117 protein-coding genes, 2 pseudogenes and 2 riboswitches (2 of these 121 cut by a window edge) are annotated in these 115,343 nt (G+C 42.9%); of the genes and pseudogenes, 61 read left to right on the forward strand and 58 right to left on the reverse strand.

Features of this window, described 5'->3' with window-relative positions:
- The 7 genes and pseudogenes from purB to rpmG form a co-directional block, all read left to right on the forward strand.
- A protein-coding gene (gene purB, locus R0123_RS02045) for an adenylosuccinate lyase (protein ID WP_323842912.1) crosses the window boundary here: on the forward strand, nt 1–792 show its 3' portion. Its footprint begins 591 nt before the window's first position; the window shows 792 of its 1,383 coding nt (coding positions 592–1,383); its start codon lies beyond the left edge, outside the window; the stop codon is at nt 790–792.
- Between the two features lie 170 nt (nt 793–962).
- Nucleotides 963–3,614 (forward strand): alanine--tRNA ligase, encoded by a 2,652-nt coding sequence (gene alaS / locus R0123_RS02050; protein ID WP_323842913.1) that lies wholly within the window; start codon nt 963–965, stop codon nt 3,612–3,614.
- A gap of 259 nt (nt 3,615–3,873) precedes the next feature.
- Nucleotides 3,874–5,160 carry an aspartate kinase gene (locus R0123_RS02055; protein ID WP_323842139.1) on the forward strand — a complete coding sequence of 429 codons (1,287 nt, stop codon included), beginning with the start codon at nt 3,874–3,876 and terminating at the stop codon, nt 5,158–5,160.
- Nucleotides 5,161–5,321: 161 nt separating this feature from the next.
- A pseudogene (gene csrA, locus R0123_RS02060) lies at nt 5,322–5,489 on the forward strand (carbon storage regulator CsrA); the annotation flags it as partial.
- Between the two features lie 105 nt (nt 5,490–5,594).
- Nucleotides 5,595–5,936, forward strand: coding sequence for a HopJ type III effector protein (locus R0123_RS02065; RefSeq protein ID WP_323842140.1), 342 nt, complete (start codon nt 5,595–5,597; stop codon nt 5,934–5,936).
- A 251-nt stretch (nt 5,937–6,187) separates the two neighbouring features.
- Nucleotides 6,188–6,424 (forward strand): 50S ribosomal protein L28, encoded by a 237-nt coding sequence (rpmB, locus tag R0123_RS02070; protein ID WP_036362158.1) that lies wholly within the window; start codon nt 6,188–6,190, stop codon nt 6,422–6,424.
- Nucleotides 6,425–6,464: 40 nt separating this feature from the next.
- Complete coding sequence (rpmG, locus tag R0123_RS02075; RefSeq protein WP_003659281.1) at nt 6,465–6,620, forward strand: 50S ribosomal protein L33; 156 nt, start codon at nt 6,465–6,467, stop codon at nt 6,618–6,620.
- Between the two features lie 593 nt (nt 6,621–7,213).
- Here rpmG and R0123_RS02080 read toward each other — a convergent pair.
- The 6 genes from R0123_RS02080 to R0123_RS02105 form a co-directional block, all read right to left on the reverse strand.
- Nucleotides 7,214–7,483, reverse strand: coding sequence for a pyocin activator PrtN family protein (locus R0123_RS02080; RefSeq protein ID WP_323842914.1), 270 nt, complete (start codon nt 7,481–7,483; stop codon nt 7,214–7,216).
- A 68-nt stretch (nt 7,484–7,551) separates the two neighbouring features.
- Nucleotides 7,552–8,124 (reverse strand): Nmad5 family putative nucleotide modification protein, encoded by a 573-nt coding sequence (locus R0123_RS02085; RefSeq protein ID WP_323842915.1) that lies wholly within the window; start codon nt 8,122–8,124, stop codon nt 7,552–7,554.
- A gap of 1 nt (nt 8,125) precedes the next feature.
- Nucleotides 8,126–8,290: a hypothetical protein gene (locus R0123_RS02090; protein WP_323842916.1), complete on the reverse strand. Its 165-nt coding sequence runs from the start codon at nt 8,288–8,290 to the stop codon at nt 8,126–8,128.
- Between the two features lie 371 nt (nt 8,291–8,661).
- Nucleotides 8,662–8,910: a hypothetical protein gene (locus R0123_RS02095; RefSeq protein WP_323842917.1), complete on the reverse strand. Its 249-nt coding sequence runs from the start codon at nt 8,908–8,910 to the stop codon at nt 8,662–8,664.
- A complete protein-coding gene (locus R0123_RS02100; protein ID WP_323842918.1) occupies nt 8,864–9,172 on the reverse strand; it encodes a hypothetical protein in 309 nt (102 codons plus the stop codon). Before R0123_RS02100 ends, R0123_RS02095 begins: the two co-directional genes overlap by 47 nt.
- 10 nt (nt 9,173–9,182) lie before the next feature.
- Entirely contained in the window at nt 9,183–9,899 is a 717-nt protein-coding gene (locus R0123_RS02105) for an XRE family transcriptional regulator (RefSeq protein WP_323842919.1), read from the reverse strand.
- A 137-nt stretch (nt 9,900–10,036) separates the two neighbouring features.
- On the opposite strand from R0123_RS02105, the gene R0123_RS02110 reads away from it, so the two are divergent.
- The 6 genes from R0123_RS02110 to R0123_RS02135 are packed head-to-tail and all read left to right on the forward strand — an operon-like array spanning nt 10,037 to nt 12,203.
- Nucleotides 10,037–10,255 (forward strand): transcriptional regulator, encoded by a 219-nt coding sequence (locus R0123_RS02110; protein WP_323842920.1) that lies wholly within the window; start codon nt 10,037–10,039, stop codon nt 10,253–10,255.
- On the forward strand, nt 10,252–10,473 hold the full coding sequence (locus tag R0123_RS02115; RefSeq protein ID WP_323842921.1) for a helix-turn-helix domain-containing protein: 222 nt from the start codon (nt 10,252–10,254) through the stop codon (nt 10,471–10,473). The genes R0123_RS02110 and R0123_RS02115 overlap by 4 nt, the downstream gene beginning before the upstream one ends.
- Nucleotides 10,466–10,708, forward strand: coding sequence for a hypothetical protein (locus tag R0123_RS02120; RefSeq protein WP_323842922.1), 243 nt, complete (start codon nt 10,466–10,468; stop codon nt 10,706–10,708). The genes R0123_RS02115 and R0123_RS02120 overlap by 8 nt, the downstream gene beginning before the upstream one ends.
- A 2-nt stretch (nt 10,709–10,710) precedes the next feature.
- Entirely contained in the window at nt 10,711–11,742 is a 1,032-nt protein-coding gene (locus tag R0123_RS02125; protein ID WP_323842923.1) for a DUF1376 domain-containing protein, read from the forward strand.
- Nucleotides 11,743–11,751: 9 nt separating this feature from the next.
- Nucleotides 11,752–11,919 (forward strand): hypothetical protein, encoded by a 168-nt coding sequence (locus R0123_RS02130; protein WP_323842924.1) that lies wholly within the window; start codon nt 11,752–11,754, stop codon nt 11,917–11,919.
- Complete coding sequence (locus R0123_RS02135) at nt 11,916–12,203, forward strand: hypothetical protein (protein ID WP_323842925.1); 288 nt, start codon at nt 11,916–11,918, stop codon at nt 12,201–12,203. The genes R0123_RS02130 and R0123_RS02135 overlap by 4 nt, the downstream gene beginning before the upstream one ends.
- A 414-nt stretch (nt 12,204–12,617) precedes the next feature.
- Here the strand turns inward: R0123_RS02135 and R0123_RS02140 are convergent, their stop codons facing one another.
- From R0123_RS02140 to R0123_RS02150, 3 genes are all read right to left on the reverse strand, one after another.
- On the reverse strand, nt 12,618–12,818 hold the full coding sequence (locus tag R0123_RS02140) for a ribbon-helix-helix domain-containing protein (protein WP_323842926.1): 201 nt from the start codon (nt 12,816–12,818) through the stop codon (nt 12,618–12,620).
- 412 nt (nt 12,819–13,230) lie between these two features.
- Nucleotides 13,231–13,431, reverse strand: a complete 201-nt coding sequence (locus tag R0123_RS02145; RefSeq protein ID WP_323842927.1) for a hypothetical protein — start codon at nt 13,429–13,431, stop codon at nt 13,231–13,233.
- Between the two features lie 362 nt (nt 13,432–13,793).
- Nucleotides 13,794–14,012, reverse strand: coding sequence for a helix-turn-helix transcriptional regulator (locus R0123_RS02150; protein ID WP_323842928.1), 219 nt, complete (start codon nt 14,010–14,012; stop codon nt 13,794–13,796).
- A gap of 48 nt (nt 14,013–14,060) precedes the next feature.
- Between R0123_RS02150 and R0123_RS02155 the strand changes: the two genes are divergently transcribed.
- The 5 genes from R0123_RS02155 to R0123_RS02175 all read left to right on the forward strand — a co-directional run bounded on the left by R0123_RS02155 (nt 14,061) and on the right by R0123_RS02175 (nt 17,490).
- A complete protein-coding gene (locus R0123_RS02155) occupies nt 14,061–14,282 on the forward strand; it encodes a hypothetical protein (protein ID WP_063513427.1) in 222 nt (73 codons plus the stop codon).
- 11 nt (nt 14,283–14,293) lie between these two features.
- On the forward strand, nt 14,294–14,602 hold the full coding sequence (locus R0123_RS02160) for a hypothetical protein (RefSeq protein ID WP_323842929.1): 309 nt from the start codon (nt 14,294–14,296) through the stop codon (nt 14,600–14,602).
- A gap of 532 nt (nt 14,603–15,134) precedes the next feature.
- Complete coding sequence (locus R0123_RS02165) at nt 15,135–15,899, forward strand: hypothetical protein (protein ID WP_323842930.1); 765 nt, start codon at nt 15,135–15,137, stop codon at nt 15,897–15,899.
- A gap of 574 nt (nt 15,900–16,473) precedes the next feature.
- On the forward strand, nt 16,474–17,166 hold the full coding sequence (locus tag R0123_RS02170; protein ID WP_323842931.1) for a Bro-N domain-containing protein: 693 nt from the start codon (nt 16,474–16,476) through the stop codon (nt 17,164–17,166).
- Nucleotides 17,167–17,310: 144 nt separating this feature from the next.
- Nucleotides 17,311–17,490 carry a hypothetical protein gene (locus tag R0123_RS02175; RefSeq protein WP_323842932.1) on the forward strand — a complete coding sequence of 60 codons (180 nt, stop codon included), beginning with the start codon at nt 17,311–17,313 and terminating at the stop codon, nt 17,488–17,490.
- Between the two features lie 83 nt (nt 17,491–17,573).
- Here R0123_RS02175 and R0123_RS02180 read toward each other — a convergent pair whose 3' ends face one another.
- From R0123_RS02180 to R0123_RS02195, 4 genes are read right to left on the reverse strand one after another with little or no spacing between them, the layout of a single operon-like run.
- Nucleotides 17,574–17,828 (reverse strand): ogr/Delta-like zinc finger family protein, encoded by a 255-nt coding sequence (locus R0123_RS02180; RefSeq protein ID WP_323842933.1) that lies wholly within the window; start codon nt 17,826–17,828, stop codon nt 17,574–17,576.
- A 54-nt stretch (nt 17,829–17,882) separates the two neighbouring features.
- The gene (locus R0123_RS02185; protein WP_323842934.1) at nt 17,883–19,148 is read right to left on the reverse strand and encodes a DNA primase; all 1,266 of its coding nucleotides are present in this window, start codon (nt 19,146–19,148) and stop codon (nt 17,883–17,885) included.
- Nucleotides 19,149–19,170: 22 nt separating this feature from the next.
- Nucleotides 19,171–19,623 (reverse strand): phage tail protein, encoded by a 453-nt coding sequence (locus tag R0123_RS02190; RefSeq protein ID WP_323842935.1) that lies wholly within the window; start codon nt 19,621–19,623, stop codon nt 19,171–19,173.
- 34 nt (nt 19,624–19,657) lie between these two features.
- Nucleotides 19,658–22,963, reverse strand: a complete 3,306-nt coding sequence (locus R0123_RS02195) for a phage tail tape measure protein (RefSeq protein WP_323842936.1) — start codon at nt 22,961–22,963, stop codon at nt 19,658–19,660.
- A 64-nt stretch (nt 22,964–23,027) separates the two neighbouring features.
- On the opposite strand from R0123_RS02195, the gene R0123_RS02200 reads away from it, so the two are divergent.
- Nucleotides 23,028–23,330: a hypothetical protein gene (locus R0123_RS02200; RefSeq protein WP_323842937.1), complete on the forward strand. Its 303-nt coding sequence runs from the start codon at nt 23,028–23,030 to the stop codon at nt 23,328–23,330.
- Nucleotides 23,331–23,378: 48 nt separating this feature from the next.
- On the opposite strand, the gene R0123_RS02205 is transcribed toward R0123_RS02200, so the two are convergent.
- The 4 genes from R0123_RS02205 to R0123_RS02220 all read right to left on the reverse strand — a co-directional run bounded on the left by R0123_RS02205 (nt 23,379) and on the right by R0123_RS02220 (nt 25,548).
- Nucleotides 23,379–23,495 (reverse strand): GpE family phage tail protein, encoded by a 117-nt coding sequence (locus R0123_RS02205; protein ID WP_323842938.1) that lies wholly within the window; start codon nt 23,493–23,495, stop codon nt 23,379–23,381.
- Between the two features lie 5 nt (nt 23,496–23,500).
- Nucleotides 23,501–23,785 carry a phage tail assembly protein gene (locus R0123_RS02210; protein ID WP_323842939.1) on the reverse strand — a complete coding sequence of 95 codons (285 nt, stop codon included), beginning with the start codon at nt 23,783–23,785 and terminating at the stop codon, nt 23,501–23,503.
- A gap of 66 nt (nt 23,786–23,851) precedes the next feature.
- Nucleotides 23,852–24,367 (reverse strand): phage major tail tube protein, encoded by a 516-nt coding sequence (locus R0123_RS02215; protein WP_323842940.1) that lies wholly within the window; start codon nt 24,365–24,367, stop codon nt 23,852–23,854.
- 14 nt (nt 24,368–24,381) lie between these two features.
- On the reverse strand, nt 24,382–25,548 hold the full coding sequence (locus R0123_RS02220) for a phage tail sheath protein (protein ID WP_323842941.1): 1,167 nt from the start codon (nt 25,546–25,548) through the stop codon (nt 24,382–24,384).
- A gap of 167 nt (nt 25,549–25,715) precedes the next feature.
- On the opposite strand from R0123_RS02220, the gene R0123_RS02225 reads away from it, so the two are divergent.
- The 10 genes from R0123_RS02225 to R0123_RS02270 are packed head-to-tail and all read left to right on the forward strand — an operon-like array spanning nt 25,716 to nt 32,752.
- On the forward strand, nt 25,716–26,291 hold the full coding sequence (locus R0123_RS02225; protein ID WP_323842942.1) for a phage baseplate assembly protein V: 576 nt from the start codon (nt 25,716–25,718) through the stop codon (nt 26,289–26,291).
- Nucleotides 26,291–26,635 (forward strand): GPW/gp25 family protein, encoded by a 345-nt coding sequence (locus R0123_RS02230; protein WP_323842943.1) that lies wholly within the window; start codon nt 26,291–26,293, stop codon nt 26,633–26,635. Before R0123_RS02225 ends, R0123_RS02230 begins: the two co-directional genes overlap by 1 nt.
- A gap of 18 nt (nt 26,636–26,653) precedes the next feature.
- A complete protein-coding gene (locus tag R0123_RS02235) occupies nt 26,654–27,547 on the forward strand; it encodes a baseplate assembly protein (protein ID WP_323842944.1) in 894 nt (297 codons plus the stop codon).
- A complete protein-coding gene (locus R0123_RS02240) occupies nt 27,544–28,317 on the forward strand; it encodes a hypothetical protein (RefSeq protein WP_323842945.1) in 774 nt (257 codons plus the stop codon). The genes R0123_RS02235 and R0123_RS02240 overlap by 4 nt, the downstream gene beginning before the upstream one ends.
- The gene (locus tag R0123_RS02245; protein WP_323843230.1) at nt 28,317–28,862 is read left to right on the forward strand and encodes a phage tail protein I; all 546 of its coding nucleotides are present in this window, start codon (nt 28,317–28,319) and stop codon (nt 28,860–28,862) included. The genes R0123_RS02240 and R0123_RS02245 overlap by 1 nt, the downstream gene beginning before the upstream one ends.
- Nucleotides 28,859–30,832 (forward strand): phage tail protein, encoded by a 1,974-nt coding sequence (locus tag R0123_RS02250; protein WP_323842946.1) that lies wholly within the window; start codon nt 28,859–28,861, stop codon nt 30,830–30,832. The genes R0123_RS02245 and R0123_RS02250 overlap by 4 nt, the downstream gene beginning before the upstream one ends.
- A gap of 17 nt (nt 30,833–30,849) precedes the next feature.
- Nucleotides 30,850–31,452, forward strand: a complete 603-nt coding sequence (locus R0123_RS02255) for a DUF4376 domain-containing protein (protein WP_323842947.1) — start codon at nt 30,850–30,852, stop codon at nt 31,450–31,452.
- Nucleotides 31,453–31,485: 33 nt separating this feature from the next.
- Complete coding sequence (locus R0123_RS02260; RefSeq protein WP_323842948.1) at nt 31,486–31,950, forward strand: enoyl-CoA hydratase; 465 nt, start codon at nt 31,486–31,488, stop codon at nt 31,948–31,950.
- A 2-nt stretch (nt 31,951–31,952) separates the two neighbouring features.
- Complete coding sequence (locus tag R0123_RS02265) at nt 31,953–32,249, forward strand: phage holin family protein (RefSeq protein ID WP_323842949.1); 297 nt, start codon at nt 31,953–31,955, stop codon at nt 32,247–32,249.
- Complete coding sequence (locus R0123_RS02270) at nt 32,246–32,752, forward strand: D-Ala-D-Ala carboxypeptidase family metallohydrolase (RefSeq protein WP_323842950.1); 507 nt, start codon at nt 32,246–32,248, stop codon at nt 32,750–32,752. Before R0123_RS02265 ends, R0123_RS02270 begins: the two co-directional genes overlap by 4 nt.
- A 257-nt stretch (nt 32,753–33,009) precedes the next feature.
- On the opposite strand, the gene R0123_RS02275 is transcribed toward R0123_RS02270, so the two are convergent.
- Nucleotides 33,010–33,207 (reverse strand): hypothetical protein, encoded by a 198-nt coding sequence (locus tag R0123_RS02275; RefSeq protein ID WP_323842951.1) that lies wholly within the window; start codon nt 33,205–33,207, stop codon nt 33,010–33,012.
- 494 nt (nt 33,208–33,701) lie between these two features.
- Here R0123_RS02275 and R0123_RS02280 point away from each other — a divergent pair, with 494 nt between their 5' ends.
- The gene (locus R0123_RS02280) at nt 33,702–33,869 is read left to right on the forward strand and encodes a hypothetical protein (protein ID WP_323842952.1); all 168 of its coding nucleotides are present in this window, start codon (nt 33,702–33,704) and stop codon (nt 33,867–33,869) included.
- Here R0123_RS02280 and R0123_RS02285 read toward each other — a convergent pair whose 3' ends face one another.
- Nucleotides 33,870–34,082 carry a hypothetical protein gene (locus R0123_RS02285; RefSeq protein WP_323842953.1) on the reverse strand — a complete coding sequence of 71 codons (213 nt, stop codon included), beginning with the start codon at nt 34,080–34,082 and terminating at the stop codon, nt 33,870–33,872. It abuts the gene before it with no gap.
- A gap of 691 nt (nt 34,083–34,773) precedes the next feature.
- On the opposite strand from R0123_RS02285, the gene R0123_RS02290 reads away from it, so the two are divergent.
- A complete protein-coding gene (locus R0123_RS02290) occupies nt 34,774–34,941 on the forward strand; it encodes a hypothetical protein (protein WP_323842954.1) in 168 nt (55 codons plus the stop codon).
- Nucleotides 34,942–35,246: 305 nt separating this feature from the next.
- Nucleotides 35,247–36,008 carry a KilA-N domain-containing protein gene (locus R0123_RS02295; RefSeq protein WP_323842955.1) on the forward strand — a complete coding sequence of 254 codons (762 nt, stop codon included), beginning with the start codon at nt 35,247–35,249 and terminating at the stop codon, nt 36,006–36,008.
- A 3-nt stretch (nt 36,009–36,011) separates the two neighbouring features.
- On the opposite strand, the gene R0123_RS02300 is transcribed toward R0123_RS02295, so the two are convergent.
- Both R0123_RS02300 and R0123_RS02305 read right to left on the reverse strand, forming a co-directional pair.
- On the reverse strand, nt 36,012–36,485 hold the full coding sequence (locus tag R0123_RS02300) for a phage virion morphogenesis protein (RefSeq protein WP_323842956.1): 474 nt from the start codon (nt 36,483–36,485) through the stop codon (nt 36,012–36,014).
- Nucleotides 36,478–37,008: a phage tail protein gene (locus R0123_RS02305; protein WP_323842957.1), complete on the reverse strand. Its 531-nt coding sequence runs from the start codon at nt 37,006–37,008 to the stop codon at nt 36,478–36,480. The genes R0123_RS02300 and R0123_RS02305 overlap by 8 nt, the downstream gene beginning before the upstream one ends.
- A 66-nt stretch (nt 37,009–37,074) precedes the next feature.
- Here R0123_RS02305 and R0123_RS02310 point away from each other — a divergent pair, with 66 nt between their 5' ends.
- Both R0123_RS02310 and R0123_RS02315 read left to right on the forward strand, forming a co-directional pair.
- Nucleotides 37,075–37,359 (forward strand): type II toxin-antitoxin system RelE/ParE family toxin, encoded by a 285-nt coding sequence (locus R0123_RS02310; RefSeq protein WP_323842958.1) that lies wholly within the window; start codon nt 37,075–37,077, stop codon nt 37,357–37,359.
- A 12-nt stretch (nt 37,360–37,371) separates the two neighbouring features.
- Nucleotides 37,372–37,671, forward strand: coding sequence for a HigA family addiction module antitoxin (locus R0123_RS02315; RefSeq protein ID WP_323842959.1), 300 nt, complete (start codon nt 37,372–37,374; stop codon nt 37,669–37,671).
- On the opposite strand, the gene R0123_RS02320 is transcribed toward R0123_RS02315, so the two are convergent.
- The 7 genes from R0123_RS02320 to R0123_RS02350 form a co-directional block, all read right to left on the reverse strand.
- Nucleotides 37,668–38,471, reverse strand: a complete 804-nt coding sequence (locus R0123_RS02320; protein WP_323842960.1) for an N-acetylmuramidase family protein — start codon at nt 38,469–38,471, stop codon at nt 37,668–37,670. The genes R0123_RS02315 and R0123_RS02320 overlap by 4 nt on opposite strands.
- A 17-nt stretch (nt 38,472–38,488) precedes the next feature.
- Entirely contained in the window at nt 38,489–38,695 is a 207-nt protein-coding gene (locus R0123_RS02325; protein ID WP_323842961.1) for a tail protein X, read from the reverse strand.
- Between the two features lie 43 nt (nt 38,696–38,738).
- Nucleotides 38,739–39,188, reverse strand: coding sequence for a head completion/stabilization protein (locus tag R0123_RS02330; RefSeq protein WP_323842962.1), 450 nt, complete (start codon nt 39,186–39,188; stop codon nt 38,739–38,741).
- Between the two features lie 171 nt (nt 39,189–39,359).
- Nucleotides 39,360–39,482, reverse strand: coding sequence for a hypothetical protein (locus R0123_RS02335; RefSeq protein WP_323842963.1), 123 nt, complete (start codon nt 39,480–39,482; stop codon nt 39,360–39,362).
- 73 nt (nt 39,483–39,555) lie between these two features.
- Nucleotides 39,556–40,242, reverse strand: coding sequence for a phage terminase small subunit (gpM, locus tag R0123_RS02340; protein WP_323842964.1), 687 nt, complete (start codon nt 40,240–40,242; stop codon nt 39,556–39,558).
- A gap of 11 nt (nt 40,243–40,253) precedes the next feature.
- Nucleotides 40,254–41,270, reverse strand: a complete 1,017-nt coding sequence (locus R0123_RS02345; protein ID WP_323842965.1) for a phage major capsid protein, P2 family — start codon at nt 41,268–41,270, stop codon at nt 40,254–40,256.
- Nucleotides 41,271–41,310: 40 nt separating this feature from the next.
- Nucleotides 41,311–42,180, reverse strand: coding sequence for a GPO family capsid scaffolding protein (locus R0123_RS02350; RefSeq protein ID WP_323842966.1), 870 nt, complete (start codon nt 42,178–42,180; stop codon nt 41,311–41,313).
- Between the two features lie 196 nt (nt 42,181–42,376).
- Between R0123_RS02350 and R0123_RS02355 the strand changes: the two genes are divergently transcribed.
- Nucleotides 42,377–44,146: a terminase large subunit domain-containing protein gene (locus R0123_RS02355; RefSeq protein ID WP_323842967.1), complete on the forward strand. Its 1,770-nt coding sequence runs from the start codon at nt 42,377–42,379 to the stop codon at nt 44,144–44,146.
- Here the strand turns inward: R0123_RS02355 and R0123_RS02360 are convergent.
- The 3 genes from R0123_RS02360 to R0123_RS02370 form a co-directional block, all read right to left on the reverse strand.
- Nucleotides 44,143–44,898 (reverse strand): KilA-N domain-containing protein, encoded by a 756-nt coding sequence (locus R0123_RS02360; RefSeq protein ID WP_323842968.1) that lies wholly within the window; start codon nt 44,896–44,898, stop codon nt 44,143–44,145. The two genes, R0123_RS02355 and R0123_RS02360, sit on opposite strands and share 4 nt — an antisense overlap.
- Nucleotides 44,899–45,522: 624 nt before the next feature.
- A complete protein-coding gene (locus R0123_RS02365) occupies nt 45,523–45,978 on the reverse strand; it encodes a DUF2335 domain-containing protein (protein WP_323842969.1) in 456 nt (151 codons plus the stop codon).
- Entirely contained in the window at nt 45,975–46,184 is a 210-nt protein-coding gene (locus R0123_RS02370) for a hypothetical protein (protein WP_323842970.1), read from the reverse strand. The genes R0123_RS02365 and R0123_RS02370 overlap by 4 nt, the downstream gene beginning before the upstream one ends.
- A 402-nt stretch (nt 46,185–46,586) precedes the next feature.
- On the opposite strand from R0123_RS02370, the gene R0123_RS02375 reads away from it, so the two are divergent.
- Entirely contained in the window at nt 46,587–46,787 is a 201-nt protein-coding gene (locus R0123_RS02375) for a hypothetical protein (protein WP_323842971.1), read from the forward strand.
- Nucleotides 46,788–46,813: 26 nt separating this feature from the next.
- Here R0123_RS02375 and R0123_RS02380 read toward each other — a convergent pair whose 3' ends face one another.
- A complete protein-coding gene (locus R0123_RS02380; RefSeq protein ID WP_323842972.1) occupies nt 46,814–46,969 on the reverse strand; it encodes a hypothetical protein in 156 nt (51 codons plus the stop codon).
- A 326-nt stretch (nt 46,970–47,295) separates the two neighbouring features.
- Here R0123_RS02380 and R0123_RS02385 point away from each other — a divergent pair, with 326 nt between their 5' ends.
- Nucleotides 47,296–47,499 carry a hypothetical protein gene (locus R0123_RS02385; protein ID WP_323842973.1) on the forward strand — a complete coding sequence of 68 codons (204 nt, stop codon included), beginning with the start codon at nt 47,296–47,298 and terminating at the stop codon, nt 47,497–47,499.
- Between the two features lie 36 nt (nt 47,500–47,535).
- Complete coding sequence (locus tag R0123_RS02390) at nt 47,536–47,745, forward strand: helix-turn-helix transcriptional regulator (RefSeq protein WP_323842974.1); 210 nt, start codon at nt 47,536–47,538, stop codon at nt 47,743–47,745.
- Nucleotides 47,746–48,026: 281 nt separating this feature from the next.
- On the opposite strand, the gene R0123_RS02395 is transcribed toward R0123_RS02390, so the two are convergent.
- Nucleotides 48,027–48,200 (reverse strand): hypothetical protein, encoded by a 174-nt coding sequence (locus tag R0123_RS02395; protein ID WP_323842975.1) that lies wholly within the window; start codon nt 48,198–48,200, stop codon nt 48,027–48,029.
- 205 nt (nt 48,201–48,405) lie between these two features.
- Here R0123_RS02395 and R0123_RS02400 point away from each other — a divergent pair, with 205 nt between their 5' ends.
- Nucleotides 48,406–49,383: a phage portal protein gene (locus tag R0123_RS02400; RefSeq protein ID WP_416381691.1), complete on the forward strand. Its 978-nt coding sequence runs from the start codon at nt 48,406–48,408 to the stop codon at nt 49,381–49,383.
- Nucleotides 49,384–49,393: 10 nt separating this feature from the next.
- Here the strand turns inward: R0123_RS02400 and R0123_RS02405 are convergent, their stop codons facing one another.
- Nucleotides 49,394–50,695, reverse strand: a complete 1,302-nt coding sequence (locus R0123_RS02405) for a tyrosine-type recombinase/integrase (RefSeq protein ID WP_323842976.1) — start codon at nt 50,693–50,695, stop codon at nt 49,394–49,396.
- Between the two features lie 222 nt (nt 50,696–50,917).
- Between R0123_RS02405 and dusB the strand changes: the two genes are divergently transcribed.
- Nucleotides 50,918–51,910, forward strand: a complete 993-nt coding sequence (gene dusB / locus R0123_RS02410) for a tRNA dihydrouridine synthase DusB (RefSeq protein ID WP_323842977.1) — start codon at nt 50,918–50,920, stop codon at nt 51,908–51,910.
- A gap of 11 nt (nt 51,911–51,921) precedes the next feature.
- On the opposite strand, the gene recD is transcribed toward dusB, so the two are convergent.
- Genes recD through R0123_RS02425 form a run of 3 tightly spaced genes read right to left on the reverse strand, consistent with a single transcriptional unit; the run spans nt 51,922 to nt 61,964 of the window.
- Entirely contained in the window at nt 51,922–53,916 is a 1,995-nt protein-coding gene (gene recD, locus R0123_RS02415; RefSeq protein WP_323842978.1) for an exodeoxyribonuclease V subunit alpha, read from the reverse strand.
- Between the two features lie 16 nt (nt 53,917–53,932).
- Complete coding sequence (locus R0123_RS02420; protein ID WP_323842979.1) at nt 53,933–57,826, reverse strand: UvrD-helicase domain-containing protein; 3,894 nt, start codon at nt 57,824–57,826, stop codon at nt 53,933–53,935.
- Nucleotides 57,827–57,845: 19 nt separating this feature from the next.
- Nucleotides 57,846–61,964: an exodeoxyribonuclease V subunit gamma gene (locus tag R0123_RS02425; RefSeq protein WP_323842980.1), complete on the reverse strand. Its 4,119-nt coding sequence runs from the start codon at nt 61,962–61,964 to the stop codon at nt 57,846–57,848.
- Nucleotides 61,965–62,258: 294 nt separating this feature from the next.
- Here R0123_RS02425 and dnaE point away from each other — a divergent pair, with 294 nt between their 5' ends.
- The 9 genes from dnaE (at nt 62,259) to R0123_RS02470 (ending at nt 74,564) form a co-directional block, all read left to right on the forward strand.
- Nucleotides 62,259–66,008 (forward strand): DNA polymerase III subunit alpha, encoded by a 3,750-nt coding sequence (gene dnaE, locus R0123_RS02430; RefSeq protein WP_323842981.1) that lies wholly within the window; start codon nt 62,259–62,261, stop codon nt 66,006–66,008.
- Between the two features lie 69 nt (nt 66,009–66,077).
- The gene (locus R0123_RS02435; RefSeq protein ID WP_323842982.1) at nt 66,078–66,872 is read left to right on the forward strand and encodes an RNA methyltransferase; all 795 of its coding nucleotides are present in this window, start codon (nt 66,078–66,080) and stop codon (nt 66,870–66,872) included.
- Between the two features lie 28 nt (nt 66,873–66,900).
- Nucleotides 66,901–67,695, forward strand: a complete 795-nt coding sequence (cysE, locus tag R0123_RS02440; protein ID WP_323842147.1) for a serine O-acetyltransferase — start codon at nt 66,901–66,903, stop codon at nt 67,693–67,695.
- 175 nt (nt 67,696–67,870) lie between these two features.
- The gene (gene trpS / locus R0123_RS02445; RefSeq protein ID WP_323842983.1) at nt 67,871–68,935 is read left to right on the forward strand and encodes a tryptophan--tRNA ligase; all 1,065 of its coding nucleotides are present in this window, start codon (nt 67,871–67,873) and stop codon (nt 68,933–68,935) included.
- A 1-nt stretch (nt 68,936) separates the two neighbouring features.
- Nucleotides 68,937–69,830, forward strand: coding sequence for a ScpA family protein (locus tag R0123_RS02450; protein WP_323842149.1), 894 nt, complete (start codon nt 68,937–68,939; stop codon nt 69,828–69,830).
- A gap of 90 nt (nt 69,831–69,920) precedes the next feature.
- On the forward strand, nt 69,921–70,532 hold the full coding sequence (scpB, locus tag R0123_RS02455; protein WP_323842150.1) for an SMC-Scp complex subunit ScpB: 612 nt from the start codon (nt 69,921–69,923) through the stop codon (nt 70,530–70,532).
- Nucleotides 70,533–70,894: 362 nt separating this feature from the next.
- Nucleotides 70,895–71,833 carry a 23S rRNA pseudouridine(2605) synthase RluB gene (gene rluB / locus R0123_RS02460; protein WP_416381692.1) on the forward strand — a complete coding sequence of 313 codons (939 nt, stop codon included), beginning with the start codon at nt 70,895–70,897 and terminating at the stop codon, nt 71,831–71,833.
- Between the two features lie 14 nt (nt 71,834–71,847).
- Nucleotides 71,848–72,393: an acyl-CoA thioesterase gene (locus R0123_RS02465; protein ID WP_323842985.1), complete on the forward strand. Its 546-nt coding sequence runs from the start codon at nt 71,848–71,850 to the stop codon at nt 72,391–72,393.
- 338 nt (nt 72,394–72,731) lie between these two features.
- Nucleotides 72,732–74,564: a phosphoenolpyruvate carboxykinase (GTP) gene (locus R0123_RS02470; protein WP_323842986.1), complete on the forward strand. Its 1,833-nt coding sequence runs from the start codon at nt 72,732–72,734 to the stop codon at nt 74,562–74,564.
- A gap of 167 nt (nt 74,565–74,731) precedes the next feature.
- On the opposite strand, the gene R0123_RS02475 is transcribed toward R0123_RS02470, so the two are convergent.
- A complete protein-coding gene (locus R0123_RS02475) occupies nt 74,732–76,507 on the reverse strand; it encodes an acyl-CoA dehydrogenase C-terminal domain-containing protein (RefSeq protein WP_323842987.1) in 1,776 nt (591 codons plus the stop codon).
- Nucleotides 76,508–76,983: 476 nt separating this feature from the next.
- On the opposite strand from R0123_RS02475, the gene truD reads away from it, so the two are divergent.
- Together truD and R0123_RS02485 are read left to right on the forward strand one after the other, a co-directional pair.
- Complete coding sequence (truD, locus tag R0123_RS02480) at nt 76,984–78,069, forward strand: tRNA pseudouridine(13) synthase TruD (protein ID WP_323842988.1); 1,086 nt, start codon at nt 76,984–76,986, stop codon at nt 78,067–78,069.
- 3 nt (nt 78,070–78,072) lie between these two features.
- Nucleotides 78,073–78,909 (forward strand): M15 family metallopeptidase, encoded by an 837-nt coding sequence (locus R0123_RS02485; RefSeq protein WP_323842989.1) that lies wholly within the window; start codon nt 78,073–78,075, stop codon nt 78,907–78,909.
- A gap of 36 nt (nt 78,910–78,945) precedes the next feature.
- On the opposite strand, the gene dacB is transcribed toward R0123_RS02485, so the two are convergent.
- The 5 genes from dacB to R0123_RS02510 all read right to left on the reverse strand — a co-directional run bounded on the left by dacB (nt 78,946) and on the right by R0123_RS02510 (nt 84,144).
- Nucleotides 78,946–80,508, reverse strand: coding sequence for a D-alanyl-D-alanine carboxypeptidase/D-alanyl-D-alanine-endopeptidase (gene dacB, locus R0123_RS02490; RefSeq protein WP_323842990.1), 1,563 nt, complete (start codon nt 80,506–80,508; stop codon nt 78,946–78,948).
- 45 nt (nt 80,509–80,553) lie between these two features.
- Nucleotides 80,554–80,841, reverse strand: a complete 288-nt coding sequence (locus R0123_RS02495) for a polyhydroxyalkanoic acid system family protein (protein WP_323842991.1) — start codon at nt 80,839–80,841, stop codon at nt 80,554–80,556.
- Between the two features lie 147 nt (nt 80,842–80,988).
- Nucleotides 80,989–81,564: a dCTP deaminase gene (gene dcd / locus R0123_RS02500; RefSeq protein ID WP_323842160.1), complete on the reverse strand. Its 576-nt coding sequence runs from the start codon at nt 81,562–81,564 to the stop codon at nt 80,989–80,991.
- A gap of 85 nt (nt 81,565–81,649) precedes the next feature.
- Nucleotides 81,650–82,831, reverse strand: coding sequence for an iron-sulfur cluster carrier protein ApbC (gene apbC / locus R0123_RS02505; RefSeq protein ID WP_323842992.1), 1,182 nt, complete (start codon nt 82,829–82,831; stop codon nt 81,650–81,652).
- A 65-nt stretch (nt 82,832–82,896) separates the two neighbouring features.
- Nucleotides 82,897–84,144, reverse strand: a complete 1,248-nt coding sequence (locus R0123_RS02510; protein ID WP_323842993.1) for an NnrS family protein — start codon at nt 84,142–84,144, stop codon at nt 82,897–82,899.
- A 227-nt stretch (nt 84,145–84,371) separates the two neighbouring features.
- Between R0123_RS02510 and queA the strand changes: the two genes are divergently transcribed.
- The gene (queA, locus tag R0123_RS02515; protein WP_323843232.1) at nt 84,372–85,535 is read left to right on the forward strand and encodes a tRNA preQ1(34) S-adenosylmethionine ribosyltransferase-isomerase QueA; all 1,164 of its coding nucleotides are present in this window, start codon (nt 84,372–84,374) and stop codon (nt 85,533–85,535) included.
- A 52-nt stretch (nt 85,536–85,587) separates the two neighbouring features.
- The gene (tgt, locus tag R0123_RS02520) at nt 85,588–86,721 is read left to right on the forward strand and encodes a tRNA guanosine(34) transglycosylase Tgt (protein ID WP_323842994.1); all 1,134 of its coding nucleotides are present in this window, start codon (nt 85,588–85,590) and stop codon (nt 86,719–86,721) included.
- Nucleotides 86,722–86,843: 122 nt separating this feature from the next.
- On the opposite strand, the gene R0123_RS02525 is transcribed toward tgt, so the two are convergent.
- From R0123_RS02525 to R0123_RS02555, 6 genes and pseudogenes are all read right to left on the reverse strand, one after another.
- Nucleotides 86,844–87,545: a YoaK family protein gene (locus tag R0123_RS02525; RefSeq protein ID WP_323842995.1), complete on the reverse strand. Its 702-nt coding sequence runs from the start codon at nt 87,543–87,545 to the stop codon at nt 86,844–86,846.
- A gap of 121 nt (nt 87,546–87,666) precedes the next feature.
- Complete coding sequence (locus tag R0123_RS02530; protein ID WP_323842166.1) at nt 87,667–88,488, reverse strand: enoyl-ACP reductase; 822 nt, start codon at nt 88,486–88,488, stop codon at nt 87,667–87,669.
- 147 nt (nt 88,489–88,635) lie between these two features.
- Nucleotides 88,636–89,700 carry a uroporphyrinogen decarboxylase gene (hemE, locus tag R0123_RS02535; protein WP_323842996.1) on the reverse strand — a complete coding sequence of 355 codons (1,065 nt, stop codon included), beginning with the start codon at nt 89,698–89,700 and terminating at the stop codon, nt 88,636–88,638.
- Between the two features lie 239 nt (nt 89,701–89,939).
- A complete protein-coding gene (cgtA, locus tag R0123_RS02540; protein WP_323842997.1) occupies nt 89,940–91,154 on the reverse strand; it encodes an Obg family GTPase CgtA in 1,215 nt (404 codons plus the stop codon).
- Between the two features lie 131 nt (nt 91,155–91,285).
- A pseudogene (locus R0123_RS08515) lies at nt 91,286–92,592 on the reverse strand (DUF3100 domain-containing protein).
- A 70-nt stretch (nt 92,593–92,662) separates the two neighbouring features.
- Nucleotides 92,663–93,823 (reverse strand): M20 aminoacylase family protein, encoded by a 1,161-nt coding sequence (locus tag R0123_RS02555; RefSeq protein WP_323843000.1) that lies wholly within the window; start codon nt 93,821–93,823, stop codon nt 92,663–92,665.
- Nucleotides 93,824–93,968: 145 nt separating this feature from the next.
- Between R0123_RS02555 and R0123_RS02560 the strand changes: the two genes are divergently transcribed.
- Entirely contained in the window at nt 93,969–94,871 is a 903-nt protein-coding gene (locus R0123_RS02560) for a LysR family transcriptional regulator (RefSeq protein ID WP_323843001.1), read from the forward strand.
- Nucleotides 94,872–94,934: 63 nt separating this feature from the next.
- Here R0123_RS02560 and R0123_RS02565 read toward each other — a convergent pair whose 3' ends face one another.
- Both R0123_RS02565 and R0123_RS02570 read right to left on the reverse strand, forming a co-directional pair.
- Nucleotides 94,935–96,272, reverse strand: a complete 1,338-nt coding sequence (locus R0123_RS02565; protein WP_416381681.1) for a glyceraldehyde-3-phosphate dehydrogenase — start codon at nt 96,270–96,272, stop codon at nt 94,935–94,937.
- A gap of 164 nt (nt 96,273–96,436) precedes the next feature.
- Entirely contained in the window at nt 96,437–97,486 is a 1,050-nt protein-coding gene (locus R0123_RS02570) for an NUDIX domain-containing protein (RefSeq protein ID WP_323843002.1), read from the reverse strand.
- Between the two features lie 275 nt (nt 97,487–97,761).
- Between R0123_RS02570 and hemP the strand changes: the two genes are divergently transcribed.
- Entirely contained in the window at nt 97,762–97,929 is a 168-nt protein-coding gene (gene hemP, locus R0123_RS02575) for a hemin uptake protein HemP (RefSeq protein WP_089540655.1), read from the forward strand.
- Between the two features lie 221 nt (nt 97,930–98,150).
- Here hemP and R0123_RS02580 read toward each other — a convergent pair whose 3' ends face one another.
- A complete protein-coding gene (locus R0123_RS02580; RefSeq protein WP_323843003.1) occupies nt 98,151–103,190 on the reverse strand; it encodes a translocation/assembly module TamB domain-containing protein in 5,040 nt (1,679 codons plus the stop codon).
- Between the two features lie 97 nt (nt 103,191–103,287).
- Entirely contained in the window at nt 103,288–106,077 is a 2,790-nt protein-coding gene (locus R0123_RS02585) for an autotransporter assembly complex protein TamA (RefSeq protein WP_323843004.1), read from the reverse strand.
- Between the two features lie 156 nt (nt 106,078–106,233).
- Between R0123_RS02585 and R0123_RS02590 the strand changes: the two genes are divergently transcribed.
- Both R0123_RS02590 and R0123_RS02595 read left to right on the forward strand, forming a co-directional pair.
- Nucleotides 106,234–107,571, forward strand: coding sequence for an MFS transporter (locus R0123_RS02590; protein ID WP_323843005.1), 1,338 nt, complete (start codon nt 106,234–106,236; stop codon nt 107,569–107,571).
- Between the two features lie 137 nt (nt 107,572–107,708).
- Nucleotides 107,709–108,584 carry a hypothetical protein gene (locus R0123_RS02595; RefSeq protein ID WP_323843006.1) on the forward strand — a complete coding sequence of 292 codons (876 nt, stop codon included), beginning with the start codon at nt 107,709–107,711 and terminating at the stop codon, nt 108,582–108,584.
- A 184-nt stretch (nt 108,585–108,768) separates the two neighbouring features.
- Here R0123_RS02595 and rplI read toward each other — a convergent pair whose 3' ends face one another.
- From rplI to R0123_RS02620, 5 genes are all read right to left on the reverse strand, one after another.
- Entirely contained in the window at nt 108,769–109,245 is a 477-nt protein-coding gene (gene rplI / locus R0123_RS02600; RefSeq protein ID WP_323842174.1) for a 50S ribosomal protein L9, read from the reverse strand.
- A gap of 16 nt (nt 109,246–109,261) precedes the next feature.
- Nucleotides 109,262–109,489, reverse strand: coding sequence for a 30S ribosomal protein S18 (gene rpsR / locus R0123_RS02605; protein ID WP_049235696.1), 228 nt, complete (start codon nt 109,487–109,489; stop codon nt 109,262–109,264).
- A gap of 17 nt (nt 109,490–109,506) precedes the next feature.
- Nucleotides 109,507–109,908: a 30S ribosomal protein S6 gene (gene rpsF, locus R0123_RS02610; protein ID WP_323842175.1), complete on the reverse strand. Its 402-nt coding sequence runs from the start codon at nt 109,906–109,908 to the stop codon at nt 109,507–109,509.
- 244 nt (nt 109,909–110,152) lie between these two features.
- A complete protein-coding gene (locus R0123_RS02615; protein ID WP_323843007.1) occupies nt 110,153–110,644 on the reverse strand; it encodes a hypothetical protein in 492 nt (163 codons plus the stop codon).
- A gap of 91 nt (nt 110,645–110,735) precedes the next feature.
- Nucleotides 110,736–111,056, reverse strand: coding sequence for a YcgL domain-containing protein (locus R0123_RS02620; protein ID WP_323842177.1), 321 nt, complete (start codon nt 111,054–111,056; stop codon nt 110,736–110,738).
- A 122-nt stretch (nt 111,057–111,178) separates the two neighbouring features.
- Nucleotides 111,179–111,267: riboswitch (glycine riboswitch) on the forward strand.
- A gap of 66 nt (nt 111,268–111,333) precedes the next feature.
- Nucleotides 111,334–111,448, forward strand: a riboswitch (glycine riboswitch).
- Between the two features lie 45 nt (nt 111,449–111,493).
- On the opposite strand from R0123_RS02620, the gene gcvT reads away from it, so the two are divergent.
- The 4 genes from gcvT to gcvP all read left to right on the forward strand — a co-directional run.
- Nucleotides 111,494–112,594 carry a glycine cleavage system aminomethyltransferase GcvT gene (gene gcvT / locus R0123_RS02625; protein ID WP_323843008.1) on the forward strand — a complete coding sequence of 367 codons (1,101 nt, stop codon included), beginning with the start codon at nt 111,494–111,496 and terminating at the stop codon, nt 112,592–112,594.
- A gap of 48 nt (nt 112,595–112,642) precedes the next feature.
- On the forward strand, nt 112,643–112,792 hold the full coding sequence (locus R0123_RS02630; protein ID WP_323843009.1) for a hypothetical protein: 150 nt from the start codon (nt 112,643–112,645) through the stop codon (nt 112,790–112,792).
- A 134-nt stretch (nt 112,793–112,926) separates the two neighbouring features.
- Nucleotides 112,927–113,307, forward strand: a complete 381-nt coding sequence (gcvH, locus tag R0123_RS02635; protein WP_323842180.1) for a glycine cleavage system protein GcvH — start codon at nt 112,927–112,929, stop codon at nt 113,305–113,307.
- Nucleotides 113,308–113,543: 236 nt separating this feature from the next.
- A protein-coding gene (gcvP, locus tag R0123_RS02640; RefSeq protein ID WP_323843010.1) for an aminomethyl-transferring glycine dehydrogenase crosses the window boundary here: on the forward strand, nt 113,544–115,343 show its 5' portion. The gene runs 1,044 nt beyond the window's last position; the window shows 1,800 of its 2,844 coding nt (coding positions 1–1,800); its start codon is at nt 113,544–113,546; the stop codon falls past the right edge of the window.

The following is a 115,343-nucleotide window of genomic DNA, read 5'->3' on the forward strand; positions in this document are numbered from 1 at the left end:
GTAGAATTACTGGGTAAAATCAATGGGGCGGTAGGCAATTATAATGCCCATTTGGTGGCATATCCTGATATTGACTGGGCAAAAAACGCCCAAGATTTTGTGCAAAGTTTGGGGCTTACTTTTAACCCTTATACCACACAAATTGAACCACACGATTATATGGCAGAATTGTTTGACGCCCTACGCCGATTTAATACCATTTTGATTGATTTTAATCGTGATATTTGGGGCTATATTTCTTTGGGCTATTTTACCCAAAAAATGAAAGACGGCGAAGTGGGTAGCTCCACAATGCCCCACAAAGTCAATCCCATTGATTTTGAAAACTCTGAGGGCAATTTAGGTCTGGCAAATAGCGTGCTGGCACATTTGGGCGAAAAATTGCCGATTAGTCGCTGGCAACGAGATTTGACCGATAGTACCGTTTTGCGTAATATGGGCGTGGGTTTGGCACAAAGTTTGATTGCTTTTGAAGCGTGCCTAAAAGGCATTGGCAAATTGCAATTAAATACCCAAAGACTTGCCGAAGATTTGGACAACGCCCAAGAAGTGCTTGCCGAACCCATTCAAACCGTGATGAGACGCTATAATATTGAAAAACCTTATGAAAAATTAAAGGCACTCACCCGTGGGCAAGCGATGACGCGCCAGATGATGACGGATTTTGTGGGTGGTGATGAATTAAAGCAAGTGCCAGCCGATGACAAAAAGCGACTAAGCGATTTGACCCCTGCACGCTACATTGGCAATGCCAGTGAGCAGGCGAAAGGGCTTGGGGAGTGGTTAAAGTAACTAATATTTTAAATTGTCAAAATAAATAACTGGACAAACCAACTAATTAAAAGCATAAATAAAAAGCATATTGATTTTTAATGGCTTGCTTATTTATCACGCAAATTATTTGATGGTATAGTTATTTATTTTGATTGCTATTTATTTATAACTTGAATGTAAGGATTTTTATGAAAACCATGACCACCAACGAGCTACGCCAAGCCTTTATTGATTTTTTTGCCAGCAAACAGCACACGCCTGTGCCGTCATCTAGCCTTGTGCCACACAACGACCCCACTTTGCTGTTTACCAATGCGGGTATGAACCAGTTTAAAGACACTTTTTTGGGGCTAGAACAGCGTGATTACCGCCGTGCCGTTACCGCCCAAAAATGCGTGCGTGCAGGGGGCAAGCACAACGACCTTGACAATGTCGGCTACACCGCCCGCCACCACACTTTTTTTGAGATGATGGGCAATTTTAGTTTTGGCGATTATTTTAAAGAAACTGCCATTCCTTTGGCGTGGGAGTTTTTGACCTCCCCTGACTGGCTTGGCTTACCCAAAGAACGCTTGTACATTACCATTTATCACACCGATGACGAAGCCTTTGACATTTGGCACAAAGTGGTGGGTTTATCGCCTGACCGCATTATCCGTATTGGCGACAACAAAGGCGGTGCTTATCAGTCCGACAATTTTTGGATGATGGGCGACACAGGGCCTTGTGGACCTTGCACTGAGATTTTTTATGACCACGGCGAGCATATTTGGGGTGGACTGCCTGGCAGTGCGGACGAAGATGGCGACCGCTTTATTGAGATTTGGAACTGTGTGTTTATGCAGTTTAACCGCCAAAAAGACGGTACGATGGAGCGACTGCCTGCCCCAAGCGTGGACACAGGTATGGGGCTTGAACGAATGAGTGCCATTATGCAAGGCGTGCATAGCAATTATGAGATTGACACTTTTGTCAATTTGATGAACTCGGCAAGCGACATTATTGGCATACCCAATCAAAACGAGCCGTCCTTAAAGGTACTTGCCGACCATATCCGTGCGGTGGCGTTTTTAATCGCTGACGGTGTCGTGCCAAGCAACGAAGGGCGTGGCTATGTCTTACGCCGTATTATCCGCCGAGCGGTGCGACACGGCAACAAATTGGGGGCAAATGGGGCATTTTTTTACAAACTGGTGTCTGCACTGACAGGCGAGATGGGACAAGCTTACCCACAGCTTATCGCCAAACAAGCCAACATTGAAAGCATTATTTTAAAAGAAGAAGAGCAATTTGCCAAAACCCTATCGCAGGGCTTACGACTGCTATCAAGCGAGCTTGAACACTTGCAACAAGGCGACACTTTGTCTGGCGAAACTGCCTTTAAACTGTACGACACCTATGGCTTTCCTTATGATTTGACCGCCGACATTGTGCGTGAAAAAGACATTCACATTGACGAGACCGCCTTTTTGCGTGAAATGGACGCCCAGCGTCAAAGGGCCCGTGAAGCAGGCAAATTTGGGCTTGACTACACCAGTTTGATTAAAGTAGAACAGCCAAGCACCTTTGTGGGCTATGAAAAGTTGCACGCCGATGGGCAAATCCTGCAACTGTTCACAGACGGCAAGGCGGTGGACACGCTGGTTGAAGGCGACACAGGCGTGGTGGTGCTTGACCAAACGCCTTTTTATGCCGAAAGTGGCGGTCAAGTGGGCGAAATGGGGCAAATGACCACCGCCACAGGCGTGTTTGTCGTGGAAGACACACAAAAATCAGGCACAGGCATTGTCCATTATGGGCGTGTGGCAATGGGGCAACTTGACTTAAATCAAAGTGTGCTGTCCGAAGTACAAGCCGATGTGCGTCTTGACAGTGCCAAAAACCACTCCGCCACCCACCTACTGCACGCCAGTTTGCAACAAGTTTTGGGCGATGGCGTGGCACAAAAAGGCTCGCTTGTGTCATCACAACTGCTTCGCTTTGACTTTTCTTATGACAAACCAATCAGCGATGATGAGCTTGCCCACATTGAAACCATTGTCAATGAAAAAATCGCCCAAAACGACACGGTTTTGATTGAATATATGAACATCAACGATGCCAAAAACAAAGGGGCGATGGCATTGTTTGGCGAAAAATACGGCGAGACGGTGCGAGTACTCACAATGGGCAAAAATGCCGACCAAAGTGCCTTTTCTATTGAGCTGTGTGGCGGTATTCACATCAAACAAACAGGCGACATTGGACTGTTTAAAATCGTCTCTGAAAGCGGTATCTCATCAGGCGTTCGCCGTATTGAGGCCTTGACAGGGCTTGGGGCATTGCGTTATATCCAAGCAGGCGAAAAAGTGCTGAACACCCTTGCCCAAGAATTTAAAGCAAAGCGTGAAGAAGTCTTGGGGCGTGTGCTGGTCTTGACCGACAAAGTCAAAGAAAGCGACAAACAGATTGAAAAATTGACCCAAAAACTATCAAGTTTTGAAGCCAAATCGTTGATGGACAAAGTCCTTGACATAAAAGGCGTGCCAGTACTCATTAGTAAGGTGGACAATACAGACGCCAAAGGCTTACGCAGTTTGGCAGACGACATCAAATCCAAACTGCACACTGGCGTGGCGGTCTTGGCGAGTGTCAATGACGGCAAAATCGCCCTAACCGCAAGCGTCGGCAAAGATTTGACCGACAAAATCAAAGCAGGCGACATCATCAAATCGCTTTGTGAAACCCTTGACGGCAAAGGCGGTGGCAAGAGCGACTTTGCCCAAGGCGGTGCCAATGATGTGGCAAATTTGGATAAGGCGTTGGCTGATTTAAAAGATGATTTGGCAGGTAAACTATAATACCCACACCATGACAATTACATGACTGTTCACAAGGCAGTCATGCGTAAAAAGCTTGATAAAGACTGAACAATGGTTGATATAAACATTAATCATTGTAATACATCTGTTATACAAATGTCTTAAATCATTAAGCTGTTTATAAATTTTTGTCATGAATTTATCAGTTTATTTTAACAATAAATTGGGGTATAATCTGTAAAATTTTATTCACAACCTTTGGTTTTTCTAGCATTTTTTTGAACAAAAGGCAAACATAATGGCGTTAATTGTACAAAAATACGGTGGCACCTCAATGGGTAATACCAGCCGTATCAAAAATGTCGCCGCACGCGTGAAGCGTTGGCACGATCATGGTCATCAAATCGTAGTTGTGGTATCAGCAATGAGTGGCGAAACCAACCGCTTGATTGGCTTAGCTCGTGAAATATCCAATGACCCAGACCCTCGTGAATACGACCAAATGGTTGCCACAGGTGAACAAGTATCCATCGCTTTGCTTGCGATGGCACTAAAAGACTTGGGCATTAATGCCAAGTCTATGACAGGTCGTCAGGTCGCCATAAAAACAGATGAGACTCATACCAAAGCCCGCATTGAACACATTGATGCCGACAACCTAAAACAAGAACTGGCTGACGGAAAAGTTCTTATCGTAGCAGGCTTTCAAGGTGTGAATAAATACAATGATTTGACCACACTGGGTCGTGGTGGCTCAGACACCACAGGGGTGGCAATTGCGGCCGCCATCGGTGCAGACGAATGTCAAATTTATACTGATGTGGACGGTGTATACACTACCGACCCACGAGTAACCTCAAAAGCCAAAAAACTATCAAAAATTACTTTTGAAGAAATGCTAGAAATGGCATCACTGGGTTCAAAGGTACTACAAATTCGCTCAGTGGAGTTTGCAGGTAAGTACAAAGTGCCACTGCGTGTACTATCAAGCTTTGATGAGGGTGCAGATGGTGCTTTTGATGACGAATTTAAACAAAATACTGGTACACTAATTACTGCTGATGAAGGAGATGATATGGAGCGTGCTGTAATTTCAGGCATTGCCTTTAACCGTGACGAAGCCAAAATTGTCCTACTGGGCGTACCAGACCGCCCTGGTATTGCTTCAGCCATTTTAAGCCCAATTGGTGCAGCAAACATCGAAGTGGACATGATCATTCAAAATATTTCAGAAAATGGTGTAACCGATTTTAGTTTTACTGTACCTCGTGGCGATTTTAACAAAGCCCTAAAAATTCTCAATGAGAAGGTTAAAGATGACATTGGTGCCACTCAAATCATTGGCGATGACAAAGTTGTTAAAGTATCCATTGTTGGTGTAGGTATGCGTTCACACGCAGGTGTGGCAAGCAAAATGTTTGAAACATTAGCTTCAGAAAACATTAACCTACAAATGATTTCAACATCAGAAATCAAAGTTTCTGTGCTTGTACAGGAACAACATTTAGAAAAAGCCGTCAAGTCATTACACACCGCTTTCGGTCTTGATCGTGAAGATGGTGAAAGCAAAGTTGCAGGCCTATAATTGATAGACTTAAAATGATTGTAAATTTTTAATAAGAAAAATTTACATAATTTACGCTAAAAATTACTGACAAAATATCCAAGCCGTTTTATAATGATGTCTTGGGTATTTTATTTTTTTGGGTATTTTTATTATTTCATGCATCAGTGCAAGGAGCGATTATGTTAATCCTAACTCGCCGTGTTGGCGAAACTTTAATGATTGGTGATGAAGTCAGCGTTACTGTACTTGGCGTCAAGGGCAACCAAGTACGCCTTGGTGTTAATGCACCAAAAGACATTGCTGTGCATCGTGAAGAAATTTATCAACGCATTCAGCATGAACGCTCAATGCAAGCACACATGAGCCATCTAGAACAAGGTAATTTTGCACCGCCATCATTTGATGATGATGATTACTTCAATCGTTAATTCATTGATTTTTAGGGGAAATTTATGACAAAAAGCATTTCCGCCCTACTTCATGGTATTGAAACTGGCGTATTAAACTTTGCCGACATCATTGTCTTTATTGACAGTCATTATACTTATACACCAGTTGAATTTCAAAATGGAGAGATCACCAATGCAGCTGGCACCAATGAAGGTTCTGCTAAAGTGTTTAGCTTTGCTAAATTGCATGGCCTCAATCAGTTGGATACACTAAAATTATTTGCTGAACATTACCAATCTGTGCTTAACAATCCTGATGGTACAGATCATGCCAATATTCGTAATTTTATTCACTACGGCTGGCAGGGTTTTGGCTTACCAAAAAATGCCCTTACGCCAAAATGATTGGTTTTTTATCACAAAACGCTCAAAATCAGTAGAATTTACTTGAAATATTGGTAGATTTCATTTATAATTTGGGCTTTAATTTTTCTGCCATTTCTTGATTGTTGTCGCCTTTAACAACAAAAAAGAATGGTGCAACTTGATAGTTTGGTCAAATTTGTGTCTTGTCCATACCATATTTATGACACCTTGCCCAGACGGCACATCCGATACCGCTCAATATCCGTGCCATGTTTTATTAGGAGTTCACCATGTCTCGTGTATGTCAAGTGACTGGAAAGCGCCCATTAGTGGGCAATAATGTATCACACGCCAACAACAAAACTCGTCGTCGTTTCTTACCAAATCTACACAACCATCGTTTTTGGGTAGAATCAGAAAACCGTTTCGTACGCCTTCGTGTGTCATCTAAGGGTATGCGCATCATTGATAAGCACGGCATTGAAAAAGTGCTTGCTGACCTACGCGCACAAGGTCAAAAAATCTAATTTTAGATTTTCCACTTAGACTATTTTTAAGGATACGACAATGAGAGATAAAATTAAATTAGTTTCTACTGCTGGTACTGGTTATTTCTACACCACCACCAAAAACAAACGCACCATGCCAGGCAAAATGGAAATCAAAAAATTTGACCCAAAAATTCGCCAACATGTTTTATTTAAAGAAGCAAAAATCAAATAAGTTGCTCTTTAAAAATAAAAAAGACCGCACTTTTAGCGGTCTTTTTCATACATATTGTATCATTTGCAAAATACCGCCACTTCATAAACTTAGTGGCGGACAACCAACAAAGTTTGGTATGCCAATAACTTTGATGAATTCTTTTACAGTTCAAATGACCCAAATGCTGATTAATTCATACAATTTTTTTATAAAAATTTTTATAAAAAAATATTTGAAAATATTAATCATCTGACTTTTTTATTAGATGTTCATTTATTAGAACATCAGTTTAAAAGCACCCCCACAAAAAAACAAACAAACTCAATAAAATCATCTACTTATGAACAATCACCCCCTACTCACTCCCCTTACCATCGGCAACCAAACCATACAAAATCGCCTTATTATTGCCCCTATGGCTGGTGGGAACAACCAAATAATAAATCCAATAAAATCAATTATTTAAAAATATAATCCTAAAATGTTGCAAATAAGCTGTAATCAGCACCCACTAAACTACCAATTTTTCACATCAAAACATCAATTTTTTGGCAGATTTTAAACCAAAAAAAAGACCATGCATCATTGCATGGTCATCATCTCATCATTACCTAGCTTTGCATATTTTGCCAATCTTTGCTCGCCTCCGTTCTGGCCGATTCTAGCCACCGAGCAACATCAGCTACATTAACAAAATAAGCACCACCGCCAGTCTGAAATGCAGGAAATGGCAACTGACAGGCTCTCGCCTTTTTATTTGCTGTTGCAATTTTCATGTATGGCATATAGTCATCAATGACTGTCAGCAATGGCACAACAGGGTTTTTATAACGCAAAAACAGCATGGTGCCGATGTCAATGTCATGATTTGGCGTCGCCATTTTAATCCCCCTAGTATTTTCCCATAATGCCTAAAGTTCGTACCGCATGGTTTGTTATGTTCATGATTTTATTTTCCCACAGGCAGTCCAAACGCAGCATTGATATTTACAATACTTTGTGGCACCAGCGGATAATTAGGTCTGTCTGATTTTTCAAATTTTTCAAGAAGCGATCTAGAATCTGGCCACACTTTCCAAAGCTGCTTAAAAGTATTGATACCAGATAGCATCGTCTCAGCATCAAATTTAGCTTGTCTTTTTTTTCTTTGCTCATCTTCATAGGCTTGTTTGGCAACAAGGTATTTTTTGATGATTGCATCATCCTTGGTTAAGCCGTGAAAATCCTTACCAATACATGGACCATGCATCAAAACCACTCTATTATCAGAAAGAATAACATCAAAATAATACTTATTATCCAAGCATTGAATACCCTCCAATTTAAGCACTTTTGAATGGTAAAAAAACAAATTTGGCAGTTTTTTGACATCATCAAGATATTTGCCAAAAATATGCTGATGAATTTCGTCACCAGCCAACCGAAGGTCATATTCTTTTTGTTTGATATTATCGTCAAATTTACCATTTTTAAGCAGTTCATTAACCATCAAATGCTTAATTTCTTTAGTCAATCTTGCCATGCTAGTAATCCACCCCAGTCTTTTCCAATAATGCACGATACTCAGCGATTTTTTGTTGCTGTATCTCATACTCTTTGTCCCATGCCGAAAACATACCATGCATCAAGACATAGATAAAAATGGCCAAGGCACCATAACCCAGCAGATTTTCTAACAATTTTTTCATCATATAACTCCATCGGTTGTGATTGATAAGAATATTATAGGATTTCCTTTATTATTTGTCAATAAAATAAAGGTATATTTTAAAAGAAAACCATTAAAAAATACAAAAGCATTTGATTTAAAAAGAAATTTTAAGCATAAAAAAACCACCCATGGGGTGGTTGGTTTTTGAAACTAAATAATCATGTCCTGATGTTTCCTATAACCAAAAAAAATTTATAGGTTGTGCGACAAGCAAAAATACAAGTTGCTATAACCAGTCCAATGATTGATACAAACAAAAAAGACTTGATATAAAATAAAGAAATTAAACACGCAACGATGGATAAGAACAGCAATAAGCTTAATATTTTGCTACTTAAAATAAGATTGTCATAATGCCCTGTAATCATCATATTTTTGATAAGTATGGTTGAAGACAGGCTGGCGATAATCGCCAGCAAGGCAAAAAGAAAACCCAAAAAAAGTCCCAAACAAAGAAATAATCACCTTGGCAAAATCCTTTTGATCTGCTACATCCATTAAACAAAGGTGCGAAATTGATAAGTAGCAGACAATAGCAGCCCCTAAACCGCTAATTAGCAGCCATTTGATAAGCTCTTTGCACTTTTTCAATTTCATCCAACTTCTCTATATAGGCATGGGCAATTTTGTGGTATACATCATTATGATCGCATTTACCTTTAGTGTAAGAGAAATTATTGTCAATGTAAAGAATTTTTGTTGCAAGAAGATCGATGGGGGACAACTCTTCGCCCTCTAAAGTCTCGGCTTTTACCTCAAGTTTGGTGGCTCCCAGACCCATAATGTTAGTGACATTACTCAAAATATCTAACAACCAACCATTCTTACTGGCAATTCTTAATATTTTATATATTGCCATATAACCACACCTACCACCGCTCCATCACCGACCAATGCCACACCCAGCCGATGAGATTAAAGCCGTTTTGCTCCCTTTGCTCCCCTGTGATCTGCCAATCAGGGTAAGTATCGGCATTGTCCGAGACCACACGCAAACCGTTATTGGGCAGGCGATATAAGCGTTTGCACATGAACAGCCCGCCATACTCGAAGACGAAAATTTTACCATCTTTGATGGTCTCTTTGGACATATCCACCCAGATAGTATCGCCGTCATTAATCGTTGGGCTCATACTGTCGCCATCGGCAAGAGTGGCAAAAATCTGGTCATGATGACTGCCAATGCGGTCTATCGTGGCTCGGCTCATGCGTAGCCGTCGCCATTCGTTTTCAAGAGCCACACCATCTGCCCCATGTCCGCACGCCACGCCGAAGTCTTTATAAAACGGCACCGCCACCTCGTCATCGTCTAGGGGCGTACTGCCGTCCCAATCGCTGACAGGCTCAAAGTTTGGGCTGATATTAGTAACCAAAACAGAAGCATTCATCTCTTCTTCGCCTGTGGCAAGCCAGCTGGGATTTACTTTTAAGACTTTTGCGATTTCTACAATCTTGCCACTGCTTTTTACCAATCCACGCTCAAGCTCGCTATAACTTGCCTGTGTAATACCTACCGCTTTGGCAACATTAGCTTGGGTTAAATCTGTTTGTTTTCGAGCGTATTTCAGTCGGTCTTTAAGCTCCATAGCAGCTCCTAGATTTGGGTTATTATTACATTATAAAGGTTTACCTTTGGTTCGTCAAAAAGGAATTTTTTTATAATATCTTGACTTTGAAATGGATTTCCTTTATTATTTTCCTTTATTTAAAAGGAAATATTTTTATGAATAAAAATCCAACCATTGGCAAATTGATCACAGAGTTTGGTAATCAGGTCAAATTAGCAAAAAAAGTAGGTGTAAAGCAAGGAACAGTCACAGGATGGTTAAACAATAGACACGGTATGCGTGAAATTTACGCCCTAAAAGTTGAAAAACTCACTAATGGTAAATTCAAAGCCGCTGACCTTTGCCCCAAATTAAAAGAGCTAGAATCCTTATGAACACCCAAAGCCAAAGTGCCACCCTGCTCGCCCATCTAAAAACCGCCCCCATCACCCACAAAGAAGCGGTACAAAAATACTTCATCATGGGCTTTTTAGCACGCATCAGCGAACTGCGTCAAATGGGATATGACATCAAAGATTACTACCAGACCTCACCCACAGGAGCAAGGTACAAGGTCTATCATCTGCAAAAGAAGGAGACAAGCCATGCTTAGCACGCTCACAGTAGATACAACGCACACACAGCACATCACACACAGCCATCGCCCACCGACCAGCCAGACCAACCCAGTCGGCTATCTGCATCAGCTGTTCTCTTGTGGTAACAATGCCATCAGACGCCGTCAAATCGCTGTCCGCTCCGACCGCCTGATCAACGAAATCTCGGCACGCTATGGCTACCGCAAGGTCGTTGATAAAACCGCCTGTTATGTCAAAATTCGGAGCTAATCATGTCAAATATCCAAACAAATCACACACCCACAACCTTGATGCACAAGGTCATGCACCATTTTGGCGATTGGGAGCTAGACACCGCCCACATGACCCGCACCGAAAAATCCATCTATTTTGATATGCGGACGCTCTACCTAAAAGAAGGCAGGCCACTCACCGACAACCTGCCCCTATTAGAACGCCTGCTGTGTTGCCACAATGACGAAGAAAAAACCGCTCTTGCTTTTTTGTTGTCGCATAAATTTCGCCACGACAAAAAACGCCAAGCCTATCGCCACAGCGACTGGGACACCCAAATCAAAAACTACAAATTCGCCCATTACAGCGACAACACCAATATCGTAGGTAACGCCAGTAACGCAGGTAACGAAAAAATAACGGCAGGTAACGGCACAGGTAACGCAAAAAGTAACGCAAAACCGTTATCCAACGCCGAGCGTCAGCGTCGTTATAAACAGCGTCAAAAAATGCTTAAAACCCTGATAAATAAAGGCATTACCGTACCTTTAAAGGCGACTTTTGACACCATTTTATGTCTATTTAATAAGGTTGTGGGTAACGCCAGTAACGCAGGTAACGACAAAAATAACGCTAAAAATAACGCCATAACCAATAACCAAGAACCAATAACCAATAAGCTAGCTACCAACGAAACAAATTTTGAAAAAATTGATGAAACAACGCCAAAGCGACCATCTACGGTCAAAATACCAACAACGCCAGACCCAACATTTGTGTTTAGTCAAAGACAAAAAGACATCTGCACCGCCAAAGGCATGAATATTGACGAGGCTTTTGCCAAGTTTCGCTTGTTTTACACATCTCGTAATTTCAACTGCACCGAGCAGACTTGGATTGCCATGTTTGATAATTGGCTAACCAAAGAACGCCTACCGTCTGCTCTCAATGCAAAAACTAAGGCAGATACAGGGTCAGTAACCCCCACAGGCGAAAGCTACAAGGATTATATTGCCAAAATCATGGCTGAAAACCGAGCCTTTGCCATCAAGCACGGCATGGTCAATTAGGGGGCAATCATGCGAGTGTATCACAATCCCACCACGGACCAGACCGCCGTCATCAACAGCAACAAAGCAGACCAACACGGCAAAATCTGGGTAGAAATTGATGGCAAACTGCCCATACAGGTCAGCTATGAAGAATTCATCTGCCAATTCACCACCATCATGGAGCTAAAATCATGAAAATCCTAAACCAAAAACCCAAAACCAACAAAAAACCAGCCAAACCCCAAAAACACCGCCATATCATCAAGCGTGGGCAAATCTGGACACCAAGCGATGCTGCTCATCACGATGTCATCATTGCAGGCACCGCCTTAGACCGTGTGTATTTGCAGTATGTTGAAAACCCAGAGTTTAGCTTCATCATGGACAAGGCGACATTTTTAAAATACTACACATTCCAACGATACCACCACCAAACGCCACCAGCTTGCATTCTCTACAATGAGCCATTTTTCGCCTGATTGGTCGCTTGTCGGTGCTTTTTGCCATCGCAATCAACCGCAATGATCCAAATACCCAAAAATCAGCCGTATTTGCCATGCTAAGCCCCTTATTTCACCGAGTTTTACACCACCTAGCTCACCTTGTTCTTGCACCCATCCCACCCTGCAATCAAAGCAAGACATTAAAACCCCGCAGGCGGCGAGGGCAACCGCACGGCATCGTGTAGGCAGATTGGCGGTTTACGCACGCAGGTGGCGTTTGAATTGATGAAAGGTGCAAAGGTAGCAGGTGAACGACAAAAAACGCCCTAGCGTGCGTTATATCGCAGATTTTGTGTATATCAAACGGTGTGAAAGGTGTGCAAGTCGTGGAAGATGTTAAAAGCCCCTAGACGATAGGGGCGAGGGTTTTTAACAATTTAAAGATTTTTGTTAGAGATTTTTGGGGTCAAGGGCTTTTAGGGCAAGTCCGATGAGACGGGCTTGGGCGATGCCTGTCTTATCGGATAATTGCTTTAAAAGCTCTACATCATCTTTGTGCATACTAAATGTCTTTTTGACGATGCCATTTCGCTCGTCAGAGGCTTTTTGGATTTCGGCACGAGTTTTTGGCTTGGCAACGATTTTTGGCATTTGACTTATTCCTATGTTGTGGTATGATGATGGGTAAGGAATGTGTTAGGCGGTACGCTAATACCACCTAACACCCCACTTGATAACGGCTAATTATCGTGTGGGCTTATTGCTTACCAAGCATTATTGCTAATGAGTAGTAAGACAATAAGGACGATGACTTTGACTAGTGCTTTCATCGTTCTTTTCCTTATTTTTTGCGGTAGCGATGGTTACCGCTATCCCAACTTAGCAACCCTTGCTAAGTTTTTGTATTATATCCTTACATACACTAAAAGTCAAGTATTTATTAGTATTTTACTAAAAATATTTGACTTTTTTTATTTTGGCTTGACAAAGGGCGAAATTCCGCCATTTGAAATATTACACAGATTGAGCTGATTTTTGAAGATTAGGGATTGACAAAAGTAGGCTATTTTAGCCCCTTTTCATATGCCTTAACTGCTTCTACAATGAGCTGGTTTTGGGGCAATCCCAAACGCTCTGCAACTTGTTCAATCATAGCGATGTCATCTAAGTGCAGCTTAAAGGCTTTGATTTTAATCCCCCTTTTGGCATCGCTATCAGCTTGGATTTGGGTGCGTGATTTGGGGCTTGTGGTAACTTTTGGCATTTGACTTTTTCCTATGGGTTTGTTAATATAAAAGATAAGGAGTGGCTAGGCGTTTCCCCCTAACCTGCCGTGAGCGTTGCACCGCTTTTAGGCTTTTCTTGGTATTACCAAGCTGGTGTGCTTAGTAACAACAAGGCAATGATGATTAGCACTTTGACAAATGTTCTCATTGCTTTGTACTCCCTATTGATAGGGTTTAAGCCCTATGGCTCATCTTCACATCATTGTGTTGATGGTGTATATTATAGGTTAAACCTACACTAAAGTCAAGCATTTTCCTTAAAATGTTTGACTTTTTTATCGCCTTAAAAACCATTTGACACACTGGGGAAAGTGGGCATAAAAAAACGGTCAAATGACCGTTATTGTTTAGCTAAGCACTCAATGGCGAATTGCACTGTGTAAGGCATAGGGCGATAATTAGGGTCATCGGTATGCACCAAATAATACCGCATCACCCGCTTGGATATGCCCAAAAGATGGGCGGTTTTGCGTTGTGAAAGCCCTGCTTTTTCAAGCAAAGCTCTGATGTAAGTGGGGTCGGGGTTGTATTTGGGTATAGTTGCAGTTATAATAAACAAAAGGTTTACTTAAGTAAACAACTTATGAAGTTAATTAAAGGCGTAATTATGAATAAACTGTCTCCATTTTTGGAGGGCGTGATGTCAGCAATGATGTTATTACCAAGTACAGTATCAGCGGAGCCACGCTACATTCGCCCAACCAATGTAGAAGTGCAGCCAAGCGGTATTGCACAAGATTGGCAAGCAGTCGGTGTGGATATGTCCAATGCCAGCAAAAAGGTTGGCAGTTCACTTGGAATGGTACGCTATGAGCCAAAAACAGCGTAAAAGGTGCTATTATGGTTGATATTAGCCGTATTGACTTAGGTGCTTTGGACAAAGAGAACTTAGAGAAGGTAAAACTTATGCTAGACATCAGTAAAATCCAAGCCGACATTGAAATGACACGCCAAAGCGTTGGTAAAAATCAAGTGGACATTGAAAGCATTCGCCAGAGCATTGCCGAAAGCCAAGCCAGTGTAGAGCAAATGAAAGCCAATACTGCAAAAATGCAAAAAGAAATGGCGTGGTTTCCGTACCTACAAATCATCACAACCATTTTGACAGGCGGTGTGGTGGTGTTTTTGCTAACCAAGTTGTTACAGTAATTAGCCAATTTGTCAAAAAGTCCGCATTCACTTAGAGTGTGGATTTTTTTATTGACAAGGGGCAATCCGTGGGCTACTCCCCCCTTGATTGTCTTGGCGTGGGCAACAATCGCCGCTTTGATTGCCCCACTGGCTGAGCCATAATGAGCGGTCAAGGCTTGCAAATCATCATAAATTGCCTGTTCATTTTGACTAAATGTTAGGCTAATTTGTTTGATCAGCTTAGCACGGTAATTGGCTTTGGCTCTTTTGCTGTATTCGGTATTGCTGTATTTTGACATTGGATAATCCTTGTGGTAATATAGGGATAAATGTAAGGAGTGAGCGGCGCTTCCTATCCGCTCCGCCATATTAAGCCCTTTTGGGGTTTAACTTAGGCGTTTATCTTAATACGCTGGTAAGCTGTATAAGATAAAGATACCAATGATTACAAGTTGTACGAGAACTTTCATCATCTGCTCCTTACCCTAAAAGTCAAGCATTTATGTTAAAAATGGTTGGCTTTTTTTTATTTCTTTCAAGGAGCAAGATTATGAAAATTGAAACAACAACACAATCAGAACTCATCATTCACATTAACAACCAACACCCCATAGAAGTACTAGACTTTACGCAGTCTATGGCAAGTTTCGCTTTAGAATATAACCATCACAGCAAATCAGATGACTTCAAACTCTACATCAAAGAAGTCAAATCAGGCTCAATCATCGCCACACTCGTTGCTGCCGCCCCTACTTTGCTACCCTTCGCCGAACACGCCAACAGCGTGATAGAGTTTGCCACGCACCTAAAAAACGCCTTTGACAGATTGACAGGTAAGCCATCAGATACCGCCCTTGATATGACAAGCCTTACCAACATCACAAAATTGGTTGAGCCGATTGCCAAAGATAGGGGAGCGACTTTAAACATTCACACCATCAATGTCTACGGCAATGTAGAGAACAGCTTTAATGTAACCAATCTTGATGCCAACGCCATTCAAAACAACGCACGGCGTGAAATGGAAGGCTTAAAAGAACCCATATCCGCCTATCAAAATAAGGTGGTTTTGTACTTTTCACAAGCTCGTGGCGATAACAAAAAAGGCGATAAAGGCATTATTGAACTTATCAGCAAAAAAGAGGTTAAGGTAGCTTTTGATAGCCAAGAACTTAAAAGCCGTATGATTATTGAGGCTGACCACAACATCTTTGATAGGGCTTATATCGTTGATGTCAAAGTCCAAACCGTCAATGACAAGCCTGTACTCTACACCATCACAGAATTTTATGAAAGTATTGAATTGGGGGATTGACAAAGGATATGGCTTGGGCTATGATATGTGCAAGGTCTCAAAAGCCTAACACTTAACGGTAATCACCCCGTCAGCGTGAATTTTTTATGCCTAAAAAAAGTTAATCCGATACGCTTTTGCATAAAAAAGCATAGTCCTTTTTGATTATGGTTTACGGTGCGATGAAATAAGGTTGCTTGCAACACGAATAAATCCGCCTGATTAAGTGCAGGTTTTGAGCCGTAAACCGCCCTAATTTTCCCAAGTACCTAATTTAGGTACTCCGAAAAAAGGGTAAATTTAACCACTCAAAAAGGTAACACTCCGTACCGTCAAATTGACGGTACGATAAAAATCAAAAAACGATTGACATTAAAAGTCAATTATTTTATAATAATTGTAATGGTGCTCGTAACACCTTTCCCAAAAGCGTTCCCCACAAGCGACATCTGTGGCATTTTTTTATCTATACTTCTTGAATTATGGGTAAGATGGTGCATATCGTGAGAATGTACGCACGACTTTTGGCGTGTTACGAACATCTTATCCGCCCTTTTCGTAAGGGGCTAAATTCCAACCAAAAGAGGTATAGAATATGCAATCCTTAACTTTCCAAAATCTTTCATTAACCCCTGTTGCAATTGATGCTCAAATTTGGCTATCGTCTGCTGACCTTGCTAATGCTTTGGGTTATTCTCGTGTAGACAATATTACAACTATCTACAATCGCAACGCAGATGAATTTACTTCATCAATGACCGCCCTTATCCCCAACCCAAAAATGAAAAATGCCAATATTCGCATTTTCTCCTTGCGTGGTTGCCACCTTATCGCTATGTTTGCTCGCACCAAGGTTGCCAAGGAGTTTCGGGGGTGGGTGCTTGATATTTTGGACAAAGAAGTTGGACAACCGACAATCCAAAAAACCACCGCCTTTGACCGCACGCCACTACGCCAAGCGGTAACCGCCCTATGTGTCAAACTTGGCATCATGCACCCAGAGGCGTATGCTTTGGTGCATCAGTACATGGGCGTGGAGCATATTGACGAAATCGCTATGGACGACCTACCAAAGGCGGTCGCCTATGTGCATGGCTTGATGATTAAGAGCAGCCAAACAGACACTCCCCAATTATTAAAAGCGTGTGCCAGACATTTAAAAGACTATACCAATTTATTAAAATCATTAAGACACTTTCCCTTGCTTGATGAACAAATCGCTCGCCATCGCCATAATGGTGTGGCAATGACGCACAATCAGTTGATCAAACTGCTGTATGATTATTAACCTGCCTGCTCATCTGCTCCATCAAACAGATCTGGTGTGCTGTTTTGGCTGGGCGGTTGTTTGCTCAAATTATGATAAAGGTTGTCATTTATGATCAGTAAGGCTATAATAAAGTGCCATTTTACCCCAAATTAGGAGTAAATCATGACCTTGACACCGCAAACTGTGCAACAAATCCAACAGAATTTTATCAAAGGCGTTCGCCCCAATGTGCAATTAAGCCCAGAGCAACGCCGTATCATTGATAACTTTCGCCCCACTCGCCAAGAGATTAACGAAGCCTATGCCAAAGCAATCAAGGTGGTGAATGAGCGTGCAAAATAAGGCTTATAATTACATTTATTCGCTTTTGGTCACCGATGAAGCAACACTGCAACATTGTCGTGTTGCACCAATCATTAACCTGCCTACTCATCTGCCCCATCAAACAGATCTGGTGTGCTGTTTTGGCTGGGCGGTTGTTTGCCTTGGGGCAGGCAGATGGCAGGGTCTGGCGTGGCAGATGGCGACAGCTCGCCATCGCACTCACAATGATAGGTGCCTGTCCAGCCACAAGATAGGTTTTGGCACTGCACCCACAGACGGCGAAGCAGTATATGCTCTGTTCTGCTGGTGCGGACTCGGACGGTTTTTTGTTTGCAATGTGGGCAGATCCAAGGCATTGATTTAAGCTCCTGTTTTTTTTTGCCATTATATCAAGAAATTTTTGTCAAAAGTCATTGCCTGATTGGTTTTTTAGCTTTGGCGTGTTGCTGTTTTTTGGCGGTGCGTGCTTGTCTTGCGTCTTTAGATTTTGGGTTTTTGCTGGTTTTAGATGATTTGGGTTTTTTGGGTTTTTTGTTCTTTTTGTCTTTATCGCCTACGGTGATGGGTGGTGTGGTCTCATCTGACTTGGATAATAGGCGTTCGCATTCAATGTCGCAGGTATAGCCTGCATCGTCCAGCTGATGCACGACATTGGTCAGCGTCCAATCTTGTGCGTCTATGCTGTCTTTTAGACCGATGACGATGACAGGCATTTGTGGCATGAGCAAAGGGTCGCCATGAGCCAGCGTGTAGGACAGCCTTGCGGTGTCTCTGCGAGCTCGGCGGTAGGCAGCGATAGCGGCAGTGGTGGCACTTTTTTGGTCTCGATGCACATAGCGAATCTCACGGACGCTGTCATCTTCTGTGCCAACCAGCACAGGCACTTTTTGGTTTTTGGCGACATCATAAAAATATGCTCGTACGCCTGAGATGCTGTCGGCGTTTTCGGTGTAGCGATGTCGGTCGCCCAAAGAGCGTGTAATGATCATGGTGGGCAAAGGCTCGCCAGAGACGCTCTCATGCACGCCAAGTGGCATCATGAGCAAAATATCATCTTTGATCATCGCTACTGCATCTAATTCTTCTGCAAGGCGTGTCAGCAGGCTGATGTCTGATTCGTTTTGGTCAAGATGATAGATGTCTTTGCCTGCCAGCTGTGGGTGAATCTTGGCGGTCAGTCCGTGTTCGTGGGCGATTTTTTTTATGATACTGCCAAGCGTGGTTTTTTGAAAACTCCGCTCTTTTTTTTGGCGAATGGTTTGTTTTAAATCGGCGGACATGGCTCGAATGATGAGCATATCAGGCGTGCCTTCGTGGGTGATTTCATTGACAATGAACGCCCCTTTATAGACCAAAGATGTCGCATGATGACCCAAATACAGCTCAATGAACGCCCCCTTTAATGGTATTTGAATCGCCCCATCGTGGTCGGATAAGCCAAATTCAAGCGTGTCGGCTTCTAGCCCTCGGTTGTCGGTTAAGGTCAGGCTGACAAGGCGTGAATGAATGCCATCGGTCATATTTTGCCCGTTGATGATGAGCGACCAGATGGGCCGTGGATAATCATGCTCTGGCGTGTCTGTGGATAATACAGCAAAATCTGCCCTTGCTTGCAGCACGGTTTTGCCCTGCTGTTTGAGTGCGTCTATGCGTGGATGCGTCATAGAATGTGTCATGTCAATACTCCTAAATCGTCTCTCAATTCTCGCCAAAACCGCCATCACCTTGTATGACAGCACCACCCTCAGCACGCAAGGTGTTATCTTTTAGGGTTTTTGGCGTGCTGATTTGTTTAAGTTCAATGGTAAATTCCACCTTTTTGGCTGTGCCATTTTTAAAAAATATGCTGTGCGTCTCGCTGATGGACTCAATCACATACTGCCCCCACACTCGGCCGTTGCCACATATGAGCGGATAGGCTCGGCCTGTGTCTGCCATGTCGGAGAGTTTGATCAAAGATTTTTGGTTGCCAAATTCTGGGACAATTGAGCCTGACAGCGTGATGGTATTCTCGCCACGCCCGATGAACTGATAGGCAGGCAAAGTACCGACACGGCTGTTGGATGCGTGTCGCCACTGGGTCTTTTGGACAAGCTGGTCATAGGCGGCGGTGCTGATACGAAATACGAACATACCGATGATCATCATCATAAGCTATCTCCTTGGTTTTGTTTGGGTATTTTGGTTAATCGGTCAATCTGGCACGATGGCGTGCGGATAATTTTGCTTGATGTTTTTGGATTTCTTCACGCACTCGCATGGCCAGCGTGCGTTCGTCCATGCCTTTGTCTGCGTTGATGGTGATGGAAAAATGAGTGGTTCCATGATCAATATTGCTGTGCGTTGCTGATGTTGCCATCATTGCTGGTGCTGACTTGGCCAGCGTCATGGTGGCAGGCTTTGGGGTGTTGTCTTTGACATCAAGCAGTGGTACAGAATGCAACAGATGCTGTACCATGGGGCTTTTGGACATCGTGGGGGCAAGCACACGCACCAAATCACCAGCCAAGCCTGTCTGCTTTGTCATGGTATTTATGTTGGTCATCTTAGCCACCTGCCCTACCACCGCTGGCTGACTTAAATAATCCATCACACCGCCATAGGTCTTTTTAAGCGGTTCAAAACGGCGGGCAATCCCTACTGTCATGCCGTCCATGATATGACCACCAATGCTACGCATGACACGGCTGGGGCTGTGAATGGCCATGCTTTTTTTTGAAAAACTTGGTATGTAGGAATTGACGGTTTTCCATAGGTTTTTTAGGCTCTCAAAGCCTGAACTGATGCCACCGATTAGACCGCCCATGATGTTTGCTCCGATGCTACGCATTGTTGCCCCAAGTCCAGACAAATACCCCAGCACCGCACGAAACACCGACATGATGGCAGACAAAATCGCATTGTTGCCAAAAACAGCAACCAAACCATGCCAAGCGTTGCCAACATTAGAGCAGATTTCGCCTACTTTGGCAGACAGCACGACTTTGGCAGATTCAAATTCGGCTTTGGCAGACTCCCACAAACTGCCTGCCTTTTTACTGATGGTGGTTTTGGCAGATTCAAAACCACTTACCAAAGACGACCAAAAACCCTCACCAAAGCCTGCCACACCTTGATGTGACTGCTTAGATTGAAACACACTCCAAAAATCATTCCACAGCTTGGCGACCTTGTCTTTGTACTGTGTGATTGTCGCCACTACTGTGTCAAATTTTGCCCCAAGACCAGAGAAAATATCGCCAATGCTGACTTGTCCATCAAACAGATCTGTGATGTTTTGCCAAATGCCTTTTAATAGATGCCAAGCGTTGTCAATCGGTGCGGTCAATAGCAAAAACGCCTTTGCCAAAAATTTGCCCACCGCCTGACCCATACTGCGTGCGTTGCCTTCGCCTGCTTGTGTCAGATTAAAAAAGTCTGCCAAATGGTCAAACACTGGCATAATCAACGAGCTAAGCTTGTCAAATGCCGCACCAATGCCATCAAAAATCGGCTGTAATGGAGCAAACCCCTCTTTGATGCCCTCCCAAACACCTGCAAAAAATGCCTTGATTGGCTTCCAGTATTTATAAATCAAAAAAGCACCGCCAGCAATCGCTGCTACCACCCAAGTCAGTGGGTTGGTCAAAAGTGCCATACTAAACGCACGCACACCCCATGATGCCAGTACAAACCCTTTACGCACCATGCCAAACAAGCTGGATATAGATTTAAGACCGCCAATCACAGGACCAAGCAGCGTCTTAAACGCACCGCCCAATCTCAACGCATCAACAGACGCTTTGGCGATCATCAGATTCAGCCCTGCAAAGGGCATCACCAACAATGCCACCGCCCCAGCCACTGCCGTGATTGCCGCCAAAACACCCATCACACCCACCGCCGCCATCGCCAGATATTTAGCAATCTGTGGGTTTGCCTGTATCCATGCACTCACTTTGTCAATGATGGCAGAAAAACCATCAGCAATCTTGCCCACCACAGGCAATAAATGCTTGCCAAAATCTTTGCCCAAGTTTTGTAATTTGACTTTGGCTCGTTCAATCTTGGCAGCTGTGGTTGAAGTTGCGGCGGTGTATTCATCATCAGCAGAGCCACCGACTTTATTTTTATCCTTTAGGTCAAAGGCATAGCTTTGGAACTTGGTTGGGTTATTCATCATCTGCGTCAATACAGGCAAGGCCTCATCACCGCTGATGGTGGCGGCAAATGCCAGCCTTTGTTCTTCTGGCAGTTTGGTCAGCAGATGAATGTATTTGCTGATGGCCGCTTGTGGGTCTTTGAGCATATCTACCGCCATCTGCTCGGCAGTTGTTCCTAGCGTCTTCCATGCTTTTTGTGCAGATTTGGTGGCAGATGTTCCTTTGGTGAGTGATTTGATGATGTTTTTTAGGCCTGTGCTGGCATTTGATGGATCAATACCAGACAAAGAGGCCCCCATCGCTGCGACCAGCTCACCAGAGACGCCAGCGGCAGCACCGACAGAGCTGACTCTTTGCACCACTTCTAGGATATGGGCGGCGTTGTTGGTGGAGTTGTTGCCCAGATAGTTGATTTGGTCGGCCAGATGCTCCACCTCATTTTGCGACAGCTTGAGCGTGGAGCGAAGCTCGGCGATGGACTGACCCACATCAGATGCTGCCATGTCCCATGCTACCGAAATCTTGGCGGTGGATTTGGCAAATCGTATCAGCTCATTTTTGGCAATGCCCCCTTGGGCACCGTTTGCGACAATGGCAGCGACATCAGCAAAACTCTTGCCCAATTGATTGGACATTTGGGTCATCTGTGCTTCAAACTGATGATATTCTTGGGTAACTTTGCCATCAATTTTTAGCCCATCAACGACCTTGGCGACATCTGCCATAGACTTTTCGCCATCGATGGCAAGTTTGATGGGGACATTTATGGCACCAGCGGTTTGCTTGCCAAGCTGGTAGGCACCTGTTGCCACCATCAGGGCATTTGTGGCACGCTTTTTGGCCAAATCCCAGCGGTCTTGAGCTTTTTGTAATTTTTCTAATTTGGCTTGTTGTTCTTGTAGCGATGCGTTTGTCTTATCAATGTTTGTACGAATTTTACTCTGCACATCGGCAAAACTCTTACCCCCAAAACCTGCCTGATTGAGTTCTTGGCGATAGGCAAAAAGTCTATCTTTACCTTTGCTGACGGCATTTTGTAGTTTTTTAGTTTCTGATTCAGCCTTTTTTAGTTCTTGTGCCAACCGCTTGCCACCGCCTTTGGCCAGTTGCTGCTGCAAGGCGGCGACTTTTTTGCGATTATTGTCCAAGGCTTGACTGTTTTTTTCAAACTCGGCTTTAAACTTGATGAATTGGTCGTTTTTAAGCTGAAATTTTTCCAGTTTGGCCAATTTCTTTTGAGTGTCAGAAATATTGGACTGTAATTTTTTGGCAGCCGAACCCATTTTTTCTAAGGCAGAAGATAATTTATCATTACCCTGAAAATTGACATTTAAAAATAAAACACTCATGACTTACCTTGACTTTGATTGAATAAAACTTTAATATGACTAAAAATCAGCAAAAAAAAATGACATGACAGACAGACTCAGTAAACGCCTTCGTTGGCAGTTTGAGCAAGATGCCAAGCAAAAACAGCCACCAGCACCCACCACACAAAAAGTATTGGCTCACAGCACAAAAAGCATGGCAGAGGCCGAACGCACCATCGCCAGATACAATGAATTTGTTATCAATCGCCCAAGCAATGCCCGCCTAATCGCCCAAGGAGCCGCCGATGGTTTGGTATGGCTTGGTATTTTGGTTGGTTGGTTCTTCATTGTTTGCATCTCATTGTTGGCCCAGCTGAGCATTTTGGCTGGATTTGGTATCATTTAGTGTGCCATCAGTCATCATAAAAAACCCCACCAATCGGCGGGGCTTTTTTTATGATGGCTGATGGCGTTCTATCGCCAAAGCGTTCCAATCCATCAGCTCATCAATCGTAAAATCAGCACAATCAGCCAGCGTCCAGCCGAACACCACCGCCAGATTGGCGACCACCTCTTCTACTCGTCTGGGGTATCCATACCTTCTTCCGCCAAAAAACCGACCACTTCACCCACCAAAAAGGTAAAATCAGTGATTTGCATTCTTTCTAATGCTGGCTGTGGAATGCTTGGGCTGGTAACTCTTGGAATGAGCTTTAACAGCTCTTCGGTGTCCATATTGAACAACTTGGTTAAGCTGATGCCTTTTAGATGACTGACAAAAGGCTTGTTCACCGTGATGTCATTGATGGTGTTGTCGCCAAGCTTGACGCCGTGCGTTAGGGTGATTTGTTTGCTTGTCATAGGTCTTATCCTTTTAAAAATAAAAAAAAAGTAAAATTACCACCAGCCAATGGCGGCAATTGTTGATTACGCACCGATGTTTTTGCGGTGTTCGGCAAGCATATCCTTGCCATTGACATTCTCGATCATGTTGGGAATGTCAATCTCAATGACCACCTTGCCATCAATGGTCAGCTTGTAATAGCTCCAGATGGTCTTGATGGTGATTTCGGTGTCCTCGCCAGACTGTGCTGAGCCTAGGTCAATCTCTTCATGGCGACCACGCACGACAATCTCTACGGCGGTGGTTCTGCCTGTGTCGTCCTGCTGATAAGAGCCTGCAAAACGCAAACCCACACCAGCGACTGTCGGCGTGCCAAACTGCTCTAATACCGTCTGATCAATACCGCCTAATTTCCATTCAAATTCTGTGATGTCGTCTGACAAGCCCAAATCCACCTTGACCGAGCCATTCATGCCACCGCCACGCCAATCCTCAAACTTGCGACCCAGTTTTGGTAGCGTTACTTCGCCTGTCTGCCCAAGATAGCTATTGCCTTCGTTGAACAGGTTCATCAGTTTTAATTTTTTTGGTAAAGCCATTGTTAGCTCCTAAATCATGCGTTGATACGACCAGCAAACTCCGTCAGATAGCTGTCGGTGATGCGTTGGCGTAGGGTTAAGTTTTCCAAAGGCGGCACTGGCGTATAGTCATAATCAATGCGTAGTTGCCCATCTTTGAGCGTCTCTTTGCTGTTTAGCTCTGGGTCGTACCAACAGCTACCATCAATGATGTAGCCTTGTGCCTTTAAGTCACGGAATTTGGCATTGATGCCCTCGATGATGTCACGGATTAAGCTTGGGTGCATTGGCTTATCTACCGCCCACATATGAGCTTCTGCGATGGTGTCAGCCAGCACTTGTGCGGTGCGAGTGTAATTTTCAAACGCAAACAATGGGTCTGCCGAACAAGTACGAGACCCCCAAAAACGAAAGCCGTCTCGCCCGATGAGCGTGGTTACTTTGTTTTGGTTCAGATAGCCTGCATCGGTGGCAGACGACTGCAACTGAAAATAAACATCTTTAGAAATGCCTGTAACACCATTGACAGGGACATTAGACAGCGTTTTATGCCAGCCGACCTCAGCATCAAGCTTGGCACGCAGACCCAACGCATACGCCACCGCTGGTGTGGCTGCGGTGGTTTTTTTGACGGTATCATACGCCAAAAACTCAGGCCAGATCACCATCATCTCACGAGAGCCGTGCGTGTCTTTGTAGGCTTTGGCCTCCTCTTTGGTATTTGCCCCATGTGCCGACACATAAGCAAACGCTCTTAACTGCTGGGCAAGTGAGCCTAATGCTGTCGCTACCGCTGGCGTATCTAGCCCTGGTGCACCTAGGATACGAGGCTTAACGCCCAATTTGGCTTCGGCGGTCAAAAGTGCCTTCATGCCTGTATAAACGCCATTTTCTGTCGTACCGACCACCGCCGATGACTGGGTAGGTTCATCTTCAGATGCTGCCACACGCACCACCACCGTGATGGCGTTGGTCTGATCGGCGATGGCTTGTAGCGACTTGGCCAGCGTGCCTTGTTTGCCTGCTTTGCCGATGGCAGATTGCACATTGGTGATGAGTACGGGCGTATTTTCTGGGAAAAATTGAGCATCAGCATCTGTTGCTGTGCCAATCAGGCCAATCACCGCAGTAGATACGGTACGAATCGGGCGTGTGCCTTCATTAATTTCCAGCACTTTGACGCCATGATGATAATCAGTCATGCAGACTCCTTAAATGGTCAAAATCAAAAACACCCCTAGCATAACCGCCCCCATCACAAAAATCCTGCCCCAAATGTTGTAAATGCACGATTTACAACATTAACCATGCCACTTATCGGATTTTGGTGGTTAAGATAGAGCAGTTTTTTTGATTTGAGCCTTTATTCATGAGTCACGACATCATACGCCGACTAGAAAATCTGATTCGCATTGGCACGGTTGCTAGTGTGGATCATGCCACAGCACGCTGTACAGTAGATTGCGCTGGCATTGTTACCGCCCCACTGCCGTGGCTGACACTGCGTGCTGGCACGGATCGCACTTGGGACGCACCCACAGTAGGCGAGCAAGTGCTGGTACTGGCAGCAGGTGGCGAGATGATGCAGGCGGTGGTATTGATGGGGCTGTATCATGAAGGCTGTGTTGCCCCAAGTGATCAGCCAAACATCAAAACTCGCCATTTTGAAGATGATTGTACCATCAGCTATGACACCAAAGCCCACGCTTTGAGTGCGATTTTGCCAGATGGTGGCAGTGTGGTCATCACCGCCAAAGCTGGCGTTACCATCAATGCCAAAGCTGGCGTTACCATCAATGCCAAAGGCGGAGCAACCATCAATGGCGATACCCAAATCAACGGCACACTCAAAGCCACTGGCGATGTGGTGGCAGGCAGCATCAGCCTACAAAATCACAAACACCGTGAGCAAGGCGACCGTGCATTGACCTCAGGAGCGATGTGATGATCAGCAGACATGACGGACAAGTGATGGGGCATCTTGACCAAATCCGCCAATCCATCACCGACATATTAACCACGCCCATCGGTAGCCGTGTCATGCGTCGTGAATATGGCTCACTGCTACCAGAGCTGATTGACAGACCGCTAGATGATGTACTGATTTTGCAAGCGTATTCAGCGATTTATACCGCTCTTTTGCGATGGGAGAATCGTGTCATCATCGAGGCGATCAGCATAGAGCAAGTCAGGCAAGGCGTGCTTGTGGTGCGACTGTACGCCCACCTTGCCAATCTTGGTAAGCTTGGCAGTGATGGCGTGATTGACATCAGCCTAGCATTAAATTAAACAAAGGAAACATAGACAATGAATGTAGATTTTAATACTTTGGCAAAGCCAGACATGATAGAAACGCTAGATTATGAGACGATTTTATCAAATCGTAAACAAGCACTCATCGCCCGCTTTGATGCCAAAGAACAAGACAATATCCGTGCCATCTTGGCTCGTGAATCAGAACCACTCACCAAATTCATTGAAGAAAACGCCTACCGTGAGCTGATTTTGCGAAATCGCATCAACACGGCGGCTCGCTCATGCCTTTTGGCCTATGCCACAGGGGCCGACCTTGACCATTTGGCTGCTAATTTTGATGTTGTGCGTCTTTTGATCACCCCTGCCACCGATGACCACCCTGCCGTCTATGAATCTGATGAGGTATTTCGTGGACGAATTCAGCGTGCCTTTGACCGCCTGAGTGTGGCAGGGCCAGAAGCGGCTTATAAATATCACTGCCTGTCTGCCGATGGGCGTGTGGCAGATGTGGCGGTCATCAGCCCGTCCCCTGCGGTGGTTAATATCGCCATTTTGCAAACAGACAGCCAGACAGGGGAGGCATCCAAAGAGCTGGTAGACATCGTCAATCGTGCGGTGAATGCCGAAAATGTCCGCCCCATCGCTGACCGTGTTACTGTCCAATCAGCACAGATACAGCCTTATCGCATCGTCGCCAAGCTCTACATCACCAAAGACCCAGAAGCGACCAGCGTGCTTACCACCGCCAAGGCAAAAACTCAAAGCTACACCCAGTCAAAAAACCGCATCGGACGCTCGGTACGCCTGACCGCCCTTCATCATTGCCTGCACATTGACGGCGTGGCACGCATTGAACTCATCGAACCAAAAGCCGACATCTCAATCACCGCCTTGCAGGCAGCGTATTGTGAATCCATCAACATCACCATCGGAGGCATTGAGTGAAAAACAGCGAACAATACTACAACTGGCTACAAAAATTTGAAAAAAGAAGTACGAGCGATGACACATTCACACCCCCTATGGTGTATGACATCGTGCTAGATTATGTGCATCAGCATATCTTAAATTTGGATAAATTGACGGTAGAACGCCCTTTTTATCCTGATGGTGATTATCAAGCCCACGCCAAAAATTATGATAAAAACACGGTGGTGATTGACAATCCGCCTTTTTCTATTTTGTCAAAAATCATTGCTTTTTATTTAAAAAATGACATCAAATTCTTTTTATTCGCCCCTGCTTTGACGGTGTTTGGCCCAATGCGACATCAAAACTACACCGCCATCATCGCCCCTGCAAGTATCAGCTATGATAATGGAGCGGTGGTAAATACCTGTTTTGTTACCAATCTATGTAATCAGCGAGCGATGACTGCCCCCAAGCTATACCAAGCACTAAAAGCATTAGAACAACAAAAACCAACATTGCCAAAATATCAATATCCACCAAATGTGCTGATGGCCAATCATTTAAACAAACTGTGCAAAGCGGGCATTGAGTTTAGCGTATCGGATAATGAGAGCGTTTTTATCCGTCAGCTTGATGCCCAAAAACCCCACAAAAAGACATTGTTTGGCGGTGGGCTTTTAATCAGCGAAAATAAAGCCAAAGAGCTACAAGACAAAGAGCTACAAGCCAAAGACAAAGTGATGGTTTGGCAGTTGTCGGACAAAGAAAAAGGCATCATCACAAGATTAGGAGGCATTGAGTGATGGTAATAAACCCTTTGCTACCGCCCAACGCCACCGCCTTTGAGCATACCATCACACAGCAGTTGGCAGATGGCACTCGCCTAGATGCCGATATTGATACGCTCAATCGTATTGATGAGGTTGGCGATGATTTTTTGGGTGTGCTTGCTTGGCAATATTCGGTGGACAGCTGGGATGAAAACTGGCAACCATCACTCAAAAGAGAGCTGATTAAAAAATCATTTGCCAATCATGAACTCAAAGGCACAAGAGCCGCCGTGCGTCAGATTTTGGCAGATTTTGGCTATGAGGCGACCTTCATAGAGTGGTGGCAAGCCACCCCTGCTTTGCCTGCTGGCTCATTTCATCTGCAACTTGCCACCGCAGGGGCAAAGCTGACCGAGGCGGTCTATCAAGAGATCAACCGCCTCATCTTTGATGCCAAGCCCGTCAGTCGCCACTTAACCAACTTGTCCATCGTCTTGACACCAAAAGCCTTTGTTCATCTGGGCGTAGCGGTGCATATGGGCGATGAAACCATCATTTACCCCAAGGAGACACCATGACCACCTATCATACGCTCACCACCAATAATGGCAAAGCACAGATCGCCCATGCCATCACCAACAACACCAAAATAGACATCACGCATCTGGCGGTGGGTGATGGACGAGGTGCGACCCCCACCCCCAATGCCAACGCCACAAGGCTTGTCGCCGAAAAAGCACGGGTGGCGGTTAATCGGGTCTCCATTCATGCCACCAACGCCAACTGGATTGAGGTATCTGCCGTCATTCCATCTACTTTGGGTGGTTTTACGGTGCGTGAAATCGGGCTGTACGCAGAGCAGACGCTGATCGCTTTTGGGTCATTTCCAGAGACCTACAAGCCAACCGCCACCGAAGGCGGTGCCAGAGAGATGTCCATTCGTATCATCATCGCCGTAGAAGATGCCGAGGTTGTCAATGTGATGCTAGATGATTCGCTCATCTATGCCACAAGGCGGTGGGTAACAGATCATTTTATCGGGCGTGGTGATGTCATCAACCACCTGAGCAGCACCGATACCACCAAGCCGTTATCTGCCAATATGGGTAAATTGCTTGATGAAAAAATCAGCACAAAAGCAAGTACAACCACAGCAGGCATAGTACAGCTTAATAATAGCCTAAGCTCCACAAGTCAAACCCAAGCTTTAACAGCGGGTATGGGTAAAGCCCTAAAAGATGAGATTAACGCCATCAGTGCAGACAAAATGACATTAAGAGGTACACTAGACACTACAGACTTAAACACGCTAAATGCAACTAATAGCACTGGTATCTGGCACCAAACACATGATGCCAATGCTACCACAGCAAGAAACTACCCAGTAAGCCAAGCAGGCACTTTGTGGGTGTTACCAGCAGCCTATGCAGGTCAGCAAATTTATGTACCCTACAGTCAAGACACGATATACAAAAGAACCAGCACACGCACAGGTGGGTGGGAAAGCTGGCAGTCTTTTAATGCAACTCATACCCATGCGTTTAACCAAATCACAGGCGTACCAACAGCTGGCACAAGCACCGCTGGCATAGTACAGCTATCGCACACCATTAACGGCTCAGATAGGACTAAGGCAGCATCAGAATATGCACTAGGACAGCTACATACTCTTGCCACTCAGGCACGAGACACCGCTAATGGCATCTCTTTGACATGGGGCAATATTCAAAATAAACCCAGAGACTTCACCCCATCTGCTCATACCCATGCGTTTAACCAAATCACAGGCGTACCAACAGCTGGCACAAGCACCGCAGGCATAGTACAGCTATCGCACGCAACCAATGGCACGGACAAAACCAAAGCAGCCAGTGAGTTCGCATTAGGCGAAGTACGCCGCATGGCAAATCAAGCACAGGTAACAGCGGACGGCATTGCTCTAACTTGGAACAATATTCAAAATAAACCCAGAGATTTTACCCCATCTGCTCATACCCATGCGTTTAACCAAATCACAGGCGTACCAACAGCTGGCACAAGCACCGCAGGCATAGTACAGCTTAATAATAGTCTGACATCAACAAGTCAAACCCAAGCTTTAACAGCAAATATAGGTAAATTGCTAAACGACATCAAGCTTGACCGCACACAAAACGCTGCCTCAGCGTCAAAACTTGCGACGCCAAGACGCATCGCCCTAACAGGAGCAGTAACTGGTAATGTCAATTTTGATGGGTCATCAAATGTCAGCATGACAACCGCTTTTGATTTATCGCACTTTGCTAGCAATAAAACACAAAATGGCTATCAAAAATTACCAAGCGGTTTGATTTTACAATGGGGAGACGCACAAACTTATCAAACGACTATTTTCCCAATAACTTTTCCATCCAGCATTTCCTGTCTGGTTGTAACGCCTAAATCTACAAGTCTGATAGCAGCTTTTGCTACAAGTCATGTTACTAATAGAGGTTTTAGAATATTTACCAGTGCAGGACAATCCTCATCAGGTATTGAGGGTTTCTATTGGTTCGCCATAGGCTATTAAATAAAAGGAGAAACACAGTGAAACATTTTAGCCCCAGCAATCAAGCATTTTATGATTTATCGCTAAATTATCCCAATTTGCCAGATGATTTGGTGGAAATTGATGAACAAACTTATCAAGCTTTATTCTCTAAATTAGGGCAAGGCTGTCATATCAATGCTGATTTAAGTGCGTCCGAGCCACAACCAAGCCATCACCATATTTGGCAAGATGGCAGGTGGATACTTGATGCAGAAAAATCCACCTTACAAGATGAAGTTTGGGAGCAAATCAAACAAAAACGCCACACCATCACTCGTGGTGGGGTCTATGTCAAATCGGTCAAAAAGTGGTTTCATACCGATGATGCGTCTCGTACGCAGTACTTGGCGTTGCAGATTTTGCCTGAGCTACCGCCTGAGCTTATGTGGAAAACGATGGATAACAGCTTTGTAAAAATGGACAAGGCACTCATTACCGAGCTTGCGATGACGATTTTACAAGCTGAACAAGCCAATTTCATCATTGCAGAGAAACACAAAGCTTTAATGATGCAAGCAGACAATCCCTTAGATTATGATTACTCAACTGGTTGGACAGCCATTTATGATGAACCAACCAACCCAACCCAACTAACCTAACCAACCCAACTAACCTAACCAAAGGAGCAACCAATGAATAAAGTCTATTTAGCCAGCTATCACGGCCGTGCGGACAAACTGTTTCACCGCATTTGCGATGGCATTACTCGCTTTTTTACAAGGGGTAAATATTCACACAGTGAGATTGCCATCGATCTAGGCAATGGCACTTATGCTTGTTATACCTCAAGCTATCGTGATGGCGGTGTGCGGTGCAAAGTGATGGCATTGCCGTCTGATAAATGGGATTTAATCGCCCTCGATGGCTTGTCTGAAAGCGACATTCACAGATATTTTCGCCAGACGCAAGGGGCAGATTATGACCTGTTTGGGGCATTAGGCTGTGTGGTCGGTCTAAGACAACATGAGAACAAGTTTTTTTGCTCAGAATGGTGCTATAACGCCATTTTTGGGTCAAATCAGGGCTTTCGGTTTAGCCCTGTCATGCTGGGCGAGGTTGTCAAACACCGCCACTCTGCTGGCCAGAACGGAGAATAACTGTGAATGATTTTTATCAGTATTTATCGGAGGTGTGGCTACACACCAAGATCGCCGCCACCAGTTTTATGATGGCAACGCTGATGGCAGTGTTTCGCACCAAAGCACAATATGGGCGTGTGGATTTGCTTGAATCCATCATGTGCGGACTGTTTGCCATTGGCATTTGGTCGTTTTTGGATTGGTTTCATATTCCACAGACCGCAAGCGTTGGCTTGGCCAGTGCTATCGGCTATTTTGGCACGCATTGGCTGGCGGATTTTATCAAAGAATATCTACAAAAAGGGGTCAAAAAATGAACACAAACTCAAACCAAAAAGACAGCATACAGCTCACCAAAAACTTCACCCTATCCGAGCTGACACGCTCAAGCACCGCCGATCGCCTTGGGCTCATCAACACCCCAGATGAGCGTGCCGTCGCCAATCTACGCCTGTCGGCTCGTGGGCTGTGGCAACCAGCACGAGACATCTTGGGCGTGCCAATGCAGGTAAGCTCAGGCTATCGCAGTCAGACGCTCAACCGTGCCATCGGTGGTAGCCCCACATCAGCCCACCGCTACGGTCTTGCCATTGATTTTACCGCCAAAGCTTTTGGCAACACACGCAAAGTCGCTCGATATCTGGTCGCAGAGCTAAAAGCTCGTGGCATCAAGTTTGACCAGCTGATCCTTGAATTTCCAGATTCTCCCAACTCATGGATTCATCTAGGCTACAAACACCCCAATGGGCAGCAGCGTGGGCAAGTCTTGACCGCCATCAAGCGTGGCGGACGGACGGTGTATGTCAGTGGATTAAGATAAAAAAGCAAAACGCCCAAAGCTGGCAGGCTCTGAGCGTTTTTAATTTAACCCTAGTTACAGTAGGAGTAAATCATCAGTGAATTTTACCATAGATTTGGGTAAATTGGGAGAATTACCTATGTTAAATTTGTTAATCCTAGGTGTTTTTTCATTATTGATTGTATTTGTGTGGCGGTTGCCAAACATTCTAAGCGAATGGCGAAAGTTTAAGGGTGAAAATCAGTGGGATTAAGGCTTAGCAAAGACAGGTAGATGAGCTATTCCCCTTTTATTGCACGAGCATGGGCAAGTATGGCTTGCTTGATGGCATAGGCTTGATTGCCCTCATAGTGTGCTTTGATGGCTTGCAAGGCATCAAAAACCGCCTGCTCGTGTTCGCTGATGACAAGCGATGTACGCAGTAAAGCACGGTTTTGATAGGCGATATTGGCACGGACTTGGGCGGACTTGGTCATATAAACCCCTTGATTTTTTTAAAAATGATGCTAATATAGGGGGTAAGGAGTGCGTTAGATGAGATTGCTGTCCCACCTAACGCCCTGTAAAGCAACTGTCATTGATTTACAGGCTTGCTATCTTAATACGCTGGTGTTGCTAGCAGTAGTAAGACAACAAAAACGATGAGCTTGATAAGTGCGTTCATCGTTTTCTCCTTAGTTTACGGTAACGGTGGCTACCGTTTACCAATCAAGCACCCCCTGTGCTTGATGTGCCTATCATATAGCACTAGATATATTTTATCAAGTGCTATATACCAAAAATCTGCTCATTTTGGGCGGATTTTTTTATTGCTCAAATATCCCTTTGTTGTAAATCCATCATCTACAACATCTCATCATTTACCCACACGCCATTCATCAAGCATAATAGCCATAAAGCAAAACGCCCAAAGCTGGCAGGCTCTGGGCGTTTTTAATCTCAATTTCGCATATTGATAGGTTTATTATAAATGTTTAGAAATCATAAATCAAGTAAATTAACTGTCAGCGGTAGAATGACACAGCGGGGAGCGGATATGGTTGGCATATTATTAGCGGTAGCAGGGATTATCTTTGCGACATTGGCAGGCGTAGCTCTGGTGATGATGGCGTATGCGTATATCAAATTAGGGGGCTAATCAAGCCCCCTGCTCTAAACCTTTGGCGTACTCAACCAAAGCGGTCTTGATTGCCATTGCCTTTGAGCAGTCTTTGTGAGCCATAATCTTGTTTAGGGCTTCTAAAACTTCTGGCTCGGTGTGGCTGATGACTAGGCTGATTTTGGCAAGAGCCTTGTCAAGATAGTTGGTTGTGGCTCTTTTGCGTGCTTGTGGTGTGGCGATGTCTGCCATAACTACCCCTTGATTTTTTTAAAATAAATGCTATGATAAAGATAAGGAGTGGCTAGGCGTTTCCACCTAACCTGCCTTAGTAGCTGCAACTACCTTAGGCGTTTACTGTTAGTAAGCTGGATAACTTAGCAACAGCAGAGCGATGATTGCAACAAGTTTAGCGACTGTCTTCATCGTTTCTCTCCTTATTTTACCGCTAGGCTTGTCCTAGCCCAATCAACACCCCTTGTGTTGATGGATAATATTGTATTATATAATACAAGCAAAGTCAAGTATTTTGCACCCAAAAGGTGTGAATTATTTGGCTTTTTTTATTGCCAAAGCCTTTTGTTGTAAATCCCCCATCTACAACATCTCATCATTTACCCCCACGCCAATCATCGACATAATAGCCATAAAGCAAAACGCCCAAAGACGGCAATCTTTGAGCGTTTTATTACCCATTTAACCCTAACTTAAACGGATAACTCATGGACTATCTTAACATAATTGCGAGTATTATGAAACAGCTACTTGAAAAACATGGCTTATTGATGGCATGGGCAAGCATTGCCAGTCTTATTGCTCTTTGGAAGCTTGACGCCATCTTGACCGCCATTCATTTGTATTTATAAAGCAAAACGCCCAAAGCTGGCAGGCTCTGGGCGTTTTTAATTTAACCCTTTTGGTGAAGAAAAGGATATAAACTTAGATGAATTTTAACATAAATATTGCCGACTTGGAACAAGTACCCATGATGAATATTGCTATTTTTATGTGTGGCTGTGTGGTTTTTGCATTTGTATGGCGGTTTGCTGATAATTTGGCGGCGGTGATGAAGTTTTTGGACTGGCGTAAAAAGACAGATACGGACGCTTGACAAAGGGTATGGCTTGGGGTATGATGTGTCCTAAGGTGTCAGAACCTTAGTAACAAGCGGATAACCGCACCCGAAAGCCCAAGCGGTTTTTTATTGCCTAAAATTCCCTTTCATACCGTTCTACAAATTCGTAGAACGCTCAAAAAACAACCGTTGCTGAAATTCCAGCAACGAAAGTTTATGTTAGGGGGGCGGAGAAATAAGGTGGCTTGCCACACGAATAATCCCAGCCGACTTGTTACGGCTTCTGAACCCCCTAGCACCCATTTTGGGTAAATTTCAGAAAACTTAACAAGGAGTTCCTTATGAACGCACTTACCATTGCCAACTTTTCTATCCGTACTTCGGACAATCTGTATTCACTCAACGACCTACACCGTTCATCTGGTGGCGAAAAGCGTCATAAGCCGTCTAACTTTATGGCAAACCAACAAACCCAAGAACTTATCCACGCCATTGAAGAAGAAGGCTCTATCGCCTACCACACCATTCGTGGTGGCAACGCCAAACAACAAGGCACTTTTGTCTGTGAAGAACTCGTCTATGCCTATGCGATGTGGATTAGTGCCAAGTTTCACTTAATGGTCATTCGTGCATTTAAGGCATTAAACACAGGGGCGATACCTTGTCTTAGCAATCATCAAGGGCTGTCTGTCTGCCAAGCCGCCAATCTACAAAAAGCCGTCAAGGCAAAGTGTCGCTATGAACGCCGTCATTATCAACGACTGTACAATGCCCTGTATGATGAATTTGGCGTGAAGAGCTATAAAGACATCGACCCTGCCGACTATCAGGCGGCGATGGACTTTGTGCGAGAATTTACATTCTTTGAGCATGAAGCACTGATGCAATATGCCCAGCACCTAGCTTGGCATACCCAGTTTATTTATTCTTGGTATAAAGCCATTGAAAAGCCGTTTCGTGCCTTATCGCCACAGCTGTCGGCACAGATTCATGACCACATCATACACGCTGTCATCAATGCCAACCATATCGGCAAACAGATAGGCTATGATGGCATGAATCCTACTATCCCCCAAAACAAGCATTGGAGTGTGGGGTTTTAGGTCTTAAGATGAAGGCGAGATGACGCCCTCTAAGTAGTCCAGCACCGCCTCATCAATCATCTGCTTATCCTCATCACTGATGCCAAGTAGCTGTCGCACAGGATAGGCGGCAGTGGTGGCTTGCTTATTATTGATGCGTGCGGTGAGTCCGTATTGGTGAACTTCTGCGATTTGGGCGGTGCGTCCGACATAGCCGATGGCAAAGCCGTCATTAGATTGCTTGATTTTCATGTGGGCGGCATTTTTGATGGTGTTCATCATCTTAGCACGCACTCGCTTTTTTTGCCCACGGCGTTTGGCTTTGGGCTTTTTTGGCGTGTAGGCAGAGCCGTCCACATTCTTTTGGGCGGTGATGCGTTTTTTCTGATTATTTCGCAGTTTTTGCCCAAGCGTCTTTTTTAGGCGGAGCATTTGCCCATCAGACAGCCCATTGATGATGCCTTGTAGATGCTCAGGAAGATAGGATAGTTCAGCCATGCATATCCACCAATGGCATTTGTAATAGCCATTTTTCCTCTGGCACACCTGCGGGAAATTCACCCAGCACCACATCACGCTTGGCATCGATGATTTGCATCTTTTGGCGTGGGCTTGGGCGAGTGTAGGTAGGCTCTGATGGGTAGCTGATGACCGCCTTACCGTCTGTTTCTTTGACGATGACTCGCTCGGTGAGTGGCAAGGTGATGGACAGATCTACTTTGCGATTATCCAAAATGTCTGCCACAAATTTTATGCCATCTTTTGCTTTATTTAGGTTGGTCATCAGCTCGCTTTGATGCTCTCGTAGCCATGCATACAGTGCCACCGAAACCGCCGCCATGTCCTCGGCAAAATCGGTGATGATGATGTTCAGCTGATATTGATATTCAAAAGACAGCCCATTTGCCATGGTGCTGACCATCCGCCCTTCATCCACAAAAATCAGCAGGCGGTCAGGGTTTTTGGCAAGTACGGGCAGGCTTTGTAAAAGGTGCGACCGCAGTTGGTTGGGTTTTTTCATGAATATTCCTTGAATATTTTGTAGACTGTTTGTATAATGTATCTATACACGATATGGGTCGCCACCATGATTGTCTCTTTTAACCACAAAGGACTTGAAAAGTTTTTTAAGACAGGCTCAACCGCTGGTATTCAAGCAAAACACAAAAATAAATTGAACCTCCAGCTTGCCGCCTTACACCACGCCACAAGCCCTTTGGATTTGGCAACACCGCCAAGCTGGCAATTACACGCCCTAAAAGGCAATCTTGAAGGGCATTGGGCGATGTCGGTCAATGGCAATTGGCGTTTGACTTTTCGCTTTAACAATGATGGCAACGCTGAGATTGTTGATTATCAAGATTACCACTAAGGAGTGATGACCATGCAAATGCACAATCCCCCACACGCAGGGCTGATATTGCGTGAATATATTGACGGCCACAGCGTAACCGAAATTGCCCTAAAACTAAACATCACTCGTGCTAACTTGAGCCGTATTTTAAACGGTAAGCAAGGCATTAGTGCCGATATGTCTTTGCGTTTAAGTCGTCTTTTGGAGACAAATCCTAACTTTTGGCTCAATCTCCAAAAGTCATATGACCTTTGGCAAGCACAAAACAATCCAAGCATAGACTACACCGCCATCAAGCCGTTATCCGCCAAGCAAACTGTTTATGCTTAGGCTTTGGTTAGCTCATCAAGTCGTCTTAGCTCAGCCAAGAACTTATGATCATAGCCAAGCTTTTTATAGGCTTTGCCATTGTACAGCGTAAAAACTTTTTCCCAGTCGCCTTTTTGCAAAGCGTCTAAAAGACCTTTTTTGGTCTTGATAAAGCGTACAAAAGCATTAAGATGCTGAGTTTCGCTGGCATTCATCTGCTCCACAAAGTCATCGATGGATTCATAGCCAAGCATCTGCCAGTTTTCGCCCATGATCTGAAACATACCCCAGCTTGCCGAGCTGTACGCACACGCCTCATCAATAGTCTTGGCAAAATTGAGCCGCACATACTCAGACGCACCGCCTTGATAACCCCCTGTTTTTGGGCTGATGATGTTGGCATGGTTTTGGGCAAGCTGGTCGGCTCGTGCTTTGCCATATTTTGCCTTCACCAGACGATAAAAAATATGCCGTTCAAACAAAATCTTAGGCTTATTTGGCTGAATAAAACCCGCACCCACGCTCTCTACACGCCCAAAAGCTCTGATGACATTGACAGGCACGCCAAGCTCATTGGCCGCCGCCTCATAGTCAGCAGGGGTGATCAGGTGCTGTATCGCTTTGCCCTCCAGTGCGTCCCAAGTTTTTTGACCAACAATGCCATCTACCATCAGGTTGTGCTTGGTCTGAAAATCCACCACCGCTTTTTCGGTGGCGGTGCCAAAGTCGCCATCAATGGCAAGTTTGGCACCGTGTTTGTTCAGTTTGGCTTGTAATTGAGCGATGATTTCGCCCTTTTGACCGTATTTAATAGATTTCATGGTTTGGCTCCCATTTTTTAGCTCCAAAGTTGAATGGTTTGTTTGACAGGATTTGTGTTGATGAGCGTAGGCAAGATGACTTTTGTGCCGATGGGCAAGATGACATCTGCACGGGCAAGCTGTGGATTGGCAGATAGTATCTTTTCAACCACCGATTTGCCATAGTAGCGGTAGCTGATGCTGTCAATGCTGTCGTTTTGAATGCTTAAAATTGTACGGTTCATCAGCCACCACCACTTAACCACAATACCCAAAATCGTTCGGTTTTCATATCAACGCCACCACCGTCTGATTTTTCCCCTGTATTTGGGCGATTGCCCACATTTTGTTACGCCGATATTCATCAATCGTGGCGGATAATGCCACCGCCTTATCGTGTCCTTTGTTGGTGCTGTCATAGTTGCGGTATTTTTCGCACACTTTTGCCCCCACGCCATTGGCAATGGCAGAAAAATACCATACTTGCATCGCATTTTTGCCATCAATGACCACTGTGGATAAGTCGGCCAGTCGCTGGGCTTTGGTGGTCAATGATACAAGCAATCTTTGCACATCAAGCACCTCTTCTAAGACGAGCTGATGCAAGCGAAAATCAGTTACAGAAGCATCAACACGCACAAAATCACGCACCTCTGCCACGCTCACAGATGGGAAAAACTCCCCTGCCGTGATGGGCGATAAGGCTGTGGATAACTCGCCATTGGCTATAAGTCCCATATATCACCATTTAAGTTAAGTTTGAGAAAGTCCAAATCGCTACAGTTTGGGTTTTTTTGTTTTTTTTAATATAAAAAACACGGGAACGGCTAAAAATGCACAAGATTTAATCAATTAAGCCCGTCAGTTTTAGCAGACCCGTGTCGGTGCGAGGCACTCGGTTAGGCAAAGTTATTTGCCAAATATCAGATAAACACAAACAATCACCGCCACCAGCAGGGCATAAAATTTATCTCTCGCCATAACATTTACCTTATCTAGTATTGCATCAAAAAGTTTGGTATAATCATTCATAAGATTTAATCCTTGTCTGTTAAGGGTTAAATTTAGAAAAAGTCCAAACCGCCACAGTTTGGGCTTTTTTGTTTTAAGCGTTGGCAAGTTTTTTGGCAGACGCCAAATCTGCTTTACCACCGCATTTATCGTCCAATGCCAAAGCCATAGACAGTGCATCTACCGCCAAATCCGCCCCCTGCCCTGTTTCTTTGGCAGATGCCAAATAATGCCGACCAATCGCCAGATACAGCTTGGCTCGCACTTGGTCTGGCATATCGGCGGCAAGTTTTGGCAGACTTTCATCAGCCAGCAGTTCTTGCAGAGCATGCAAGGCATCTATGTCGATGGTTTCGCCTTGTTTTTGGCGTTTTAGCTCATTGTCCGCCATTTCTTCGGTCAAAAGGCACGCCACGGTTCGCTTAAAGGCATCAGGCATCACCAAAGAATGTATCAACGCATATCTGCCAACCTCCAACGCTTTGGCATACTGGCGTAAATCTAGGCACCAGACCATCATCGTCATCACAACCTCATCTTGCACGCCAGACCCAGAATCCAGCACGCCATCAACATAGGGCAAATAGCCATCGATGAGCTTGGCCTTGAGTTCGGTTTTAAGCTCGGTGCTTTGCAGTTGTTTTAGGCGGTGCTTATCACTGCCAAGCTGAGCAAGCTTTAGCTCATAGGCAGTGGCATTTTGCATCTCGCCATAAGCCGCCATTTGTGTGGCGGTCTGTTTGGCATTGATTCGCTCAAAATGAGCACGAGCAAGATTCATCACAAGCCCCCTTACTCTTTGACGATTTGGATATTTTCTGCCATGGCACACAAGCCCAAATCTTCAATAAAATAGCCTTCATTGCTTGATTCGTAGTTCTCGATTTGGTCTCGTTTGGCGTTATCAACGATCGTGCGTCGTCTTGCACCCTCTTGGACATAGATGGATAAGTTATCAAAAGTTGTTATCAAAATTGTCCCTTCTGGGAAAAACGGCACGGCATAGACTGGCAAGTTACCCATGCGTTTTTGGGCAATGATGGTGTCGGCGGCTAGGCTTTCGCTGTTTGGCTGTTCTTTATTGACCAGTGGGAAATACTTATCAGCGACCATCTTGCGACTGGTGATGACAACCAAGTCTGGGTTGTTTTGATGCCATGGCTCTATCATTTCATCAACCAGATTCATCACCAATGCGTCTAGGTTGTGGTAGTCGCATTCGGCAGTTTTACCGATTTTGATTTTTGAGCTGTCTTTGCCAGCTTTGAGCGTGCGGGCGGTGTTTTCGGTGCGTTGATGTTGCAACCAGCCGATATTGACATCTTGCAACAGCTGGTTGGTACTAAAATCAGTCTTGGCAGCGGCTTTTATGCCATTAAAGCCAATCATGATGCGATCAAGTGCCTGACGGCGGACAATCACATCACGGAATTTGGCATAAAAATCTGGGAATTTTGCCCACTGATCCAGCTTGCCATAGCTGATGGCGGTGTCAAAATTGGTCTGGGTGCATTCATATTGGCGAGCATCTAGCATCGTCGGATCAATCGGCTGACGGTCTTTGTTCTTTGTGTCAGTACGACTGGCAATCGGACGAGTAACACCAAGTCCAATGCCCTGCCCTTTCATTTCACGCACCAAATAAGTGTTAATCTTGCCCAAAAAATCGCTGGATTCTTGGATTTTGGTCTCCAAGGTCTGCTGTACAGATGGCTCAACGGTGAATTTTTCATGGACAGAAGCGACTTTGTTAATGCCAGCTAGGCTTGCCATCGCTTGATTGAATAATAATCTTGTTTCATTACGCATGGGGTTCTCCTAAATGATAAAATTGAAATGATAAAATTGATCAGCAATCCACCAACACAGCCTGCGGTGTGCCAGCTTGTGTTGGTCGGTCGGCGGTTTTTGGCAAGCCGTCTAGCAGTTCATTCAATGCCGTGATTTTCTCTTGTAGCCCATCTATTTGGGCTTGGTACTGCTCTTGATGGGCTTGCAATGCCCGCCCCATCGCTTGAACGATGGCATCGGTGCTTAGGGCGAGAGCTGGCTCGTTTTGCACATCTGGCTTGTCGGCTGGTTTGTCTAAGTTGTCAGCTGATTTGTCCGCCGAATTGTCCGCTGGTTTGTCCGCTGGTTTGTCTAAATTGTCGGTAAATAAGGCTTTTAGCTTATGAAAAATCTGCTCAGCAAGGCCATCTGGCTTGTCGGTGGCTTGCTCATCATCAAACTCAAAGCTCGTCTCAATCGATGCAGTAAACAAATTGCCTTCGTTTAATTTGCGTGCTTGTAGCGGATTGATGGACGCTGTGGCGGCAAACTGTAGCATTTCTGTGCCAAGACTTGCAGGGCTGTCGGTAACCGCCAAGCCCACCAGATACGCCTTGCCAGAGCCTGCAAAATTGGTGTCAATTTCCACCGAGGTATAGATTTTTTGGTTTTTGGCGTTGAGCTGTTTTAGCTTGTCGTTGGGCTGAATTTTGGCAAACAGTGCCAGTTTTTGTGTGCCATCGATGATGACATTATCCGCCTTTAAAGCGACAACATCGCCATAAGCCCCAAAGTCGCCATCAGGAAAAAACCCCCGAAAATGCTCAACATTGATTCTTGCCCCATATTTTTGCGGATCATAGCTGTCTGCCATTTGCTCGATCCATTCTCGCTGGATTTCTCGGCCGTCGGTGGTTTGCCCTGAGACGGCAATACGAAACCATTTCATACACACTCCAAAATAAAAAAAATTAAAAGCGGTGTTAGCATAACCGCCCCCATCACAAAAATCTTGCCCCAAATGTTGTAAATGCACGATTTACAACATTTGGGCGTGTTGATTCATACAAAATTTACGATAATAGGCATCTTGAACAATTTTTTTTAATTTTTTAATTTTAAAGTTTTGTAATTTTGGGATAATAATGACCGACAAACTCTCTGACATCGCAAGCCTTGATTTGGTCTTTGACAACCGCCTAAAAGCCAAATTTTTATCATGGCTGGGCTGGCGTAATGCCGACATTGCGACCGCACTCGGCGAAAATGAAAACACCATCGCCAGCTGGAAGTCTCGTGATCAATGGGACAAAATCAACGCAGACAATCGCATAGAGCAGGCCTTGCAGGTGCGACTGATGACGCTTGTGATGAAAGACAAAAAAAATTCTGGCGATTACAAAGAAATTAGCGAACTGTTTAAAAATTATAAAGAATATGTCCGCCTAGAACGCTACCGAGATGGTGGCAGTGAAGCCGTGCTAAACCCCAAAGTATCCGAACGGGGCAAAGCCAAAAAACGCAAAGCCAATACTTTTGATGATGAAGCCATAGAAAAACTGGTCATTGCCTTTGAAGAGGCGATGTTTGATTATCAGCGGACTTGGTACCAAGCAGGTGATGAACGAACTCGCATCATCTTAAAATCTCGCCAGATTGGGGCGACTTGGTACTTTGCCCGTGAGGCCTTGGTGGACGCTGTAACCACAGGACGCAATCAAATCTTTTTGTCCGCATCAAGGGCTCAGGCTCATATTTTCAAAGAATACATCAAGCAGTTTGCCCATGAAGTGTGTGGCATAGAGCTGTCGGGCGACCCGATCGTGCTGTCCAATGGGGCAAGCCTCAACTTCCTTGGCACGAACGCACGCACCGCACAGGGTCATCATGGCAATTTTTATTTTGACGAGTTTTTTTGGGTCTATGGTTTTGATGAATTAAACAAAGTCGCCTCAGGCATGGCCATGCACAAAAAATGGCGTAAAACCTACTTTTCCACCCCAAGCACGATGGCACACGAAGCCTACACCTTTTGGACAGGCTCACGATTTAACAAGGGCAAACCCAAAGACAAGCACCTCAATATTGATGTATCCCACAAAGCACTAAAAAACGGTAAACGCTGTGAGGACAAGCTATGGCGACAGGTGGTAACGATTATGGACGCACAAGCTGGCGGCTGTGATTTGTTTGATATCGAAGAGCTTAGATTTGAATATTCAGCGGCAGACTTTGCCAATCTTTTGATGTGTGAATTTGTCGATGATGGACAAAGCATTTTTCCGCTCAATATGCTCCAACCGTGTATGGTGGACAGTTGGGAGGTGTGGCGTGAGGACTTTCGCCCCCTGCACGCTCGTCCTTTTGCCAACAAGCCTGTATGGGTGGGCTACGACCCTGCCGAGACAGGCGACAGTGCAGGGCTTGTGGTGGTCGCACCGCCTGCAGTGGCAAATGGCAAGTTTCGTGTGCTAGAACGCCAGCAGTTTAAGGGTATGGACTTTGCCGCACAGGCCAACATCATCAAAGGCATTACCCAAAGATACAATGTTACCTACATTGGCATTGACACCACAGGCATGGGGACAGGGGTGGCACAATTAGTCAAATCATTCTTTCCTGCTCTGACGACCTTTCACTATTCGCCAGAAGTCAAAACCCAGCTTGTGCTAAAAGCATGGGATGTGGTCAAAAACGGACGGCTAGAATTTGACGCAGGACATACTGACATCGCCCACAGTCTGATGAGCATCAAAAAGACGCTCACCAATAGCCAACGCCAGATGACCTTTACCGCATCACGCTCTGACGACATCGGCCATGCGGATCTGGCTTGGGCGTTAATGCACGCATTGCACCACGAGCCGCTAGAAGGTCAGACATTGCAGTCAGTGGGATTTATGGAGTTTTCTTAAGACCTAAACCCAACACCCCAACGCTTATTCTCAAAACGCTCAGGGTTCATGCCATCATAGCCTATCTGTTTGCCGATATGGTTGGCATTGATGACAGCGTGTGTGATGTGGTCGTGAATCTCTGCCGACAGCTGTGGCGATAAGGCACGAAACGGCTTTTCAATGGCTTTATACCAAGAATAAATAAACTGGGTATGCCATGCTAGGTGTTGGGCGTATTGCATCAATGTTTCATGCTCAAAGAATGTAAATTCTCGCACAAAGTCCATCGCCGCCTGATAGTCGGCAGGGTCAATGTCTTTATAGCTTTTGACGCCAAATTCATCATATAGGGCATTGTACAGCCGTTGGTAATGACGGCGGTCATAGCGACACTTTGCCTTGACGGCTTTTTGTAGATTGGCGGCTTGGCGGTGTGATAGACCGCATTGAGCCAGACAGGGGATAGCCCCTGTGTTCATCGCATCAAAGGCACGGATAACCATTAGGCTAAACTTAGGGCTGATCCACATCGCATAGCGGTAGACGAGTTCACGACAGGCGTAAGTTCCACCTTGTTTGCCTTGTACGGTGTGGTAGGCAACCGTATTTTCTTTTTCCAATTCGGCAATGAGTTCTTTGGTTTCGTCATTACGCATAAAATTACTTGGCTTATGCTTATCTGCACCGCCAGATGATTTGTGTAAATCAGTCAAAGAGAAAAAGCCGTTATGTTGGCTAATTGAAGTGTTTGCAACAATAAGATTTGACATAGTGTATTACCTTTTTCAGTTGGTAGAAAGCCCAAAAGGGCGGATAGGAAGCTGAAAAACCGCTACACTAACGGCGTGTGGTATTGGGTATTTCCACACCTTCCTACCCATAAAAAAAGGTAATCGTAAGGATTGGCAATTTTTGTGGGTACAAAAAAATCACAAATTTCGCTTGTGATTGGCGAGTGTAAGAAGTTTTTCAGGCTTCGTGTGATTATTCTATAAAAATCAAAATTTATTGTCAAGATATTTTTTGATTTTTTTTAAATGCTCAAATTTGAGCATTTAAGTTTTCTGAAATTTACCCTTGTTAGGGTGCTAGGGGGGTTCAGAAGCCGTCAAAAGGTCGGCTGGATTTATTCGTGTAGCAAGCTACCTTATTTCATCGCCCCCCTAACATAAAATTATGATGTGAGAATTTGCATATCTTAAATTTTTGAAAGGGTTTGCTTTGATAATTTATGTTCCGCAAATTTGCGGAGCTTAAATTTTTTGCATTAAAAAACCACGATAACGCTGTGGGGTAACGCCTTTTGACTTCGGTTCTGACACCTTAGGGCATATATTACCCCAACCCACGCCCCTTGTCAATAAAAAAATCCACACTCTAAGTGAATGCGGACTTTATTGTTTGGACGGCGGCTCAATGTGCCGTTTTTGTAAAAATAATACGGTAATCACACCAATGATAGTTGCAATAGCTACACTGGCAAGCCAAATATGACCCAAATAAGCAAACCAAGCAGATAATGCAATCAAAAATAGCGAGAGTATGAATGAAAATATCTGACCACGAGTCTTAATGTCGCTATCACGCTTTTGTTCGGCAATGTTGGCATTATCTACATCAATGGTACGCTGCAAATTCTTTTGGTTAAACTCAATCTCTTGGCGTTTTAATTCAATATTGAAGTTCTGCTGTGCTACAACCATATCAAACATTTGCTTGGCAGAACCTTCTACAATGCGTTCATATTCTGCTAAGTATTGCGGTGGCAAGAATGGTGTTTGGATTTCCATTGTGGCAACGCTGAGTGTGGTTTCTACACTTTCATTGTCAATCTTTGGCACTTCGCTCACTTAGCTTGCTCCAAAAAGCGTTTTTCACTGGCAACCTGCTCCATAATCAAGCCAACTTCAATAAATGGTTGGTGGGTACTAAGTGTGTCAATGGTTTGTAAATTGCTATCAGTTGGTTCTATATAGTTTGGCTTGGCTGACACAGCAGACGGCAAAAGCATGAATGCCGATAACATACCTTCCAAAAATGGGGATAATTTACGCATATCAATACCTTATTAAGTTAGGCACTTTATTATAACCGCCCTTATAATAAAAGACAACCTTTGTTATCATTTCAGCGATAAAAAAGCCAAATAAAAATAGGTAAAAATCCTATATTTTACTTGACTTTTGGGGTAAGTGCGTTTATAATATACAGCAACAAGGCAAGGTACTGGCATACCTGCCTTGTTAGGTTACCGCTACCGACCTGTGTAAGTGGTAGCTACAAGGAGTAAATACGATGAACATCGCAAAAATCGTAATAGCCTTGTTATTAATTAGCTTACCAGCTTATTGATAGCAGTGCCTAAGGATAAAGCCAAAAGCTTTATCTAGGGTAGGATTAAGGGAAACCTTAGTCCACTCCTTATTTTTATATTACCACAACACAAGGAAAATATCAAATGCCAAAAGTTGTCTCAAACCCCAAAACCCGCTCACAAATCCAAGCCGAGAGCGACGCTCGCCGTGGCGTGGTGCGTAAGTCATTCACCCTGCAAGCCGATGATGTCGCTTTTATTAAAGAGTCTGCCCAGCGTCTAGGACTGGCACAAAATGAGCTGATTGTACAAGCGGTGCGTGCGTTTGTTAAAGGGCAAGGATAGCCCCACCTGTTGGGCTTTGTCGAGCCCTATTTTAAGGCATTGATGATGACCACCACCTTATCGGATTGGTGAATGAGCCAACAAACGCCCAAAAATACCAAAATGGCATAAAATTTATGATTTTGTAATTCGTTCATCTGTCTGATAATCCGAGTAAATAATTTGACTTTTTTCTTTTTCATTGATAAGATAGCCTTTGTATAGTGATAAGATAGTTTTTGTATAGTCTCATTACATTAAAAACGCCCAGAGCCTGCCAGCTTTGGGCGTTTTGCTTGTTGGCTATTATGTCGATGAATGGCGTGGGGGTAAATGATGAGATGTTGTAGATGGGGGATTTACAACATTGGGGCTGGTTTTTATTGTCCGCTGATTGCCCTTTGTCAAGCGAAACTATTTTAAAAAAAATATCATTAAAGTGCTTGACATTAGGCAATGATTGCCTTATAATACACCCACAAGCCAAGCAATACCGCTTAGGCAACCCAAACCGCTAAGGAGCGATGATATGAACACCCAAACCCTAAACAGAGAGCTGAAAATGGCTGAACTTGAACGCATTAAGCTAGAAGCTGAAAAAATGCGAGTTGAAACTGAAAAACTAAGGGCTGAAACTTTCAAACTGCAAAAAGAAACCAAATACTACCCAGCCGTTTCAATCGTGATAGCCCTAATCGCCCTAGTTGCCTCACTTCTAGCCCTACTAAAATAACCCAAAGCCCCCAAGTGGGGCTTTTTAGGATAATCTATGAAACCTGACATCAGTAAATACAACCCTGACCCCACTTACATCAGAGCTTTGCTTGAAAAAGCAGGGCTTTCACAACGAAAAACCGCCCATATACTAGGCGTATCAGAGCGAATGATGCGGTATTATTTGGTGCATACCGATGACCCTAATTATCGCCCTATGCCTTACACAGTGCAATTCGCCATTGAGTGTCTTGCGGGGGAGTAAACGGTCTTATGACCGTTTTTATGCCCATTTCCCCTTGTCAAGCCCTACCACCAGCGAATTGCTGTGATAAGGCTCGCCAAAACAAAAATTGTTAAGCACGCCACCAGCCAGTTAATTAAGAATCTTACTTTTGGGGAACTTTCATATTTTTCCAGCATTTTTACTACCCACTGCCCAAAATCTATGTTAAAATTCACTTATGATTTACTCCTACTCCGAATAGGGTTAAATTAAAAACGCCCAGAGCCTGCCAGCTTTGGGCGTTTTGCTTTATTTATTCTCTACCACCATTTAATCGCATGGATAAAAGGGGTAATCATCAAGCCAAGCACGCCCAACGCCACCATCAAAATTGAAATACCAATACAAAAACGCAAAAACGGTGTTACCAAGCCTTCCATCTTCACTCCTTCTTTTGGGTGCAAAATAAACTTATCTGTGCTATACTTCTTCATAAATTTAGCCTTTCCTGTACAAGGGTTAAATTAAAAACGCCCAGAGCCTGCCAGCTTTGGGCGTTTTGCTTTATGGCTATTATGCTTAATGAATGGCGTGTGGGTAAATGATGGCGTGTTGTAAATGGGGGATTTACAACATACCAACGCCAAGATGCTGTCAAATCCTGCTATGATGTCATTATTTGTCTTATATTTAGGATTGATGATGACTCTGACCAAACCAACCAAGCCGATTGCCTTTACCTTTGGCGAGCCCATACCCATGAATGGGCGTGAGATTTTTGATTATGTGGAATGCTGGCACAATGGTCGCTGGTACGAACCACCCGTAAATTTGTATGGACTGTCCAAATCCTACAAATGCACACCGTATCTGTCTAGCGGTATTATTTTTAAACGCAATTTTTTGGCAAATCTGTTCATGCCCACCGCCAAACTCAGTCGCAAAGCCTTTGAGCAAATTGCCCTTGACTTTATTTGGTGTGGCAACGCCTACCTAGAAGAAATTCGCACCGTGCGTGGTGGTGTGCTACGCTATCAGCCAACCCTTGCCAAATACACCAGATGTGGCAAAGATGGGCGGTTTTTTATGCTGTATAGCGATGATTTGGGTTATCAAGAGCATGAGTTCACCAATCGCCTCTGCCACATCAAAGAGTGCGACATTGACCAAGAAATCTATGGACAGCCTGAGTATTATGCCGCCTTGCAGTCTGCTTGGCTCAATGAGTCTGCTACCTTGTTTCGCCGAAAATACTACAACAACGGCTCACACGCAGGCTTTATCATGTATGTGAACGACCCAGCCAATGACCCCAATGACATTGACGCCCTTCGCCAAGCATTAAAAGACTCTAAAGGACCAGGTAATTTTCGCAACCTATTTTTTTACTCTCCAAACGGCAAAAAAGACGGCGTTCAAATCATTCCTGTGTCAGAAATCGCCGCCAAAGATGACTTTGGCACCATCAAGAATATCAGCCGTGATGATGTGCTATCTGCTTTGCGTATCCCACCACAACTGCTTGGCATCATACCGACCAACGCAGGTGGCTTTGGCTCAATTCGTGATGCGTCCGAGATGTTTTATCATAATGAAATCGTCCCACTACAAGCACGGCTTGAAGTCATCAACGAATGGGCAGGTGATGAGATTGTGCGATTTAAAGACCATCAATGATACATTAGCATCACAGTAAGCCTGCTGCATTTTTTAACACTCGATTCATCTCATCTTGCCAGTGTTTGCCATATTGTTGATAATATGCCACAACATCAGTATCCAAAGACAGCTGAATGCTGGTTTTGGTGGCATCACTTGGCTGATGGGATAATAGGTGCTTATCAAATTGCGTCCCAGCAAACATAAAGGCATCGTGCCATTCTAGCCGCTCGGCTCGTTTTTTAAGATTCACATAGCGTTGCAAAGACTTCCACGAAGCGTGCAAAGTGATGGTTTGTAACTGGGGTATGGTGTAGCCATCTTCAGCATAACGAGTGGCGGCCTCATGCCTTAGGTCATGGAATTTTAAATCCTCTATTTGTAAGATTTTGCAGGCTCTTGCCCAATATGATGAGACGGTCTGGGCATTTAAAGGCAACAAAAGCCCATCATCATAGCCAAGCATGAGCATTTTATTTCGCACCTGATCATCAAGCAACATCTCAATCACCGCCAAAGCGTGCATCTCTAGATGGGCATACTTATGATTGCCCTTGGAGCCGTCTGGGTTTTTGACATCTCGGATTAGCCATTGATGATTAGCACGGTCAAAATCAACAAGACGCATACTCGTCAGCTCGCTTTGTCGCCGTCCTGTATAGATGGCTAGCCACATGATGAGGTGCATGGGTATGGTTTGGCGACCACGCCGCCAATCTTGATAAAAAAAATTGGTCAATAATTGCAATTCATCAGCACTGGGCAGACGGTCTCGCTCAGGTGCCTTGGTAACAATCCGAGACTTTTTTAACCCAAAAATAGCCTGTTTTAGCTCCATCTGCACATGAGCGATTGGCTCATTCCACACCATCAGTGCGTGCGTCAGCACAGCAGAAATGTTCGTCAAATCATGCAGTACCGTCGAAGGCGACACCCCATCTGTCATGTTCAGCACATCACCCCGCCGTCTGGACAACGCAAAATCAGCAAAATCTTGGCGAGTCAGCTGAGCAACCGTCTGCTTGCCGATATCATAGCCTGCGATGCGTCGCATATTGATGGCGTATTTGTCATTAAACTGTTCTTTGACTTCTTCAATATATCTGTTAATATATTGTGCCAGCGTCCGCCCTGTGGGCTTTTTGGTCAGCAAAATGCGTGGATCAACCTGTATTTGTGACTCAAGTTTTTTAATCCATTCTTTTGCCAGCATTTCTTTGCTAAAAGTTTTTGACTGGGAAAAAGTAGGACTGCCTTGGCGAGTGATGCGAACAGTGGCAAGATATTTAACTTGCCCTGATTTGGTTTTGCGTTTGGTGATGGTTCCCATAGATCCTCTGATTTGCAACAAATATCCATTTACAACATTTTTTAAATCTGTTGTAAATATGCTGTAAATGATATTCCTAAATGTGCTAAAATATGCCAAAATATACCAAATTTTACAACCAATGACAACCATCAGACCCACCATCAACAACTAAAAATACTTTAAAATACCCTATTACACTCCCCACAAAAAAACAAACAAACTCAATAAAATCATCTACTTATGAACAATCACCCCCTACTCACCTCCCTTACCATCGGCAACCAAACCATACAAAATCGCCTTATTATTGCCCCTATGGCTGGCGTCACCGACAATCCTTTTCGTAGGCTGTGCAAGTCCTTTGGTGCAGGTCATGCAGTGAGCGAGATGATCATCGCTGATACTGCATTATACGCTCGTAAAAAATCATTATATCGTGCCAACTTTGATGGTGAAATCGCTCCCATTTGCGCACAAATTGCAGGGGCAGAACCTGATAAATTAGCCGAGGCAGCTCGTTTTCAGGTGGCTAATGGTGCTCAGATTGTTGATATCAACATGGGTTGCCCTGCAAAAAAAGTCTGCAAAAAATTAGCAGGCTCAGCATTATTACAAGATGAACAGCTGGTCAAAAAACTTTTAGAAGCCACCATTGATGCTGTTGATGTACCAGTTACTCTAAAAACAAGGCTTGGCTTTGCAAATGGCCAAGAAAACATCTTGAAAATTGCTGAAATTGCTGAAAGTGCAGGCATTGCTGCTATTGCCATTCACGGTCGCACTCGAGAGGATTTTTATACAGGGCAAGCTCGCTACGACTTGATACAACAGGTCAAACAAATGGTAAAAATCCCCATTATTGTCAATGGCGACATTGATAGCCCTCAAAAAGCCAAAGCCATTTTTGAGGCAACAGGTGTTGATGCGGTGATGATTGGTCGTGGTGCCCAAGGCAAACCCTGGATATTTCGAGACATTCATCACTATTTAAATACTGGCAAACTGCCAGACGCTCCAAATATTGACGAACTTCGTCAGATTGTACTGACTCATCTTGAAGAGCTGTATCAATTTTATGGTGAATATTCAGGCTGTCGTATCGCACGCAAGCACATCGCATGGTATACAGGAGGTCTGCCCAATTCTAATGCCTTTCGTGAGGCGATGTATCAAGAAGAAAGTACCGCTGGTCAATTTAGGGTGGTTGAACGATTTTTACGATCATCATCTTAGTATGGCAAAAATCACAACAACCCAAGCCCAGTGGTTCGCACTGTTGGTGTAGTTACGGCAAGCTGTAAACCATTTGATGTGGCAAAAATATCCACTTTTTTCTTAGCACGAGTAACCGCTGTATAGATCAGCTCCTTGGACAGCAAGCGAGTATTGGTATCATCAAACACCACCGCAACCCTTTCAAATTCCGAGCCTTGCGATTTATGCACCGTCATGGCATAAGCAGTCGCCACCGTATCACCACCAAGCATGGCAACCGAAACTTTTCTTAAAACATCACCATCAAAATAAACCACCAACTCTCCATCGTCACGCAGGCACACGCCCACATCACCGTTAAACAATCCCAAGTCATAGCGATTGGTTTGTACCATCACCACCCTTCCATGATACCACTGCGATGCAGTCAATCCCATTTTAAGGTATTGTCTATGGTATTTTGCAAGAAAATCATTAATTTTTATATCACCAGCCATACCCGAATGAGAGGCGGTCAAAATACGGTATTTATTTAGGCTTTCAATCAATTCTTTGATCAAAACCTGCTTTTTTTCATCAGAATGGCCATCAAAATAAGATAACAGACTCTTGGTGTGTTGAAAGTAGCTTTCATAACCTTTTGATAACTCATTGTAATAATTAGTATTTTTTAAAATATTGATGAAATTCAAATCATCATAATAACTAACTAACGCTTGTACGCTTTGCAACTCATCTAAAACATCATCAGTCTTGTTAATCAGCTTTGCCAATTTTCCTACAGCCGAATCAGCATCAAAACGCCTTGACTCCACAAGATGAACACGATGAGCATACAAAGCAGGTATAAGGCACAAATCTGCCAACACCGCCCCAGCTTCCACCGCTGCAAGCTGATGTGCATCTCCTAATAAAATTAACCTTGCCCCAATTTTAACCGCTGATAATAAATGGCAAGACAGCTCTGCCCCCAACATGGAGGCTTCATCAATAATAATCACATCATGTGGTAGTGGATTTTTTTCATGATATCTTGGCACACCATGTTGACCAATGCCAAGCAGTCTATGGATGGTCTTAGGCTCTGGCAGACTGATTTTGACAGCATTTTTTTGCAGTGTATTTTGTAGCGATTCACTCATACGCTGTGCTGCTTTTCCTGTAGGGGCTGATAACGCCAAATCAATGTTAGGATTTTGCCCAATCAATGCCAGTACGATTTGTGCCACTGTAAAAGTCTTACCTGTTCCAGGTCCGCCTGTGATGATGGCAAATGGTTTTTGACTGACCATCTCAACCGCTTGTTTTTGTTCAATGTTCAACTCATCAGACAAATCAGTCAGACCAAATGGTGCAATATCCGCCCCACAAATCCTCTCAATATGTCTCATTGCTATTTGCTCAGCATGATAGGCACGGTTTGACCATATATAAAGTGCTTCATTGCTATTTTTAAAGACAATCGGCGTGCCAACTTGGACGGTCTGATGATGGGCAAAAAGATGGCTAGACTGCAAAAACTTTACCAGCTCACCCATGTCATTATTTAAGACAAACTTAATAAAATAATATACTCTAAGTAAGTGTAGTAAAATATCACCAAGCTCATTTTTGCCGATAGACTGCCTGCTTGTGCCAGCAACATCTTGTATGGCAAGATGAAAATCGCTAAGATACTGATTGATCAGATTTTTAAGGGCTGTCTGATCACTGGCATTTTCATCAATATGCCTGAATATGACATCAAAATCCAGCAAAAATTGCTCATTTTTACTGTATGATGACAGATATTCTTGAATGGGCAAAAGTAAATTTTGCCAGCCATCGGCTTGATTTTTTGACAAAATCATCACTGTATGCCCCTCTGATAAGGACAGCATACTTGCCAAACTCACCACATAAAATAGACTTTGTTCATACTTGCCCAAAGCAAAGTTGGTACTGAGCATTTTTTTATTACCATACCAGCTGGCATTTTCAAGAATGCGTGTGGTCAAATAGCGGTCAATTACGGTTGTATTCATCATAATATTTTAAAGTTTAGTTAAACAATTTATCCAAATTTAACACCAGCTCAACAGGCACATTCCACACCAGTCGCCCAAGTGCCTCATCATCACAGACACCACGCAAAAACAAATATTCCACCGAACCCAAATACTTATCCTCATTGCCTATATAGTTGCTGATACGAATTTTTAGTAGGCGGTGCAATGCCACTTGATAGATTGCAGCTTGTAGCCAATAACCCGCCTTATCCATCGCCTCGTTCATGGCTGCTAAATGATAGTCTTTTGGCGAATTTCCTAAAAAATTTGATTTATAATCAAGCACATAAAACTTACCATCTTTTTCATACATCAAATCAATTTCACCTTTTAGGTAACGATACAATGGTCTGTGATTGCCATCTTTGGTGAGCTGTATTGGTCGGTCGCTGTATCTTTTAAATACAACATTAAGTTCATTGATGCCAAAATGCTGTTTTAGACCCAGTACAAAACTCATTTCACGAACACTATTGTTGGCATTAAGACTCACCAAATTTGTTTTAGACGCATAAAACGGTGCATGAATAACATCATTTAGCCACAAAACAAGCCGATGATGCAAGGTGGTCTCATCATCAATCAATACATCATGGTTACGCAGTTTTTGAGCATTTTGACTCATATTTTGACTCATATAGTCAGTTAAGCCCAAATAGCGTGCCACTTCATCTATCGTTTTGCTTATCGCTTTTAGACGCTCAATTGGTTCGCCTTGTGTGTTTACTTTTTGTAGCACTTGATGCAAAAAGTCGCCTGCAATCACACCACGCATGAAAACGCTACGAATATCATCATCTGCTGTTATCATCTCATCATCTGTTACCACAACCGCCACCTCATCATGGTCAGGTTGACCAATCAAAGACTTGGTTTTTTTATCAAGCTGACTGACAAGGGCCGTAAAGCTGGTCTGATACACCCCAAAAAACTGCGTAGTAGGCATGGTCTGTTGCCAATGGTGATAAGGAATCTTATGCAAATCCACATCACCTGAGCAATACGGTGTTTTGATGAAATCATCAGCATCTAGATTCAGCCAGTCCATCTTTGCTTGCATTCTGATGGGCAAAGACAGCTTTTCATCATTTGCCTCACACCATAAAAATAGTGGTCGCAAATCAAGCTGTCTTTTTGATGACAAGTCCTCAGCCACAATAAATAGTTGCTCAGATGCACGAGTCAAAGCCACATAGCCCAAGCGTTTTTTTTCATCAAGGCTTTCTTTTTGGTCTTGCTCTTGATAATAATTTGGCTGGCCTATCTTATGTGGTGTGGGCGAAATGCGTCTTTCAAATCGCTCATTGCTATACGGATAGAACATCGTATTATTTGCTCGCACCGCCTTGTCCAATTCAAGCACATAAACAATAGGAAATTCAAGCCCCTTTGATGCGTGCATGGTCATTAAGCTGATGCCAGATTCACTCGGCAGGGTCATCCTTTTATATTCATCAGCGACATCTCCACCCAATCTTGCTTGCATTTTGTACCAGTCAATAAATGCCAACATTTGCAGATGCTCCTGCCCACCAACAATCTCTAAAATCTGGCAAATATCTGCCAAATACCGCTCACCAAACTTGGCAATATCCAGCCACAACGAATGATCATGCGGATAAAAAGGATGGGTAGATAAGGCAAAATTTAAAGCATTAACGACACCAAAATGTCGCCATTTTTCAAAAACCTTATTAAGATAAATCAATAAATTAGATTTTAACTGCACATCTGTTTTGTCATTGTCATGCACACCCAAAATCATCATCGCCTCATCAAGACTTTGTCCAAAAAGTGATGATGTCAAAAGCCTGCCTAATTTTTCAACATTACCCATATCCATACACGCCATTAACAAAGCATGAATATCCTGCCCTGCCTGTGTTTCAAACACATTGATTTCACGAGCAGCGATAGATGGAATGTTGAGCATATCTAAATAAGATTTGATGCCAGTCAGGCTATCGTGCCGAGCGGTTAATATTGCAATGTCGCTAGGTCGTATGGCACGCCTGCCATCTGGTGTCTGTATGGTATGGCCGCCTTGTAACACACTGTTAATGTGCCAAGCGGTCAATTGGAGTAGGTTATGCTCGCTGTCTTTTGCCAAATGCAGCATGGCAAAAGGCAAATGACCCAAATAGCTAGGCAGCGTTTGATCGGACGATTGCCAAGACAAATTTTGCGTTTGATGATGAGCGGTGATTTGCTGATAAAAAATCCCATCGCCCAAGTTAGCATGCTGATTATCTTGTCCACCAGAAAACCAAGCATTAAGGGCATCAATCAGGGTTTTATTGGAACGGCGATTGACAGTCAGTGTTAAGTGTTGCTTAATCATGGGTTTTTGGTTTTGGCTGTCTTTGCCAATATTTTTCATGCGATTATAATTGGCAACATCACCCCCACGAAAACGATAAATCGCTTGTTTAGGATCGCCAACAAATAGTACAAAACCATAAGATGACTTGCCATCATTTTGCCTGTCCGTTTTTTCTGACTGTTTTTTTATGTCGGACAGATAAATCTGTCTTATCAGCTCAACTTGTGCCCCATTGACATCTTGCGACTCATCAATCAGTGCCACAGGGTAGCGATGGCGAATGTGGCGCGCCAGATTTGGACTTGCTTTTAACGCCTGATTAAGCCTATTCATTTGAATGGTAAAAGTGGTCTTGTGCTGATTTTCTAGCCAAACAGGCGTTTTGGCCTGCACCTCTAGGGCAATTTGGCGATATAAATAGGCACGATAATGATTTTGTATGTCATTGATTTGATGATAAATCTCTGACAATTTTGTCAAATCATGCTCAATAAAAGCCATTAAATTTTTCTTAACACTCTCGTCATACCCCTTATTAAAAACATTGTCTTTATCTATAACACTGGCGATACCATCTAGCCATTTGATATGGTGTTTTGCAAGATGATGTATGAAATTGACACCAAAATTTTTCATCAAATCACAAATTTCAAACAAATAATGCCAATGGTTTAGTAAGGCATTTCTACCATTTATTTTGTTTTTTGTGCGATAATCTTTATCTTTAAATGCGTCAAATTGCAAAAAGTCTGCCTGCAAAAATTCATCTATTTGTTTTTGTAAATCAATAAGATACGCATCATCAATATTAATAGACTCATCAATCGGCGAACCAAAAAATTGCATGGTCAAATTGACCGAATGATAAGCTTTATCCAAATCACTAAAAATATCACTATGACGAATGACTTCATATAGGCGTGGCTCGTGCATCATGATACGAGCGTGCTCTTGACGCAAAGCATCATGAATGATGGCAGTTGTGATGTCGGCACTGTCATAAAGAATATCAGCTTTGGGACGATGTCCTATTTCAGCAGAAAATTCTTTGAGCCATTTTTGAGCAAGGCTATCAAGCGTCCCTACAAACAATTTATCTAGCGTGGCAAGCAATAGCCCTACTCGGCGTATCGCATCATCAAAAACTTTTGCATCTTGACTTAATAAATGGTTCATCAAATGCACATTGATGGGGTCGTCTGCACCCTCGATATGAGCACAAATCGCCACAGACACCAGTTCATTAACTCGTTCATGAATGCTCAAATCATCAACAAACCAATGAGAATATGCAAGTTGCCTTGACTTTACCCAAGTCAGATACCGATAAAATACCGATAAGCGTTCTTGGATACGCTCTTGCATTTCAGCGGCAGCAGCACGAGTAAAAGTCGTGGCAATGATACGCTCTGGGGCATATCTTTGCTCAACAAGCAGGCGTAAAATAATGCCTGTAAGCGTCCAAGTTTTGCCCGTACCAGCAGATGCTTCGATCAAATACACCCCTTTTAGAGTACAAGCAATGGCAGGTGGCAGGTCGGTGGTGGTTGTGTTTGTTGTCATGTCAGTCTTTTTATGTTGATTATGAATCACTATCAAGCGTTTTGATTTGTTGTAACATCGTTTCATACAAAGGCACGCTTAATCGCCCTATCGTACTTAGCACCTCATCTGGGCTGATATCGCCAATTACCAAAGCAACCAATTCATCAACCCACTCGTCATTAATATCCACTTGACTCATGTCGCCACCTGCTTTGGCAATGATAAGAGCATTTAATGGCATTAGGGCAATTGGCAACTTAGCACCGATCAACACAAATAACACCAAATTCACCAAATACCGCCTGGCAACCTCTGCAAGCATGGGTGCAAATTGATAAGTGTCAGCCGATTTTAGTTTTAAGGCATTTAGCTGTGATGATGAGCCTTGATATTGCCAAATACTTGCCCCACGCCCATGCACCACATCATCTTGGGTTGTTTTTCGATGAATCTGCCAAATCAGATGATGCACCCAAAAGCCGATCAACTTATCAGCAGACGCCCGACTCACCAATAGATTTAGCCAAAGCGTCTCATCGCACATCGGCACGCTGGCAACAACTTTTATAGGATATTGCCCCATATTGAGCGTCATCACCTGTTCATGCGTTGTGGTCATCATGGCTGAAAAATCAGTTGGTTGTGCCACGCCACTTGCCAAAGCGTGCTGTTTGATGACATCAAAAAATGCCAAAAATCTCTTACCCACAAAACCAATACCATCTTGCAAAACACGCCAACGCACCACACCAGCAGGAAGCAATGAGTCATGGTACAAGGTGCTAAGTCGCATTAACGCTTCTTGGGAGAAATCTTGCCCAGACAGCTTATTATTAGACAGTTGTTTAAGGTCTATCTCTTCTACCGCCCTACCATCAAACACACCTGTACCAAAAACTTGTGCAATCATTTGGCATAATTGCCAATTTCCCAGCCCGTCAAGCGACAATGGCTCATTCATCTGATCATCATCAGCCCCATCATCAATGGCAAATTTACCACGCAAATAATGTCGTATGGGTGATTTGATGACATTGGCAATCGTTTGTGCGGTCAGATAATTTGGCAATTTCAGGCGATATGTAATAAAAAGCTCGTCCATATCTTCATCAATATTTTCGCCTTGATTGTTTTTAACCAAAATATTTGCAATATGCCCCACTTCATCATCACTTGGCAAAATAACGAAAGGTTTATCATCAGATGACTTTTGGTCATCAATGATTTTCCTGACTTGTTGCCAGATGGGTGCAGGTGGTAAAGACAGTTTTTGTTCTCGCTTTTTATTGTCAATCAATTGACTTAGGGTGTTTTTGAAAAAATCATCATCTTTAATCTCAAAAGAGCGATTCTCATAAAATACCCCCTCTTCAAAGCTCATTGCGTGATGGTAGGTTACTAAATATCGCTCAATTAAGTTTGGTAGCAATAATGCTAACGACTGTACATTCTCGTCTTTGATGTCAGCCAATTGCCAATCAACATCTGCCTTAAAAAACTCAATCAACTCACCCACAGGAGAAGCTGGTAGCAGCACCGTATTGCCATCTGCACTGATGCCATCATAAAAAATTGCACAAGCATCTTTTGTGCATAACACGGCGTCCAAAAAAGCTCCGTTATCATCATCTTCATTGGTGCGATCGCCACGCCGTTTTAGCCCAGCTCGCATAAGGTCTAGGCGAAAATTGTTATCTTGGCGTGGAAAAGCAGATAAATTCATGCCAAGCATCAATGTTAAGCCAAATGGAATGCTTCGCAATGCACCAAATCTTGCCACCGTAATCACGCCAGATGGCTCGGCGGCTATCGCCTGCATACCCACTGCCTCTGCCAAGCTTTCTAGTACAAATTCAAGGCTAAGACAAATGTCATCTTGGGCAACATAAGCTGTGTCATCATGTATTTGTTTATGATAATTAACATTGGCCCTAAGGCTTGACATCATGGCATTTTTTGCTTCAAAAATCGCACGCATTTGCACGGTTTGTTTCATGCCATAAAAATAGCCATCAATCACCTCATGCTCAATTTTTTGAAGCCATGCTTGTACGGTATCAATTCGCTGATAATCATCAGAAAATTTTAATAAGGCTTCACGCATGGCGCACAATGCCACAACAATTTGTGTATCGTTTAGCCCAATGCCATCAATAGGTAATGTCGCCTCCTTATTGTGAGAATCTATCCAATCAAAAGGATGTAACACTTCACTGGCATCTAGGCTATCTGGGGCGATAAATCCCATAACAATACGGTCAAGTGCATAACTAAAAGTGTAGCGATAATCAGTATCTGCATCATGCAAGGTTGTGCTGATATGGCGTGCATCAAAGCCACGCTTAAAACCCGCCTGCATGAGTAGCTCTCTGGCACGATAAGCATCGTCAAAGGTTAAATTAAAATTTTCATAGATACTAGGATTCATCAACCATTCAAAAAAATCTTGTGCATAAAAGCGAGCCTCTTTTTCCCCCAACAAGCGATAAAAACCAATGATCGCCTGCATCAGTTCATCAATGGTGCGGTCGCTTACCCCTGTGATTTTAATGGGCAGTCTTAGCCCATCTACACCCACGCCATCAACAAATACCGAACGAATCACATTTTGGGCATTTTCAACATCAGGCAACAGTATCACCACATCAGACAACTGTCTAATCACACCATCACCATAATCGGTATTAAGGTATTTGGCAATCATCGTGCGAGCGATTTCTAGCTGGCGTTTTAGGCTGTGGCAAGCATGAATGCTAAGCTCTTGCAAAGCATGATTTGGCTGACCATGCAATGTCAAGGTGGGCTTTTGATGGGTTTTTTGTGTCAAAATGGACAGCATTTCACCCATTGCCACACCACCATCATCCACACCGAGCATTAAAATGTCTTGTTTTAGCTTTTGTAAAATACCATTTCCTGTCTTAGCGATGAATTTGTCCTGCCAATCAATTTTAATGCCAGCATGATTCAAATCTTTTGTATCATCTGTGCCATTGTCGCTATTTTGGTTGTTTTTGACCCAATCATCATTCAACTGTTCATAATAAAATTCACCGCCTGACATATCAGCAAGCATGGCAAAAGTTTCACGAGACTCTTTGCCAAGCCTTGACAACAGCCCATGCCCAAAGTCTTTTAAATAGACCATGTGAGGCTTGATGATTTGCTGAGTTAAAAGCCAGTTTTTATCAACAATATCCGCCCAAAACATTTTTGATGGGTTTAAATGAAACAGTCGGACATTAATTTTTGATGACAACCGCTTCAAAAACATAAGCTCAACCTGAGGGATTGTTTGAACCGTAAACAAATACAGCTCCTTTGGCATCTCATCAATGGCTGTCGCACAAGCCACTTGGCCACGCTTGCCGTCTAGCACCTGCCAAAACCGCTCTTCTAGTCGTTCACGATATTCATAAACCTCACTAAACAATGCCTGCCACAAATAACGAAGCAGTTTTTCAAGGGCATTATAATGGGCAAATAACCACTCTGGCGTCTCATTTTCTTGCCCAAAACTGTCGGCAAATTTATCCTTTTGACGAATCATGTCATCAACCGCCACAGGTAATGGCTTACCCACGCCCCAAGCGTGTAACCACTCTGGGCGATGCGTCAGATATCGTACATAAACTTTAGCAAGTTCATCGCACGCTTGCCACAGTCGTTGCTCTAAAATGCGTGATTGCCCAAAATGTGAGTGCTTATCAGGTGAAGCGACCGTTATCGTATCAGCAAGTGGCTTGAATAAAAAGTGCAAAACATTCGTTTCATCATCTAAAATTCGCTGCAAATCCACTTTGACGATTTGACTTAAAAATCCAAAAATCCGCCAACGCATGACCGACCCAGACAGCACAGCCACCTCAGGCACCGCCAACCCATCGTCATTAATACGAGCATCAATTTTTAGCACTTTATCAATCATCTGCCATTGGTATTGCCCCCAAAACTGAGCTGTTAATAGTGTACTGATGCCTGCTTTTACAGCCACTTGCTTAGATAGCCAATCGCCAAGCACCACAGATGGCACAATGACGGTAAACGGACGAAAAATTGAGTCTTGGAGCAAACCGTATTGCTGGTTTTGCTCATAAAAATGAATGAGTTGATTGACCAGTTCGTCCGTGTCATTAGATTGAATGATTTGAAACATAATTTTTTGGCTAAAAGATTTGATGAATGATGATGAATAATAAAAAAACTTTGGGAAAATTTTATGAATAAAACAACACCCCAAATTGTACCTTGATTTGATGAATTTAGCCATTAGATTTAAAAATTTTAGCCAAAAAACATCAGCCAATCTTAGGCCAAAAATTCTTTTATTTTATTACAAGTTTATTGCAAGCTAAATTTGCTATATTTTCTCATCAGCACTTAAAAAATACCCCAATCAATGCTATAATTTGCCATTCATGCTTCACATCTAGCAACATCAAGGACATTCATGGCATTTGTGCATTTGGGCGTACACAGCGAGTTCGCCATCGTCGATTCTATTGTGCGTATCAAAGACTTAGTTAAGGCTGCTAAGGCAGATGGGCAGACGGCGTTGGCTTTGGCGGATTTGAACAATATGTTTGCTGTGGTCAAGTTTTATAAGGCTTGCACAGCAGCAGGCATTAAGCCCATCATCGGCTTGGAGGCAACTATTGGCGATGCCATCGACCGCACAGCCGAAGAAAATGCTCACACTGTCATGCTTTATGCAATGAATAATGACGGCTACAAAAATCTCCTTCGCCTATTATCCGATGCCTACACCGACCGCCCCAAGAACGACAATGGCACAGTATCTGTCCATACACCCATCATCACCAAAGATGCCTTGTTTGCTCACAATGATGGCATCATCGCCATCTTGACCGACCGCTCTGAGACAGCAAATGTCTTAAAGGGCAATCACCCAGAATCTTTTGCCAATTGTGTCAGACCATGGCAAGAGGTCTTTGGTGATCGCTTATATCTTGGCATTAAACGCACACACACAGGCGACGATGGCTATAATCGCCAAGCCATCATTCAAGGTTCACAAGCTGGCATCGCCATCATCGCCCATAATGATGTCCGCTTTATGAACCCTGTGCCAGAGCATCAAAATCTGGGTAAAGATGACGAAGTCAGTAGCGACTTTGATGCTCATGAGGCTCGTGTATGCATTGCCACAGGCTGGACGCTAGACAGCCCACATCGCCCAAGAAACTACACCGAACAGCAGTATTTTCGTACACAAGACGAGATGGCAAAGTTATTTGCCGACATTCCCCAAGTCATCAAAAACACCACACTGCTTGCCAGCCGCTGCAATGTAACACTCACGCTTGGGATTAATGTATTGCCCGACTTCCCCATTCCTGAGGGTGAGACGATTGAGAGCTTTTTTAGAAAAGTGAGCAATGAAGGCCTTGACCAACGCCTTGCTAAGCTTTATCCTACCCACACCCGTGATGAGAATTGGGATAAGACACTTAAAAGCTATCAAGACCGCCTAAATTATGAGCTAGACATTATCTTAAAAATGGGTTTTCCGGGTTATTTTCTCATCGTCATGGATTTTATCCGCTGGGCAAAAGCCAATGGTGTGCCAGTTGGTCCAGGTCGTGGCTCAGGAGCAGGCTCACTGGTGGCATACAGCCTAAATATCACCGACCTTGACCCACTTGAATACGATTTGCTTTTTGAGCGTTTTTTAAACCCTGAGCGTGTGTCCATGCCCGACTTTGATATTGACTTTTGTATTGAAGGGCGAGACAGAGTTATCGACTATGTAGGTCGCACTTATGGGCGTAAAGCGGTATCACAAATCATCACTTTTGGTACAATGGCAGCTCGTGCGGTAGTGCGAGATGTTGCTCGTGTACAAGGCAAACCACTGGGTCTTGCTGACAAAATGTCAAAACTCATTCCAAAAACTCCCGGCATTTCGCTTGCTGAGGCCGTACAAGAAGAACAGCAACTTAGAGAATTGCTGAGTCAAGATTCCACTCACCCAGACCACGAAGCTGCTTTGGAAATTTGGGACATGGCAGAAAAACTTGAAGGCATCACTAGAAATGTTGGTAAGCACGCAGGTGGTGTACTCATCGCTCCCAATCGCATTTCTGACTTTTCTGCCGTGTATTGTGATGATGAAGGACACCCAGTCAGCCAGTTTGATAAAGATGATGTTGAGGCGGTAGGTCTGGTGAAATTTGACTTCCTAGGTCTTCGTAACCTTACCGTCATTCAAGCAGCAGTTGATAACATCAATACCACTCGTGCCAAACTTGGTCAAGAACCCATTGATCTAGAAAAACTACCCCTTAACGACAGTGCTGTCTATGAATCCGTCTTGCAATCAGGCAATACCACCGCTGTATTCCAGCTTGAAAGCTCGGGCATGAAAAAATACCTAAAACAGCTAAAACCAACCAATATTGAAGATGTTATTGCGATGTGTGCCTTATATCGCCCAGGTCCATTAGAATCTGGCATGGTAACAGACTTTATCGACCGCAAACATGGCATTCAAGAGCCTGCCTACCCCCACCCAGATTTTCAACATGAATGGCTAGAAGCACCACTCAAAGCCACCTACGGGGTCATTGTTTATCAAGAACAAGTCATGCAAATTGCCCAAGTTCTATCAGGCTATACACTAGGCGGTGCTGATATGCTTCGCCGTGCCATGGGTAAGAAAAAACCCGAAGAGATGGCAAAACAACGCAGTATTTTTGTTGAAGGGGCGATTGGGCAAGGCGTATCAGGTGAGCTGGCAGGGCAGATATTTGATTTGGTAGAGAAGTTTGCAGGCTATGGATTTAATAAATCACACTCAGCCGCTTATGGTGTGCTTGCTTATCAAACGGCTTATTTAAAATATTATTACCCTGCTGAATTCATGGCGGCCGTTTTGACATCAGAAATGGACGACACCGACACAATTGTCTTTTTAATTTCTGATTGCAAAGACAACTTTGATTTGTCTGTCATTCCACCAAGCGTCAATCACAGCGATTGGCGATTTGTCGTCCAAGATGATAAGACCATCATCTATGGACTCGGTGCGGTCAAGGGCGTGGGTGAAGAGGCGGTCGCCAGCATTGTCAGGGCAAGAAAAGATGGCGAATTTAAAGACCTCTATGATTTTTGCAATCGTGTGGACATTAAAAAAGTTGGCAAACGAGCCCTAGAAGCACTCATCTGTGCAGGTTGCTTTGATGATTTGGCAGTAAAGATCAAACCAGAATTTGCCGCCCAAGAACTACGCCATCATATCCGTGGCGGACTTTGGGAACAACTGCCAGCCGCTGCTCAGGTTGCCGAACAAAATCGCCAAAACGAGCTGGCTGGTACTTTTGATTTATTTGGTGAGGTTGATGATGGATTGTCAGTCGCTCCAGAATTGCCCAATGTCATCTGGGGCGATCAGACTCGTTTAAAAGGCGAAAAAGACACACTGGGGCTGTATTTGACAGGACATCCACTTGACAAATACCGAACCGAGCTCAAAAAGTACACCAACATCACCCAACTTTCTGAACTTGGCGATACAGGTCATAATAAATATGCTCGAGTTGCAGGGCTGGTCATTGATGTCGCCAACTTTGGCAACCGAGTCGCCATCACGCTTGATGATGGCAGTTGTCGTGTAGAGGTGAGCTGTTTTACCGATAAGTTTACCCATCTAAAATCGGTGCTAGAGGCCAAAACGCCCAACGCCACTGAATTACGAAAAATTCCCAAAGAAAACTGGGAAACCATTGAGGATTTAAATGGGGCAATCATCATCGCAAAGTTAAGCGTGCGTGAGTCTGATGGACGAGTTTTTGCCAGAATGCAAGATGCGATGTCTTTAACACAAGCTCGATTAAAACATTTGTCAGCTGTTAATATCAAATTACACACCCACGATACAACCGCCTTAGCTGGCATTTTGTCTTTATTAAAAGAAAATCACCCACCAGAAGACATGCCTATTTTTGAAGACGAAGACAGCATTGAAGATGCGGTTGCCTATGATGAAGAAGGCAATGAAATCATCATGCCAAAGCCTGCCATCATCAAAGACGGCTGTTTGCCTGTATCGCTGTTCTTATACGATGATTGCAGCATCTCAAAACTTATGGTAAATGACCGCTTTCGCTTATGCCCTAGCGATACTGTCATCAGCGGTTTGCAGGCGATTTTACCACCAGAGAATATCATATTAAGGTAGCTTGATACGGCTTAACATTTAAAAATGTGATATCCCCCACTTTTATCATAAATAAAAAACACAAACCAAATGAATCATCTTAACCACTTAAAAAACATTCGTATTGTCATGATTGGCACAACCCTACCTGCCAATATCGGCTCTGCTGCTCGTGCCATGCACACGATGGGGCTTGATGACTTAATGATCATCAAGCCTCGCCTACCTATTGATGAGACAAGCATTGCCAGTGCCGCAGGGGCGGTAAGTGTTCTTAAAAAAGCTTGCATTGTTAATACGCTGGACGAAGCACTCGCTGATTGTTCGCTCGTCTTTGCCGCTTCTGCTCGCACTCGTCATCTACCACGCCCTGTCGTTACCCCCAGTCAAAGTGCAAATATCTTGGCAAACTTTTTTACTCAGCAAATCAAACAACCAGATAATAAAAAACCACCTAAGATTGCCATTTTATTTGGTCGAGAAGACAGAGGCCTGACCAACGATGAGCTTGCCGCTGCCGACTACCACATTCAAATTCCTGCCAATCCTGACTATCCTGTACTCAATGTTGCCGCTGCAGTACAGGTGATTAGTTCGTTCATTTATGATAGATTTATTCAATCAAATGAGGATAAATCAAATAACGCCAATCAAATGACACTCACCATTCGTCAAGACTGGGACGAGGCCATGATCACTCACAGCCAAAAAGATGCACTCAATGACGCCATCATCAATCTGATGACAAGGCTTGATTTGGCAGATAGCCAAGACTTAAAAAACCTACCAAGTCGCTTGTCTCGACTAAGTAGCCGAGTACAGCTTGATCAAAAAGAATATGCTTTATTGCGATCTTTGATTGCCAAAATCAGCCAAAAAATCTAACCAACCACGCTTTATTTTAAGGATTGCCATGTCCATCATCAATCGTTTAAAATCACTCATCTTTGCTGTCAATGAAGACATCGAAGCGGTGCTTGACAAAGACCCAGCTGCTCGTAGCAAAGCTGAGGTTGCCATTACATATCCTGGCATTCACGCACGCACCCTACACCGAGCGGCCCACGCCTTATGGAATGCCGACCAAAAACTTGCTGCACGCACACTATCGCATATTGGCCGTATGACAACAGGCATAGAAATCCACCCTGCTGCCAAAATTGGTAGACGCTTGTTTATTGACCATGGTATGGGCGTGGTCATTGGTGAGACAGCAGAAATTGGTGATGATGTTACCTTATATCATGGCGTTACCTTAGGTGGTGTGTCATGGGAGAAAGGTACAAAACGCCACCCCACTCTTGGCGATCATGTCGTGGTGGGTGCAGGTGCAAAAATTCTAGGTGGCTTTACTGTAGGCAACAACGCCAAAATCGGCTCAAATGCTGTTGTCGTTAAGCCCGTCCCTAGCAACACCACAATGATCGGCTCTGCCGCTCGCATGATTGACAAAACCAACAAAAAAGATGCACCAAAAGTCAGTCAAGAGCAATCAGATGCTGCCAATGAGCTGTTCAATGCCTACGGTCTAAAACCAGACAGCCAAGATCCAATCGCCACCAGTATTGCCGCCCTGCTGGCTCACATTCAAAACCAAGATAAAAAAATATGCGAACTGCAAGCCGCCATCTGCAAACTGGATCCAAACTTTTGTGCCGACATCATCACGCCCATCTGCAAAGATGATTTAGATGTACTTAATTGCTAGACATTTGGCTAAATTTTTATGATTTACTATTTTTATTTGCTATAATGGCAAGTTAAAACCCCTTTGATTGGCCATAGCTTAACAAACAGCAAAATCCTGCTTTTGCATTGATACTTTTATATTTTATACTTCATACTTTGATGATTTGACGCTTTTTATAAATAGGAAACTTTCCATGACTGACACCACCGAAAAAAGACGAGTTCTCACAGGGATTACCACCACAGGCATTCCACATTTGGGCAACTATGTCGGCTCAATTCGCCCTGCCATCGCTGCCGCCAACGAAGCGGTCGCCAAAGGTGAGGGTGATGCGTTCTTTTTTTTGGCGGATTTTCATGCACTCATCAAATGCTTCGACCCTGACGAAATCCATCGCTCCACTCGTGCCATCGCAGCCACTTGGTTGGCGTGCGGCCTTGACCCTAAAACTTTAACCTTTTATCGTCAATCAGACATTGCCGAGATTCCAGAGCTTGCGTGGATTTTAAACTGTTCATGCGCCAAGGGTTTGATGAACCGTGCTCATGCCTACAAAGCAGCTGTTGATATTAATACCGCCAAAGAAGATACCGACCCTGATTTTGGCATTACCATGGGGCTATTTAGCTACCCTGTACTGATGGCGGCAGATATTTTAATGTTCAACGCCACCCATGTCCCTGTTGGCAAAGACCAAGTTCAGCACATTGAAATGGCACGAGATATCGCTGGTACTTTTAATTTTAAATACAAAGCCCTGTTTACTCAGCCTACTGCTGTGGTTGATGAAGACACGCCACTACTGACAGGGCTTGATGGCCGTAAAATGAGCAAATCTTATGGCAATACCATTCCGCTGTTTGGCGATGGCAATCCACAAATTGATCCAGAAAAAGCTCTAAAAAAAGCGATTGCACAAATCGTTACCAATTCACAAGCCCCAGAAGAGCCAAAAGACCCTGACAACTGCAACATTTTTGAAATTTATCGTGCCTTTGCCAACAAAGAAGAAATCAAAGCACTGGCAGCACATTATCGCCAAGGCATCGGCTGGGGCGAAGCAAAAGAAATTTTGTTTCATAAAATCAATGACGAAATTGCTCCCATGCGGGCTCGTTATTTTGAACTGATGAATGATCCTAAAGAATTAGAAGAAATCCTACAAATGGGGGCAATCAAGGCTCGACGAGTTGCCCAAAAGCAACTTGACAAAACTCGCCGTGCAATTGGTATCAAGCCTTTAGCGAAGCTCAAATGACATGACAGACACCATCACAAATCTTGCGACCAACGATACGCAGATTCGTATCTTTGACACCCCTGTTGAAAGCTTGCCTGAGGATTTATATATCCCACCGCAAGCATTTGCCATTTGGCTAGAACAATTTGCAGGCCCGCTTGACTTTTTGTTGTACTTGGTTAAAAAGAATAATTTTGATTTAACCGAGACTGCCATCTTGCCCATCACAGAGCAATATCTCAGTTACATCAAAGACTTAGATGAAGAATATTTTGAGCTAGCGGGCGACTATTTGCTCATGGCAAGCACATTAATCGCCATTAAAAGTGAGCTGTTGTTGCCTCAAGCAAGCATCAATGATGAAGAATTAAGCCCAAAAGCACGCCTGATTCAAAAGCTAGAAGAGTATGCTCAAATCAAAGAAGCCGCCAAACGCCTTGACAATCTCATTCGTCTTGAAAGAGATGTGTTTTTGGCATTTACAAGCCTACCCAGCACACAAGCAATGCGTGCCGAATTGCCCAAATACTCGCCACAAATTTTGGTTGACAGTCTCATCAATATGCAAATCAAGCCAGATTATCAAATGCACACGGTCGCCATCGACCCTGTGCCATTGCCTGAGAGAATCGCCGCTATTACTCGGACTTTGAGCAAAAAAGGCATGGCCACCTTCAAAGAATTGCTTGAACCTACACAAGGTAAACTTGGCGTGGTGGTCAGTTTTGTGGCGATTCTTGAACTCATCAAGCGTGGTTTGGTGGGATTTGACGAGTACCCAACAGATGACTTTGATGATGAAAGTGCAGACAATTACGCTCTCACCACCGAAAAGCAAGCCAAAAATACACTGCCCAGCGTAGATAACATTGGATACGCCATTGGTGAGCAGACGCTTTATTGGTTACGCTGATTGGCTGATTGGCATTTTGTACTTACATTATTGATGTTCAGCCTATTGACACCACTATTTATTTCATCTTAAATTATTTTTATAAAAATCATGGAAAATTTAATCACTCCCCTAGTACTTGATGTGGCCGCTGCCAACACAAAAACAGACGAACAAAAAGCCATCTTGGAGGCACACGCTACCGCCGAAGCACTCAGTCGCTATATTGAGGTGCTATTACACGCCAGCGAAACCCCCCTAACTGATACCGACCTAAAAAAACATCTGTCCATGAGCAGTGATGAACTGCAAATGGCTCTTATCATTTTAAAAGAACGCCTAGCAGGAAGCGTGTTAACGCTTGGCAAAACTGCCAGTGGCTACCGACTACAAATCAAAGACAACTACTCACGACTCATTCAACAAATTTTTCCAGAAAGATTGGAAAGCCTAAGTCAGGCATTGCTTGAAACCCTAAGTGTCATCGCTTATAGACAGCCTGTAACTCGTGGCGACATCGAGCAGGTGCGTGGCGTTACCGTATCAAGCAATATTTTAAGACAGCTTTTTGACAAGGGCTGGATTATGGAAAAGGGTCATAAAGACACGCTGGGTAAGCCTGCCTTATTACACACCACGCCTGCATTTTTAGATGCGTTTGGCTTATTGAGTTTGGAGGATTTACCAGAATTACCCGACCTACAAAGTTTAAATATCAGATAGTCTGATTGTTGATTGTTGATTGTTGATTGTTGATTGTATTATTTAACCATCGGCAGTCCTAATATGTTTTTTTATTTTTTGGCATTGTTAATTTAAAGTACATTTGAAAAACCTTTTACCTAAAAACCACCTAAAAAATGTCTGTCGGTAGAATTGGTGTTTTTACCACTTTATGACAAATTTTTCTTGCCAAATACCATCAAAAGCCGTATCATTAACCTTTTTAACATTGTGAAATGTTGCTATCCAACCACAGGACCATCATCATGAATGACACCACCAGCTTTACCGACATTGATTCGTCTCAATCAGCACCAACCAGCCACGCCGATGGCGAAAAACTTCAAAAATTACTCGCTCGCATGGGATTGGGCTCACGGCGTGGATTGGAAGATATTATTAAGGCAGGGCGTATCTCTATCAATGGTCGCATTGCCACTTTGGGCGACCGTGCCACCACTACTGATGAGATTCGTGTCGATGGTCGGCTTGTGCGTATCAAGGCAGAACGAGAAAAACGCCGCCGTATCATTGCCTACTATAAGCCAGAAGGTGAAATTTCATCAGCCTCAGACCCAGAAGGTCGCCCTACCGTTTTTGACCGCCTGCCTAAACTTACAGGCGATAGATGGGTCATGGTCGGTCGTCTAGACATCAACTCATCAGGGTTACTACTATTTACCAACGATGGTGAGCTGGCACACCGTTTGATGCACCCTTCAAATGAAGTTGTCCGTGAGTATGCGGTGCGTGTGCTTGGCGAAGTTACCCCACAAATTGCCCAAAACCTAACTCGTGGCGTTGAGCTTGAAGATGGCATGGCAAAGTTTGATGACATCAAAGAAGGTGGTGGCATGGGTGTCAATAAATGGTATCATGTCAAAATCAAAGAAGGTCGCAAGCGTGAAGTGCGTCGTATGTTTGAATCCCAAGAACTCAAAGTTTCTCGCCTAATCCGCACTCGCTATGGTACGGTCATTCTACCAAAAGAGCTACGCACAGGGCGATTCATTGAGCTTGATGCTAAAGAAATCGGCAAACTCATCGAAACAGTAGGCTTACGCCCTCGCATCGGCACAGGTCTTAATACCGCCGCCAAAGAAAAGCAAGCACGCATTCACAAAAAACCGCTCAAATCTCGTGAAATTCGCCGTCAAAAACACGAAAGACACGAAAAACAAGAGGAGCGACGCAGCCGCATGGGTGGTAAACCTGCCAATAAAGGCAAGCGACTATCACAAGAGCGTGCCTCAACACCAAACTCACCCAACCTAAAAACTGCCAAATTTTATCAGATATGAAATAAGGTCTAATCATGTATCCGTTTTTTCGTCTTGCCAAAACCATTGTCAAAAGCTCGCTTGATTTCAAAAAAGGCGATAAACTAGACTTTTATGACACAAGCGAATATCGTTTTACCGCCAATGTGAACGACATTGACAACTTTCTTGAAATGAATAATGGGCGAATTTTTACGCTATTTGATTTGGGTCGTACGGATTTTGCCATTCGTTCAGGTCTTGGGGCAAAACTCATCAAAAACCGCTGGGGGCTGGTCGTGGCAGGTAGCACCATTCAGTATCGCAAGCGGATTCGTGCCTTTGATCAAGTCGTGATGAAAACTCGCATTTGTGCGGTGGATGAACGCTGGTTTTATGTTGAACAAACCATGTGGGTTAAGGACAAATGCACCTGCCACGCTCTACTGCGTACGGCGGTAACTGATTTTAAATCTGGCAAAGCCCTACCCACCAAAAAAGTTTTAGACAGTTTGGGCTATGTAAACATCCACCTACCCCCTGATGAATGGGTGCAGGCATGGATTGATGCCGACAAGCTGCGTCCTTATCCAAGTGAGTGATGAAACTTTTTTTAATAAAAAAAAGGCTATCTAAATAAATATTGGGTTGGTATTTTTATTCCAAAGCATTAATTTAGCTTTTAAAATAAGAAAATAGCAGTCTTATTTTACTCCTAATTAAAACTCCTACCACAAAGGATAAAAAAGGACAAATAACCCCATATTAGATAGCACGCATTTTTTATTATTCATTTAAAAAATATATTCGTTTATTTTAAAAATAATACTTACCATCTCATCGCTTTTATGTTTTAATATGGCAATTTTTTTGTCAAGGTGGTATTTATTCCACCATCAAAAGCATTTTACTCATTTAACTTGAAACTCGAGAAGTTATCATGACCGCAACAACTACTGCACCAGATTTTGTCCGTCATCAAGCCCTAGTAAATTGGGTTGCTCAAATCGCAAATCTTACCAAGCCTGCTCGCATCGAATGGTGCGATGGTTCACAAGAAGAATATGACCGCCTAATCAATCTTATGATTGACAACGGCACTATGGTAAAATTAAACCAAGAAAAACACCCAAATTCATATCTGGCATTTTCAGACCCATCAGATGTAGCTCGTGTCGAAGACCGTACTTTCATCTGCTCAGAGCAAGAAATCGACGCTGGTGCAACCAACAACTGGCAACACCCAGACGAGATGCGTGCCAAGTTGGCAGGTTTATTTGATGGTTGTATGGCAGGACGCACCATGTATGTTGTGCCTTTTAGTATGGGCCCTTTGGGTAGCCACATTGCTCATATCGGTGTTGAACTGACCGACAGTCCTTATGTGGTAGCCAGTATGCGTAAAATGGCTCGTATGGGCAAGGCGGTATATGATGTACTTGGTACAGACGGTGAATTTGTACCATGTATACACTCTGTTGGTGCACCATTAGCCGACGGTCAAAAAGATGTGGCGTGGCCTTGTAACGATGATAAATACATCGTTCACTTCCCAGAAACTCGTGAAATCTGGTCTTATGGCTCAGGCTATGGTGGCAACGCTCTACTTGGCAAAAAATGCCTAGCCTTGCGTATCGCCTCTGTCATGGGCCGTGAACAAGGTTGGCTGGCTGAGCATATGCTTATTTTGGGCGTAACCAATCCACAAGGCAAAAAACACTACATCGCCGCAGCATTCCCTTCAGCGTGCGGTAAGACCAACTTTGCTATGTTGATTCCACCAGCAGGATATGAGGGCTGGAAGGTAGAAACTGTGGGCGATGACATCGCATGGATTAAGCCATCAGCAGACGGCAAACTATACGCCATCAACCCAGAAGCAGGCTTTTTTGGTGTTGCTCCTGGCACAAACACCAAGACCAACTCCAACTGCATGAGCACATTAGGCTCTGATGTCATCTATACCAATGTGGCAATGACAGAAGACGGCGAGGCGTGGTGGGAAGGAAAAACCAAAGAAACCCCAGAAAAACTCATCAATTGGAAACGCCAAAAGCATGATGGTAGCGAAAAAGCATCGCATGCCAATGCCCGCTTTACTGTATCAGCGGCTCAATGTCCATCTATCGACCCACAATGGGAAAATCCAGAAGGTGTGCCAATTTCTGCCTTTATCTTTGGCGGTCGCCGCGCTGATACTGTGCCATTAGTATCGGAGGCTTTTGACTGGGTGGATGGCGTGTATAAAGCTGCCACCATGGGTTCTGAAACCACCGCCGCCGCCACTGGTGCACAGGGTGTGGTACGCCGTGATCCATTCGCCATGCTACCATTTGCAGGCTACAACATGGCTGACTATTTTACCAACTGGCTAGAAATGGGCAAGCAGCTAGAAAAACTGACCAACGAACACGGTACCAAAATGCCTAAGATGTTTAAGGTAAACTGGTTCCGCCGTGATGAAAATGGTGATTTTGTATGGCCTGGCTTTGGTCAAAATATGCGTGTGCTTGAATGGATTATTGACCGCTGTGATGGTAAAGCAAATGCCGTCCATACACCAATTGGTCTTGTGCCTACTTATGGCGACATCAATTGGGCAGAGTCTGATTTTAGCGAGCAACAATTTAGCTTAGTAACCAGCCAAGACAAAGATGCTTGGGTAAAAGAATTAAACGACCATCAGGCACTGTTTGAAAAACTTGGTGAGCGTATGCCGCAAGCCTTGATTGACCATCAAGCCAAACTGCTTGATGCGGTACAAAGTGCTTAATCATCAATAATATTTAAAGCATTCTAATTATTATTAGAATGCTTTTTTATTTAAAAATAAGCCTTTATGACAACAGACCACCACCATCAAGGGTAGCTAAAAAAACAAAAAGACAGCTTATAGACTGTCTTTTTATAATGTTAATCTGACTTAATCGGCTTGGCATATCAAGCGAAAAATTCCTCATCAAAAGACATGATGCTGGTTGCACCTGCTTGTGCCATATCAGCATGAGCATAGAGTTTTGGTAAACTACGCACCACGAAATAATCCGCCAATTTACAACGCTCATCATAAAATTTACCAGATTTACCATCGCTGGCATTGACTATCAGTAGATACATATAAGCATAACACAAATAGCCAACAGCGTGCAAATAATCCACCGCCGATGCATTGATGGTATTTACATCTGTTTTGGCAATTGCCATCAGCTCGTTAGTCAAAGAGCGAATACGAACAGTCGCTTGTTTTAGTGCTGTCTTGATGGCGTGATTGGTGGCACTAGACTCACACGCCAAATCAATCTCATCAAGAAAGGCAAGCATCGTCTTGGCATCATTTTTTATCACCTTACGACCCAATAAGTCAAGCGACTGAATGCCATTTGTACCTTCATAAATTTGGCTGATGCGAGTATCACGGACAATCTGTTCCATACCCCATTCTTTGACATAGCCATGCCCACCAAATACCTGCTGACAATCAATGGTTGCATCAAACGCCATATCAGTCAAGAATGCTTTAACTACAGGCGTTAATAAGGTAACTTTGGCATTGGCATGAGACTGACAAATCTCATCATTACCAAATTTGGCGATATCCAGCTCCTTTGCCACATACATAGCAAAAGTACGAGAAGCAACACTATTAATCTTAGCATTCAATAGCATACGACGCACATCACCAAAACCGATGATGGGGTCGGCCATCTCATCGGCATTTTTAATACCATCATCATGACGACCTTGCAAGCGGTCTTTGGCATAATTACAAGCGTTTTGATACGCCAATACACTTGCCCCCAGACCTTGCAGACCCATCGTAACACGCTCATAATTCATCATAATGAACATCGTAGCAAGCCCTGTATTTTCCGCCCCCACCATATAACCTTTGGCATCATCAAAATTCATCACACAAGTGGCAGAGGCCTTAATACCCATCTTATGCTCAATAGACCCTGCCAAAACAGCATTTCTCTCCCCTAACGAACCATCATCATTAACCAAAAATTTTGGCACAATGAACAGCGAAATTCCTTTTGAGCCAGCAGGTGCATTTGGCGTCTTGGCAAGCACCAAATGAATGATATTATCTGCCAAATCATGCTCACCACCTGTGATAAAAATCTTAGTGCCTGTGATATTATAAGAGCCATCATCATTGGGTGTGGCACGAGTCTTGATGATTCCAAGGTCTGTGCCTGCGTGCGGTTCGGTCAAACACATTGTACCTGCCCATTCGCCTGTATAAAATTTAGGCAAATAGGTCGTTTTTTGCTCATCACTGCCACCAGCAAGCAAGCAAAGGCTTGCCCCAACAGTCAGGTTAGGGTATAGGGCAAAAGACTGATTTACCGAAAACAGCATCTCCTCTGTCAGCATGGTTACCATTTTTGGCATACCCTGCCCACCAAATTCAGGCGAACCACCCAAGCCAATCCAACCCATGTCTCCATACGCATGAAACGCTTCTTTAAAGCCTGCTGGTGTTGCTACTTTGCCTTCGCCCAAATACTTAGCACCCTCATCATCACCAGACTGATTTAATGGCAACAACACCTCACGGCTAAATTTTGCCATTTCTTCTAAAATCATGTCCACTGTCTCAGTGTCCATATGCGAAAGATTGGGTGTATTTTGCCAAAAATTCGGTGCATCAAAGACTTCATTCAGCGTAAAACGCATTTCGTCTAAGGGCGCTTGATACTTCAAACTCATAATAACTCCTTTTTTGAGTAAAAACCAAACAAATATCTTGCTATATTTTACATTTTAAGACCAGTTTTATCAAAACCTTATGATCAATCATCGTACCTTAAAACACATTATCATCAAAAACCAACACTTAAAAACTATTAAAAATAGTTAAAAACAGTTAAAAATAAAAAAAAAGATTAAAAAACCAATGCAACAATAAGGACGATAACATGACAATCAGCCGTCTCACTGTAAAATAAAATCGACCATCCTTGCAAGCCCTTCAAAAGACCAAGCAGTCATTTTAATTACTTGCCATCAATTTTAGCATGGCACAAGATTGGCTGAATTTGGTATTTTTGGTATTATTATTAAATGTTAAAAATAAAGCACCCGCCCAATAATTTAGCATTTTATTTGAGAAATATTCAAAATCATGCTTTAATAGCCAAAAAAATAGCCAAAATGAATCATCACACATTTTAATCGGTCAAATTATGCCAATCACAACCAAACCCACCATCATTTCTGCCACTTTTAAAGACACGCCTGCCGATTTTATCGTTACCGAAAAACTGAACCTTAAATTTGATGAGCAAGGCGAGCATCTTTGGTTATATGTTAAAAAAACTGGCATGAATACCACTTTTGTTGCAAAGCTTTTGGCACAATGGGCAGAAGTACCCAGTCGTGATGTAGGATACTCTGGATTAAAAGATCGCCATGCCATTACCCATCAATGGTTCAGCATACGCTTACCAAAAAAGAATCAACCTGAGCAAAGTTTTGCAGATTTTATCCAAGGCAAATTACAAGATGGTGAGGAAATTGACATTTTGCAACAATTTTGGCACGGCAAAAAATTGCATCATGGCACACATGAATCAAACCACTTCATCATCACCTTAAAAGACATCGTGGGTGAAAAGTCTGCGATTAATGCACAGTTAGAACACATTGCCAAGCATGGTGTACCAAACTATTTTGGCGAACAAAGATTTGGGCATGATGGCAATAACCTCACCAAAGCCCAAATGTTTTTTGAAAAACTATTAGCCAGCTCAAAACCCTACAAACCCAGCAAAAAAGACCTAGAACGAAACAGCCTGCTCATTTCAGCAGTACGCAGTCACCTGTTTAATCAAGTCTTGACTCTTAGGGTGGCGGATAATACTTGGGATAAAGCAATATCTGGCGATGTATTTAATCTTGATGGCACAGGCTCAGTATTTACTGCCGATATTGATGATGAAATTCGTGAACGCATTGACAATCATGACATTCACCCCACCATCACTTTATACGGCGTGGGAGAAAATAAAGCAAGTAAACGAGCACTGGATTTAGAAAATCAAGTTTTTCAAGATGAAAAAAATATGATATTCACCAAAGGCTTGCAAAAAACAAATGTCAAAATCATGCGAAGATCCATGCGTTTGATTGTGCAGAAGCTTTCTTGGCAATGGCAAAACGACACCTTGGTAATGTCATTTACCCTGCCAAAAGGTACTTTTGCCACCGTTGTCTTGCACACTTTATCCCAAACACTAAACAACCATAATCACACAAATATTAAGGCATAAATGATGGCACATAAAAATAAGACACACACTACTTTTGTTATGGTCATGCTTGCCATTAGCCAAAATACATACGCCACCAACATACAAAACATACAAGATGACACACAAGCACCCACCGCCCACATACAAAGTAGCACACTCATCAACGCAAAAAACAACGAAGATGCCAACACCCTAAAAGCCCAAGCAAAAAATCCCCAATCGCCAGTTATGGATTTAGAAATAAAAACATCGCCCATCTGCTCGCCAGATGCTTTGTTGGTAGGTATTGAGCATTTTGCCTATGATGAAGTTTTTGCCGAAGACTTGGTGTGGAGTGGCTACGGTGATAAATCACATGAAAACAAACTCATTCACAAAGATGTCAAAAAACCCTTACAAGACTTAGTAAAAGCAGCAGCCAAAGACAAAGTGGCGTTATATCCAAGCTCCATCTTTCGCTCAGTAAGGGCCCAAGATGCCATCATCAAACGCAAAATCCGCCAGAAACAACCTCCTAGCAGTATTTATTTTACCTCGTCGCCTGCAGGCTTTTCTGAACATCATACTGGCTATGCGGTAGATTTTGCCCCAATTGATACTAAGTTTGCCAAAACCAAAGGTCATCAATGGCTCATGCAAAATGCTCAAAAATACGGATGGCAAAAGACCTTCACGCCAGAATTTTCTGCCAAGACTGGCGTGTCCGAAGAATCTTGGCACTGGCGTTATGTGGGTGATGAGCGTGGGCAATCATTATTCGCACCACGCACCTGCCAACCGCTAAACACAGATGATGGCACCGATAAAAAAATGAATAATAAAACAAGATATCAAGCCATCGGCTTATCGTACACCTAAATGAAAAAATAGAGAAAAATCAAAGATAAAGAAAAATCAGAGTGTCGCCACATAAGCAAGCACTTCATCAAGTACAGACAATACCCTTTGGTCATGCCCTGCATTTGGTGCATTGACCATAACCACCAAAACATACCACCTGCCACGACTGTCCATGATATAGCCTGCCATGCTTTTAACATCATTTAGTGTACCTGTCTTAATATAAGCCCGCCCAATCGCAGGATGATTAAAATTTCTTTTAATCAAGCTTGCCATCGTGCCAGATTTTCCTGCTATTGGCAAGGAAGTCTTAAATACTTCAAAATTTGGCTGTCTGTACGCAAAAGCAAGCAATTCTGCCATTGCCATTGGAGTAATCTGACAATCTCGGCATAGTCCAGACGCACGACTCATCATAGGTGATGCACTTGTCAAATGGTCTTGCCACCATTGGTTGATAAAACCAAATGCCTTAGGGTAATCGCTTGCTGATACATTAGGTAGGGATAATGGCAATGATAACGCCATTTGTTCGGTCATGACATTATTAGAATATTGGTTAATCAGATAAATCTGCTCAGCCAATGGCTTAGATGGGTAGATCAGCCAAGGCAGCGCCATGCCTACGGCTTGTTGTTTGTTTGCCAGCCCAACCATGCCCGAAAAATTATTGTCCAGCTTTTGCCATTCGCCCTGCACCGCCTTTACTGCAAGTGTATCAGCATCATTAAAGGTCAGCCAATAAGAGCGACGACCACAGACAGCATTTGTGCCATTAAGCACAACCAGTCTGGCATCTGTCAAATGAAAATCAGCATCAGACAGACAGCTTTTTTTATTCGTCAAAATTTGGTTCGGTGAATCAAAATCCGCTAATGTCGGCATGACCTGCACCATAGCACTTTGATTGTCCACTGGCAAAACATCCACTTCCAATGTACCAAAATTCACCAAAAAAGCATTTGGTGCAGCATTGTAGGCACGCACCCCCTGCCCATCAAAAGCATTGATGTCAAATTTAACATGATTAAATGCCAAATTATCAATCATGATATTGCCACGAATATGGCGAATGCCTTGTGCCTGCACCTGTTGCAACATAGCACGCAGACGCTCATGCGTCATTGCAGGGTCACCAGTGCCTTGAATGACCAAATCGCCATACAGTATGCCATTGACAATCACTCCTTTTGGATAGACACGCGTTACCCAGCGGTGGTTTTCACCCCAAGTGTGCAAAGCGATAAAAGTTGTGATAAGTTTTTGGGTAGATGCAGGTATGCGTGGCTGGTCAGCTCGGTGGCGAATGATGGGATTGTGGCGTAAATTGGCATTAGATGGATTAACACGACTTGGTGTTTGATTGATTTGGCTGTTTTGTGCTGATGGTACGGCGGTTAAAGGCTCAACCCAAAGACTGATCTTGTCATCATCCAATCCTGCAATCACCATTTTATCACGAATGGCCTGAGGCAGGGCATCACCTGCATTACCTGCCATCAAAACAGGAGTATCTGTCGCACTTGCCATCTGAATACAGACAGACTCAGACATCATTAGGCTGCCAAGCAATAGACAAAACCAAGCTGACAGTCTCATTGTTTTAGCATTTTTCACACAAACACCAACCCAAGCCAAACTCGTGCATCAAGCAAAAAAATATCAAGCAAAATAGCGATCCAAACCCTCTTGAATGCCTGAACTGATCACACCTTTTAAAGGCTTTGCCAAAAATGCCAAATCCGCTTCAAAAATAACTTTATCTGCATCTAAAAATGCACGCCCATCTACACCTGATGTATTAACGGTGGCAGTGTCGGTATCCACACCCTCATGATAGACAGCATTCACACCAAATTGCATTTTAGCTTCTTCTAACCATTTTTTCGCCTGACTCCGAGCTGTTTGTAGGTCAAGATTATGGCGTTTTTCAATACGAATGTCTGGCATGATAATTCCTAAAAAATTTCAAAATAAATGCTTGGCTAAATAAAATAAGCAGCTTAGGCAAAAAAAAGATCATGTTTATTTTATCAAACAAGCTTTTTAAAATATCAAGCTTTTTATATAAATCAATAAACACAGATGAAAGTTTGATTAAGTTTTTGGTAGGGTAACCCCTGTTTGACCCTGATATTTTCCACCACGGTCTTTATAGGATATTTCACAGACATCATCTGCATCACTTTGAAAAAACAGCATCTGTGCCACACCCTCGCCTGCATAAATGCGTGCTGGCAAGTTGGTGGTATTGCTAAATTCCAAAGTTACATGACCCTCCCACTCAGGTTCAAGTGGCGTAACATTGACGATGATCCCACAGCGTGCATAAGTGGATTTTCCAAGACAGATGGTTAGGACATCACGAGGAATCTTAAAGTATTCTACCGTGCGAGCCAACGCAAATGAGTTTGGCGGAATGATGCACTCATCGCCTACCACATCAATAAAACTGCGTTCATCAAAATTCTTTGGGTCCACAATGGCAGAATGCACATTGGTAAATACCTTAAATTCATTGGCACAGCGTACATCATAACCATAGCTTGATGTACCAAAACTAACAATTTTGTCGCCTTTGTCATTATGGCGGATTTGATTTGGCTCAAATGGTGCAATCATTTCACATTCGCTGGCCATTTTACGAATCCAACGGTCTGATTTGATGGACATAATTTTTCCTAAAATTTTGTTCAAGTTTAATGATTTATCATTATAAATGATAACACCGATTTAAGCAATTCACGAGATTTTGAGCTCAAAAAATCCGCCCATCATGACGCACTTTGGCATATTGCTTAATATGAGTTTCAATATTTTTAGCAATGTCATCATAAATGTGTGCAATTTTTGTATCAATATCAGTTGGCGTGCCGTTATCCATCTGCTCACGAATTTGAATATCAATGGGAAGTTGTCCCAATAGTGGCACACCATACATCTTTGCCATATTTTTACCACCATCTGCACCAAAAATATGATCAATATGTCCACATTGAGTGCATATATGCAGTGCCATATTCTCCACAATACCAAGCAATGGAATGTGCACTTTTTGAAACATCTCCACACCTTTTTTGGCATCAAGCAAAGCAATGTGCTGTGGTGTGGTAACAATCACCGCTCCTGTTACAGGTATACGCTGGGCAAGTGTCAGCGTAATATCACCCGTCCCTGGTGGCATATCAATAATGAGATAGTCAAGATTTGGCCAATTGGTCTGATGATACATTTGCATGAGTGCCCCAGTCGCTTTCACGCCACGCCACGCAATCGGTGTACTATCACTGTCAATCAGACTACCAATTGATAGCATTGCAATGCCATTTGCATCAATTGGGATAAATTGATCATTCTCAATCTCAGGTCGCACACCCACTTTTCCTAGCATATCTGGTATAGATGGGCCATAGATATCAGCATCTAAAATACCTACCTTATTGCCCATTTTTTGCAGGGCAAGAGCGACATTTACAGTAGTGGTAGATTTGCCCACACCACCCTTACCCGATGCCACAGCAATGATATGACGAATGCGTGGGTGCGGTGCAATATCCGATTGTTTAGAATGAGACTTGGGCAGTTCTTCTTTATTATCTGCATTGTTTGTATTGTCTGCATTGTTTACTGGGATAAAAGTCTGAGCTGATGGCTTTGATAAAGTTTTTGTTGTAGGTGCAACGCTTTGTGTCATGACAACATTCAGATTTACCTCTTTAATACCCAGTATGTGCAGTTTGGTACGCAAGGCATGGTAAATGTTCTCAAGCTGTTTGCGGTCGGTGTCTTTGGTGATTTTCAAGGACAAATTCACCACATCATCTACCAACTCAATGCTTGTTAAGTACTCAACCAACGGCTTATCACACAAGCAAAATTCACTCAACGCATCAGCGATTTGTGCCTGCGTGAGTTTCTTTTTTTTAAATAATTTAAACATTGTTATCGCCCAAAGCTACCAATTTGTTCATTTGTTGATCAACTGTTTGACCAACTTTTATTTTATCAACCAAATAGTTTGTCTGTGCGTGGTTTTGACAAAATCTTTGCATAAGACACACAAAACAATCCAAAAGCGATTATCCATACCACCTGAGAAACCAAAATCCATAGCATATAATCACCACCAAACATCGGCATAAACACCCGACACGCCCCCGAGACAATCATCAGAACAAACATCAAACCAACCGCCTTAGGTGGTGTGTGAATGTTTCTTGCTGTATGCCCCAAAGACACCCTCGCCATCATCGCAATTGTCATCAACCCCACACCAAACAATGCCAGACCATGCAAACCAAGTGAATGTAGATTCAAATTGTCATCAACAAAAGGCGATATGACAAAAATCAATAATCCTGCCGTCATGCCACCAAAAGCAATGACAAGCGACCATAAAAGTGGCTTATGCCAAATACCATGATGATACCAGTTTTTTAGTCTTAGGGTGTTAGCAACAAAGCAAATCAAGGCAAAAATACTGGCAATTTTTGGCCAGTCTAAAAATAAATCCGCCACCATAAAAAGCACCAAGCCAAGCAGATTGGCACGGTCAAGCAAAACAGAATTTCTTTGCTCAACCTTCAATCCATTCGGCTTGCCATATGTATCCACACTGACACCCTTAGCGATAAAAAATGACAACACACGGCGTGCAATGGTGAACACCACACCAATGATGACATATAACCCTGCATGGAGTGAAAGTTGCTGAGTGGTCAAATGATTGGTAAGTACGCCCCAATAAAAAGCGATGTTTGCAAACATCAGCAGAACAAGTTTTAATACAATACCAAGCTGGTTTTTTTGTCTTGCCAGCCATACCGCCTTGATGACCCAAAAGCTGGTCAAAGCCCAAAATAAAACATCAAATACAAACGCCCCAAAGATGATTGCCATACTTGGTGTTGCGTGTAAACCAAGCCACAAAAGACGAGCCATCACCCAAGGAGAAAAAATCCAAAATAATCGCCAACCATAAGGCATGGGCTGATTTGTCCAAGTTTTTACCGCTGTCAATAAAAATCCTGCAATCACAGCAAGTGAATAGCCAAACACCATCTCATGACCATGCCAATAAAATGGATCTAATTCACCTTTAAAAGAAACAAAGCCTTGTAAAATCAGAAGCCAAAGCAACATACTTACCACAGCAAACATCGCCGACCCCATAAAAAAGATACGAAAGCCTAGATTTAAAATGGGGTGCGGAGAGCTGGGTCGCTTGGTAACATGATCAATGTCAATCAGCATGATTGTCTTATCTTAAATGATTTTGGTGAATTTTATCAGATTGATGATTATGATACGCCCATTTTTATGTTTTTTCAAAGCCTTTATTTTTTAAATATTTTAGCTTTTAATTCATCTTAAGTCTAAAAACCGATAAAACTCATGGCGAATGTTAGTAAATTTTGCTACAATGCTCCGCCAATACCATTGCCATCAATACAGCATCAATCAACCAAATCTTGCAACTCATGACCAATCTTACCAGCAAAAAATCTATACATATCAACGACTTTGACTACCACCTACCCGACCATTTAATCGCACGCTATCCGCTTGATGTGCGTTCGGACTCTCGCCTATTACATATTAAGGGTGGGCAAATCTTTGACCGTCATTTTTGTGAATTGCCAGACCTTTTAAATACAGGCGATTTGATTATCTTTAATGACACCAAAGTGATGAAAGCCCGCCTTTTTGGACAAAAACAAACAGGCGGTAAAATTGAGATGTTAATAGAACGCATTTTTGATGATAATACTATTTTTAATAATAACACCATTTTTGATAATACCATTTTAAACAATACACAGCATCACACCCTGTTAAATGACGATTATCCTTTTTTGGCAGTGTGTCATATCAAAGCAAGCAAAGCCCCTAAAGCAGGCAATATATTACATATCAGTGGCTCACACGCAAGCCTTTGTGTGCTTGGGCGATTGGATAATTTATTTATTGTGGGTTTTAGTTGCCCCATTTTGCCTGTTTTAGAAGCGTGTGGAGAACTTCCCATTCCGCCTTATTTTGAACGCTCTGCTGACGACAAGGACGACACGCGTTATCAAACCGTGTTTCACAACCCCAAAAAACTTGCCAGCGTGGCCGCTCCCACCGCAAGCCTGCATTTTGACGATGATGTTTTAAATGCCTTAAAAAACAAAGGGATAAATACCGCTTTTGTCACTTTAAATGTCGGTGCTGGCACTTTTTTGCCGGTCAAAACCGACAATATCACCGACCACAAAATGCACAAAGAATATGCCCATCTGCCACAAGATACCGCCGATTTGATTAACCAAACCAAACACAATGGCAAACAAGTGATAGCCGTTGGCACTACGGTAACTCGCACGCTAGAAAGTGCCTATTTGCATCAAATCAAATCAGGCACACAGTCTAATTTGAGTGCGTGGGCAGGCGATACCGATATTTTTATTTATCCGCCCTTTGACTTTGGCGTGGTGGACAGACTCATTACCAATTTTCATTTGCCCAAATCCACTTTGCTGATGCTGGTTTCGGCTTTTGCAGGGACAGATGTTATCAAAAATGCCTATCAATATGCCATAAAAAATGAGTACCGATTTTTTAGTTATGGCGATGCGATGATTTTAGATAGACGATGTGATTGACAGCAAATTGTCATAAAATCTGCTATAATAGTCAATTTTACTTATTAATCCTATGAACTTCACCCTACACAAAACCGACACCAACAGCCGTGCTCGCCGTGGCACCGTCCATTTGGCACACGGCGATGTCGCCACGCCTGCCTTTATGCCCGTTGGCACTTATGGCACAGTCAAAGGTATGCTCCCAAAAGACATTCACGCCATCGGTGCGGACATTATTTTGGGCAACACTTTTCATTTGTGGCTACGCCCCACCACGGCAGTGATTGATAAATTTGGCGGATTGCACGATTTTATCGGTTGGCATAAGCCGATTTTGACCGATTCTGGCGGTTTTCAAGTGTTTAGTCTTGGGGCAATGCGTAAAATCAAAGAGGACGGTGTTACTTTTCGCTCACCGATTGACGGTGCGAAGGTGTTTTTGTCGCCTGAGATTTCTATGCAAATCCAAAAGTCGTTAAATTCTGACATTGTGATGCAGTTTGACGAATGCACGCCCTACCCTGCCACACAGACAGAGGCGGATAAATCGCTTGAACTGTCGCTGCGTTGGGGCGAGCGGTGTATCAACGAACACACAAAACTTGGCAACAAAAACGCCCTATTTGGCATTATTCAAGGGTCAATGTACCGTGATTTGCGTGAAAAATCGCTGGACGGCTTATTAAAACTGCCCTTTGACGGCTACGCCATTGGCGGACTGTCGGTGGGCGAACCCAAAGATGAAATGATAGGCGTGCTTGATTATCTGCCAAATATTATGCCGTCCGACAAGCCACGCTACCTTATGGGGGTGGGCACGCCTGCCGATATTGTGGAAGCGGTACGCCGTGGCGTGGATATGTTTGATTGTGTAATGCCCACTCGCAATGCAAGAAATGGACATTTGTTTACCAGCACAGGGGCGATTAAAATCAAAAACGCTGTCCACCGCTTTGATGAGCGTCCGCTAGATAGCGAGTGCGGCTGCTATACCTGCCAAAATTTTAGCCGTGCGTATTTGCACCATTTGCACAAATGCAATGAAATGCTGTCGGCACAACTAAATACCATTCACAATTTGCGTTTTTATCAAAACTTAATGCAAGGCATTCGCACAAGTTTGGAAAACGCGTGTTTTGATGAATTTGTACAAGCGTTTTATCAAAAGCAAGGTTTAAGCGTGCCGATGCTCAATTTATCATGAAGCAATTTTGTTTTATCGCTTCATTAATTTAATCAGACTCAATAAAAATAACCCAAACCAATCTTTGTTTGGGTTATTTTTATTAAAGCTCTGGCTTGGAAATTTAAGGCATCTGAATCAGATTAGTGTTTTTTACAAATGAATTTTTTAAAAATCAATCGCCAAGAGTTATAAAACCATCGCTCCATGTGCTGATAGCTGCTGGCTGCGATAAGAATGACCGCCATGGGTAATAACATGGAAAAATATCCTACTTGATGATATAGTATGACCGCCACAAAACCACCAATAAAAAAACCCCACCATAGGGCACTTTGCAATAGCACCTTGTTCATATTTAATTGACGACCAACCAACCAGCTACCCACCATCGCACCCAAATCTGATGTTGTCCCTGTCAAATGCGTGGTGCGTATTACCGTACCATGATAAGTTGCTACCATTGAATTTTGCAGTCCACACGCCATCGCAATCATCATTTGCCCAAAATCATTTTCATTCATATATAGGACAAAACTGGTAAACAGTAATACAAATTCAAGATACATTGCATAACCATAATTGCGATAGACATGCAACTCGCTACCACCTATCAGCATACCACTAAGCACCGAGCCTAGCCAAAATGACGCAATGGACATCAAAAACAACTTTGCATTAACCCAATCGCCAAGCAGAGTCGATACTGCCAACGAGCTGACATTGCCTGTAACATGTGATGCTGAAATATGCGTAAAACCCATGAGGGCAGTCGTATTGAGCACGCCTGCACAAAATGCCAACACAATCGCACCACATAACACCCAATTAGGAATCTTATCCATGTAAAACAACAGCAGTAAAATTTACATTGTAATCATTTTTTCATAAAAAATCAAAGCACAAAATATCAATCATTTTGTGCTTTGATGAATAAAAAAATCATACCAATGTTAATAAAAAGAATTATTCGTCATCACTTGTCATCGCCATGATTTGCTCACTGATTGCGACAGTATTAAAACCTGCATCTACAAACAAAATCTCACCAGTAATACCACTAGCCCAAGGGGATAAGAGAAATAACGCTGCATTACCCACTTCCTCTTGATTCACATTGCGTTGTAATGGGGCTATTTTTTCACTAACATCAAGCATACGGCGAAATGATTTGATGCCACTGGCTGCCAATGTGCGAATCGGACCTGCAGAAATGGCATTCACACGAATGCCCTGACCACCCAAAGAGCTTGCCAAATAACGCACAGATGCCTCAAGACTTGCTTTTGCCATGCCCATCACATTATAATTAGGCAGCACAGAAATACTGCCCTCATAAGTGAGCGTAAGTAATGAACCTTGACGAGCAGCAAGCAACTCACGACCCGCTTTGGCTAATGCCACAAAGCTATAACTTGAAATGTCATGAGCAATACTTGAACCCTCACGAGTGGTTGCATCAGTAAAGTCCCCATCTAATTGGTCGGCAGGAGCAAAGCCAATTGCATGGACAATACCATTGACACCTCTATCTTCACCCTGACCCCAAATTTCATTAACCCGAGCAAAGCAAGTATTGATAGAATCATCAGAACTGACATCACATTCGATGACAGCGGTTGCACCAAAAGCCTCTGCCGCCATGTCAACACGCTTTTTAATTTTATCATTTGGATAAGTCAAAATCAGTTCCGCACCCTCACGATGCAAACTTTGGGCAATCGCCCAAGCAATTGATAGCTTACTTGCAATACCAGTAACAATAAAACGCTGACCTTTTAACAACATAACCGCCTCAAAATTTGTTGAAATTTTAGCAAATTATAGCATGATTTTTTAAAAATAGCTAAAATTTAGTACAGATGTAAACTTTTTTATTTAACATCATGCCAAATTTTAATGCCAAGTCGTAAAATAAATCATCCGCCAATAAAATCACCATTTAAATTCATGTACTGCATCAACGAATGCTTTGGCGTGGTCTGGATTTGCCCACTGGGTAATACCGTGTCCAAAGTTTGCCACATAGCCTGTATGAATGCCACCATCATAGACATCATGAAGCATATCACTCACTGCACGGCGAATATTGTCAGTTGTACCATACAGCGTGGCGGGATCTAAATTACCCTGAATGGCCTTATTCTTACCAAGCAAAGCTCTTGCTTTGTTTAGTGGCACACTCCAATCAAAACCAAGCGCATCTGCCTGACTGTCAGCCTGAGTATCCACCCATAGACCACCACCTTTGGTAAACATCACAACTGGTGTGCTTGAGTGCTTGGCTTTTAATTTGGCAATGATTTCACGGTTGTAATGATGACTAAATTCAGCAAACTGGCGATGACCAAGAGCCCCGCCCCAACTGTCAAAAATCTGCACAAGATCTGCCCCTGCAATGATTTGAGCGTCTAAATACTCAGTTACAGCATCTGTAATCTTGGCAAGCAAAGCATGGAGTAATTCTGGGCGTGCGTACATCATCTCTTTGGCATGACGATACTCACGACTGCCACCACCTTCAATCATGTAAGTTGCCAAAGTCCAAGGAGAACCACTAAAACCAAACAATGGCACCTGACCACCCAAGGCGTGGCGAATACTTGTTACCGCATCGGTAACATAGGATAAATCCACCATGCTAAGCTTTGGTAAATTAGCAATATCAGCTTCGGTGCGAACAGTTTTTTTGAATTTAGGACCTTCACCAGTCTCAAAATACAGCCCTAAGCCAAGTGCATCAGGCACGGTCAAAATATCACTGAATAAAATCGCTGCATCCAACTCAAAACGACGCAAAGGTTGTAAAGTTACTTCGGTTGCTTTATCCGTATCCTTACACAAGCTCAAAAAATCGCCCGCCTCTGCACGAGTCGCCTTATACTCTGGCAGATATCGTCCAGCCTGCCTCATCATCCATACTGGCGTTGCATCCACAGGCTCAAAACGCAAAGCACGCAACAGACGGTCATTTTTTAAGGGAGAAAATTGTTGGGTCATGAGATTTCCTATTTTTACAATTAGATTTTGACAGATTGAATCAGCAACACCATTAAGACGACCATTTCATCACGGTAAATCATGGCGGTCTTTAAATCATGGCAGTCTTATTGGCATTATTTTTTGGTTTGATATTTACAATCATTCATCGGCGTGCTTTGATGTTTTGTGCCTGGCATGAATGCTATCACAACCAATTTGCTTACCCTGCACACCATTAAACAAGCACCACTTAATATCTAATAAGGAGCATATTCAACTGCCACATCATAATCATCATCGTTCCAGTCGTCCTCATCGTCATCAGACAGACCCTCTCGCTCAGCTTTACGCTTAGCACGATAAGCCTCTTTTTGAATTTCAGTATTATGACGAACCTCTTCTTCAAGACGAGCAAAACGGCGAGCTTGCTCTTTGGCAAACTCCTCATCTTCTGCTTCACGCTCCTGCTCAGCTTCAATCTCACTCATCAGATGATATTTAATCTCATCAAGACCTTGTCCACTGATGGTAGAAGTGCGAAAAACCTCGCCCTGCCAATTCAACCCTTTGACGATACTTTCACACACTTCATCAATTTCATCATCATCTAGTTGATCAATTTTATTAAGCACCAAAATTTGTGGCAGTTTGGACAATTCTAGCGAAAACTTCTCCAGCTCTTGCAAGATAATCCTGGCATTATCCACAGGATCAGATTCATCAATTGGCTTAACATCAACAATATGCAACAATCTGCGAGTGCGTGCCACATGCTTCAAAAAGCGAATGCCAAGCCCTGCCCCATCTGACGCTCCTTTAATGAGACCTGGAATGTCCGCCATCACAAATGACTGATGTGTGCCAACATCTACCACGCCCAAATTTGGTACAAGCGTGGTGAATGGGTAGTCCGCCACCTTTGGACGAGCAGAGGATACTTGACGAATAAAAGTGGACTTACCTGCATTAGGTAAGCCAATCAGGCCAACATCAGCAACAACCTTAAGTTCTAGCTTGATGTTCTTAAATTCGCCTGCAAAGCCAGGAATCGCCTTACGAGGAGCCTGATTGGTAGAGGTTTTAAAGCGAGTATTGCCAAAACCACCATCACCGCCCTTTGCCACCAGTACAGTTTGCCCAACCTCCGTCAAATCACCAATCACCACATCAAGATCAGTATCAATGATGGTCGTACCCACTGGAACTTTTAGATAAATATCATCTGCCCCTTTGCCTGAGCAGTTTTTGGAACGACCATTCTCCCCTCGCTTGGCTTCAAATTTACGAGTATAACGAAAATCTACCAGTGTGTTAGTGTTGTCATCTGCCATGACATAAACACTACCACCCTTACCGCCATCACCACCGTCAGGGCCTCCTTTGGGGACGAACTTTTCACGGCGAAAACTGACGATGCCATTACCGCCATCGCCTGCCTTTACGCTGATTACAGCTTCATCAATAAAACGCATAAAATCTCTAATAATTTAAAATTAACTGGATATTATAGCATAGTTTTCAAGTGAATTTTATATATCTGCCAAATCAGTGGCCAAAAAATAACCCAAAGTAATTTTAGGTTATTTTATGTACTATAAAAAAATCAAAGCATTAAATCAGCGATCGCCACAGATCCCAGATAAGTACCTGTAAAAGTCAATAAAGCGACGATGGCAATTTTTACACCCGACTTTTTAAACAAAATGACTTCCGCACGAGAAATGGCAATGCCTGCATAAACCAAAGTCGGCGTAATCAGTGGTAGTAATCCAAGCTTATCTGTAGCAGCCAGCACATAATCTGCTACTGGCATGATTGGCGAAGCAACAATGATGGCAACGATAGATACCCAAGCAATGCTTGGAACACCAAGTGGAATCACTTTTTTAATCAAGATGCCTAAGACACAGCAAACAAATAAAATCGCCATGCCTACCAATGCGGTCAGCGGATCATTTTTTGTACCCACCCAGTTCACCAGCAATAATAAAACACAAACAAAAGCAAGTGCTTGAATTAATACAGTCGTACTAACACCCACCTCTTCATGATCACCTTCGATCATTTTATCGTCAAGATGGGTCGCTTTTTGATGATTGGCTTTTCTAAATTTTGACAAGACTTTATAAAGCCATTCAGCAAAGGGCAAGGCAACGAATACCGATACAAACAAGCCTGTGGCATATGTCAAAAGATTACTACTGGCGGCAAAAGCAACAATATCATCTTTATATTCAGGCAACACCTCTGCCAAAGCAGTAGAACACGCTCCCATCATACTACCAGAACCAACACCACACGCCATCGCCAATGATCGCACATCAAAAATACCCAAGAGGCAATCACGCCTGCCATCAGCGAAAAATAAATCGCCCCAAACAGCGTTCCCATCACATACACACCCATCACACCAATACCCTCTGGTGTTTTTAACCCGAATCTATCAGCAATCAATGCAATATTCGGCTCTCTGGCGATAGAATGCGTCGCACCAATGGCTTCACGCCCCATGCCAAATACAAGCACCGCAATCGGCAAAGCAAACAATACAGTTGCAACATTACCGATCTCTTGAAAAATTAGTGCAGGTCCTGCAGCGATAATATCATTGATTTTTGGACCAATACCAATAGCAAATTTTGCAATAAACGGCATTAAACAGATTAAAATCCATTGACTTGCTACTAAATTAGTTTTATCATCAAAGATTTTTCCTGCAACTGGCACGATATTTTTATTAAAAAACACTGCAATCAAAAAAGCATATAATAGTGGCAATAACACCACCGTACCAATGCCAATATCAAACTTAGCAATACCAATCAACTCAGAAACACAAGCGATAATTAGCACCAATACATGAAGCCGAAAGTCTAGCAACGCTTTTAAAGATAAATTCATCACACACATCCTTTTGGTTATTTCAATTTACAATAAAAATTGGCAAATTAACTCAAAAATCAATCCGCCAGCAACCCGATTAAGCAATCAAGGTTTTCTCCACCAAACTTACCCACAATTCAATACCAACAGCGATGGCATTATCATTAAAATCATAATAGGGATTGTGCAAAGGTGCCGATGGTCTGTTTACCTCATCAACACCTAACCATAGATATGCTCCCTTTTTAGCGTTGAGCATGACGGAAAAATCCTCTGATGCCATCGTTGGTGGTACATTTTCAATTACCCTATTCTCACCAAAGACCTCTCCAGCAATACGGCGAATATGGGCAGCGCATTCACTGTTATTAATAGTGGCAGGATATCGCTCTTGATAATTAATACTGCCTTTAACACCGTATAAAGCTGGCAGTTTTTCCACATATTCAAGTAAGCGATTTTTAACCATTAAGCGAGTATCTTCATCTAAGGCTCTGACTGTACCCTTTAAAGCAACGCACTCTGGAATGATGTTATAAGTATCACCACCTTGAATCTGTGTAATACTAAGAACCGCTGATTTTAAAGAAGCAACCTCTCTAGAAACAATAGACTGTAAAGCCATGATCAGCCCTGCTGCTGCTAAAATTGGATCCTTGCCATACTCAGGCATGGCAGCATGAGTACCAATGCCCTGCAGTGTGATATCAAAAATATCAAACGATGCCATCATCGAACCATCATTAACACAAATATCGCCAAGTGGTCGACCTGGCCAGTTGTGTAATCCATAAATTTCATCAATGGTAAATTGCTCAAACAAGCCATCTTTCACCATCGCCACGCCACCACCCAAGTTTTCCTCAGCAGGCTGAAAAATAAAATATACCGCACCATCAAAGTTTCCATACTTTGCCAAATACGCTGCTACCCCAAGTAAAATCGCTGTATGCCCATCATGTCCACAAGCATGCATTTTGCCCATCTGACAAGATGCATAATCAACACCGCTCATTTCTTGAATCGGTAAGGCGTCCATATCAGCACGAATGCCGATACTACGGATACTTTTTCCTTTTTTTAAAATACCAACCACACCAGTCTTAGCAAGTCCTGTATACACCTCAATGCCAAGACTGGTTAATACATCAACAACCAGATTTGAAGTATTATGTTCCTCAAAACCCAATTCAGGATTTTGGTGCAAATGGTGCCTCCAACCGATCGCCTCTTTAATCAAAGATGATGGAATATTCATCAATTCTATCTCCGTATCTCGTCAGTAAACACTGTAAGTATAGAATATGATTAAACAAAACAACAAGTTCTATTTTTAAAAATTTTGTTGCTTTTTTGGCAACACTTTTGTTAAGCTATCTACCATTAGATGGCAAGGAAAAATCATGACTTTAACCGATAAGCGAGCGTATTGTTTTTATCAGGTGGTTCAACAAGGTGGCATACGAGCTGCCGCTGATGTACTTAACATCGCCCCCTCTGCAGTCAGTCGGCAAATTGCAAGTCTGGAAAAATCCCTAGGTGTAACCTTAATAGAACGCCACACCAAAGGAGCGATTTTAACGACGATGGGTGAAAAAGTCCTGTCGCACTATAAGCAAATCCACGAACAAGAAGAGCATCTAAAACAAGAACTTAACCATTTACAAGGGCTAAAATCAGGCAGAGTGCATATCAGCACAGGCGTAGGCTATCTAAATCATGTTTCACAAATGGTCAATGAATTCGCCAAAAATCACCCAAACATTGTCATAGAGATTGACATTTATAGTAGCACCGAAATCATCAGAAAAGTCATCGATGGAGAAACAGATATCGGACTTTTATACAATTCTATCAATCACCCTCAACTTAAAAGTCATTTTCGGGCAGTGCATAAGTTGCATGTTTTTATGAACCCCAATCATGCTCTGGCAAACAAATCTGCCATTGAACTTTCTGAGCTCACCACCCAAAAAATCGCCTTTACCGACCATAGTTATGGTATTCGCCAAGTCATCGCTCAGGCCGAAACTGCCTTGGGTATCATTCTGCCCATCTCTTTATTATGTAATGATATGCATCTATTAAAGCGTTATGCATCAGCCAATGGCATCACCATTTTGCCCGAACTACTACTCTACCAAAGCGATCATGATTTGGTCAGTATTCCTTTAATCCTACCAGCATCCGTTGATAACGGTACACATGACAATACACAAATCATCACCAGACAAGGTAGATACACCAGTATTGCCACTCAAGCCATGCTCCAGCAGATGATTAAAACGCTAAAACAGCTTGGTTAAACATTACCCACTAACAAAAAAACACGCTCATCAGGAGCGTGTTTTTTTATAAAATGAGCAAAATCAACCATTGACCGCCATTTCTTCAGCGACACGAATGACTTGGGTGCTATAGCCCATTTCATTATCGTACCATACATATAAAGTAGCACGGTTGTCGCTGGCGATGGTGGCTTTGGCATCAAAGATGGCCACTTTTTCAGAACCCACAAAGTCGGTTGATACCGCCTCTGGGCTGTCTGAATAGTCAATTTGCTCTTGCCATTGAATACTTTGAGATTTTGTTTTGATAAAGGCATTTAGCTCATCAGCTGTACCCACCGCCTTTTCAAAATTTAAATTTAGTATTGCTAAAGAAACATTTGGCGTTGGTACACGAATTGCATTACCAGACAATTTACCCTTTAATTCAGGTATTGCTTTGGCAACCGCAGACGCCGCTCCTGTTGAAGTCATCACCATATTTAGCGGTGCAGCACGGCCACGACGATCAGCTTTATGGTGATTATCAACCAGATTTTGGTCATTGGTAAAGGCGTGTACGGTTTCCATGTGCCCATTGATGATGCCATATTCATCATGCAACACCTTTAAAGTTGGTGTGATGGCGTTGGTGGTACAGCTTGCTGCTGATACAATAGCATCACCACCAATAGTGTCGTGATTAACACCATAGACGATATTTTTTACCTCACCTTTGGCAGGGGCAGTCAATAGTACTTTTTTTACGCCTTTTGATTGCAAATGCTTACCAAGACCCGCCTCATCTTTCCATTTGCCCGTATTGTCAATCACAATCGCATCTTTAATGCCATATGCAGTATAATCCACCTCAGATGGATCCGATGCATAGATGAATTTGATAAATCGGCCATTAACGATGATACCGCTGTTTTCTTCGCTGATTTGCACTGCACCGTCAAACCAACCATGCACACTATCACGCTCCAAAAGACTACCACGCTTGGCAAGATCACCTTCACCAGCTGGACGCACAACAATAGCCTTGAGCTGCAAACCCTTATCAGATGCAGGACAACTCATCAATAAACGAGCCAAAATACGACCAATACGGCCAAAACCATAAAGCACCACATCAGTCGCAGGGATTGGTGTACCACCCATAAAATCACTTGCTTTTTTACCACTTTTTACCGCCTGACCAACATCAATGGCGGTATTGGCAATATCCAGTCCTTTAACAAAGGCCAGTGTATCTGCCACGCTGATGCCTGATGCGGCGTGCTTTGCCAAAATATCTGAAACAGACAATGACACACGCTCACCAAAAAACAGTACATTTACATTTTGCACACCCAAATTTGCCAATACTGCCAACAATTCAACCGCTTGGCGTTCATCAGCTTGACGCTTCACTAAATGGTCTTGATAAATACTCATGATAATTTCCTAATAATAAAACAAATAAAATAAACCCTAAAAATGCCTAAATTGTAAAATAAAATAACTGTCTTGTCTAGGACTATTCACAACCAAAATGGTGGTATTTTTTACAATACATACTTTTGATTTTTATTTTGCTTATTCACACTTGTACAATCTATTTATACAAAACCACGAATGCCCGCCACCGCTAGCCCACCATGCCTTTGAGCAACATTTAAGTCATTTGGTGTTAGCCCACCAAGTGCAACGACTGGCATATTTGCCAAGTTTGACAATTCACAAAACCCATTCCAGCCTAAAACAGGTGCTTGCAAGTGAGTTTGCGTTGGCAAAACAGGAGAAAGCAAAATTGCCATCACGGTATGAATGCTTGCCAAATCATTCGCCTTTTTGATACTTAATTCATCATGACAGCTGGCAATGATGGGTAAATTGGACAAGCTCATCGAGTGCATTTTCCCCAAAAATTGCGTCAAATCAAGTGCCATCAGCTCATTTTGGGTCAATCGCACCGCCATTACTTTTTTCATCATGCCGTTTAAATCATTGATCATGCCATGAGTTAAATCTTTTAGCGACACAATAAACCGCAAATCATCTCTTCGCATGGCAAGCTTGCTCATCAGTTCAATATTAGCATCATCGGCGTGCGTACGCATGAGCAGAGTACAGTTTTTTGGTAAATTTTCATAAAAATCCAACCAGTCGGTTTTATTATTAAAAAAATCTAACCGATGGCTGACAAAAAGCATATCTGGCAAACCCAGCCAACTAAAAATCGGTACATTCGCCACAGGAAAACTGCTTTTTTGCGATGATACATATTCTTTATCAAAAAAACCGATCATCTGTCCATCAAGACCAAATTTTTTATCTTTAAAATTTAAATATTGACTATCGTCTAATAGCACTTGATACACATGCAAGCAGACCGATTTATCGCCATAATCATGGTGGATACGACCCATTTTAGTGATGTTATTACGACTAATATCCAGACCTAATTCTTCATTCACCTCTCGAATCAAAGCAGATTGCGGTGTTTCGTCCAACTCAATCTTACCACCAACAAATTCTATTTTTCCGCCCTGATGTTGCCATGCCTGACGCACTGCAAGAAGGAATTTTTCTTGTTCATTCTTGGTATATTTTAATACCGCCACCGCCACCTGAATGGCTTTCTTGTGTGCCAAACTACCATTTATCATGATTTTTATACCGTTTGTCAGAAAATTGATAAAAATTCTTAAATTTTACAATTAGTATTTGCAATCTTGGAAATTTTTGCTATCATAACATCAAATGATAATTATTGTTATTTAATAATAAGTAACACCTGAAAATCTAAAACAATTTAGATAAGTTATCATTTTATTAACGCTTAAAAAAATTGACATGGTGTCAATCAGCGTTTTATGTTCAAAGTTAAGCCAAAAGTGGCTCGGGAAAACACCCGCAACCCACCAATAAAAGGAAAATCGCCATGACTATGACAATCGCTCGCTATTTTAGCAACCGTGAGGCCACTCGCCTTCCAACCCTACATTCACAAAACCTGTTCGCATTGACCAAGGAAGTACGCATCGAACATCAAGGCGAGGAATATCGCCTGCGTCTAACTCGTAATAATCGCTTGATTTTAACGAAATAATTTCAACATTGGCACTATTTGATTGGTTTGAATTCATTCATTAGGTGGCACAATCAGACCATACAGACACATACCACCCACAAATGGTCAAGCAATCAACTGTTCATTTCTCCAAGCCAAGAATACCACATCGTATTGTGGCATTCTTGGTTTTTTAATTAAGAATAAAAAAATTTTAATACTTAAATAAACCAGATTTAACGCTTCTTTAATGGTTAAAGCTAAAACTTCCAACGATAAATCATATCTACCGTATTTTCGGTTGCCTTTGCCGCCTCAATATAAATACGACGGGTCAGCTGATAACGCATTGAGAGCGTTGATTCAGCATTAAACAAGCCCACACCATAGCGAATGTATAAGTCTGGACTGATATAGCCTGTTACACTCACATTTGTATCATCTGAACTGCCTGTCGCATCAATGGTTAAGCTTTCAAGACCAAAAGCCTGCCCGATTTGATTGGTGAGATTGCGTGTGCCTGCAAAACCAAGATTTAAACCTGCCGCTGCAAGATTGTTGGTAACTCGTGAACGAAAACCTTGCTCTGAAATCTGCCCATCAGCAGCCTCGCTAATGCGTCCAGTAACAAGTGCATTCATTGCTTGTTGCTCAGTCAGACCTGCATCGTTAAATACTGTAATGCTCGGACTGCTTACCGTACCTTTGACACGCACACCAACCGTACGACCTTCAATTTGTTTTTCACCTTCAATAGATAAGCGTGGGTTTAATAAATCACCATCAAACCGAATTTGGGCGTAGTTCAGCTCAAGATTTCGCCCAATGCCATCAACCTTAGTACGCTCAGAAACCTGAACCACACCTCTTGCTTGCATCACGCCCTGACCTTGCTGAGTAAGATGAAGCGCACCTGCTAGGGGCAATCTTGCACCCAATCCACGAAATATGACATCATCGCCCAAATCAAGGCCAATATTGGCATTAATGCTCCAAGGTGCTGCCACCGCAAGCACTTGGTCAATATTTCCAGTAGCACGACGATCAAGCACCGTCACATCGGCAGACTCTGTAACAATATCAGCGGTTGATTCTGGTGGGCGAATGATCGCACTTGGCACAGAAATCACACCCTGAATGTCCACATATTGCTCAAATGGCTTGACCAAAACTTCAATATCAGGCGTCATCTTTGCTGTTAGCATCGGCGGGTGATTGACGTCCAAATCCTCGCCCATGATTCGCAATTTTGCCCAAAGTGACTGAGACCAATCAAGCTCGCCCACCAACTTTCCAGCACCAGCTCCTGCCATAAAATCACCGTTTAGATCGGCATTGGTGCCATCAACCTTAACAGTGGCATTAATGCCATTTAAGTTCAATGGCACTCCAATCAAGGCTACCGCACCATCCATTAAATTGGCATTACCATAAAACAATGGATTTTTTAAAGTACCGCCAATTGTGCCTGAGACATTTGCACTGCCTGCCAATGTTTGGAAATTAGATAAAAACGGACGCAATACAGCAAGGTTGATGTCATCAATCTGCAATTCACCAGCAATCGGCTTATTTTCAGCATAAGGATTAAGCAGTACATCAGCATAACCATGAGCCACCGAACCTGCGACATCAGCACGCAGTTTGAGCCCATTGATGGCACTTTGTGCAATGACAGAGACTCGTTCATAAGGCATTTCAACATACGCCCCATCTTGTTCAAGGCCAATCCGACCATCGTCTGAATACAAAACTGCACTGATGGTTGGGTTTTTGTTTTGTTGCCAAGATGCTTGTACTTTACCATTGAGAGTGGATTGCCAATGAATGTCTTTTGGTAAAACTGCCAAAAACACTGCTGTATCTAGGTCTTGCACCACAAGATTGACATCACCTGCCGTCTTGGCATAATGCAGTGTATCTTGCAGGCAAATTGAGCCAGATTTGGCCTGTTCATTACTCACACTTTGCCAGCAATGTGCTGCAAGGGCAACATCACCACCATCTAAGCCATAACTAAACTCAGCTGGCTGACTTTGGGTTAATAGTCCAAACCGTGAATGCAACGCACCATCACTGAACACACCACGGTAACGACCAGCCACTCTATCTAGACTACCCTCAATCTTGGCGATGATTTGATTCTCGGTAGATTTGGTATTTAGTGCCAGTGTGTGTCTTTGCTCTGTACCCTGAAAATCAAGGCGTGCCGACTTAATCACCCGCCCCATGGCAATGATGTCTTTAATATCAATGAGTATTTGACTCTCAGAGTTGCCCAGATTGATAATCCTACCTAAAACACGAGCCTCTTGCACCACCACATTGGCCGTACGCACACCACCTGCTACCATATCAATATATAAGGTCGGTAATGAATTGCCATCATCTATTAAAATCACGCCACCTTTTATTGCACCTGCTGCATTTGGTAAAATCTGACCCAAATCTGTGATTGAAACACTGCTGGTCAATGCTGATTTATCACCATCTAAGCGAACATGATTATCCCCCAATTGCACAGTCAAATTATCCGCACTGATCTGCTTGATGATGCTTTGGGTGCGTCTGGCTCGTTCATCAATTTGGGTACGCAAGGCAAGTAACTCATCAACATTTTTTGGTGCATGAGTTTTAAGCTGATCAAAATATGCCGTCAAATCATCAGGCAGTGCCAAATTAACCATCAGCAACCCTGACGCATTAAACGGTTGATTGCGTAGCATACCGTGTAGGTTTAGACGGTCAATCCTCACCAATTGCTCATTTTTTTGCCAGTAGCCATTGATATTAAAATTTCCTGTTAAATCGCTAGGCACATCGTCGATAAATGCACCAATGTTAAAGCGATTCATGTCAGCTGTCATTTCCCATACATAGCCACTAGAAATATCCAAAAATCCCTGTGTACGCAATTGTCCTGCTGCACCGTGATAATTTAGATGATTGATGTGATATTTTTTGTCCCGACCTTCAACATCAAAACTTAATTGACCCTCTGGCAACTTGTCATGACCAACCTCACCATCAAACACCGCCTTGACATCCGTGAGCGTCTCATTGCGATAGTTCCCACTTGTCTGCAAATCACCCGTAACAACAGCAACCAAATTGGCATTATCACCAGCAAATTTTTTGGTATCAACATCATCAAGCCTTGCTTTAATATCCCAACCAATGCCATCTGCCAAAGTCAGTATGCCTGTCGCTGCCACTTTGCCAGAATCGGTGTCAAGATTCAGCTGTGAAATATTAATGGCACTTAAATTACCCGATGCATCAAGCCTAACAGTCGCCTTTGCAATTTGTGGCATGACAGATTGGCGTAAATCACCATCAAATTTGGCATCAAAATACTGTACATCACCGCCATTTAGACGCACATTGGCCTTACCAGCACCTTTGATGGCGATGGTATTTTTATCCATCAAAATGGCTGTCAAATCGGTATCTTTGATCACAATCTCGTGCAAATCAGCTTTGTTGCGCGCATCACTACGCATTCTGCCTGTCGCCAAAATACGCCCAGAGACGGCTTGAAGTGGCGTCTTATTGGGTTTATTAAAATAGGCATTTGGCATGAGTTTTTTGGTGGTCAAATCAAATTCCCATGATAAGGGCTTTTGTGCTGTCGCCAAATCAATACGCCCCACACCTGCCAAATCACCCATCACGCCAGCATAATTAAAATCGGTTAGGTGAATGCGTTCACCCTTTTCAATATTTGCTTTAATCACATAGTTACCCTCAGGTGCAGTGGAGAGCTTTTTGATATATCCACTTGCATCAATATGGGTGTATCCTTCTTCTAGGCGTATGCTTGCCCTACCGTATGTAGAATTAATACCGTCCAAATTTGGTACATTGGTACGAATCAGATTACGCCAATCGGCATGAATGTGCCATGGTGCATTTGGATTGTTTTGTGATTGCGTCAGTGTGGCATGAACCTTTTCACCATCTTTTTGATTCAGATTGAATGCTAGGCGTGTATCATTATTTTCGTCCAAATCAAAATAATCCACACTCAAATCACCCGTCAGCGTTTTGGGCAAATAAGCCTTGTAATCACGATATTCTATCGGCAAGGCTTCTCGTATTTCATACCCATCACCCCGCAAGGTGGCGTGCAACTCAAACTCATCTGACCATTGCATATGTCCCGTAGCGGTCAAGATGCCATTTGCTGTATCCGCCTGCAAAAAAGGAATGTCCATACCACCATCACGCACAACCCCACGACCAAGATACCGACCAGACGGTATGTCCTTAGCGGTCAATGTGCTGTTAATGCGTAGCTCAATATCACTCACCACGCCATCAGCGGTAATCATGCCATCGCTTAGCGTGATGTTTTGTTCGGTAGCATAAGGCAGAACCACTTTATCAAAAGTCAATTTAGCACTAAAAGGCGAATTATCATCTACCCCCTGTGCGATAAACTCTCCTTTAATGTCATACCCATTGTATTTGGAGGTCAATGTGCCTGTGGTGCGTTTTAATGTGCCTGCGGCCTGTATATGCAATGTGCCAACATGAGCCTTTTTGATGGCAGAAACTTCCACATCGGCACGCACATCAAGTGGGTAGTCGCCCGTCAAGTCAATCTTGCCATCAATATGATTCACCGCTACCGCATCATCATAGCGAATGCTTGCATCATTTAAGCTAACCTTTGTGCCTGACCACAACCCATCTTTAATATCAATGTCGTACAGATAAATCGGTTCTTTGCTGGCTTGACGATAAATAACCTGATTGGCACTTGTATTTTCAAGTTTAATCGTGATAGGTAAATTGATGGTTGCATAATCAAACGGTTCATCTGTCGGTGGTTTTTTGTTAACAACCTCAACCGTCTCAATGTGAGTATCAACCAAATGCAACTGACGAGACAAAATCGCTCGAAATCCAAACTGGACATAAGCTTTATTAATATAAAGCTCAACATCTTCACCTTGGGTAACTTTCACATCAGACACCCATACGCCATCTCGCAGATTACCTTCGGTATACTTTAAATTTGTACCAGTTTCTAAGGCGATTTTTTCAACCAAAAACTTTGTGCCACTTTGCGTTCCCATTGCATAAAAAAGCAACACTAAGATCAAAATAATCGCCACAAGCAATGACAGCACCATACGAATGAGGTATATCAGCCATTTAGATTGTGACTTATTATTAGATGGCTTGTTATTGTTAGGTGATTTGACATCAAAAGAGTCTTGAGAAAAATTGGCATTACCCACTTCCTGTGGGGAGCCTAAATCATCGGATTGATTGGAGTATTGGTCAGTCATGATAAAATTTATTATTTATTAAAGGTTAAAAAGAACCAAAAGTTGGGTAACAAAGTTGAGCAACAAAGAATAGGTAGCGTCATTAATACATCAAACATTAAAATGGCGTACCAATAAAAAAGTGTAGCTTGACAGAGTGCTTATCTTCTTTCACACCTGTAGCCACATCAACTCGGACTTGACCAACGGGCGACGCATAACGAATACCAAGCCCTGCCCCAATCTTGGTTTCATTGCTAAAATCCTTGTTGTAGGCATTACCCACATCAGCAAATGCAGCCACACGCAAACCATTCATCACCTCATAGTTGTACTCACCACTGACTACCGCAAGTGCTTGACCACCTGTCAAATAGCCTTTATTAGAAATGGGCGAAAGAGTTTCATAATTATAACCACGAATGCTTTGGTCGCCACCTGCAAAAAACCGCAATTTATAAGGCACAGCATTAAAATTATCCGCCCACAAATAACCCAGATTCAGACTGCCGATGACCTGATGTGCACGATTTTTGCCATAGGCATTATCACCAAAACTGTACACACCACCCAAACCCATACGAGCAATCGCCATGTTGGTGTCTGTAAGCAAACTTTTTGCACCTGCTTCTAATGAATAACTTTGGCGATAACCACGCATAGGATTGACAGGATTATCGGTAATGGTCTTACTGATGGCAAAACCTGCCAACAATGCCTTTTGGATTGGTTTACCATCAAGAAAATGCACTGGTAAATCTTTCCATGATTTTGTAGGTTCGCCTGTTTTTAGTCTATCTAAACGATAACGCAAAGAAAAACTTTTATTCCAACCAGACTGATTAATGATATTGCGACTTAGGCTCTGTTGTAGCGTGCGACTGCTCAGGTTAAATGTACCCTTTGCACCGCCAATCACCTCATCATCATAGCTTAAAGATGCACGCAGTTTATCATTGATAGGGTGGCTCATAGGTTTGGTGATTGACAGCCCAACCCCTTTTTTATCTTTAGATAGGCGAATGTCGGCATTTGCCTGATAGCCACTTTTATTAATCAGGTGATGCTCAAACTTGGTAATCAAGCGTGCGCCACTGTCCGAACCCCAGCCCAGACCAATTTGTGCATCTCTTGGTTTATCAGTCATGACAAAAACATACAGCGGTACTTTTTTATCAGCATATACCTCCTGTGGGGTTTTACGCCCTACCAAAGTCGGTATTTGTATGTCTTTGGCTGCATCAAATTCATCTTTTGATTCATCAGGCAAAATCATCTTCGCTACGCTACTCACCGCATCTGAGATACGCCCCAACACGCTTCGTGATTTTTTACGACTGTCAGTGATGAGTAGGCGGTCTTCTGGCATGTTATAAAGTCGCTCGGCCTTTTGGGTAACAAGTGCCAATTTATCTTGTATGACTTGTGATGCACTAAACTCAATCGGTGCAACCTCAGCAACCACCCCATCACCCAAATCCACCACCTGTTTGGTATCATCAGCCATACCATCATCATTTTCAAAAGCAATATCCTGAGTGCCCGCTTTATTATCTGGCAAAACAGTCTCGGTATTGACAGCATTAAAATAACCTGTGGCCAATAAATTACTGCTCAAATCACGCACCGCAACACGATTATAAGCATCACCCATCTCAAAAGTAACCAGTTTTTTAAGCAATTCGGATTTGACAGGAAGTTTATTAGGATCAGTGGTTAGCTGACCTGTTTTTTCATCAACAGTAAAAAACACCACATCATCAAAGGAATACTGTTCACCACTATCATAGACCAAACTGACATCAGCCACATTATCGGGCAAAATGACATCCGCCGAATTATTCAGCCATCTGCCATCAAAGTATCCTTGCTCAGCACTTGCGTCAACAATAGCAGACTTGACAGCTTCATAATTACCATGATGAAAAACATCATCTTGGGTGAGTTTTGCTTCTTTAACCGCCTTTTGATAGGCCGTATTATGTTTTCCATCGCCACGCACTTCCAAAGCCTGATTTGAGATACGCACAGGCTCGCCAATGTCGTTAATAATAATACCAACTTTGCCAGCATCTACTTTGACAATCTGAAAATCCACTTCATAATAACCAACCGCTCGTGCCGCTGTATCAACCGCTTGGCGTAAGCGTGGCAAAGCACTATTAAAATCCGACACGCTCTCAGCAGCCATATCTTCAAGCATGGCTTTGATATTAGCGATGGGTTCTTTTGTGAGTTCGCTACGGCTCATCTTGACAATTTTTCCATCAGCTTCGATATCCAAATCTATACCTTGGCTTTTACTGATTGGCGTCGCACCATCAGCATGATAAAATTCGGTCTCTAAACGCACCACCGCATCCACACCATCATTAAATAGCTTGTTGTATAGGCGTTTAATGGCATTTGGTTTTTTGATTTGCTCTTCTTGAATGACAGGCTCTATCAAATCACGATGCGATGATTTTTTGTATTTTGGAATACGATTGGTCAGGTCAGAACTTTCTTGGGCATTTTTGGTGATATTCTTTCCTTGAATATCATCTGGCGTTGGTAATTGTGCAACAGCATCAATGTCCAGCCCCACAGGTGGCCGTTTATCATCAAGGCGAGACACTAAAGACGCATCAGCGGAGTCTAAGATGAGTGGGTTTTCTTGAGTAGCATTGTGTAGGCGTGCTTCAATTTGTGCTGGTGTATAAAGTAAGACATCAGCAATCACTTGTGCTGATTGGGCAGTTTCCTCATCCAATAAAGCTTTTGGCTTACCGATGAGTTTGGCTTGGTGATCATCAGCTGTATTTGCCCATGCTTGCTGAGCCGAGCAAATGATTGCCGTTGATAATGCCGTGTACAAAAAGGATTTTTTTTGCCCTTGTCCACATTTGCTCTTGTTTGTTTTCGCCACACCCACCGCCATTTTAACAAACCTTTAAAAGATTAAAAAAATAATAAAACAACAAAATATTTTTTAAAAGAACTTAAAAAATAAACACAAATTAAAAATACCTGCTATTATAACAAATCAATTAGGATTAACAATCACTTATTATTGATTTTAGCCATGGCATCACAATTTTCCTTATTCAAACATCGCCGCTTTAACGCCATGTTTTTTACACAGTTTTTTGGTGCTTTTAATGATAATGTGTTCAAGCAAGCACTCATTCTCATTTTAACTTATGTTGCCGCCAGCAAGATGGGTATGAAAGTCAGCCTGCTGAACAATCTAGCAGCATTATTATTCATATTACCATATTTTTTATTTTCAGCATTGGCAGGACAAATCGCTGATAAATATGAAAAGACTGCCCTTACTCAGAGTGTCAAGCTCTTAGAAGTCATGATTATGTTGCTTGCTGGTGTGGGATTTTGGTTTGAAATTTATTGGTTGTTATTCGTTTCTTTGTTTTTAATGGGGGCGCAGTCTGCTTTTTTTGGACCGATTAAATATGCGTATTTGCCAGCAATGCTACAAAAAGATGAGCTGGTTGGTGCAAACGGACTGTTCCAAACAGGCACAAGTCTTGCCATATTAACAGGCATGATAACAGCAGGCATACTAACCCAGCTCAATGATTCCACGCTTTGGCTTATCATGACGACTTTGTTGATGGCAATTGCAGGCTATATTGCATCAAAATTCATGCCAAAAACACCAACAACCACCAAGAACCTGACGATAAACTATAATATTGTCAGCAGTAGCATTGACATCATCAAATATTTATACAGCTTACCCTTATTGTTTTTTGTCATCATCGGTAGCAGTTGGTTTTGGTTTTACGGTGCAACTTTTCTCACCCAAACGCCAGAATTTAGCAAAGTCATATTGCACGGCAACGAATCGGTGGTAATTTTATTACTCACACTTTTTTCTGTTGGCACGGCATTAGGCTCGCTGGTTTGTAAAACCTTGACCAAAAATCAAGTCGGTCTACGCTTATTGCCAATTGGCATCATTGGATTGAGTGTTTTTGCTATTGATTTGTATTTTTCGTTATCAGATATCTCTAACATTCCCACTAATACCATCTACGGTATTAACGAGCTTTTAACAGTTTCTGGCACTTGGCGTATATTTGCTGATTTATTTTTACTTGGTGTATTTGGTGGCGTATATATCGTACCAATGTATGCCTTTGTACAATCTTATGCACCCACGAGCCACCGCTCACGCATTATTGGTGCGAACAATATTTTTAATGCAATTTTTATGGTTGGGTCAGCGATTTTTTCTATTATTGTTTTAAGCGTGTTAAATCTTGGCCTGCCTATGCTATTTTTGATTTGTGGTGTGATGAATGCACTGTTTGGGATTTTTTTATATCAAAAACTTAAGCACCACAAAGACAGCATGATGCCAAGTGATGACAACGCCTCATCTGCCTATACCAAGTAAGTCAAGTAAGCTAAGTTACAGTTAGGTAATATTTAGCGACCAAACTCTTGTAAAATTTATCAACCTATTAAAGTAAATCTGTTATCATTGGAAAAATTTTGTCCAACTTTATCATTAAAACTTATGAGGAAAAATTCATGAACAAGCTTACCGCCTTAGCTTTAAGCCTAACCCTTTTAAATGTTGGCATTGCACACGCCACCTCCAAAGCCAACACTGGCACCACCGCTGTATTGGGCAAATCTCAAGCACCCAGCCCAATCATGCGTGGCGAAATTACCACCGCCATTGTCAATGAGGGTGCTGCCGACTTGCTTAGCACACCCATCAAAGGCCTACCAACGCCAAAAACACAGGTTAATAGCATCAAGCAAGTCCCAACGGTTCTAACTTTAGCCAACAAGTCAGGCAGCCTTGTGCTTGACACGACACTTATGGATGAGTTCATTACCATGGTATCGCCAAATGCACGCCATTATCCACCAAGTTTCCCAAATGCCACCGCTGAATATCTGGCCAAACAAAACATCAAACATCTATCAGATTGGATTGAGCCATATGCCAATGCTACCGATGCGTCATTTGAAGTTGTCTTGCGTGCTGCCAAGCTAAATGGTATTGCCCGCAATCTGAATGTTGGCAATGATTATTCCGTGCGTGCCTCTAAACACATGCAAAAAGCACTACGCTTACAACCAAGCCACGATGAGGCTAATTTTTTGCTTGGTATGATGCTAAGCGAGGCAGGCGGTTTTGCTGAAGGCAAGAAATACTTAGAAAAAGCAGCATCTTTAGGGTATACCGAGGCCGAGCAGAGTCTTGCTCAGGCTGACTTATTAAATGACAAAAAAAGTCTTGCTCTTAGTCGTCTAAAAAAACTACAAACACAACATCCATCTAATGCCCAAATATCAGAACAAATTCGCATTATTGAAGAAGGTGGCTATTACATCTGGCGTACCGACAACAAACCCTTAAACATCAAACCTGTACAACCAGTAATCAATCCATGATATTAAATCGGCAATATTGATGAATAAATCCGTCTTGGCACACCATGGCTAAGACGGATTTACTTAACTTAATTTTTATTTTAAAGTTATTAAAGTTTTAAACCAATCTTTATCTTTATCCCATAAAAATAAGAAAAGCCCTAAAATTGGGCTTTTCTTATTTACTGACTATCTTTGTCTAAGATTATTCATCATCTTCATCAGCGACTGGTGCATCTTCTGACAAAATGGTTACCAAAATTTCTGCTGAAATATCATGGTGAAGTTGAATGGTAACCTTGTACTCACCTACTTGACGGAAAGGACCATCTGGTAATTTAACTTCAACACGGTCAACTTCAAGGCCAGACTTCGTCAGTGCATCAGCAATATCACGAGTACCGATAGAACCAAATAGCTTGCCTTCATCACCAGATTTGGCACGCATGATGACATTGACATCAGCCAAGGCATCGGCACGCTTTTGAGCTTCTGCCAATTCTTGAGCTTCAACAGCTTCTAGCTCAGCACGACGAGCTTCAAACTTAGCAATATTCGCTTCATTTGCTGGTAGTGCTTTGCCTTGTGGGATTAGGTAGTTACGACCATAACCTGCCTTTACATCAACTGTCTCACCAAGTTTACCAAGATTAACGACACGCTGTAATAGAATAACTTGCATGATTTATCTCCGTTAATTACTTGTGGTTGTCGGTATATGGCAATAGTGCCAAATAACGAGCTTGTTTGATGGCAACTGCCAATTGACGCTGATATTTATTAGAAGTACCAGTGATGCGGCTAGGAACAATCTTGCCATTTTCACTGATATATTGTTTTAGCAATTCTACATCTTTATAATCGATATGTGTGATGCCTTCAGCGGTAAAACGACAGAACTTACGACGACGATAGAAACGAGCCATTTAGCTTCTCCTTATAATTATTCGCTGTCAGCAACAACATTCTCACTGTCAGCAGTGCGAACATCGTTACGACGGTTAGCTTTACGAGCACGCTTATCTTCAGCTTCTTTCGCCAGTGGCGATTGTTCTGTGATGGCGTTCTCACGGCGGATAACTAAGCTACGAATGATGGCATCGTTGTACTTAAACAACTCTTCTAGCTGAGCCAGTGTTGTTTCATTACATTCAATGTTCAAAAGTACATAGTGTGCTTTGTGGATTTTATTGATTGGATACGCCAATTGACGACGACCCCAATCTTCTAAACGATGGTTTGCACCGCCGTTCTCTTCAACGATAGAACGGTATTTTGTTACCATGTCGGCAACTTGGTTGCTTTGATCTGGATGTACCAGTAGCACCACTTCATAATGTCTCATAAGGACTCCCTACGGATTAAAACAGCCGCCATCAGTAATGTTAATGACAGCAAGGAGATGTAATTTTTAAGATTTTTAAAAATTACAAGGCGAAAATTATACAGGATCAATTTAAAAAAATCAAGCCTAGAATCAGAATCACTAAAATAAAATGACAACTCAAAAAAACACAAAGCCCAGCACATGGTCAATCAGACCAAAATAAGCCAACCGAAAGTCAAAAGTAATTTTAAAATTAATTTTATCAGCTCATCACTTGGGTTTGATCTTTTGCCAATCGGAGTTTTTCCTCTTGAATATGGAGCATCTCTTCGGTTTTGGCTGTTGTGCCTTCAATGACACTTTGAAGCATTTGCCAAATCGCACCAATCACCAAAAACACCACAAAAGTCGCCAAAATCGGTAAAGCATTTAATGCCATATCCGTAAAATTTCCCATCAACAGTGAATGAAAAACACTGATCATCGCAGGTGCGATAGAGCCAGAATCATCAAAAGTATTTGCTGGGGCAAATAATAAAGACGCCAAAAATATCCAGCTGATACCGCAGATTGAACGCGGTAAAATTCGTATGACCAAAAACCATAACAACAAAACAAGCACAGACGCAATCACATACACCACAAGTGGTAAGTACTCATCAGGCACACCAGAAACAAGCTTTGACCACCAAACAATCAAGCTTGCCAAATTTTCACTGATGGCATCTAAAGGCAGGTTTTTAATCCATTCCATAATGTATCGGTTTTAGCAAAATGAATATATTCTAGCACACATTGGCAATATTATTAAAATTATTAAAATTTATTAGCCATTGGCAGCAACATCAATCGTATTTTTTGTCCTGCAATGCTTTGGCTTTTGCCATTGCCTGTGCTGCCAAAATATCAGCAGGCGGTGCTTGTACATAATAACCCTGTGTCGCCAATTTGGCTTTAACTTCATGAATATCCACTCTGGCCAATTTCTCACGAGCATTTAAATCTAAGTGCATGACAAACGACCCAAGTCCTAGTTTTTGGCGAATCTCAGATGGTAAAATACCAAGCCAATCACGTAGCTCATCAATGTCATTAGGATAATTTGGGCGGGCAATATATACATACCAACCATCGTTTTTTGCAAATTTATAAACATCACAATGCATAGTAAAGCTCTTTTTGTCAGATTTTGTATTGGTTTTTTATTTTAAGAACATTTTAAAGCATTTTTAAAAAAAATAAAAATTTTACTTGTAAATTTGCAAAATATTTTTCATAATAGAGTTGCCTGATTTTTTTAGGAGAGCGTGATTTTTAATCACCACCGAAGGCGTAAACACCCTATAATCGCTCAGGTAAACGGACTGAAAAAACAAGTTTACATTACATATTACAATACTACACTTAACTACACTTAGGTAAGTGAGTAATTAGTATGACAAACAAGGCAATTCTGGAGAGCGGTACATTCTACCCACCGAAGGGAAAAAGGTGTTTTTGTTTTTAGTAAACCTACTCAAACACTGAAAATCTCAGGTAAATGGACAGAAAGGGGCAAATGATGGGTTTTTCCGTCACAACTTTTTTTGCCTAAGGAAATCTTATGTCCACCCTTCAACGCACCCCCTTATTTGATGCTCATGTCCGCCACAATGGCAAACTCGTTGATTTTGGCGGTTGGGAATTACCTGTTAATTATGGTTCACAAATAGCCGAACACGAAGCTGTTCGTAACGACGCAGGTTTATTTGATGTGTCGCATATGCTTGTTACTGATGTGGCTGGCGACAACGCAAAAGCTTTTTTTCAAAAACTCATCGCCAACGATGTTGCCAAACTAGGTTTTGTCGGTAAAGCATTGTATTCTGGTATGCTAAACGACAACGGTGGCGTGATCGATGACCTGATTGTCTATCGCATGAATGAACATGAGACCGCTTATCGCATTGTCTCAAATGGTGCAACTCGTGAAAAAGACCTTGCTCAATTTAACAAAATTGCTGTAGAATTTGGTGTAAGCATTAACCCACGCTACGAATTTGCCATACTTGCTGTACAAGGCCCAAAAGCCATAGAAAAACTCTGCACCATCTTAACTGACGACAAAGACAAAATTACCGCCTTAAAACCTTTTGTTGGTGTGGACTTAGGCAATGATTGGTTTGTCGCACGCACAGGCTATACCGGCGAGGACGGTGTAGAGGTCATACTACCAAAAGATAAAGCCGATCAATTTTTTGACAAGCTTGTCGATGCTGGCATAAAACCCTGCGGACTTGGGGCAAGAGACACATTGCGTATGGAAGCGGGCATGAATCTTTATGGCAATGACATGACCGATGATGTCAGCCCACTAGAAGCAGGCATGGGCTGGACAGTGGATTTAAAGGATGAGAATCGTGAATTCGTTGGAAAAACCGCCCTCATTAATCTAAAAAACAGTGGTGTTAAAAACAAACAAGTTGGTCTATTGCTGGAAACCAAAGGCGTCATGCGTGCAGGCATGGAAGTAGTTACAGATAAAGGCAACGGCATTACCACGAGCGGTGTTTTTTCTCCAAGTCTCAATCAGTCTATCGCCATTGCTCGTGTACCTACTGATTTTACAGGCAACACAGCAAAGGTCATCATGCGTGGCAAAGAAGTTGATGTACGAGTATTGAAATTACCTTTTGTACGACATGGTAAAAAGCAGTTTGATTGATGATTGATACATGTTTACAATGCCTTTAAATGCAAAGTACGCAGTTCCATGAATTTTCAAGAAGTTTATATGCATCATATGTTTCGCTCCTCTTTGCTAGCAATGTTTATCTTTGGTTTGACCGCCTGCGATGCCAAAGACACTTGTTTAGATTATGGTGGCTCGTATAATGAAGCCACCAAAGAATGTGAAAAGTAAAACACCAATACTTGTCTACACATTTAAATATTTACACACATTTATTTTTATTTACGGCTATTGATTTTATGCAATCAATAGCCGTAAATAAAACAAATAATTTTTAACCCCAACCCAAAAAGCTAGGAGTTTTTATGAGTAATATCCCCGCCGACCTAAAATATGTCGCCAGCCATGAATGGCTAAAACTAGAAGCTGATGGCACAATCACCGTTGGCATCACTGATCACGCCCAAGATTTACTTGGCGATGTGGTGTTTGTAGAGTTGCCAGAAGTAGATGCAGAAGTTGAAGCCGACCAAGAAATCGCTGTTGTTGAGTCAGTCAAAGCGGCAAGTGATGTCTACGCCCCCATCGCAGGCACAATCATTGAGATTAACGAAGAGTTGGTAGATGCTCCAGAGCTTGCTAACGAAGACCCATACGGCAAAGCATGGTTCTTTAAAATCAAACCTGCCAACCCAAGCGACTATGACAGTCTAATGAGTGCCGACGAATACGAAGAAAGTCTATAATTCAATAAAACAAGCGTAAGTTTTAATAATTTACGCTTGTTTTTGGTTATCTTAGGCTAAATAAAAACTAATTTTAGCCCAAAGCACATAGCATACCGCACACCAATGATTCAAGATTGTTTTAGTTGAATATGGTGTGTGGTCCATACATTACTAACTTAGATTTAATTTAAAATCTTATTGCAAAAATAGTATTTTCAATTAAATTTAACCCAACCTTAAATCAAGGATTATTTATGTCATTTAATAATTTTTCCGACCTATTTTACGAAAACGCTTTTGTTCATCGTCATCTGGGCAATGACAAAACCGCACAAGATAAATTGCTTGCAACCGTTGGTGCAAAAGACCTAGATAGCTTTGTAGACAGTGTCGTCCCCCAATCGGTACGCTTAAATAAAGAGCTTGATTTACCCCCTGCAATGAGCGAGCATAATGCCCTTGCCAAACTGCGTGCCATGGCGGACAAAATCACCGTTGCCAAAAGTTATATCGGACAAGGTTACTCGCCTGCCAGATTGCCTGCGGTGATTCAAAGAAATGTACTAGAAAACCCTGGCTGGTATACTGCCTACACGCCCTATCAAGCCGAGATTGCCCAAGGTCGCCTAGAAGCCTTGTTAAATTTCCAACAAGTATGTGTCGATTTGACAGGCATGGACCTAGCAGGAGCAAGTTTGCTAGATGAAGCCACAGCAGCAGCTGAGGCAATGGCAATGGCAAAACGATGCAGTAAATCAAAATCCAATCTGTTTTTCGTGGACGAACGCACCTATCCTCAAACTCTCGATGTCATCAAAACCCGTGCCAAATATTTTGGCTTTGAGGTGGTGGTGGGCAACTTTGAAACCGCCAAAAATGGTGAATTCTTTGGTGCATATTTTCAATACATCGGTAAAGATGGTGATGTTATTGATCTGACCGATGCCATCACAGCTGTCAAGGATAAGGGAGCTTATGGGATTGTGGCTGCCGACATCATGAGTCTTGTATTACTTAAAAGCCCTGCCAGTATGGGGGCAGACATTGCTTTGGGTAGCACCCAAAGATTTGGTATCCCTATGGGCTTTGGCGGTCCACACGCTGCCTACTTTGCTTTTAAAGATAAAGACAAACGCTCTGCTCCTGGCCGTATCATTGGTGTATCAAAAGATGCACAAGGCAACATTGCTTTACGCATGGCACTACAAACTCGTGAACAGCACATTCGCCGTGAAAAAGCCAACTCAAACATTTGTACAAGCCAAGTATTGCTGGCAAACCTAGCTGGTATGTATGCAGTTTATCACGGCCCTGTTGGCTTAAAACGCATTGCAACTCGCATTCATGCCTTGGCAGTGGCGTTTTATCATGCCGTTAAAAATGACCATCAAACCATCAGCAATGTCTTTTTTGATACTATTACCATCAAAACAGACAAAGCCCAAGAACTGGTAAAAGCGGCTAAGGACAAAGGTTACAACCTTTTTCACAAAGACGAATTGGTAGGCGTATCATTCCATGAATTATCGGATGAGCGTGATTTTAATGAGCTTTGCGAAATTTTTGGTGTCAGCGGCCAATTGACAGTAGCAAGCGTTCTACAAGATCATCTGCGTCATGATGCCATTTTAACACATCCTACTTTTAATTCTTATCATACCGAACACCAAATGCTTCGCTATCTAAAATCATTAGAAGACAAGGATTTGGCAATGAATCGCTCTATGATTTCATTAGGTTCTTGTACAATGAAGCTAAACGCAACCAGTGAAATGCTGCCGATTACTTGGAATGAATTTGCCAATGTACACCCATTTGCCCCTGCTGAAGACACGGTAGGTTATGTTGAAATGATTGCCAGTTTACAAGAACAATTAAAGGCAATCACAGGATTTGATGAAATTTCCATGCAGCCCAACTCTGGGGCATCTGGTGAATATGCAGGGCTATTGGCCATTCGTCGCTACCATGAAAGTCTAGGGCAAAATGATAGAACCGTTTGTCTGATTCCTCGCTCAGCACATGGCACAAACCCTGCCACTGCCCAAATGATG

Source organism: Moraxella sp. Pampa (genome assembly GCF_035181385.1).
Classification (GTDB): Bacteria; Pseudomonadota; Gammaproteobacteria; order Pseudomonadales; family Moraxellaceae; genus Moraxella.

Excerpts from the sequence above, each read along its gene's own strand:
- alaS (WP_323842913.1), top strand. The coding sequence starts at position 963 with ATGAAAACCATGACCACCAACGAGCTACGCCAAGCCTTTATTGATTTT.
- R0123_RS02160 (WP_323842929.1), top strand. The coding sequence starts at position 14,294 with ATGGTTGATATTAGCCGTATTGACTTAGGTGCTTTGGACAAAGAGAAC.
- R0123_RS02320 (WP_323842960.1), bottom strand. The coding sequence starts at position 38,471 with ATGAAATCTATTAAATACGGTCAAAAGGGCGAAATCATCGCTCAATTA.
- R0123_RS02270 (WP_323842950.1), top strand. The coding sequence starts at position 32,246 with ATGAACACAAACTCAAACCAAAAAGACAGCATACAGCTCACCAAAAAC.
- R0123_RS02215 (WP_323842940.1), bottom strand. The coding sequence starts at position 24,367 with ATGGCTTTACCAAAAAAATTAAAACTGATGAACCTGTTCAACGAAGGC.
- R0123_RS02130 (WP_323842924.1), top strand. The coding sequence starts at position 11,752 with ATGCGAGTGTATCACAATCCCACCACGGACCAGACCGCCGTCATCAAC.
- R0123_RS02530 (WP_323842166.1), bottom strand. The coding sequence starts at position 88,488 with ATGTTGTTAAAAGGTCAGCGTTTTATTGTTACTGGTATTGCAAGTAAG.
- R0123_RS02485 (WP_323842989.1), top strand. The coding sequence starts at position 78,073 with ATGGCACATAAAAATAAGACACACACTACTTTTGTTATGGTCATGCTT.
- gcvT (WP_323843008.1), top strand. The coding sequence starts at position 111,494 with ATGTCCACCCTTCAACGCACCCCCTTATTTGATGCTCATGTCCGCCAC.
- queA (WP_323843232.1), top strand. The coding sequence starts at position 84,372 with ATGACCAATCTTACCAGCAAAAAATCTATACATATCAACGACTTTGAC.
- R0123_RS02280 (WP_323842952.1), top strand. The coding sequence starts at position 33,702 with ATGTTTAGAAATCATAAATCAAGTAAATTAACTGTCAGCGGTAGAATG.
- R0123_RS02190 (WP_323842935.1), bottom strand. The coding sequence starts at position 19,623 with ATGATGATGATCATCGGTATGTTCGTATTTCGTATCAGCACCGCCGCC.
- R0123_RS02580 (WP_323843003.1), bottom strand. The coding sequence starts at position 103,190 with ATGACTGACCAATACTCCAATCAATCCGATGATTTAGGCTCCCCACAG.
- R0123_RS02165 (WP_323842930.1), top strand. The coding sequence starts at position 15,135 with ATGAAAATTGAAACAACAACACAATCAGAACTCATCATTCACATTAAC.
- R0123_RS02525 (WP_323842995.1), bottom strand. The coding sequence starts at position 87,545 with ATGGATAAGATTCCTAATTGGGTGTTATGTGGTGCGATTGTGTTGGCA.
- R0123_RS02570 (WP_323843002.1), bottom strand. The coding sequence starts at position 97,486 with ATGATAAATGGTAGTTTGGCACACAAGAAAGCCATTCAGGTGGCGGTG.
- R0123_RS02200 (WP_323842937.1), top strand. The coding sequence starts at position 23,028 with ATGACAGACAGACTCAGTAAACGCCTTCGTTGGCAGTTTGAGCAAGAT.
- R0123_RS02385 (WP_323842973.1), top strand. The coding sequence starts at position 47,296 with ATGAACACCCAAACCCTAAACAGAGAGCTGAAAATGGCTGAACTTGAA.
- R0123_RS02250 (WP_323842946.1), top strand. The coding sequence starts at position 28,859 with ATGACCACCTATCATACGCTCACCACCAATAATGGCAAAGCACAGATC.
- R0123_RS02115 (WP_323842921.1), top strand. The coding sequence starts at position 10,252 with ATGAACACCCAAAGCCAAAGTGCCACCCTGCTCGCCCATCTAAAAACC.
- R0123_RS02465 (WP_323842985.1), top strand. The coding sequence starts at position 71,848 with ATGTATCCGTTTTTTCGTCTTGCCAAAACCATTGTCAAAAGCTCGCTT.
- R0123_RS02125 (WP_323842923.1), top strand. The coding sequence starts at position 10,711 with ATGTCAAATATCCAAACAAATCACACACCCACAACCTTGATGCACAAG.
- R0123_RS02380 (WP_323842972.1), bottom strand. The coding sequence starts at position 46,969 with ATGAAAAAGAAAAAAGTCAAATTATTTACTCGGATTATCAGACAGATG.
- R0123_RS02175 (WP_323842932.1), top strand. The coding sequence starts at position 17,311 with ATGACCTTGACACCGCAAACTGTGCAACAAATCCAACAGAATTTTATC.
- R0123_RS02120 (WP_323842922.1), top strand. The coding sequence starts at position 10,466 with ATGCTTAGCACGCTCACAGTAGATACAACGCACACACAGCACATCACA.
- truD (WP_323842988.1), top strand. The coding sequence starts at position 76,984 with ATGCCAATCACAACCAAACCCACCATCATTTCTGCCACTTTTAAAGAC.
- R0123_RS02420 (WP_323842979.1), bottom strand. The coding sequence starts at position 57,826 with ATGACAACAAACACAACCACCACCGACCTGCCACCTGCCATTGCTTGT.
- R0123_RS02620 (WP_323842177.1), bottom strand. The coding sequence starts at position 111,056 with ATGCATTGTGATGTTTATAAATTTGCAAAAAACGATGGTTGGTATGTA.
- R0123_RS02450 (WP_323842149.1), top strand. The coding sequence starts at position 68,937 with ATGACAGACACCATCACAAATCTTGCGACCAACGATACGCAGATTCGT.
- R0123_RS02425 (WP_323842980.1), bottom strand. The coding sequence starts at position 61,964 with ATGTTTCAAATCATTCAATCTAATGACACGGACGAACTGGTCAATCAA.
- rpmG (WP_003659281.1), top strand. The coding sequence starts at position 6,465 with ATGAGAGATAAAATTAAATTAGTTTCTACTGCTGGTACTGGTTATTTC.
- R0123_RS02185 (WP_323842934.1), bottom strand. The coding sequence starts at position 19,148 with ATGACACATTCTATGACGCATCCACGCATAGACGCACTCAAACAGCAG.
- R0123_RS02090 (WP_323842916.1), bottom strand. The coding sequence starts at position 8,290 with ATGAAAAAATTGTTAGAAAATCTGCTGGGTTATGGTGCCTTGGCCATT.
- R0123_RS02135 (WP_323842925.1), top strand. The coding sequence starts at position 11,916 with ATGAAAATCCTAAACCAAAAACCCAAAACCAACAAAAAACCAGCCAAA.
- rluB (WP_416381692.1), top strand. The coding sequence starts at position 70,895 with ATGGGATTGGGCTCACGGCGTGGATTGGAAGATATTATTAAGGCAGGG.
- R0123_RS02095 (WP_323842917.1), bottom strand. The coding sequence starts at position 8,910 with ATGAAATTGAAAAAGTGCAAAGAGCTTATCAAATGGCTGCTAATTAGC.
- R0123_RS02145 (WP_323842927.1), bottom strand. The coding sequence starts at position 13,431 with ATGCCAAAAGTTACCACAAGCCCCAAATCACGCACCCAAATCCAAGCT.
- R0123_RS02085 (WP_323842915.1), bottom strand. The coding sequence starts at position 8,124 with ATGGCAAGATTGACTAAAGAAATTAAGCATTTGATGGTTAATGAACTG.
- R0123_RS02180 (WP_323842933.1), bottom strand. The coding sequence starts at position 17,828 with ATGCCTTGGATCTGCCCACATTGCAAACAAAAAACCGTCCGAGTCCGC.
- R0123_RS02375 (WP_323842971.1), top strand. The coding sequence starts at position 46,587 with ATGCCAAAAGTTGTCTCAAACCCCAAAACCCGCTCACAAATCCAAGCC.
- R0123_RS02065 (WP_323842140.1), top strand. The coding sequence starts at position 5,595 with ATGACAAAAAGCATTTCCGCCCTACTTCATGGTATTGAAACTGGCGTA.
- R0123_RS02435 (WP_323842982.1), top strand. The coding sequence starts at position 66,078 with ATGAATCATCTTAACCACTTAAAAAACATTCGTATTGTCATGATTGGC.
- R0123_RS02105 (WP_323842919.1), bottom strand. The coding sequence starts at position 9,899 with ATGGAGCTTAAAGACCGACTGAAATACGCTCGAAAACAAACAGATTTA.
- R0123_RS02335 (WP_323842963.1), bottom strand. The coding sequence starts at position 39,482 with ATGAATGATTATACCAAACTTTTTGATGCAATACTAGATAAGGTAAAT.
- dcd (WP_323842160.1), bottom strand. The coding sequence starts at position 81,564 with ATGTCCATCAAATCAGACCGTTGGATTCGTAAAATGGCCAGCGAATGT.
- R0123_RS02140 (WP_323842926.1), bottom strand. The coding sequence starts at position 12,818 with ATGCCAAAAATCGTTGCCAAGCCAAAAACTCGTGCCGAAATCCAAAAA.
- R0123_RS02110 (WP_323842920.1), top strand. The coding sequence starts at position 10,037 with ATGAATAAAAATCCAACCATTGGCAAATTGATCACAGAGTTTGGTAAT.
- scpB (WP_323842150.1), top strand. The coding sequence starts at position 69,921 with ATGGAAAATTTAATCACTCCCCTAGTACTTGATGTGGCCGCTGCCAAC.
- R0123_RS02495 (WP_323842991.1), bottom strand. The coding sequence starts at position 80,841 with ATGCCAGACATTCGTATTGAAAAACGCCATAATCTTGACCTACAAACA.
- R0123_RS02615 (WP_323843007.1), bottom strand. The coding sequence starts at position 110,644 with ATGGAATGGATTAAAAACCTGCCTTTAGATGCCATCAGTGAAAATTTG.
- R0123_RS02330 (WP_323842962.1), bottom strand. The coding sequence starts at position 39,188 with ATGGGACTTATAGCCAATGGCGAGTTATCCACAGCCTTATCGCCCATC.
- dusB (WP_323842977.1), top strand. The coding sequence starts at position 50,918 with ATGAACAATCACCCCCTACTCACCTCCCTTACCATCGGCAACCAAACC.
- R0123_RS02295 (WP_323842955.1), top strand. The coding sequence starts at position 35,247 with ATGAACGCACTTACCATTGCCAACTTTTCTATCCGTACTTCGGACAAT.
- dnaE (WP_323842981.1), top strand. The coding sequence starts at position 62,259 with ATGGCATTTGTGCATTTGGGCGTACACAGCGAGTTCGCCATCGTCGAT.
- R0123_RS02395 (WP_323842975.1), bottom strand. The coding sequence starts at position 48,200 with ATGAAGAAGTATAGCACAGATAAGTTTATTTTGCACCCAAAAGAAGGA.
- R0123_RS02310 (WP_323842958.1), top strand. The coding sequence starts at position 37,075 with ATGATTGTCTCTTTTAACCACAAAGGACTTGAAAAGTTTTTTAAGACA.
- R0123_RS02390 (WP_323842974.1), top strand. The coding sequence starts at position 47,536 with ATGAAACCTGACATCAGTAAATACAACCCTGACCCCACTTACATCAGA.
- R0123_RS02510 (WP_323842993.1), bottom strand. The coding sequence starts at position 84,144 with ATGCTGATTGACATTGATCATGTTACCAAGCGACCCAGCTCTCCGCAC.
- R0123_RS02260 (WP_323842948.1), top strand. The coding sequence starts at position 31,486 with ATGAATAAAGTCTATTTAGCCAGCTATCACGGCCGTGCGGACAAACTG.
- apbC (WP_323842992.1), bottom strand. The coding sequence starts at position 82,831 with ATGTTTAAATTATTTAAAAAAAAGAAACTCACGCAGGCACAAATCGCT.
- R0123_RS02290 (WP_323842954.1), top strand. The coding sequence starts at position 34,774 with ATGAATTTTAACATAAATATTGCCGACTTGGAACAAGTACCCATGATG.
- R0123_RS02400 (WP_416381691.1), top strand. The coding sequence starts at position 48,406 with ATGATGACTCTGACCAAACCAACCAAGCCGATTGCCTTTACCTTTGGC.
- R0123_RS02355 (WP_323842967.1), top strand. The coding sequence starts at position 42,377 with ATGACCGACAAACTCTCTGACATCGCAAGCCTTGATTTGGTCTTTGAC.
- R0123_RS02245 (WP_323843230.1), top strand. The coding sequence starts at position 28,317 with ATGGTAATAAACCCTTTGCTACCGCCCAACGCCACCGCCTTTGAGCAT.
- R0123_RS02055 (WP_323842139.1), top strand. The coding sequence starts at position 3,874 with ATGGCGTTAATTGTACAAAAATACGGTGGCACCTCAATGGGTAATACC.
- R0123_RS02350 (WP_323842966.1), bottom strand. The coding sequence starts at position 42,180 with ATGAAATGGTTTCGTATTGCCGTCTCAGGGCAAACCACCGACGGCCGA.
- R0123_RS02345 (WP_323842965.1), bottom strand. The coding sequence starts at position 41,270 with ATGCGTAATGAAACAAGATTATTATTCAATCAAGCGATGGCAAGCCTA.
- rpmB (WP_036362158.1), top strand. The coding sequence starts at position 6,188 with ATGTCTCGTGTATGTCAAGTGACTGGAAAGCGCCCATTAGTGGGCAAT.
- tgt (WP_323842994.1), top strand. The coding sequence starts at position 85,588 with ATGAACTTCACCCTACACAAAACCGACACCAACAGCCGTGCTCGCCGT.
- R0123_RS02370 (WP_323842970.1), bottom strand. The coding sequence starts at position 46,184 with ATGCGTAAATTATCCCCATTTTTGGAAGGTATGTTATCGGCATTCATG.
- hemE (WP_323842996.1), bottom strand. The coding sequence starts at position 89,700 with ATGACCCAACAATTTTCTCCCTTAAAAAATGACCGTCTGTTGCGTGCT.
- R0123_RS02470 (WP_323842986.1), top strand. The coding sequence starts at position 72,732 with ATGACCGCAACAACTACTGCACCAGATTTTGTCCGTCATCAAGCCCTA.
- R0123_RS02360 (WP_323842968.1), bottom strand. The coding sequence starts at position 44,898 with ATGTCAAATCTTATTGTTGCAAACACTTCAATTAGCCAACATAACGGC.
- R0123_RS02305 (WP_323842957.1), bottom strand. The coding sequence starts at position 37,008 with ATGAAAAAACCCAACCAACTGCGGTCGCACCTTTTACAAAGCCTGCCC.
- cysE (WP_323842147.1), top strand. The coding sequence starts at position 66,901 with ATGTCCATCATCAATCGTTTAAAATCACTCATCTTTGCTGTCAATGAA.
- R0123_RS02555 (WP_323843000.1), bottom strand. The coding sequence starts at position 93,823 with ATGAATATTCCATCATCTTTGATTAAAGAGGCGATCGGTTGGAGGCAC.
- R0123_RS02195 (WP_323842936.1), bottom strand. The coding sequence starts at position 22,963 with ATGAGTGTTTTATTTTTAAATGTCAATTTTCAGGGTAATGATAAATTA.
- R0123_RS02170 (WP_323842931.1), top strand. The coding sequence starts at position 16,474 with ATGCAATCCTTAACTTTCCAAAATCTTTCATTAACCCCTGTTGCAATT.
- R0123_RS02475 (WP_323842987.1), bottom strand. The coding sequence starts at position 76,507 with ATGAGTTTGAAGTATCAAGCGCCCTTAGACGAAATGCGTTTTACGCTG.
- R0123_RS02155 (WP_063513427.1), top strand. The coding sequence starts at position 14,061 with ATGAATAAACTGTCTCCATTTTTGGAGGGCGTGATGTCAGCAATGATG.
- R0123_RS02560 (WP_323843001.1), top strand. The coding sequence starts at position 93,969 with ATGACTTTAACCGATAAGCGAGCGTATTGTTTTTATCAGGTGGTTCAA.
- R0123_RS02285 (WP_323842953.1), bottom strand. The coding sequence starts at position 34,082 with ATGGCAGACATCGCCACACCACAAGCACGCAAAAGAGCCACAACCAAC.
- R0123_RS02595 (WP_323843006.1), top strand. The coding sequence starts at position 107,709 with ATGAACAAGCTTACCGCCTTAGCTTTAAGCCTAACCCTTTTAAATGTT.
- R0123_RS02405 (WP_323842976.1), bottom strand. The coding sequence starts at position 50,695 with ATGGGAACCATCACCAAACGCAAAACCAAATCAGGGCAAGTTAAATAT.
- R0123_RS02565 (WP_416381681.1), bottom strand. The coding sequence starts at position 96,272 with ATGAGTATTTATCAAGACCATTTAGTGAAGCGTCAAGCTGATGAACGC.
- R0123_RS02275 (WP_323842951.1), bottom strand. The coding sequence starts at position 33,207 with ATGACCAAGTCCGCCCAAGTCCGTGCCAATATCGCCTATCAAAACCGT.
- R0123_RS02230 (WP_323842943.1), top strand. The coding sequence starts at position 26,291 with ATGATCAGCAGACATGACGGACAAGTGATGGGGCATCTTGACCAAATC.
- rplI (WP_323842174.1), bottom strand. The coding sequence starts at position 109,245 with ATGCAAGTTATTCTATTACAGCGTGTCGTTAATCTTGGTAAACTTGGT.
- rpsR (WP_049235696.1), bottom strand. The coding sequence starts at position 109,489 with ATGGCTCGTTTCTATCGTCGTCGTAAGTTCTGTCGTTTTACCGCTGAA.
- R0123_RS02630 (WP_323843009.1), top strand. The coding sequence starts at position 112,643 with ATGAATTTTCAAGAAGTTTATATGCATCATATGTTTCGCTCCTCTTTG.
- R0123_RS02220 (WP_323842941.1), bottom strand. The coding sequence starts at position 25,548 with ATGACTGATTATCATCATGGCGTCAAAGTGCTGGAAATTAATGAAGGC.
- R0123_RS02210 (WP_323842939.1), bottom strand. The coding sequence starts at position 23,785 with ATGACAAGCAAACAAATCACCCTAACGCACGGCGTCAAGCTTGGCGAC.
- R0123_RS02100 (WP_323842918.1), bottom strand. The coding sequence starts at position 9,172 with ATGGCAATATATAAAATATTAAGAATTGCCAGTAAGAATGGTTGGTTG.
- recD (WP_323842978.1), bottom strand. The coding sequence starts at position 53,916 with ATGAATACAACCGTAATTGACCGCTATTTGACCACACGCATTCTTGAA.
- cgtA (WP_323842997.1), bottom strand. The coding sequence starts at position 91,154 with ATGCGTTTTATTGATGAAGCTGTAATCAGCGTAAAGGCAGGCGATGGC.
- R0123_RS02235 (WP_323842944.1), top strand. The coding sequence starts at position 26,654 with ATGAATGTAGATTTTAATACTTTGGCAAAGCCAGACATGATAGAAACG.
- R0123_RS02225 (WP_323842942.1), top strand. The coding sequence starts at position 25,716 with ATGAGTCACGACATCATACGCCGACTAGAAAATCTGATTCGCATTGGC.
- gcvH (WP_323842180.1), top strand. The coding sequence starts at position 112,927 with ATGAGTAATATCCCCGCCGACCTAAAATATGTCGCCAGCCATGAATGG.
- trpS (WP_323842983.1), top strand. The coding sequence starts at position 67,871 with ATGACTGACACCACCGAAAAAAGACGAGTTCTCACAGGGATTACCACC.
- R0123_RS02080 (WP_323842914.1), bottom strand. The coding sequence starts at position 7,483 with ATGGCGACGCCAAATCATGACATTGACATCGGCACCATGCTGTTTTTG.
- rpsF (WP_323842175.1), bottom strand. The coding sequence starts at position 109,908 with ATGAGACATTATGAAGTGGTGCTACTGGTACATCCAGATCAAAGCAAC.
- R0123_RS02300 (WP_323842956.1), bottom strand. The coding sequence starts at position 36,485 with ATGGCTGAACTATCCTATCTTCCTGAGCATCTACAAGGCATCATCAAT.
- R0123_RS02590 (WP_323843005.1), top strand. The coding sequence starts at position 106,234 with ATGGCATCACAATTTTCCTTATTCAAACATCGCCGCTTTAACGCCATG.
- R0123_RS02325 (WP_323842961.1), bottom strand. The coding sequence starts at position 38,695 with ATGAACCGTACAATTTTAAGCATTCAAAACGACAGCATTGACAGCATC.
- R0123_RS02315 (WP_323842959.1), top strand. The coding sequence starts at position 37,372 with ATGCAAATGCACAATCCCCCACACGCAGGGCTGATATTGCGTGAATAT.
- hemP (WP_089540655.1), top strand. The coding sequence starts at position 97,762 with ATGACTATGACAATCGCTCGCTATTTTAGCAACCGTGAGGCCACTCGC.
- gpM (WP_323842964.1), bottom strand. The coding sequence starts at position 40,242 with ATGAATCTTGCTCGTGCTCATTTTGAGCGAATCAATGCCAAACAGACC.